This is a genomic window from Acinetobacter sp. 1124_18A (assembly GCF_052824995.1).
In genome coordinates, this window is record NZ_VTDF01000001.1 from 115344 (window position 1) to 230686 (window position 115343).

113 protein-coding genes, 1 tRNA gene and 5 pseudogenes (2 of these 119 cut by a window edge) are annotated in these 115343 nt (G+C 38.2%); 55 read left to right on the top strand and 64 right to left on the bottom strand.

What is annotated here, in order from left to right:
- Positions 1-721, bottom strand: partial view of a TolC family protein gene (locus FY048_RS00495; RefSeq protein ID WP_446089750.1) — the start only. 767 nt of this gene lie to the left of the window's left edge; only the first 721 of its 1488 coding nucleotides appear in the window; it begins with the start codon at positions 719-721; its stop codon lies off the left edge, out of view.
- A 385-nt stretch (positions 722-1106) separates the two neighbouring features.
- Between FY048_RS00495 and serC the strand changes: the two genes are divergently transcribed.
- A complete protein-coding gene (gene serC / locus FY048_RS00500; protein ID WP_446089751.1) occupies positions 1107-2186 on the top strand; it encodes a 3-phosphoserine/phosphohydroxythreonine transaminase in 1080 nt (359 codons plus the stop codon).
- A 59-nt stretch (positions 2187-2245) separates the two neighbouring features.
- Here the strand turns inward: serC and FY048_RS00505 are convergent, their stop codons facing one another.
- Positions 2246-2392 carry a hypothetical protein gene (locus FY048_RS00505; protein WP_004790612.1) on the bottom strand — a complete coding sequence of 49 codons (147 nt, stop codon included), beginning with the start codon at positions 2390-2392 and terminating at the stop codon, positions 2246-2248.
- A 33-nt stretch (positions 2393-2425) separates the two neighbouring features.
- A complete protein-coding gene (locus FY048_RS00510; RefSeq protein WP_446089752.1) occupies positions 2426-3367 on the bottom strand; it encodes a hypothetical protein in 942 nt (313 codons plus the stop codon).
- Between the two features lie 247 nt (positions 3368-3614).
- Here FY048_RS00510 and FY048_RS00515 point away from each other — a divergent pair, with 247 nt between their 5' ends.
- A complete protein-coding gene (locus tag FY048_RS00515) occupies positions 3615-4103 on the top strand; it encodes a YaiI/YqxD family protein (RefSeq protein ID WP_080645660.1) in 489 nt (162 codons plus the stop codon).
- 7 nt (positions 4104-4110) lie between these two features.
- Positions 4111-5019: a DMT family transporter gene (locus FY048_RS00520; RefSeq protein WP_446089753.1), complete on the top strand. Its 909-nt coding sequence runs from the start codon at positions 4111-4113 to the stop codon at positions 5017-5019.
- 29 nt (positions 5020-5048) lie between these two features.
- Here FY048_RS00520 and FY048_RS00525 read toward each other — a convergent pair.
- Positions 5049-5129: pseudogene (locus FY048_RS00525) on the bottom strand (PilZ domain-containing protein); the annotation flags it as partial.
- A gap of 150 nt (positions 5130-5279) precedes the next feature.
- Here FY048_RS00525 and FY048_RS00530 point away from each other — a divergent pair.
- The 3 genes from FY048_RS00530 to FY048_RS00540 all read left to right on the top strand — a co-directional run bounded on the left by FY048_RS00530 (position 5280) and on the right by FY048_RS00540 (position 9710).
- Positions 5280-6515 carry a lipoprotein-releasing ABC transporter permease subunit gene (locus FY048_RS00530; RefSeq protein WP_446089754.1) on the top strand — a complete coding sequence of 412 codons (1236 nt, stop codon included), beginning with the start codon at positions 5280-5282 and terminating at the stop codon, positions 6513-6515.
- Positions 6508-7194 carry an ABC transporter ATP-binding protein gene (locus FY048_RS00535; RefSeq protein ID WP_004643715.1) on the top strand — a complete coding sequence of 229 codons (687 nt, stop codon included), beginning with the start codon at positions 6508-6510 and terminating at the stop codon, positions 7192-7194. The genes FY048_RS00530 and FY048_RS00535 overlap by 8 nt, the downstream gene beginning before the upstream one ends.
- An 83-nt stretch (positions 7195-7277) precedes the next feature.
- Positions 7278-9710, top strand: coding sequence for a DNA internalization-related competence protein ComEC/Rec2 (locus FY048_RS00540; RefSeq protein WP_446089755.1), 2433 nt, complete (start codon positions 7278-7280; stop codon positions 9708-9710).
- Here FY048_RS00540 and FY048_RS00545 read toward each other — a convergent pair.
- Entirely contained in the window at positions 9663-10646 is a 984-nt protein-coding gene (locus tag FY048_RS00545; RefSeq protein ID WP_446090274.1) for a lysophospholipid acyltransferase family protein, read from the bottom strand. The genes FY048_RS00540 and FY048_RS00545 overlap by 48 nt on opposite strands.
- Positions 10647-10779: 133 nt before the next feature.
- On the opposite strand from FY048_RS00545, the gene sppA reads away from it, so the two are divergent.
- Entirely contained in the window at positions 10780-11796 is a 1017-nt protein-coding gene (gene sppA, locus FY048_RS00550; RefSeq protein WP_446089756.1) for a signal peptide peptidase SppA, read from the top strand.
- A gap of 21 nt (positions 11797-11817) precedes the next feature.
- Positions 11818-12627 carry an alpha/beta fold hydrolase gene (locus FY048_RS00555; RefSeq protein WP_446089757.1) on the top strand — a complete coding sequence of 270 codons (810 nt, stop codon included), beginning with the start codon at positions 11818-11820 and terminating at the stop codon, positions 12625-12627.
- Positions 12628-12696: 69 nt separating this feature from the next.
- Here the strand turns inward: FY048_RS00555 and purN are convergent, their stop codons facing one another.
- Together purN and purM are read right to left on the bottom strand one after the other, a co-directional pair.
- Complete coding sequence (gene purN / locus FY048_RS00560) at positions 12697-13326, bottom strand: phosphoribosylglycinamide formyltransferase (RefSeq protein WP_446089758.1); 630 nt, start codon at positions 13324-13326, stop codon at positions 12697-12699.
- Positions 13323-14393 carry a phosphoribosylformylglycinamidine cyclo-ligase gene (purM, locus tag FY048_RS00565; protein ID WP_049837263.1) on the bottom strand — a complete coding sequence of 357 codons (1071 nt, stop codon included), beginning with the start codon at positions 14391-14393 and terminating at the stop codon, positions 13323-13325. The genes purN and purM overlap by 4 nt, the downstream gene beginning before the upstream one ends.
- 135 nt (positions 14394-14528) lie before the next feature.
- Here purM and cxpE point away from each other — a divergent pair, with 135 nt between their 5' ends.
- The 4 genes from cxpE to FY048_RS00585 all read left to right on the top strand — a co-directional run bounded on the left by cxpE (position 14529) and on the right by FY048_RS00585 (position 21080).
- Positions 14529-15725, top strand: coding sequence for a chloramphenicol efflux transporter CxpE (gene cxpE, locus FY048_RS00570; protein WP_446089759.1), 1197 nt, complete (start codon positions 14529-14531; stop codon positions 15723-15725).
- A 20-nt stretch (positions 15726-15745) separates the two neighbouring features.
- On the top strand, positions 15746-16444 hold the full coding sequence (gene hda / locus FY048_RS00575) for a DnaA regulatory inactivator Hda (protein WP_003650214.1): 699 nt from the start codon (positions 15746-15748) through the stop codon (positions 16442-16444).
- 334 nt (positions 16445-16778) lie between these two features.
- Positions 16779-18629, top strand: a complete 1851-nt coding sequence (gene rbtA / locus FY048_RS00580; protein ID WP_446089760.1) for a rhombotarget A — start codon at positions 16779-16781, stop codon at positions 18627-18629.
- 15 nt (positions 18630-18644) lie between these two features.
- Positions 18645-21080, top strand: coding sequence for a CSLREA domain-containing protein (locus tag FY048_RS00585; RefSeq protein ID WP_446089761.1), 2436 nt, complete (start codon positions 18645-18647; stop codon positions 21078-21080).
- 101 nt (positions 21081-21181) lie between these two features.
- Here the strand turns inward: FY048_RS00585 and FY048_RS00590 are convergent, their stop codons facing one another.
- The 5 genes from FY048_RS00590 to FY048_RS00610 form a co-directional block, all read right to left on the bottom strand.
- Positions 21182-21571, bottom strand: a complete 390-nt coding sequence (locus FY048_RS00590; protein ID WP_004790640.1) for a DUF3106 domain-containing protein — start codon at positions 21569-21571, stop codon at positions 21182-21184.
- Positions 21561-21881 carry a hypothetical protein gene (locus tag FY048_RS00595; RefSeq protein ID WP_004643705.1) on the bottom strand — a complete coding sequence of 107 codons (321 nt, stop codon included), beginning with the start codon at positions 21879-21881 and terminating at the stop codon, positions 21561-21563. Before FY048_RS00595 ends, FY048_RS00590 begins: the two co-directional genes overlap by 11 nt.
- On the bottom strand, positions 21871-22485 hold the full coding sequence (locus FY048_RS00600; protein WP_016137337.1) for an RNA polymerase sigma factor: 615 nt from the start codon (positions 22483-22485) through the stop codon (positions 21871-21873). The genes FY048_RS00595 and FY048_RS00600 overlap by 11 nt, the downstream gene beginning before the upstream one ends.
- Positions 22486-22644: 159 nt before the next feature.
- Positions 22645-23421, bottom strand: coding sequence for a TrmH family RNA methyltransferase (locus tag FY048_RS00605; protein ID WP_446089762.1), 777 nt, complete (start codon positions 23419-23421; stop codon positions 22645-22647).
- Between the two features lie 59 nt (positions 23422-23480).
- Entirely contained in the window at positions 23481-24452 is a 972-nt protein-coding gene (locus FY048_RS00610; RefSeq protein ID WP_016137339.1) for a class 1 fructose-bisphosphatase, read from the bottom strand.
- Positions 24453-24637: 185 nt separating this feature from the next.
- Here FY048_RS00610 and FY048_RS00615 point away from each other — a divergent pair, with 185 nt between their 5' ends.
- The gene (locus tag FY048_RS00615; protein ID WP_004790651.1) at positions 24638-24823 is read left to right on the top strand and encodes an NF038105 family protein; all 186 of its coding nucleotides are present in this window, start codon (positions 24638-24640) and stop codon (positions 24821-24823) included.
- A 57-nt stretch (positions 24824-24880) separates the two neighbouring features.
- Here FY048_RS00615 and pal read toward each other — a convergent pair whose 3' ends face one another.
- The 10 genes from pal to FY048_RS00665 all read right to left on the bottom strand — a co-directional run bounded on the left by pal (position 24881) and on the right by FY048_RS00665 (position 34722).
- Positions 24881-25441, bottom strand: coding sequence for a peptidoglycan-associated lipoprotein Pal (gene pal, locus FY048_RS00620; RefSeq protein ID WP_004643699.1), 561 nt, complete (start codon positions 25439-25441; stop codon positions 24881-24883).
- A gap of 27 nt (positions 25442-25468) precedes the next feature.
- Positions 25469-26749: a Tol-Pal system beta propeller repeat protein TolB gene (gene tolB, locus FY048_RS00625; RefSeq protein WP_016137340.1), complete on the bottom strand. Its 1281-nt coding sequence runs from the start codon at positions 26747-26749 to the stop codon at positions 25469-25471.
- A gap of 94 nt (positions 26750-26843) precedes the next feature.
- The gene (gene tolA, locus FY048_RS00630; protein WP_446089763.1) at positions 26844-28343 is read right to left on the bottom strand and encodes a cell envelope integrity protein TolA; all 1500 of its coding nucleotides are present in this window, start codon (positions 28341-28343) and stop codon (positions 26844-26846) included.
- Between the two features lie 3 nt (positions 28344-28346).
- On the bottom strand, positions 28347-28799 hold the full coding sequence (tolR, locus tag FY048_RS00635) for a protein TolR (RefSeq protein WP_042898128.1): 453 nt from the start codon (positions 28797-28799) through the stop codon (positions 28347-28349).
- Positions 28799-29497, bottom strand: coding sequence for a protein TolQ (tolQ, locus tag FY048_RS00640; protein WP_446089764.1), 699 nt, complete (start codon positions 29495-29497; stop codon positions 28799-28801). The genes tolR and tolQ overlap by 1 nt, the downstream gene beginning before the upstream one ends.
- Positions 29498-29520: 23 nt before the next feature.
- Positions 29521-29928, bottom strand: coding sequence for a tol-pal system-associated acyl-CoA thioesterase (ybgC, locus tag FY048_RS00645; protein ID WP_004699892.1), 408 nt, complete (start codon positions 29926-29928; stop codon positions 29521-29523).
- A gap of 210 nt (positions 29929-30138) precedes the next feature.
- The gene (locus FY048_RS00650; protein WP_446089765.1) at positions 30139-31473 is read right to left on the bottom strand and encodes a M20 family metallopeptidase; all 1335 of its coding nucleotides are present in this window, start codon (positions 31471-31473) and stop codon (positions 30139-30141) included.
- A 203-nt stretch (positions 31474-31676) separates the two neighbouring features.
- Positions 31677-32681, bottom strand: coding sequence for a Holliday junction branch migration DNA helicase RuvB (gene ruvB / locus FY048_RS00655; protein ID WP_446089766.1), 1005 nt, complete (start codon positions 32679-32681; stop codon positions 31677-31679).
- Between the two features lie 7 nt (positions 32682-32688).
- Positions 32689-33288 (bottom strand): Holliday junction branch migration protein RuvA, encoded by a 600-nt coding sequence (ruvA, locus tag FY048_RS00660; RefSeq protein WP_446089767.1) that lies wholly within the window; start codon positions 33286-33288, stop codon positions 32689-32691.
- A gap of 93 nt (positions 33289-33381) precedes the next feature.
- Entirely contained in the window at positions 33382-34722 is a 1341-nt protein-coding gene (locus FY048_RS00665; RefSeq protein ID WP_016137346.1) for a deoxyguanosinetriphosphate triphosphohydrolase, read from the bottom strand.
- A gap of 309 nt (positions 34723-35031) precedes the next feature.
- Between FY048_RS00665 and purL the strand changes: the two genes are divergently transcribed.
- From purL to FY048_RS00685, 4 genes and pseudogenes are all read left to right on the top strand, one after another.
- On the top strand, positions 35032-38865 hold the full coding sequence (gene purL, locus FY048_RS00670; protein ID WP_446089768.1) for a phosphoribosylformylglycinamidine synthase: 3834 nt from the start codon (positions 35032-35034) through the stop codon (positions 38863-38865).
- Positions 38866-38941: 76 nt separating this feature from the next.
- A pseudogene (locus FY048_RS00675) lies at positions 38942-40146 on the top strand (multidrug effflux MFS transporter).
- A 200-nt stretch (positions 40147-40346) separates the two neighbouring features.
- Positions 40347-40472 carry a KGW motif small protein gene (locus tag FY048_RS00680; protein ID WP_005038867.1) on the top strand — a complete coding sequence of 42 codons (126 nt, stop codon included), beginning with the start codon at positions 40347-40349 and terminating at the stop codon, positions 40470-40472.
- Between the two features lie 69 nt (positions 40473-40541).
- Positions 40542-40862 carry an NGG1p interacting factor NIF3 gene (locus FY048_RS00685; RefSeq protein ID WP_446089769.1) on the top strand — a complete coding sequence of 107 codons (321 nt, stop codon included), beginning with the start codon at positions 40542-40544 and terminating at the stop codon, positions 40860-40862.
- Here the strand turns inward: FY048_RS00685 and FY048_RS00690 are convergent.
- Positions 40855-41655 carry an enoyl-CoA hydratase gene (locus tag FY048_RS00690; protein ID WP_446089770.1) on the bottom strand — a complete coding sequence of 267 codons (801 nt, stop codon included), beginning with the start codon at positions 41653-41655 and terminating at the stop codon, positions 40855-40857. The genes FY048_RS00685 and FY048_RS00690 overlap by 8 nt on opposite strands.
- A gap of 109 nt (positions 41656-41764) precedes the next feature.
- Here FY048_RS00690 and FY048_RS00695 point away from each other — a divergent pair, with 109 nt between their 5' ends.
- The 3 genes and pseudogenes from FY048_RS00695 (at position 41765) to FY048_RS00705 (ending at position 42849) form a co-directional block, all read left to right on the top strand.
- Complete coding sequence (locus FY048_RS00695) at positions 41765-42331, top strand: nicotinate-nicotinamide nucleotide adenylyltransferase (RefSeq protein WP_446089771.1); 567 nt, start codon at positions 41765-41767, stop codon at positions 42329-42331.
- Positions 42332-42336: 5 nt separating this feature from the next.
- Positions 42337-42468: pseudogene (locus tag FY048_RS00700) on the top strand (tautomerase family protein); the annotation flags it as partial.
- Positions 42469-42849, top strand: coding sequence for a nuclear transport factor 2 family protein (locus tag FY048_RS00705; RefSeq protein WP_446089772.1), 381 nt, complete (start codon positions 42469-42471; stop codon positions 42847-42849).
- Positions 42850-42853: 4 nt separating this feature from the next.
- Here the strand turns inward: FY048_RS00705 and FY048_RS00710 are convergent, their stop codons facing one another.
- From FY048_RS00710 to dapD, 8 genes are all read right to left on the bottom strand, one after another.
- The gene (locus tag FY048_RS00710; protein ID WP_174732154.1) at positions 42854-43216 is read right to left on the bottom strand and encodes a glyoxalase superfamily protein; all 363 of its coding nucleotides are present in this window, start codon (positions 43214-43216) and stop codon (positions 42854-42856) included.
- 11 nt (positions 43217-43227) lie between these two features.
- Complete coding sequence (locus tag FY048_RS00715; RefSeq protein WP_446089773.1) at positions 43228-43797, bottom strand: CAP domain-containing protein; 570 nt, start codon at positions 43795-43797, stop codon at positions 43228-43230.
- Positions 43798-43914: 117 nt separating this feature from the next.
- Positions 43915-44376 carry a peroxiredoxin gene (locus tag FY048_RS00720; RefSeq protein WP_336167474.1) on the bottom strand — a complete coding sequence of 154 codons (462 nt, stop codon included), beginning with the start codon at positions 44374-44376 and terminating at the stop codon, positions 43915-43917.
- Positions 44377-44394: 18 nt separating this feature from the next.
- Entirely contained in the window at positions 44395-45081 is a 687-nt protein-coding gene (locus FY048_RS00725; RefSeq protein ID WP_446089774.1) for a Dph6-related ATP pyrophosphatase, read from the bottom strand.
- Between the two features lie 99 nt (positions 45082-45180).
- A complete protein-coding gene (locus FY048_RS00730; protein ID WP_003650267.1) occupies positions 45181-45597 on the bottom strand; it encodes a hypothetical protein in 417 nt (138 codons plus the stop codon).
- Between the two features lie 16 nt (positions 45598-45613).
- Complete coding sequence (gene queC / locus FY048_RS00735; RefSeq protein WP_446089775.1) at positions 45614-46282, bottom strand: 7-cyano-7-deazaguanine synthase QueC; 669 nt, start codon at positions 46280-46282, stop codon at positions 45614-45616.
- 40 nt (positions 46283-46322) lie between these two features.
- Entirely contained in the window at positions 46323-47033 is a 711-nt protein-coding gene (gene queE / locus FY048_RS00740; RefSeq protein WP_446089776.1) for a 7-carboxy-7-deazaguanine synthase QueE, read from the bottom strand.
- 98 nt (positions 47034-47131) lie between these two features.
- On the bottom strand, positions 47132-47953 hold the full coding sequence (gene dapD, locus FY048_RS00745; protein WP_446089777.1) for a 2,3,4,5-tetrahydropyridine-2,6-dicarboxylate N-succinyltransferase: 822 nt from the start codon (positions 47951-47953) through the stop codon (positions 47132-47134).
- Between the two features lie 294 nt (positions 47954-48247).
- Between dapD and carO the strand changes: the two genes are divergently transcribed.
- A complete protein-coding gene (carO, locus tag FY048_RS00750) occupies positions 48248-48976 on the top strand; it encodes an ornithine uptake porin CarO type 4 (protein ID WP_016137361.1) in 729 nt (242 codons plus the stop codon).
- Positions 48977-49066: 90 nt separating this feature from the next.
- Here carO and FY048_RS00755 read toward each other — a convergent pair whose 3' ends face one another.
- From FY048_RS00755 to FY048_RS00780, 6 genes are all read right to left on the bottom strand, one after another.
- A complete protein-coding gene (locus FY048_RS00755; protein WP_016137362.1) occupies positions 49067-49990 on the bottom strand; it encodes a CysB family HTH-type transcriptional regulator in 924 nt (307 codons plus the stop codon).
- A gap of 28 nt (positions 49991-50018) precedes the next feature.
- On the bottom strand, positions 50019-51080 hold the full coding sequence (locus tag FY048_RS00760) for a sulfate/molybdate ABC transporter ATP-binding protein (protein ID WP_252612310.1): 1062 nt from the start codon (positions 51078-51080) through the stop codon (positions 50019-50021).
- Between the two features lie 11 nt (positions 51081-51091).
- A complete protein-coding gene (gene cysW / locus FY048_RS00765) occupies positions 51092-51976 on the bottom strand; it encodes a sulfate ABC transporter permease subunit CysW (RefSeq protein ID WP_446089778.1) in 885 nt (294 codons plus the stop codon).
- Positions 51973-52806, bottom strand: coding sequence for a sulfate ABC transporter permease subunit CysT (gene cysT, locus FY048_RS00770; RefSeq protein ID WP_446089779.1), 834 nt, complete (start codon positions 52804-52806; stop codon positions 51973-51975). Before cysT ends, cysW begins: the two co-directional genes overlap by 4 nt.
- An 80-nt stretch (positions 52807-52886) precedes the next feature.
- Positions 52887-53495 carry an alpha/beta hydrolase gene (locus tag FY048_RS00775; protein ID WP_446089780.1) on the bottom strand — a complete coding sequence of 203 codons (609 nt, stop codon included), beginning with the start codon at positions 53493-53495 and terminating at the stop codon, positions 52887-52889.
- A 30-nt stretch (positions 53496-53525) separates the two neighbouring features.
- Entirely contained in the window at positions 53526-54533 is a 1008-nt protein-coding gene (locus FY048_RS00780; protein ID WP_446089781.1) for a sulfate ABC transporter substrate-binding protein, read from the bottom strand.
- 263 nt (positions 54534-54796) lie between these two features.
- Between FY048_RS00780 and pabC the strand changes: the two genes are divergently transcribed.
- From pabC to FY048_RS00800, 4 genes are all read left to right on the top strand, one after another.
- Complete coding sequence (gene pabC, locus FY048_RS00785) at positions 54797-55609, top strand: aminodeoxychorismate lyase (protein ID WP_446089782.1); 813 nt, start codon at positions 54797-54799, stop codon at positions 55607-55609.
- A 1-nt stretch (position 55610) separates the two neighbouring features.
- Positions 55611-56681, top strand: a complete 1071-nt coding sequence (mltG, locus tag FY048_RS00790; protein ID WP_446089783.1) for an endolytic transglycosylase MltG — start codon at positions 55611-55613, stop codon at positions 56679-56681.
- A 9-nt stretch (positions 56682-56690) separates the two neighbouring features.
- On the top strand, positions 56691-57290 hold the full coding sequence (gene tmk, locus FY048_RS00795; RefSeq protein WP_057106502.1) for a dTMP kinase: 600 nt from the start codon (positions 56691-56693) through the stop codon (positions 57288-57290).
- 137 nt (positions 57291-57427) lie between these two features.
- Entirely contained in the window at positions 57428-57844 is a 417-nt protein-coding gene (locus tag FY048_RS00800) for a PaaI family thioesterase (RefSeq protein WP_446089784.1), read from the top strand.
- Between the two features lie 57 nt (positions 57845-57901).
- On the opposite strand, the gene nadB is transcribed toward FY048_RS00800, so the two are convergent.
- Positions 57902-59545, bottom strand: coding sequence for an L-aspartate oxidase (nadB, locus tag FY048_RS00805; RefSeq protein ID WP_446089785.1), 1644 nt, complete (start codon positions 59543-59545; stop codon positions 57902-57904).
- A 229-nt stretch (positions 59546-59774) separates the two neighbouring features.
- On the opposite strand from nadB, the gene FY048_RS00810 reads away from it, so the two are divergent.
- The 12 genes from FY048_RS00810 (at position 59775) to FY048_RS00865 (ending at position 70106) form a co-directional block, all read left to right on the top strand.
- Positions 59775-61151 (top strand): Do family serine endopeptidase, encoded by a 1377-nt coding sequence (locus FY048_RS00810; protein ID WP_446089786.1) that lies wholly within the window; start codon positions 59775-59777, stop codon positions 61149-61151.
- Between the two features lie 124 nt (positions 61152-61275).
- On the top strand, positions 61276-61728 hold the full coding sequence (locus FY048_RS00815; RefSeq protein WP_446089787.1) for an acyl-CoA thioesterase: 453 nt from the start codon (positions 61276-61278) through the stop codon (positions 61726-61728).
- A 174-nt stretch (positions 61729-61902) separates the two neighbouring features.
- Complete coding sequence (gene lepA, locus FY048_RS00820) at positions 61903-63720, top strand: translation elongation factor 4 (protein WP_016137375.1); 1818 nt, start codon at positions 61903-61905, stop codon at positions 63718-63720.
- Positions 63721-63796: 76 nt separating this feature from the next.
- Positions 63797-64624 carry a signal peptidase I gene (gene lepB / locus FY048_RS00825; RefSeq protein ID WP_446089788.1) on the top strand — a complete coding sequence of 276 codons (828 nt, stop codon included), beginning with the start codon at positions 63797-63799 and terminating at the stop codon, positions 64622-64624.
- Between the two features lie 24 nt (positions 64625-64648).
- Positions 64649-65023, top strand: a complete 375-nt coding sequence (locus FY048_RS00830) for a DUF4845 domain-containing protein (protein WP_446089789.1) — start codon at positions 64649-64651, stop codon at positions 65021-65023.
- A complete protein-coding gene (gene rnc / locus FY048_RS00835) occupies positions 64995-65687 on the top strand; it encodes a ribonuclease III (protein ID WP_016137378.1) in 693 nt (230 codons plus the stop codon). The genes FY048_RS00830 and rnc overlap by 29 nt, the downstream gene beginning before the upstream one ends.
- Before the next feature lie 11 nt (positions 65688-65698).
- Positions 65699-66721 carry a GTPase Era gene (gene era, locus FY048_RS00840; RefSeq protein WP_080645664.1) on the top strand — a complete coding sequence of 341 codons (1023 nt, stop codon included), beginning with the start codon at positions 65699-65701 and terminating at the stop codon, positions 66719-66721.
- Positions 66722-66738: 17 nt separating this feature from the next.
- On the top strand, positions 66739-66942 hold the full coding sequence (locus tag FY048_RS00845; protein WP_042898103.1) for an NF038104 family lipoprotein: 204 nt from the start codon (positions 66739-66741) through the stop codon (positions 66940-66942).
- A 9-nt stretch (positions 66943-66951) separates the two neighbouring features.
- Positions 66952-67665, top strand: coding sequence for a DNA repair protein RecO (recO, locus tag FY048_RS00850; RefSeq protein ID WP_144732074.1), 714 nt, complete (start codon positions 66952-66954; stop codon positions 67663-67665).
- A gap of 13 nt (positions 67666-67678) precedes the next feature.
- Positions 67679-68404 (top strand): pyridoxine 5'-phosphate synthase, encoded by a 726-nt coding sequence (gene pdxJ, locus FY048_RS00855; RefSeq protein ID WP_016137382.1) that lies wholly within the window; start codon positions 67679-67681, stop codon positions 68402-68404.
- A 6-nt stretch (positions 68405-68410) separates the two neighbouring features.
- Positions 68411-69055 carry a tRNA-(ms[2]io[6]A)-hydroxylase gene (miaE, locus tag FY048_RS00860; protein ID WP_013197099.1) on the top strand — a complete coding sequence of 215 codons (645 nt, stop codon included), beginning with the start codon at positions 68411-68413 and terminating at the stop codon, positions 69053-69055.
- 292 nt (positions 69056-69347) lie between these two features.
- Complete coding sequence (locus FY048_RS00865) at positions 69348-70106, top strand: SDR family oxidoreductase (protein ID WP_446089790.1); 759 nt, start codon at positions 69348-69350, stop codon at positions 70104-70106.
- Positions 70107-70276: 170 nt separating this feature from the next.
- On the opposite strand, the gene FY048_RS00870 is transcribed toward FY048_RS00865, so the two are convergent.
- A tRNA-Asn gene (locus tag FY048_RS00870) sits at positions 70277-70352 on the bottom strand.
- Between the two features lie 58 nt (positions 70353-70410).
- Between FY048_RS00870 and FY048_RS00875 the strand changes: the two are divergent.
- Both FY048_RS00875 and FY048_RS00880 read left to right on the top strand, forming a co-directional pair.
- A pseudogene (locus tag FY048_RS00875) lies at positions 70411-70545 on the top strand (hypothetical protein); the annotation flags it as partial.
- Between the two features lie 41 nt (positions 70546-70586).
- Positions 70587-71018 (top strand): hypothetical protein, encoded by a 432-nt coding sequence (locus FY048_RS00880; RefSeq protein ID WP_446089791.1) that lies wholly within the window; start codon positions 70587-70589, stop codon positions 71016-71018.
- Between the two features lie 15 nt (positions 71019-71033).
- Here the strand turns inward: FY048_RS00880 and FY048_RS00885 are convergent, their stop codons facing one another.
- Positions 71034-71471 carry a PaaI family thioesterase gene (locus FY048_RS00885; RefSeq protein WP_446089792.1) on the bottom strand — a complete coding sequence of 146 codons (438 nt, stop codon included), beginning with the start codon at positions 71469-71471 and terminating at the stop codon, positions 71034-71036.
- A gap of 239 nt (positions 71472-71710) precedes the next feature.
- On the opposite strand from FY048_RS00885, the gene FY048_RS00890 reads away from it, so the two are divergent.
- Positions 71711-72550 carry a DMT family transporter gene (locus tag FY048_RS00890; RefSeq protein WP_446089793.1) on the top strand — a complete coding sequence of 280 codons (840 nt, stop codon included), beginning with the start codon at positions 71711-71713 and terminating at the stop codon, positions 72548-72550.
- 52 nt (positions 72551-72602) lie between these two features.
- Here FY048_RS00890 and FY048_RS00895 read toward each other — a convergent pair whose 3' ends face one another.
- Positions 72603-73838 (bottom strand): pyridoxal phosphate-dependent aminotransferase, encoded by a 1236-nt coding sequence (locus FY048_RS00895; RefSeq protein WP_004790755.1) that lies wholly within the window; start codon positions 73836-73838, stop codon positions 72603-72605.
- A gap of 208 nt (positions 73839-74046) precedes the next feature.
- Between FY048_RS00895 and FY048_RS00900 the strand changes: the two genes are divergently transcribed.
- Entirely contained in the window at positions 74047-74226 is a 180-nt protein-coding gene (locus tag FY048_RS00900; RefSeq protein WP_252612335.1) for a hypothetical protein, read from the top strand.
- 32 nt (positions 74227-74258) lie between these two features.
- Here the strand turns inward: FY048_RS00900 and FY048_RS00905 are convergent.
- Both FY048_RS00905 and FY048_RS00910 read right to left on the bottom strand, forming a co-directional pair.
- A pseudogene (locus FY048_RS00905) lies at positions 74259-75695 on the bottom strand (diguanylate cyclase domain-containing protein); the annotation flags it as partial.
- A gap of 175 nt (positions 75696-75870) precedes the next feature.
- Positions 75871-76662: an A1S_2505 family phage non-structural protein gene (locus FY048_RS00910; RefSeq protein ID WP_005038915.1), complete on the bottom strand. Its 792-nt coding sequence runs from the start codon at positions 76660-76662 to the stop codon at positions 75871-75873.
- 180 nt (positions 76663-76842) lie between these two features.
- On the opposite strand from FY048_RS00910, the gene uvrB reads away from it, so the two are divergent.
- The 8 genes from uvrB (at position 76843) to proB (ending at position 86390) form a co-directional block, all read left to right on the top strand.
- The gene (gene uvrB, locus FY048_RS00915; protein WP_446089794.1) at positions 76843-78864 is read left to right on the top strand and encodes an excinuclease ABC subunit UvrB; all 2022 of its coding nucleotides are present in this window, start codon (positions 76843-76845) and stop codon (positions 78862-78864) included.
- A gap of 93 nt (positions 78865-78957) precedes the next feature.
- On the top strand, positions 78958-79545 hold the full coding sequence (locus FY048_RS00920; protein WP_031949042.1) for a lipocalin family protein: 588 nt from the start codon (positions 78958-78960) through the stop codon (positions 79543-79545).
- Between the two features lie 110 nt (positions 79546-79655).
- On the top strand, positions 79656-80603 hold the full coding sequence (rarD, locus tag FY048_RS00925) for an EamA family transporter RarD (protein ID WP_080645510.1): 948 nt from the start codon (positions 79656-79658) through the stop codon (positions 80601-80603).
- 216 nt (positions 80604-80819) lie between these two features.
- Complete coding sequence (locus FY048_RS00930) at positions 80820-82277, top strand: glyceraldehyde-3-phosphate dehydrogenase (RefSeq protein ID WP_446089795.1); 1458 nt, start codon at positions 80820-80822, stop codon at positions 82275-82277.
- A 149-nt stretch (positions 82278-82426) separates the two neighbouring features.
- Positions 82427-83152 (top strand): MFS transporter, encoded by a 726-nt coding sequence (locus tag FY048_RS00935; protein ID WP_446089796.1) that lies wholly within the window; start codon positions 82427-82429, stop codon positions 83150-83152.
- 11 nt (positions 83153-83163) lie between these two features.
- Positions 83164-83838, top strand: a complete 675-nt coding sequence (locus tag FY048_RS00940; RefSeq protein WP_336167402.1) for a hypothetical protein — start codon at positions 83164-83166, stop codon at positions 83836-83838.
- Between the two features lie 182 nt (positions 83839-84020).
- A complete protein-coding gene (gene cgtA, locus FY048_RS00945) occupies positions 84021-85241 on the top strand; it encodes an Obg family GTPase CgtA (RefSeq protein WP_016137395.1) in 1221 nt (406 codons plus the stop codon).
- Between the two features lie 15 nt (positions 85242-85256).
- Positions 85257-86390, top strand: coding sequence for a glutamate 5-kinase (gene proB / locus FY048_RS00950; protein ID WP_016137396.1), 1134 nt, complete (start codon positions 85257-85259; stop codon positions 86388-86390).
- A gap of 27 nt (positions 86391-86417) precedes the next feature.
- Here the strand turns inward: proB and FY048_RS00955 are convergent, their stop codons facing one another.
- Both FY048_RS00955 and FY048_RS00960 read right to left on the bottom strand, forming a co-directional pair.
- Positions 86418-87074, bottom strand: a complete 657-nt coding sequence (locus tag FY048_RS00955; RefSeq protein WP_446089797.1) for an HAD-IB family hydrolase — start codon at positions 87072-87074, stop codon at positions 86418-86420.
- Positions 87041-88249: a DUF1615 domain-containing protein gene (locus FY048_RS00960; RefSeq protein ID WP_035366435.1), complete on the bottom strand. Its 1209-nt coding sequence runs from the start codon at positions 88247-88249 to the stop codon at positions 87041-87043. The genes FY048_RS00955 and FY048_RS00960 overlap by 34 nt, the downstream gene beginning before the upstream one ends.
- 83 nt (positions 88250-88332) lie before the next feature.
- Between FY048_RS00960 and dusB the strand changes: the two genes are divergently transcribed.
- Complete coding sequence (gene dusB / locus FY048_RS00965) at positions 88333-89358, top strand: tRNA dihydrouridine synthase DusB (RefSeq protein WP_016137399.1); 1026 nt, start codon at positions 88333-88335, stop codon at positions 89356-89358.
- A 39-nt stretch (positions 89359-89397) separates the two neighbouring features.
- On the opposite strand, the gene FY048_RS00970 is transcribed toward dusB, so the two are convergent.
- Both FY048_RS00970 and FY048_RS00975 read right to left on the bottom strand, forming a co-directional pair.
- A complete protein-coding gene (locus FY048_RS00970; protein WP_446089798.1) occupies positions 89398-90444 on the bottom strand; it encodes an NAD(P)H-dependent flavin oxidoreductase in 1047 nt (348 codons plus the stop codon).
- Positions 90445-90561: 117 nt separating this feature from the next.
- Positions 90562-91263 (bottom strand): VIT1/CCC1 transporter family protein, encoded by a 702-nt coding sequence (locus FY048_RS00975; RefSeq protein WP_446089799.1) that lies wholly within the window; start codon positions 91261-91263, stop codon positions 90562-90564.
- A 266-nt stretch (positions 91264-91529) separates the two neighbouring features.
- Between FY048_RS00975 and FY048_RS00980 the strand changes: the two genes are divergently transcribed.
- Together FY048_RS00980 and wecB are read left to right on the top strand one after the other, a co-directional pair.
- Positions 91530-92747 carry a tetratricopeptide repeat protein gene (locus tag FY048_RS00980; protein WP_446089800.1) on the top strand — a complete coding sequence of 406 codons (1218 nt, stop codon included), beginning with the start codon at positions 91530-91532 and terminating at the stop codon, positions 92745-92747.
- Between the two features lies 1 nt (position 92748).
- Positions 92749-93894 (top strand): non-hydrolyzing UDP-N-acetylglucosamine 2-epimerase, encoded by a 1146-nt coding sequence (gene wecB, locus FY048_RS00985; protein WP_446089801.1) that lies wholly within the window; start codon positions 92749-92751, stop codon positions 93892-93894.
- Here the strand turns inward: wecB and FY048_RS00990 are convergent.
- The 9 genes from FY048_RS00990 to FY048_RS01030 form a co-directional block, all read right to left on the bottom strand.
- Positions 93876-94796: a hypothetical protein gene (locus FY048_RS00990; RefSeq protein WP_446089802.1), complete on the bottom strand. Its 921-nt coding sequence runs from the start codon at positions 94794-94796 to the stop codon at positions 93876-93878. The two genes, wecB and FY048_RS00990, sit on opposite strands and share 19 nt — an antisense overlap.
- Positions 94774-96618 carry a hypothetical protein gene (locus FY048_RS00995; protein WP_446089803.1) on the bottom strand — a complete coding sequence of 615 codons (1845 nt, stop codon included), beginning with the start codon at positions 96616-96618 and terminating at the stop codon, positions 94774-94776. Before FY048_RS00995 ends, FY048_RS00990 begins: the two co-directional genes overlap by 23 nt.
- On the bottom strand, positions 96619-97869 hold the full coding sequence (locus FY048_RS01000; protein ID WP_446089804.1) for a glycosyltransferase family 2 protein: 1251 nt from the start codon (positions 97867-97869) through the stop codon (positions 96619-96621).
- On the bottom strand, positions 97856-98752 hold the full coding sequence (locus FY048_RS01005; RefSeq protein WP_446089805.1) for a hypothetical protein: 897 nt from the start codon (positions 98750-98752) through the stop codon (positions 97856-97858). Before FY048_RS01005 ends, FY048_RS01000 begins: the two co-directional genes overlap by 14 nt.
- Entirely contained in the window at positions 98752-99495 is a 744-nt protein-coding gene (locus FY048_RS01010) for a hypothetical protein (protein ID WP_446089806.1), read from the bottom strand. The genes FY048_RS01005 and FY048_RS01010 overlap by 1 nt, the downstream gene beginning before the upstream one ends.
- A 191-nt stretch (positions 99496-99686) precedes the next feature.
- Positions 99687-101129: a deoxyribodipyrimidine photo-lyase gene (phrB, locus tag FY048_RS01015; protein ID WP_446089807.1), complete on the bottom strand. Its 1443-nt coding sequence runs from the start codon at positions 101127-101129 to the stop codon at positions 99687-99689.
- 118 nt (positions 101130-101247) lie between these two features.
- Positions 101248-101730 (bottom strand): FKBP-type peptidyl-prolyl cis-trans isomerase, encoded by a 483-nt coding sequence (locus tag FY048_RS01020; protein WP_016137410.1) that lies wholly within the window; start codon positions 101728-101730, stop codon positions 101248-101250.
- A gap of 135 nt (positions 101731-101865) precedes the next feature.
- Positions 101866-103152, bottom strand: a complete 1287-nt coding sequence (locus tag FY048_RS01025; RefSeq protein ID WP_446089808.1) for an NAD(P)/FAD-dependent oxidoreductase — start codon at positions 103150-103152, stop codon at positions 101866-101868.
- A 98-nt stretch (positions 103153-103250) separates the two neighbouring features.
- Complete coding sequence (locus FY048_RS01030) at positions 103251-104570, bottom strand: D-alanyl-D-alanine carboxypeptidase PBP6B (RefSeq protein WP_446089809.1); 1320 nt, start codon at positions 104568-104570, stop codon at positions 103251-103253.
- Positions 104571-104740: 170 nt separating this feature from the next.
- Here FY048_RS01030 and FY048_RS01035 point away from each other — a divergent pair, with 170 nt between their 5' ends.
- Complete coding sequence (locus tag FY048_RS01035; protein ID WP_446089810.1) at positions 104741-106444, top strand: M61 family metallopeptidase; 1704 nt, start codon at positions 104741-104743, stop codon at positions 106442-106444.
- 398 nt (positions 106445-106842) lie between these two features.
- Entirely contained in the window at positions 106843-109080 is a 2238-nt protein-coding gene (locus FY048_RS01040; protein WP_446089811.1) for an NADP-dependent isocitrate dehydrogenase, read from the top strand.
- Between the two features lie 118 nt (positions 109081-109198).
- On the opposite strand, the gene FY048_RS01045 is transcribed toward FY048_RS01040, so the two are convergent.
- Positions 109199-109987 carry an rRNA large subunit pseudouridine synthase E gene (locus FY048_RS01045; protein ID WP_016137415.1) on the bottom strand — a complete coding sequence of 263 codons (789 nt, stop codon included), beginning with the start codon at positions 109985-109987 and terminating at the stop codon, positions 109199-109201.
- Between the two features lie 196 nt (positions 109988-110183).
- On the opposite strand from FY048_RS01045, the gene icd reads away from it, so the two are divergent.
- Positions 110184-111440, top strand: coding sequence for an NADP-dependent isocitrate dehydrogenase (icd, locus tag FY048_RS01050; RefSeq protein WP_446089812.1), 1257 nt, complete (start codon positions 110184-110186; stop codon positions 111438-111440).
- Positions 111441-111487: 47 nt separating this feature from the next.
- Here icd and FY048_RS01055 read toward each other — a convergent pair whose 3' ends face one another.
- The 7 genes from FY048_RS01055 to FY048_RS01085 form a co-directional block, all read right to left on the bottom strand.
- Entirely contained in the window at positions 111488-112180 is a 693-nt protein-coding gene (locus tag FY048_RS01055; RefSeq protein WP_446089813.1) for a hypothetical protein, read from the bottom strand.
- A gap of 140 nt (positions 112181-112320) precedes the next feature.
- A complete protein-coding gene (locus tag FY048_RS01060) occupies positions 112321-113007 on the bottom strand; it encodes a hypothetical protein (RefSeq protein ID WP_446089814.1) in 687 nt (228 codons plus the stop codon).
- Between the two features lie 135 nt (positions 113008-113142).
- Positions 113143-113832, bottom strand: coding sequence for a hypothetical protein (locus FY048_RS01065; protein ID WP_446089815.1), 690 nt, complete (start codon positions 113830-113832; stop codon positions 113143-113145).
- A 14-nt stretch (positions 113833-113846) separates the two neighbouring features.
- Positions 113847-114485, bottom strand: a complete 639-nt coding sequence (locus FY048_RS01070) for a Tox-REase-5 domain-containing protein (RefSeq protein ID WP_446089816.1) — start codon at positions 114483-114485, stop codon at positions 113847-113849.
- Between the two features lie 2 nt (positions 114486-114487).
- Positions 114488-114832, bottom strand: coding sequence for a hypothetical protein (locus tag FY048_RS01075; RefSeq protein ID WP_446089817.1), 345 nt, complete (start codon positions 114830-114832; stop codon positions 114488-114490).
- Complete coding sequence (locus FY048_RS01080) at positions 114825-115322, bottom strand: DUF4123 domain-containing protein (protein ID WP_446089818.1); 498 nt, start codon at positions 115320-115322, stop codon at positions 114825-114827. Before FY048_RS01080 ends, FY048_RS01075 begins: the two co-directional genes overlap by 8 nt.
- Positions 115319-115343, bottom strand: partial view of a hypothetical protein gene (locus tag FY048_RS01085; RefSeq protein WP_446090289.1) — the end only. Its footprint extends 176 nt past the window's final position; the window shows 25 of its 201 coding nt (coding positions 177-201); its start codon lies beyond the right edge, outside the window; the stop codon is at positions 115319-115321. Before FY048_RS01085 ends, FY048_RS01080 begins: the two co-directional genes overlap by 4 nt.

Sequence of the window (115343 nt, forward strand, 5' to 3'; positions counted from 1 at the left end):
ATCCTTGTTGTTCGAGCTTTAGGGCATTGCTGTAATGTTTTTGCATCGCATTAAAGTTAAATAAACTACTTGCGACCAGTTGCTGCTGTAATTGGACATTAAAATAACTTTGTACCACTTCAAACCGCTGTATATCTTGTTGTTGCTGGCTTGAAAGCTCTGAACGCTGTGCTTGAATATTTGCTATTTTTTTTGCACTTGTGGTTAATCCACCTGTATAGAGTGGCATAACGACTGAAATAGAAGGGCGTATAACCTGATCTTCAATAGTCAGATTCGCATAATCTGGAAATCGATTTATACCATCATGGATAGTTTGATTTGCGCCTTCTTGAACTTGTCCCAGCACATCTGATGGAATGACATTGTTCCACTGTGAAAGTTTATCGTTGAATCCTTGACTTAAATCATTCTCAAGCTTTTGTTTAAAAGAGGCGAGGGGTACGTCTGTTTCGCTATGAAAGGCATATGCTCTAACATTTAAATCAACTCGAGGTAATCCGAGTCCTTTCACTGCTTCAGCTTCTAGTTGAGACGCTTGCTGCAAAGCTTGATTAGCTTGAGTGCTATAAGAACTTTTCAAAGCTTGTTGTTCTGCTTCAGCATAGCTTAAGCTTTGAGCATATAAATGATTTGTGAAAAAAAGTCCTAAGGCCAAAGCAAGATGCTTGGGTTTAAAGAAAAAGGGGCAAATAGACTGTCTATATCGATGTACTGGCATTTTAAATAACAATTTCTGGCATCCCTTATAGTTTAAATTTCTTGTTATTAAATTCAATTATCATCTTGTTTCTTATACATTTGTATAGAAACAAGATAGTTTAAGCTCCCTTTAATTCTTAAATATTATAAAGCCCATATTTTGTACTAAATATCAAAGTATGTGAAATCATAATCACAAGTCAAGTTGATCTTTACTCAATGAAAATGTTTTAAACTGATAAAATCACAAATGAAAGCAAAGAAATAAATACAACAATAATTGAAAAAATGATCCTAAATACAGTCCAGCATTGAAATATTTACTTGAGAAGCTGCTGCAAGCTTAAGCAATCTGTGGTTAAATGCCATTTTTATTGTGTTTGACTTTATACAAGGGAAAAATCATGCGCGCGTACAATTTCTGTGCTGGTCCTGCTGCATTACCTACTGCCGTTTTAGAAAAAGCTCAACAAGAAATGTTGGATTGGCATGGTAAAGGTCTATCCATCATGGAAATGAGTCATCGTAGTGCTGACTATGTTGCTATGGCTGAAAAAGCTGAGGCAGATTTACGCAAGTTAATGAATATTCCAGAAAACTATAAAGTACTGTTTTTACAAGGCGGTGCGTCATTACAATTTTCTGCGATTCCTTTAAACCTTTTGGGTAAGAACAATAAAGCTGATTATATTGATACTGGCATCTGGTCTGAAAAAGCGTTAAAAGAAGCAAAACGTTATGGCGACATTAATGTTGTAGACGCTGGTATTAAAGTAGATGGTAAGTTCGCAATTTCTGAACAAAGCGAATGGAATTTATCTGACAACGCAGCCTATGTACATTATGCAGATAATGAAACGATTGGTGGCTTACAGTTTGCAGGAATTCCTGATGTAAAAGCGCCACTCGTTTGTGACTATTCATCAAGTATTTTATCTGCTCCATTAGATGTGACCAAGTTTGGTTTGATCTATGCTGGCGCACAAAAAAATATTGGTCCTGCTGGTTTAACAATTGTCATTATTCGTGATGACTTACTTGATCAAGCTAAACCAGAAATTCCAAGCATCTTGAAATATGGTGACCAAGCGAAAAATGGTTCTATGGTTAATACACCATCAACTTACGCTTGGTACTTGTCTGGTTTGGTATTTGAGTGGTTGTTAGAGCAGGGTGGGGTAGATGCTATCCATAAGATTAACCTTGAAAAAGCTCAATCATTATATGGTTATATCGATTCAAGCGATTTCTACAATAACCCGATTGCAATTCCGAACCGTTCAATTATGAATGTACCGTTTACCTTGGCAGATGAAGCTTTAGACAAGCAATTCTTAAAAGAAGCGGAAGCAAACCATTTGTTGAATTTAGCTGGACACCGTTCTGTAGGTGGTATGCGTGCAAGTATTTATAATGCTGTGCCATTAGAAGGCGTACAGGCTTTAATTAGCTTTATGGATGATTTTGCAAAACGTAATGGTTAAGCAAATCAAATAAATAAAGCCCTCAAATGAGGGCTTTATTTTTGAATAAATTTTATAAACTAAAAAGGCACTAAACCAAGTTGGTGCATGAATATGGCAGCTAAAAACATACCCAATACAAAAAAGCAAAACGCACCAGTATCGACCTTTACGCGCAGGCTACTAGATTGAATGAGGCTGGTGGTTTGTTCGGGTATAATCTTCATTCAATAACCTAATTATTAAAATATTAGTGAAATTCAATTAGTTTCACCCTTTTTAGCACAAATAGTCGCCTGAATCCAGATATTACCGCGAATATATTCGCCAATATTAAAGTTTTTATACAAATCGTTTTTGGTCGCAATGCGCACTAATATGGCAGGAAGATCATCTTCTAAAACCAAAGTAACATCATAAAGGGTATATTCTGCCCCCATAAATGTCATAGAAGTTTTGCCAACGATATTACCTTGGAACCATGCTTCATCTTCTTGACCAAGATTTTCGCCATATAAATAAGCAACCATTTTAGAAAAATCAACAGTTACAGGTTCTTGATCTTCTGGGGTTTTTGGCTGCCATTCATTAATGAGTTCCTGTAAGTTTTCAGGAGCAATACCATTATGTTCAGTCAAAATCGCATTTAATGCACGGTGATGTTTAATTGAGGCTGGGTCATCAACAACGATTTTTTCGCCTGCTGGTACAGGTTCTAATTCATAAGCCCATGCATTAAATTGAACTTGATAGTCTTTAGTTTTGTCATATTGACAAGCGTTAACGCTAAATAAATTATCAAATGCATAAACCGTTGTATCTTTATTTAGTTTTAAACTTAAAACAGCTTGTGTCGCAGAGTCACAAGTAATGATACGTTCAATTTTCGCATTATATTGATATGGACTTTCAAAACTTGGAAAGGCTGTTTTGAGTGCGCGAGGTTTCTGATTTTCAACCGCAATAATCTGGTTGATTGTAACTTTTTGGTTTTGTGGGCCTTGAATCAACCAAAAAGATTGATCCATATCTTCTTCATGTTCGCATAAGCCCATTGGCATTATGGGTGCATCAAGTGCTAGTCCTAACCATTTTGGTACATCTGTTTCAGGATGGGACGTCAATAGATTCCAATGTTCGCCATGACTACCAAAATTTTGGTCATTTACTTTAATTACTTCTGGACTGTTTTGATTTTTCATAAGCACGATGCTGTTGGGTTCACATTACTTGTTATATTAAATCGAGGGTGTTTACTGTTTTTCAAGTCACCATATGTAAATTCTCTTGTAAAAGCACATATTTAGTCATTTAAACATAGATATTGCTTCTATTTACAAAAGAAAAGGTAGATCTGACTCTTAAGAAAACTTAAATACCAAATTAAAAATAAGTTTAATGTTTATTACTATTCACCTTAGAAAAGCATCTGTTAGACTTATATTTTTAGTGGAAATAGAGAATAACGTGCTGCCATTTAAACTATGGGTAGACGCAGACGCCTTACCAAGAATATTACGTGAAGTGATTTTGCGCGCATCAGATCGTTATCAGTTAGAAGTTATTTTTGTTGCTAATCAAAATGTTGGTATTACGCCTTCTGTTCGCATCAAGTCAATACAGGTTTTAAGTGGTGCCGATCAGGCCGATAAAGAAATAGTTGATCGCATGATTGAAAATGACATTGTCATTACGCAAGATATTCCACTAGCCGCTCAAGTGATTGAGAAAGGCGGAGTTGCTATTCATCCGCGTGGTGAAGTCTATACAACTGCGAATGTTAAAGCTCGTTTACATCTGCGTGATTTCATGGATACGCTTCGTGGCGCTGGCGTACAAACGGGTGGCCCACCGCCTATTTCTGAGCGAGATAAGCGTGAATTTTCGAGTGCATTAGATCAAACAATTTTAAAGCAAAAACGTAAAGCAGCTAAGTGAGCATCGCATGCCATCGCAAACCAATTTGGCTTTAACCTATGCCTTGTTAGTGTTCATTTGGGCAACCACTCCATTGGCTATTGTTTGGAGTGTGTCTGATTTACATCTTATGTGGGCATTGTTGTTACGCTTTTTTATTGCATTGCCTTTGGCCGTGACCATATTACTGATTTTAAGAACACCTTTTCCGACTCATCGACAAGCAATTCATAGCTATGTTGCCGGATCTTTTAGTTTAATCGGCTCTCAAATTTTTACCTATGCGGCTACTCAATATTTAAGTTCAGGCATGATTGCGCTTATGTTTGGTTTAGCGCCTATTATGGCCGGACTCATTGGTCGGTTTGCATTTGGTCAGCAACTCTATAAGTTGCAATGGTTAGGTATGGCGATTGCAGTTAGCGGTTTAGCCATCATTTGTTTTAATGGCGCAAATCAGCATGTGCATCCGTTTGGTATCGTCCTTATGCTGATGAGTGTGTTTGTCTATTCTTTTTCAATTTTTTGGGTTAAGAAAGTTAATGCTCAGATCCAGCCTATGGCTCAGGCAACAGGCTCTATTTTAGTTTCTTCAATTTTGGCAAGTTGTCTTATTCCATTTATTTGGCAATATGCACCGACACATTTTCCAGAAGCTAAGTCTTTATTTGCTTTAATTTATACGGTACTGATGGCTTCATTAGTCGCCATGTTCTGTTATTTCAAGCTTATACAAAATATTCAGGCAACGACTTTATCTTTAACAACTGTAATTACGCCAATGTTAGCCATGATGATTGGAGCTGCTTTAAACCACGAACAATTGTCGATTATGGTTTTTGTGGGGGCTTTAATTATCCTGTTTGGACTATTTTTATATTTCTATAAAGACATTCAAGCAAATCGAAATTTTGTCCGACATATTAAGTCTAAATAGGAGAAGATTTGGGTAATTTGTTGAGCTTATTCATTAAATTGTTCTAATTCGTAGCGAAATGCATGATCAAATTGATCTCCCCACTTAAGTAGTAGAAAATAGCGCAGCAATATAATATTAGGATTGTTAAGGAAAGGTCAGAACTTACTGATTTTTTAAACCTTAATACAGCATCTAACGATATGGCCAAATAGTAGATGTCGACGTAATTTGACTTTAGCATCTGCTATTTCCCATCAATCACCTTGGATTTAGAAGGTATGTTTAAACCAATCTCACTGTATATAGGGTTGAGATATACTCGCGCAAGACGCAGTAATCATTTTATTTCTTTTATTGCATTGGTTTCGATGATCGGTTTGACACTAGGTGTCGCTGTACTGATTACGGTACTTTCTGTGATGAACGGTTTCGATCGCGAATTGAAAAACCGTGTTTTGGGAATGGTGCCGCAAGCGACAGTTTCATCTACACAAATCCTCACGGATTGGCCTGAACTGGTAAAACGAGTTGAACATCATCCACATGTAACTGGGGTTGCACCTTTTACCCAATTGCAAGGTATGTTAACCGCGCAAGGGCAAGTCGCTGGTATTATGGTGACGGGTATTGACCCAAAATATGAAAAAAATGTGTCTATTATTCAAAATCATATTGTTGCTGGTAGCTTAGACTCACTTAAAAAGGGTGAGTTTGGTATTGTCCTTGGTAAAGATATGGCTGATTCATTAGGCTTGCGTCTAAATGACAGTGTGACATTGGTTTTACCTGAAGCAACGCCATCTCCAGCGGGTGTAGTACCTCGTTTCAAGCGTTTTAAAGTAGTGGGGATTTTTAGTGTAGGTGCCGAAGTTGACTCTATGGTGGGCTATATCGCTCTCTATGATGCGTCAACCTTATTACGCTTACCAGATGGTGCCCAAGGTGTTCGTTTAAAACTAGATGATATTTTTGCCGCGCCACAAGTTGCCGACGACTTGGTAAAAAGTTTACCAAGCAATTTCTACGCAACGAACTGGACCTATACGCATGGCAATCTGTTTAATGCCATTCAAATGGAAAAAACACTCGTTGGTTTGTTACTTGTACTTATCATTGTTGTTGCAGCATTTAATATCGTTTCGTCATTAGTTATGGTTGTAACTGATAAAAAATCAGATATTGCCATTTTGCGTACATTAGGCGCTTCGCCATCAATGATTACTAAAATATTTATGGTGCAAGGTACTGTCATTGGTGTGATTGGTACAGTTGCTGGTACAGTTTTAGGTGTAATTTTGGCTTTAACCATTAGTAATATCATTTCATGGTTTAACAATGTGTTAGGTTTAAATCTATTTGATGCTTACTTTGTGCATTACCTACCTTCTTATTTAAGATGGCAAGATGTGACGATTATTGTGACTGTGTCTTTACTTCTCAGCTTCTTGGCAACGATTTATCCGGCACTTCGTGCGGCCAAAGTTCAACCTGCCGAGGCACTGCGTTATGAGTAAAATTGTTTTAGAAGCAAAAGATATCTACAAACATTTTGATGATGGTAAATCTAAGGTTGAAGTCATTAAAGGTCTTTCTTTACAAGTTGAAGCTGGGCAGTTTGTTTCGATTGTTGGTGCGAGTGGTTCAGGTAAAAGTACTTTACTTCATGCGCTAGGTGGTCTAGAGCAACCTACACAAGGACAAGTATTTTTAAATGGTCAGCGTTTTGATAATTTAGGTGAAGCCGAGCGTGGTTTTCAACGTAACAAATACCTTGGTTTTGTTTATCAATTTCACCATTTGTTACCTGAGTTTACTGCGCTTGAAAATGTGGCAATGCCGCTTATGCTTCGACCAGATAGCCAATACAAATCGGTAAAGGCACAAGCTGAATACTTACTAGACCGAGTGGGATTATCTCATCGTATGGATCACCAGCCAGGTGAGCTTTCGGGCGGTGAGCGCCAACGTGTTGCTTTGGCTCGTGCTTTGGTCACTCAACCTGCGGTTGTTTTGGCCGATGAACCTACAGGAAACCTTGATCGTAAAACAGCTCTAGGTATTTTTGAATTACTGACTGATCTTAAGAAAGAACTCAACATGGCTATGCTGATTGTGACTCATGATGAACAGTTGGCTCAGGCAGCAGATTCAATCTTGCATATGGAAGATGGTCTTTGGGTGAGCGGTTCTTAAAAAATTGTCATTAAATCACATTGTTAAAGCCCACTTAGTTGGGCTTTAATTTTGCCCCTAAAAAGATAATGATATGACTTTAAATGTTAAAACTTATTTTAGTGGGGTGGGTTCTAGGTATTGCATTCATGGGAATAGAGCTTCCTTTAATAATGCAATATGGTTGGATTGGTAAAGTTCTACTTTTTATCAGCTTTATTTTTTATATTTTTAAGCGGCATATTTTTGTAAATCGTCCCATATTAAAAGCAGTTTATTGTTTAATCTGTGGCCTAAGCCTTTTTGTTATAGGCCATCAATATGCTCAGCACGCCTTAAATGAAAGATTACAACTACGGGAGATGCAACCTCAGTCTCTAGACATTGTTGTTTATATAGATCGACTAAGTGAAGAAAAAGATAATAAGACACAGCAAGTCGGTCAGGTTCTAGGGCGGTCATCCCATGCGGTGAATTGGTTGTTATATTTAAAAAATGAAAATGAGAACGCTTTGATAGAGGGACCAAAATTACAATTAGGCCACTACTATCGAATATCGGGTAAAACCAGACCCGCTCATAGTTATGCAGTATCAGGTGCTTTTGATCAAGAACAATGGTTCATTCAACGAAATATAATGTCAGGTTTCAGTGTTCAGCATCTTGAGCCTTTAAGCTTTGATGAAATTTATCGATTGGGTTATCAAAATCACTTAAAACAGCAACAAAACTTTTTTACTAGACAGCAATTAAATATAGAAAAACTCCGTCTAAAGTTTAGATTAATGCTAAAAAAATCTCCCTTTCAGAATAAAGGATTGTTATTAGCACTTCTGACAGGGGACGAAAGTCTTTTAAATGAAGACACTAAAAATCAATTTAAACAATTAGGTATTTCTCATTTGTTGGCTATTTCGGGGCCTCATGTCCTCATTTTTGCCATCATGTTGTCTTGGGGTTTACATCAATTAGTACGACGTTATTATCCGCAGATTTATTTGTGGCAACCCAAGCAAATATTGGCAATGATTCCTTTATGTCTTGGGGTTTTGATTTATACAGCTTTTGTCGGTTTTGAAATTCCAGCTTTAAGAACTTTACTTTCAGTATTCTTATTTGCCTTTTTATTGTTAGTCAAACTGCCTGTTAAGCCATTTTCACTCTTGGTTTACAGCGCAAGTCTACTTTTACTTTTCGACCCATTTAGTGTTTTATCGGCAGGTTTTTGGCTCTCTTATGGTTCTTGCTTTATTTTATTACGCATTTATCAAACCATAGTACAGACTCCAAATCTTGTTTCAGTGAGTCTGCTATCTAAAATAATTCTTTTAAGTAAAACCTTAATTGAATCTCAGGGCAAAATATTTATTGCCCTATGTCCTTTAATGTTGATTTTCTTTCAACAGATTTCATGGGTTGCACCTCTCACAAATATTATCGCTGTTCCTCTGTTAGGAGGAGTTATTATTCCTTTGAATATTTTTGCTGCTTGTGTGTGGCTTATTTTTAATTCACTTGGAAATGTACTCTTTCAGATTAATGATATTTTGCTCAGTATAGTGCTGACATGTTTTAGTCTTTTAGAGAAATTATCTCTACCGTTGCAAGGTTTTAGTCTGACACCACTGGCTTTGTTAGGCTTAAGCTGTGCCATTGTTATCTTATTTTTACCACGTGGTGTTTTACCGAAATCTTGGAGTCTTATATGTTGTTTACCCTTAGTCATTCCGAATAAAACCTCTCAGCAAATTCAATTAAATATTATAGACGTAGGCCAAGGACAAGCGATTTTTCTACAACACCCAGAGCAGACGTGGTTAATTGATACTGGTGGTTCTTATGAAGAGAAAGCCTTTAGTATTGGGCAAAATGTAGTAATTCCATATTTACGTCAGAAAGGTATTAAACAACTAGATCATGTGGTGTTATCTCATCTTGACCAAGATCATAGTGGGGCATTTCCTTTTATTGCTCAGGCTTTTCCTATTAAACAAGTCATATCAAATGAGCTATGGGCACAGCAAGTGAAAGAACCATTTACCTATTGTCATCAAGGGCAAAAATGGCAATATCCACAGTTAGATATTGAGATACTTTGGCCGAAAGAAAATGATTTAAATTTAGTTTCTTCTAACCAAAATGAATATTCTTGTGTCGTTTATATTCATTTAAAACAGGTAAAGGGTTATCAAAATTATTTAATTATGGGGGATGCTGGATGGGAAGCAGAATATCAACTAATAAAAGAATATCCTGATTTAAAAGTAGATGTTTTGGTATTAGGCCATCATGGCAGTAAACATAGTTCAGCCTATGACTTTTTAGCGACTTTAAATCCCAAGCTGGTTGTTGCCTCTGCCGGGTTTAATAACCGATATGGTCATCCAAGCAAAGAAGTCTTAGCGAGAATACAAGAACTTAATATTCCGTTTAAAAGCACCGTTGAGCAAGGAACATTAAGTTTTGTATCTCAGCCTCATCAAATGGTTTTATACACTCGACGTTTCGAGCGTACTTGGCTTCACAGAGCTTTGTGAAGCTTCTGCTTTCAGCTTAGCCACAATTTGAAGAGCTTCAACTGGATCAATATTATAAATGTTATCTAAAGCAGGGTTGGCTTTAAAACGCTTATAACTCCAGTGGTAATGCTCTGGATAGCGCTGGATGAGTTGTTCAATAGCTTGGTGAATGACAAATGTTCCGTTATCTGCACTGCCTTCATAAATTTTCTCATCCATAGGTTCAATATGCAGCGTAAAACCGTCATTTTCGTTACGAATTGCATACATGAATAAAGCTTTTGCTTTAGTTTTCTGGATGAGCTTGGCACTTAAATTACTTGAAGCAAGTGGAACACCAAAATAATTGATCATACTACCGCCGACGTTGGGCGTATGGTCAGGTAAAATTGCGGTAGTTTGACCTTGTTTTAAAGCTTTAAAAATTTGTCTTACACCACTTTCATCAGTAGGAACCAAATTGGCTTGTTCACGACTACGTGCATCTCGAACAAAACGGTTCGCATCTTCATTTTTTACAGGCTTGTATAAAATTGTCATTGAAGTGAATTGTGAACACCATGCATTGATAATTTCCCACGTACCAAAATGGGGGATAATCATGACAAGCCCTTTTTTTTCTGCAAGCGCTTCGTGATAGTAATGTTCACCTTCAATATGGTGAATTCTTTCGATATTCTTACTATTTGATGATCCCCAAATACTTAAAAATTCAAAGTATGAGGTGATTTCATTACGAATAGCTTGTTCTGTAATCTCTATTCGCTGCTGTGGCGTTAAATGTGGAAGGGCGATTTGTAGGTTTAGTTCTATACTTTTTGATGTTTTAGTAATTTTTAAAGTATTGATTAACCCTGCCAACATACGAGCAAGAAAACGTCCAAATTTAATTGGCTGGCGGCTAAAAGTTTTGAGTAGGTAATAGTTCATGCTTTTTGTATCTAATTTGGTTATCTATCGCGGGAAAAAGGAAGCAATAATTAAAAAAAGATATAATTATTATAAATGAAATCATATTATTTAGACAGTTTTTATCAAATCAACGTATATAATGACATCATTTTAGATTAATTTGGATTGGAATTTTATGTCCGATTGGCCACCAAAACCACAAAATGAACCTATAACCCCTAAACAAAATGGACCAGAATGGCAAATTCTCGAGAAGGCTGTACTTGCTTCAGTCGAGGAACAGCGTCGTAGTCGCCGTTGGGGTATCTTCTTTAAAACATTAACTTTTATTTATTTATTATTCATTGTTGTACTCATGGGTAAAGGTTGTTCAACCAGCAAAGAAGGCTCTACTGTAAGTAGCAGTAGTGCTCATTTGGCAGTGGTGAATATTATTGGAACTATTGATGCTTCGAGTAATCAATCGGTCAATAGTGAAGATACGAATAAAGCGCTTAAACGTGCTTTTGAAGCCTCAAATAGTAAAGCTGTTGCACTTAATATTAACTCGCCTGGTGGTTCTCCAGTTCAGTCTGATGAAATCTGGCAGGAAATTCGTTATTTGAAAAAACAGCATCCAGATAAAAAGGTTTACGCTGTGATTGGTGATATGGGTGCCTCGGGTGCGTACTATATCGCTTCTGCTGCTGATGAGATTATTGTCAATCCATCAAGTCTGGTCGGCTCAATTGGTGTGATCATGCCGAACTATGGAATTACTGGTTTAGCCCAGAAACTTGGTATTGAAGATCGCACGTTAACCGCAGGAACGAATAAAGACATTTTAAGTATGACAAAACCGATTGATCCTGTTCAAAAGCAACATATTCAATCTGTTCTTGATAATGTTCATACTCACTTTATCACTGCTGTTAAAGAAGGGCGTGGAAAGCGTTTAAAATCAAATGATCCAGCTATTTTTTCTGGTTTATTCTGGACTGGTGAACAAGCCATTCAGTTAGGCGTTGCTGACCGTTCAGGTAACATTACGAGCTTGATGCGTGAACTAAACCTTGATAATAAAGTTGACTACACAATTGAGCGCAACCCATTACAATCCATTTTAGGTCGTATGGGGGCACAAATCGGGCAAGGGGTAAGTGAATCTATTGCTCAAGAAGTGCAGACTCGTCAAAGCGCAAAATTACAATAAAATCTGTTTTAGGATAGCGGTATGTCAATGAAACCAGTTATACACTTTGCTCATGCGAATGGCGTGCCATCAAAAGTGTATCAAAAACTGTTTGACCAGTTGAAAGGGGAATATGACATTATTTATGTTCCCTTGATTGGTCCTGATAAACGTTATCCTGTAACGAATCATTGGCCTGCTTTGGTTGATCAGGTGATTGACAGTATTGTGCGGCAGGCGAAAGGACGTAAAGTTATTGGACTTGGGCATTCGCTTGGTTCAGTTTTAACGTTGATGGCATCTTTTCAGCGTCCTGAACTTTTTTCTCAAGTGATTATGTTAGACCCACCTCTTATTTTAGGACGATATTCATTTGCTTTTCATATGGCAAAACTATTTCGTCCTAAATTGGTTGATGCGATGACACCAGCGGGTTTATCAGCTCGTCGTCGTGAACATTGGGAATCGAGAGAGCAGGCTGCCGAATTACTGCGTCCCAAAGGTTTCTATAAAGATTTTGATGAAGATTGTTTTCAAGCTTACATCGACTATGCTTTAAAAGAGGACTCGGTCCGTGGTGGTGTCACTTTAACGATTTCTCGTGAAGATGAAGTTGCAATTTTCCGGAAAAATCCTTCTTGGTGGTGGCTGCCTATGCCAAAACCTAAGATGCCTGTGCATTTGGTTGTGGGGAAAGAAAGTGCTTTCTTAAAAAGAGGCTTTCCTCAAATGGCAAAGCGAAAAATGGGAATTCCGTTTACTGTGGTTGAAGGAGGACACATGTTTCCTCTAGAACATCCTATTGAAACAGTGAATTCTATAAAGAAATTGATTCATCATCAGCCAAACTAATTTTTAGACTTATAAAAAAAGGACATGCTGGCATGTCCTTTTTTTATTTTTATTTTTAAGAAAAAAGTTTTACCAATTTGCAAAACGAATAGGGTGTTCAAGAACTTGATCACGGAAATAAGCTTGACCATTTTTCCATGTAAGTTGACCGTTACATAACCACTCTGCTACTTGTGGGTAGATAAAGTGTTCAAGTGTATGCACTCGATTTGCTAATGAAGCGGCAGTATCATGTTCTTTAACTAAAATAGCGGATTGGGCAATCGATTGACCAGAATCCAGTTCAGCAGTTACAAAGTGTACGGTACAACCATGTAAACGATCACCTGTGTTTAAAACACGTTGATGAGTATTCACACCTTTGTAAGCTGGAAGAAGTGAGGGATGTATGTTCAGCATTTTCCCTTGCCATTTGTTGACAAAGGTGGGAGTTAAAATGCGCATGAAACCGGCTAAAATAATCACATCCACTTGCCAAGCCAAGAGCTGTTGATGCATTGCTTCATCAAACACTTCACGAGTTGGAAAGTCTTTATGAGAAATAACTGCCGTAGCAATATTGGCTTTTTGAGCACGCTCTAGGGCATAAGCATCTGCTTTATTAGACAGTACACCTACAATTTGCCCTGATAGATTTGCATCTATCAAGGCTTGTAAATTACTGCCGTTCCCAGAGACTAGAACAGCAATTTTTATCATGCAAAGATCACACGAATTTTTTCGTCTGCACCTTCAACTGATTCAGCATTTTCTTGGATGTGTCCAATTTTCCAAGCTTTTTCACCTTGAGCATTAAGCACTTCAATTGCTTTTTCTGCATCATTTGCATCAACAGCAATGACCATACCTACGCCACAGTTAAACGTACGGTACATTTCAAAGCGTTCTACATTGCCTTCGCGTTGTAGAAGTTGGAATAATTCAGACCATTCCCACGAAGCTTCATCAATGACTGCTTGAGCACCATTTGGTAATACACGTGGTAAGTTACCCGGTAAACCGCCACCAGTGATGTGTGCCATAGCGTGTACATCAACTTGTTTGCAAAGCTCAAGAACTGGTTTTACATAAATACGTGTTGGTTCCATTGCAACGTCTGCAAGAGGACGACCATCAATCATTTGAGTTAAATCAACGTTTTTAACGTCTAAAATTTTACGTAGTAATGAGTAACCATTCGAGTGAGCACCACTTGATGCAACACCGATAAGTACGTCACCAGACTTTACTTTAGTACCATCAATAATTTTGCTTTGCTCAACAACACCAACCGCAAAACCAGCAAGATCGTAATCTTCGCCTTCATACATGCCTGGCATTTCTGCGGTTTCACCACCTACAAGTGCGCAACCTGCAAGCTCACAACCTTTACCAATACCAGTAACAACATTTGCAGCAACGTCAACATTTAAGTGACCAGTCGCGTAATAATCAAGGAAGAATAATGGTTCTGCACCACAAACTAAAAGGTCATTTACACACATAGCCACAAGATCTTGGCCGATTGTGTCATGACGATTAAGATTAAGTGCCAAACGTAATTTAGTTCCTACACCATCGGTTCCAGAAACTAAAACAGGCTCTTCATAACCTTTAGGAATTTTGCATAGTGCACCAAAGCCACCAAGACCGCCCATTACTTCAGGACGACTTGTACGTTTAGCGACTGACTTGATACGATCGACCAGTGCGTCGCCCGCTTCAATGTCGACACCCGCATCTTTATAGCTTAAACCGGTATTTGGGGTAGAAGTTGAGTTGCTCATAAATGAAGTCTCCGCATTGGCGGCAGATTATAACCTGAATATACGAAACTCTTATGTTATTTATGCTCGAAAATGCTATCTTTAATAAAAATATTTTTTCATTTATAACGATTAAATCAAAAAAGGCTAGATTTTATGCAAGATCGTATACTGCGCCGTATTCTTTTACTCGCAGGTATTGTATTGCTGGTATGGGTATTGTACTTACTCAAGCCTGTAGTCATTCCTTTTATCGGTGCTTTTTTCCTGGCTTATTTATTCAGTCCACTTGTTGATGTTCTGGTAAAAATCAAATTACCTCGCTGGTTAGCAATTAGCGTGGTGTTTATAGGAATCGGTGTAACCTTAACTATTGCACTCTGGTATTTGGTTCCTCTGATCTGGAAACAATTGGTTTACGCCCGAGATAGCATTCCAGCAGGTATTCACTGGATTAATGCAGAACTATTACCATGGGTTTCTTCGACATTTAATGTTCAGCAAATGGAAATTGATACCGATCAAATGTCCAAAGCTGTCATGGATTATGTTCAGACAAATTACAGTGCCGATAGTATTCAAGCTGTCCTATTAAAGCTTGCACAATCAGGTCTTAATTTTATTCAGATCGGTGGAACAGTTGTTTTAATTCCAATTATTGCTTTTTATTTTTTACTAGACTGGGACCGTATGCTACAAAACTTACGTCGTCTCATTCCACGTCAATATGAAGCATCTACCTTACAGATCGTTAGTGAATGCCATAGCGTTTTAGGAGCGTTTGTTAAAGGTCAGTTTCTCGTCATGCTATTGCTCGGCGTAGTATACGCAGTTGGTTTGCAGCTCATTGGTTTGGAAGTTGGTCTTATTATTGGTATGGTGGCTGGTCTTGCCAGTATTATTCCTTATTTAGGATTTGCAGTAGGTATTATTGCAGCAGTTATTGCGAGTTTATTCCAGTTTGGGTTGGACTGGACGCACTTGCTACTGGTTGGTGTAGTTTTTATGATTGGCCAAGCGGTAGAAGGTTATATTCTACAGCCATTCCTACTGGGCGATAAAATTGGTTTATCTCCTGTAGCAGTTGTTTTTGCCGTATTAGCGGGTGCACAGCTTGCTGGTTTCTTGGGAATGTTGATTGCATTGCCTGTTGCTGCTGTTATTGTGGTGTTGTTGAAGCATTTAAGAGAGAATTATGAAAGAAGCTCACTTTATGCTCCACCTTCTACTTTATTGATACAAGAAGGCGGCAATATTGAGCAAATTCATGTAGAAACTGAAAGCACTAAGCTTGATCTTGAGGTTAAAACACAGCAAGATACAGATAGACTGAAACCATCTGACCAGAAATAATTTCAAGGTTAATTCAATATATGCGTCAACTCCAACTGGATATAGAACCTCAACTTGATGCCCGAATTAGTGATTTTTCGGGACCGAGTTGGGGGAATGTAGTCGATGCTGTGCGTCAACTACATGCTGGTCTGGTAAGTAGGTTTTACATCTACGGTGGAGCAGGGACAGGTAAGAGTCATTTACTTTCTGCAATTTGTGATTCTTATTTAGAAATAGGCAAATCTGCAATTAAGGTTTCTTTGCTTGAACTCCTTGATGCTCCTATCGAAGCAATTACTTCTTTAGAGCATTATGACCTTGTTGCTTTGGATGATATTGAATCGATTAGTGGTGTGCCTCATTGGCAAAAAGCTGTCTTTCATTTAATGAATAATCACGAAGGACAGTTAGTATTTTCTTCGCGTGTAGCGCCTATCGAATTAAAGTTGGAATTACCAGACTTGCAGTCACGACTTACACAAGCTGTCAGTGTTAAAGTGCCGAGTGGAAGTTTATATGCGGATCGCTATGCCTTGGTTACATCTGTAATGTCTAGACGTGGTATTCATTTTGATCAGCAAATTGTTGACTATTTATTGTTACATGGCCCTCATCAGGCTTCACTTTTGCTGCAGACAGTTGCCCAATTAGAAAAACTACTCAAAGGCGAAAAAACAAAACTTTCGAATGCAACTTTAAGACAAATTTATGCTTTGATTGATGAATATCAACAATAGATATCTTTTAATCTTGTCTTATTGCCTCACCTGCGCACATAAAAAACTATTAAAAATAGAGTGTATGGCACAAAATTTCTAATTTCAGAGCACTTGCCTTTATATCTTTTTAAATTTCCTTCTAATTAGTAAATATTCACATTTTTGTATTTAAAAAAGTTTTTTAAATGTATGAAGCTTTTTGTAATCTGGTTCAAAAATGACTCTATAGACCGACCAAAATGTCTTGAGAAATTCTACTTGCTGTGACAAAGTACGCACAAAGGATGCGATTGCAAAAGCGGAAATTTTGCAATATTGACAAAAAAAATGAAAAAGATGTAAGGAGATGGGTATGCTCAAACGGAGCATTGCTTTTGCTTTATTGGCTGCTGCTGGACACGCTTATTCTGCCGATATTCAAGTCACAAGCTTAATTGATGAAGATAAAGACGATACGCTATGTACGTTGCGTGAGGCTGTACAATTTCTTAATTATCGAGCATCTTCCAATGCTGCTGATGTCGAAAAATATGCAACTGGTTATCACGGATGCGGAGGTAAAGACGCCTCTTCAAACATTATTTTAAAGCGTGATAAAGAATATGCATTGAATGAAAGTATAACAATTACAGGCGCTCTAAATATTCTTACAGAGAGTGACTCAAGTTTTATTGATAATGATGCTCCGGGGACTCATAACGCTAGCATTAAAATGGCGGGTACAGACCGCCTGTTTAAAATTGATGATAATAATGTTGAAAAAGTCTCGTTCTCTGTCTCTTTGAGTGATCTAAATTTACAAGGTGCAGGCCCTAACACTTCGGCATTAGATGGAGGATTAATTTATAACCATGAACAATTAATTATTAAAAATTCACGTTTGCTTAATGGTTATGCTACTCGTGGTGGTGCAATTTATAATGCTGGTAATTTATCTAATACGACAAGAACAGCTGGTACAGTTACCCTTACCAATAATTTAATACAGAATAATAAAGCGAGTCAGGGAGCAGTTTTATATAGTGAAATGCCTCTTTATTATATTACTCAATCTGTTTTACGTGATAATGAAGTTACATCCGCAGATAATGCCTTATTGTATGTTCAAACTAAGTTTGCAGATGAAAGTACTGGAGGTTATTTAACTTCACGTGCTATTGGATTAAGTAATAGTACAATTTTTCATAATAAAGGTGGTTTTATTGCAAATATCCGAGATGGGATGTTTGTTAACAACATTACGATGATTAAAAATGACAAAGGACTATTTCTTGATGCTCCTCTAGGAAAAGCCTCTGTTTCAAACAGTATATTAGTAGGGAATACGCTAAATTGTCAGGTAGGTACAACCGATAAAGCAGTTATACAAAGTAATTTGGTTACCGCAGAATGTAACCGAAATGCGACCTCAAAGCTTCCTAATATTCTTTATCCCGCTAATGAAAAATTAATTGCGGGAGATACAGATGAAGGGGTATGTGATGTAACTGCTCAAAATGGATTGTTATGCCCTTATAACACGCCAAAAAATAGCTTTCTGGGTTTCTTTAGACCGCGATTACTTGAGAGTTATAAAACTTTAGCTGAATCATTAATTATTAATAAAGGACGTCTTTATAGTGATGGCTCTTCAATTGGGTTGGTGCGTTGTGAAAGCTACGATCAACGTGGTAAGAGTCGGAGTGGATATGATGAACTCTGTGATTTGGGTGCAATCGAATATATTGTAGATAGTGAAGTCTCTTCGGTTGGTCAAGATATTAAATATGGCCAAGTTGCAAAAATCGGTATTTTAGGTTCTTTAAGTGAAGCTGATTTAGTTACGCCTGCTACGTGTAAGCGATTGTTTGGTGAGCGTGCTGATGGTAAAGACTGGCAACCAGGATGTCTTAAAGTTAGACAAAGTACAGATACACCAGTTTCAAAAGGCACTATAACCTTAGATCAAAATGGTAATATAATTTATACGCCAAACGGAAATTGGCATGGTGCAGATATTTTTAGTATTCAAGTAGTTACTAGTGTATCTCGTTTTAATGAGGGTGAAGATTTTCAATATATTACTATCCCAACAAGAATTGTTCAGGAACCTTTATCTGGAATTGAAGATAAATCGGTGAGTACTGGCGGTGGGGGAAGTGTAGGCGGTGGTTTAATTTTAGGGTTATTGGGATTAATTGCATTACGCCGTTTCAAGTCATAAACAGGGATGTGGGCTATGAAAAATTATCAAAAAGCACTGGGTGTAATTACTGTTATCGCAGCAATGCCTTTAATGGCGCAAACAACAATAAAAGTTACAACATTTGCTGATGAGGATAATGAGAACATGAATGCATGTTCTCTACGTGAAGCTATTACAGCAGCAGAAATGCGTAAATCTTATGGGGGATGTGAGGTTTCTGCAATTGATGCAAACTACACAATTCAACTCGAAGGTGGTACTTACACCTTAAATAAAGAATTAACCCCTAAAATCGGTCTGAATATTATTGGGAAAGAAGCGACGGATTGGGAGCGAAAAGGAGTTCTAACTAATGACTATCCAGCCCAAAAAGCGCTTGAAACTCGTATAAATGCTGGGGGAAAATCACGTATCTTTAATACGGCTGTTTACCAGCAACCTTTAACATTAACTAATATTATTTTAGAAAATGGTAAAAGTACTGAGTTTGGTGGTGCAATTTATGCTGGCGCCGATGTAACTTTAAAAAATAGTCAGATATTAAACTCACAAGCATCTAAAGGTGGAGCAATTTACCTTGGAGGTAATACTGCCAGTTTAACGATGAGTCATTCTTTAATTCAAAACAATGGCCTGACTTCAACTGAAGGTAGTATTCTCGCAATGAGTTGTATGTTTAATACTTCATATAGCGCACGTACTATATCATTGGATTCAAATAGTTTTGTTAATAATGGATCGACTAGTTCAATAAGTGCTTTTAATTTTTGTGGTAGCCCTACAGCCTCCTTTACAAATAATACAATCGCACAAAATATTGCGAGTCCGACTAACGGTAGTATTCTTAAATTTACAGGAGATGCTGATCCAGCAAAAAATCAAACCAGTAATTTAAGTTCGGATAGTAGTTTAATACTGCAAAATAATACGATTGTTGAGAACTCTGCAAACACAACTTTTTTATATGATAAATTAGGTGATAAAAACTTAAATTTTAATGTATTAGCTTTTAATAATGGGTCTTATGCTTGCCGATATTTACTTGGGGCTGCAGCTGAGGAAAAAGATACTGGACTAGATTTGAGGTTTAATGCTTTAAATTTAACAGGCAATGCACCAAAATGTGATGTACCCAAAGAAGTAGTTCCTACAGGTAATACTAATATTGATGTAAAAAATAATACTTTAAATACTTTATTAGAGCCTTTAAAAGGACCTAATGAAAATAATGGTTTTTTACCAATTTACTATCCTAAAAATAATTTTTCAGAGCCAGATTTAATTGATGTAGATTCAGAAAATAAAGTTACTTGCCAGACTCAAGATCAGCGTGGGTTAGCTAGGTTGGTAAGTAATACATACTATTATCAAACTTTAAATAAAAATAGTTGTGATATTGGTTCGGTTGAGTTGATGAAACTTACTGCAGGTGATCTAGAAGGTTTAGGTAATATTTCATTTACGACTTTAATAGAGACATATCAAAAAAGCTATGATTTATATGATAGCCTGCTTAAAGATCCTACTACGCCATCAAACTTTATCGTTTACTATAAAGTTCGTTTAGCTGAATTTAAGGATTTACTGGATAAGTTTAAAAATGATACGGCTCATGTGAATACAAAATATCGAGCAATTTATATAGATTTAAAAAATTATGGTTTCCCTCTACCAAGTGAAGACATTAATCATGTATTAAAGTTTTTTAATACGGCTGATTATAATGTTAAAGCAGAACCTTTGGGGGTGGCACAAAAAGTAGAAGATTTAACTCCTGATACTAAAACTAAGGAAAACCAGAGATGTGTCTGGAATCCAGCAGTACAGCAAATTCTTTTTTATCGTGTTGATGATGATCCTACTTCAAGTACAACTAATGAATTTTGTAAATATACAATTACAACTAAAGCTGGTGTGGAACTTAGTAGTGGATTAATTAAAGCAAAATTTGCAAATATTGCTCCTGTTTCTGAAGATGGCACAATAACTTTTAAGTATTTAGCAAATGAAATGATTCCTTTGAATTTACTCAAATATGCGAATGATGATGGTGATGGGCCACTTAGTACACTTATTACAAAGCCTGATAAGCCTCAATTTTGGGTAAATGAAAAAGGTGTAGAGTTACCTATCTATTTACCAAGCAAAACTTCGAAAGATGGAATTTTTACGGTCGTTAAGGCAGATCGGGAAGGGCCTTGTCCTGATAAAGACAGTAAAAATACATGTTACGGTGGTAATATTTATATTCAAGCAAAAAATGTCTTTAACACTTTTAACGATACACTATCTTATAATGTCTATGATGCTAATGGATTAATTTCAGCGAAACCTGGGACAATTAATCTAATAAGTACCGCAACTACTACAGATGATTCTCGAAGTGGTGGCGGTGGTGGGGGAAGTTTAGGAATTTTTTCTATTGCATCCTTACTTGGTTTAGCGATCTATAGACGCTACCGTAAATAAACGATATAAAATAAAAAAGCCTCCAGTTGGAGGCTTTTTTATAGAAACTAGAATCTATATAAGTTATGAAACTTGCGGTGTGTGAGCTTCACATACTTAGATTAATGTTCTAAATACTTGTTCATATACTCTTCACGAATAGCTGTTCTTTCTTCGCCATTCGCTTTAAGCATGCGCTGGCGTAAATCATTACGCTCTTGCGTACTCATTTTTTGCCATGCTTCACGCATTTTTTCTTTTTCAGCATCGGGGAGCTGAGTAAACCAGTCCATACGTTGCTGTAGGTTCGTACTTTGATTTGCTGGTAACTCTTTTAAGCTCTGGTAGCGTTTAATAACTGCACGTTGTTCTTCTTCAGAAAGAGCATTCCATGTGTCATCAACTTGTGTATTGGCATCCTTAGAAAAAATCCAAAATCGTTCAAAACCTGCAAAACTCGTTTGCAAGAAACTTAATGAACAAAGGATAAGTGCTAATTTTTTAGCTGCCATGTTGTACTTTATCCTCACCCAAGACCATTAGCATTTCTAAATCTTCCACCATTTGTGGGGATAATTTAGGATTTACAATTACTTGATTTTGTGGCTTATCAACAATATCTGCTGAATTAGGTAAAATTACAAAACCTGTGATCGCAGCTGCAAGTGCAAAACCAGACATTTTCCAGACACTATAAAAAGAGGCTGGTTTTTGTTGAATATGGTCAAGCACATGATTCATGACCACTGTTTTATTTTTATGGTGATGTGCCAAACTATCAAGTTTAGACGTCACCTTTTTAGTGAAATCATCATGATTCATCAGAACCTCCCAAGGGATTTAAGTGGGCTAAGTACTCTCTAAGTCCCTGAATTGCTCGGTGATAATGGGTTTTTACACTACCTTCGGTACAGTTCATGATCTGAGCTGTTGTGTGTGTGTCAAAACCTTCCCACGCACGTAACATAAATGCCTGTTGTTGACGAACAGGTAGCTTTGAAATTGCTTCTCGAATTTCTTCGATAGTCACTGCTTGATCGAGGAAATCCGCAGGATTGATGGCTTTTTCATCAACTACATCAATAACTTCATCGTCGTCACTGTCCAGACTAACTTTTTTGAAGAATGAAAATGGGTTTGCTCTACGAGATTCTTTGCGGCGCCAATCCTGAAGTTTGTTGTTTAAAATTGTATAAAACAGGGGATACCATTCTTCAGTATTTTTATCGGCATAAGATTTGTGCAAAGCAATAAATGCTTCTTGAACCAAATCCATTGCAATACCTTGTTGACCTTGGGTAGCACTCTCCATCATCACCAAAGCACGACCAGTTACATCTTGCATGAAAACTTTCAGGCGTTGCTCAGCCGTGCTTGCATGAGCACTAGATGTTTCCGATCGAGACTTTTTCGGTGCTAAATCCATGGAGATGGAAAATCCTGTCATTGGACATACCCACCTTATTTTCAATATATCTCTTATATAACGTTGAAAAGAGGTGGGAGGTTGACAACAATCGGCTATTTTTTACTAGTGTAATTGATTTTTTTCACAAATATGTGAGATGTAAAATAAATTAACGTTTTATTGGCGTTGACGAACCATCTCAAAGAAACAAATAGATCCTGCAATTGCTACGTTTAATGACTCTTGTCCACCTGGTTGTGGAATAGTCACTGATTGTGCATGCTCTAAGGCGTAATCACTTGCACCTTGGCCTTCATTTCCTAAAATCCAGACACAGGGTTGAGAAAGATCTTGTGAATAGAGGCTTGTCGAGTGATGAGAGCTTGTAACAAAAACTGGGATTCTAAATTTCGGAAGAATATCTGTGAGCTGGAAGTTTTCAAAACAATGTAAGCTAAAATGAGCACCCATACCTGCTCTTAAAACTCGTGGAGACCAAAGTGATGCAGAACCTTGTGTGCAAATGATTTGCTTAATATTTGCTGCTGCTGCTGAACGTAGCAATGTGCCTACGTTACCTGGATCTTGTATATTCTCCAGAATTAAAGTATCTACTTTATAGTCAATTGTTGATGCAGTTTTAGGCAAATCAATAATAGCTAAACAAGGTAAGCTCGTGCCTAATGTGCTCAAATCTCTATATAAGACTTCACTAATAACAAAGATATGGCCTTGATGCAGTTCTATTATTTTTTTAAAATCAGCGTGTTCTAATGCTTGTTCTGTAGTAAATAAAGAAAAAATCTTCTTTTGCTGTTGTAACCACGTTAAACAGAGATGGGTTCCTTCAAGGACTGTTTGTTGGTGCTTTTTTCGAGCGCTATTAAGTTCAATTAATCCACGCAAATGTTTAATTTTTGCATTGTCTTTTGATTCTAAAAAAATAACCGCCATGAGAAAATATCCAACAAAAGGGCACCATCATACTATGATGCCCTAAATAATTAAAATTATTAATGATAGCTTGTTACACGTTCAACTTCATTTTTAGAACCAATAATTACAGGAACACGTTGGTGAAGCTCTGTTGGTTCAATATCTAAAATGCGAACACGGCCAGTAGTTGATGTACCACCTGCTTGTTCAATGAGCATACTCATTGGGTTTGCTTCATACATTAAACGTAAGCGACCCGCTTTTTTTGGATCTTTTAAGTCGTATGGATAAAGGAAAATACCGCCGCGGCATAAAATACGGTGAATATCACCCACCATACATGCTACCCAGCGCATGTTGAAATCTTTTTCACGAACAGATGTTTTACCAGCAAGTAATTCATCAATATATTGTTTTACAGGTTCTTCCCAATGACGCTGGTTAGACGCGTTAATTGCAAACTCTTGAGTATCTGCTGAAACTTGAACATTGTCAGTAGTAAGTAAGAATGTTTGAGTTTCTGGGTCTAGAGTAAAGAATACTACGCCATTTCCTACAGTTAAGGCCATCATGGTTGATGGGCCATAAAGTACGTAACCAGCAGCAACTTGCTGTGTACCTGCTTGCATGAAATCGTCTGCTTGGGTTACCGCATTTTTTGCAGGCAGGATAGAGAAAATTGTGCCTACACACATATTGATATCGATGTTGCTTGAGCCGTCTAATGGATCAAATAAAACGAGATATTTACCATTTTCTTGTGCAGGTGTGAATTCATCAAGCTCTTCTGAAGCGAGGCCACCCACTTGTGGGTGAACTTTTAAAGCATCAATTAAATAGTCATTAGAAATCACATCAAGTTTTTTCTGTGTTTCACCTTGAACATTTTCATTACCAGCACTACCCAAAATACCAGCGAGTGCACCTTTTTGTAAGGCTTGGTCGATAGTTTTACAAGTGGTCGCAATAGTGTCGATGACTTGAGCCAACTCAGGTGTCAGATTCCCTTTTTGTTGTTGTAAAAATTGGGACAATGTGAGGTTGGACATATAAAATAGCTCCTGTGCTTCAAGCATCAAAATGAGTCAGATAAATACGAGGCATATTCTAGATGAGAATGTCACAAAATAAAAATTATCTTACTTTATTTGTGTTGGATTTATGCTTACAACCCCCATTTTAAATGGTATGTTCATTATATAACAACGGACTGTATATTTTTAGGAGAATCGAAATGACTACAAAGAAGTTTGATGCGACCCCAACAGCAGGTGAACCAATCAATCTAGATGAAATTTCGAAAGAGAATGTTCAGGAAGCTTGGAAAGATTATGAGGCAAAACCTGAATATAAAGATTTTAATAAGCATGATTTGATTGAATCTATGCAACATTCTGAAGAAGAAAAGAAATCTTCTTAAGTTTTGTTGTTATAAAAAAACGCTCATATTTTATGAGCGTTTTTTTATGCATATGCCTTATTTTAATAAAGGAGGCACTGCTTCGTAATTAATTTCAACGCGGCGATTTTCTTTCCACGCAGATTCATCATGCCCTGCATTCACAGGCGCTTCTTTACCATAGCTTACAGCTTCAAGTTGCTGTGGGTTTACACCATTGGTAATTAAGTAGCTTTGTACAGCTTTAGCACGACGCTCGCCTAAAGCCATATTGTACTCACGTGTACCACGTTCATCTGTATGGCCAGTTAATGCAACTTTTGAATTTGCATTTGCCATAAGGAATTGAGCGTGAGCTTGAAGCGTTTGATAGTCTTCAGTAGATAAATCACTGCTGTCATAATCAAAATGAACAACGCGTTTTGCCAAAGCAGCTTTATTTGCTTCAGTCACACCTTTTGATGAAGCACCAGCCAAATTTTGGGCATTCAATGCCGCATCTTCACTTAAACCAGAAGTATTAACCGTACTTGGATTTGTGCCAGTCGCGGTAGTCGCTGCCGGTTTGCGGCTAGCACAACCTGTCATCACAAGTGCTACGCTAAGAAAGGGTAAAGCTAAATATTTGATTGATTTCATGATCATCTCCATCAATGGAATTAAAAGTTATTTTGGTGCCCAAGCTGGTTCACGTACTTCACCTTGTTCGCTTGGTAAATTCATACGGAAACGTCCATCAGTAGACATGATAGATAACAAGCCACGGTTGCCTTCACGAGTCGCGTAGACCACCATTTGCCCATTCGGTGAGAAACTTGGCGATTCATCTAAACTGGTTGGAGTAAGAATATTGGTGATACCAGTATTAATGTCCTGAATTGCAACTTTATAACTGCTGCCACTTGGGCGATGAACAAGAGCAATCTTTTTGCCATCTGCGCTCAAAGTTCCGCGTGCATTAAATGACCCTTTAAAGGTTAGACGTTTTACTGAGCCATCAGCAAAGGTATAACGATAGATTTGGGCAGAACCACCACGGTCAGAAGTGAAAATAAACGATTTTCCATCTGGTGTATAACGTGCTTCTGTATCAATTGCTGAGTCATTTGTCATACGTTTGACTTGGCGAGTTGATAAGTCCATTTGATAGATTTCTGGATTGCCATTCATAGATGCTGTAAATAGCATTGATTGGCCATCAGGTGAAAAACTCGGTGCGCCATTTAGGCCTTTAAAGCTAGTGAGTACTTCACGTGTTCCAGTAGATAAATCTTGTAGATAAATTGCTGGACGTTTGGTTTCAAAAGAAACATAAGCAATTTTCTTGGCATCTGGTGTCCATGCCGGAGATAGAATTGGGTCACGAGATGACAAAACAGTTTTTGGCTGTTCACCATCTGTATCTGCAATTTGTAAAGTATAACGCTCTGCGGGAGTTGCTGGATTTCTGAGTACATATGCAATACGGCCACTAAAATCACCTGGAATGCCAGTAAGTGCCTGATAAATAGCATCACTCACCATATGACCAGCTTGACGTATGCGTGAAGCGGGTACATTTAAAAGTTCATTTAAAATGTATTGCTGCTTTTGTACATCATAAAGTTGGTAATGGACTTCAAAACCTGTAGCTGTTTGTTTAATTTGTCCAGTAACTACATATGGAATTCCGGCAGCTTGCCAGTCAGACGCTTGAATCTGATTGATTGCAGCATTGGCAGGTAAATTTTTAGATGAGCTTGTAAAGCGTCCAGAACGGTTTAAGTCAGTTTCAACAATAGGAGAGAGCCCATTGTCATTGTTAAACGGGACAATAGCAATTTTTGGCGCCTGATCTGGTGCTTTAGCAATTTCCAGATATAACTGGGCAAAAGCAGTTGTAGAAGCAATAGGGCTTAAGGCGGTGATCAATGCTAAAGATAGCAGGTGTTTGCGGCTCGTATTCATAAGTGTAAAAGTCATAGCTGGTATTTTTGTGACTGTTGATTTTGTAGCATAGTTACATGCCTTAAACTATTTAAAGCATGTAACTCTTTCAAAATTATTGCGCTCTAAATGTAGAGTTAACACTTCTTGCTTCGCGCCTTGCATCGGGGTCTGATGGCATAGGATATGGCGCAGAGGCTTGAATTGCGGCCTTAATACTTGCATCTAAAGCATCATCGCCACTTGAACGCGTGATCACGATAGAATTAACGCTACCTGAGTCTGAAAGGGTAAAACGCACACCAACTGTTTTACCACTACTGCCAGTCGGGACATCCCAAGAGCGTCGAATTTTTTGTTCAAAATCGCGTCTAGCTGAGGAAGCAATTTTTTTAGCTTCGGCTTTCTTCTGAGCTGCTTCTTCTTGAGCTTTTTGAGCAGATGCAGCTTTTGCTTCGGCCTCAGCTTCAGCTTTTCGTTTAGCATCGTCCGCAGCTTTTTGCTGTTTAGCTTTAGCGTCAGCTTCAGCTTTTTGTTGCTTGGCTTTTGAGTCAGCTTCAGCTTTACGCTTAGCATCTTCATTGGCTTTTTGTTGTTTAGCTTTCGAGTCTGCTTCGGCTTTACGCTTAGCATCATCATTGGCTTTTTGTTGTTTAGCTTTCGAGTCAGCTTCGGCTTTACGCTTAGCATCTTCATTGGCTTTTTGTTGTTTAGCTTTCGAGTCTGCTTCGGCTTTACGCTTAGCATCTTCATTAGCTTTTTGCTGTTTAGCTTTAGCATCTGCTTCAGCTTTACGTTTAGCATCGTCATTAGTCTTTTGCTGTTTAGCTTTAGCATCGGCCTCAGCTTTGCGCTTAGCGTCTTCATTAGCTTTTTGCTGTTTAGCTTTAGCGTCTGCTTCAGCTTTACGTTTAGCATCTTCAGCAGCTTTGCGTTTAGCATTAGCATCTTGTTGTGCTTGAAGTTTAGCATTTTCGGCTTTTTGAGCCTCACGTTTCAGCTTTGCCTCTGTCTCTGCTTTTCGCTTAGCCTCTTCAGCGACTTTTTGTCTAGCCTTAGCCTCTTCAGCGACTTTTTGTCTAGCCTTAGCATCTGCTTCAGCTTTCGCACTTTGTTCGGCTTTGCGTTTTTGTTCAGCTTCCGCTCTTGCTTTAGCTTCAGTTTGACGTTTAGCTTCAGTTTGCTGCTTTTGTGCTTCCTCTATACGTTGCTGTTCAGCCGCTTGTTTAGCTTTTGCTGCTTCTTCAGCTTTACGTTTTTGTTCAGCCAATTTTGCTTGCTGTGCCTGTTCGGCCTTTTGCTTTTGAGCAGCAAGTTGTTGAGCTGTTGGAGGAGGGGGCATAGCCGGAAGATTTTCAGGAAGCGTTTCATCCACAATAGGGGTTAACACCTCTTTTGCTTCATTTGTAGCTGTAGTCTGTTGTTCAACTTCTTTGGCTAACGGAGGTGGTAAATCTTCTGGCTTAACTAAAATAGTTGTTAGCTTTTTTGGCTGTTCAGGTGGTTTACTCAAGCCTAAAAAAAGTAAGCCAACAATGGCAATTGCATGAACTCCTAGTGTAAAGCTCAATGCAATCGCATTTTGTTTAAAGTGTGGCTTTTGATTTTTATTCATAGCTTATTTTAAAGGCTCTGTCAGAAGGCCAACTTGAGTTAAACCTGCTTCTTGTAAACTTGCCATCAATGATACGACTTCTCCATAAGGACGAGACTTATCACCATTGACTAAAACTGTAAGTTGTTTATTTTCTTGTTCAGCTTGTTTTTGAGCATTGCTTAAAACTTCTTCAAGTTTTTCACGAGACAATGGTTCACTATCTTTGTAATCTTCATATTGAAGATAAATATTGCCATCTTTACCAATCGTTACCATGGCTGGCATATCTTTTGATTCGATTGGATGGTTATTTGCTTGAGGCAAATCGACTTTAATACCACTGGTAATCATGGGTGCAGTTACCATGAAAATAACCAAAAGTACAAGCATAACGTCAATATAAGGTACGACGTTCATATCACTTTTTAGTGGTTTTTTTATGCGCTCAAAGCGCCCTGAACGCTGAATTGCCATTATGCATCTTCCTGTGATGAACCCACAGACTGACGTTGCAATAAAGCAATCATCTCTTCAGCAAATAAAGCACGATCAGAGTAAACACTTTCGCTTTTAGAAGTGAAATGGTTAAAAGCCAATACAGCAGGAATTGCAGCAAATAAACCAATTGCGGTTGCAATAAGTGCTTCGGCGATACCTGGTGCAACAGTTGCTAGAGTAACTTGATCAACAGCAGCTAAACCGATAAAGGCATTCATAATCCCCCAAACGGTACCGAATAGACCGATGTAAGGAGCTACAGAGCCGATACTTGCTAAACTACCTAAGCCATATTCCAGATGGCTTTGATCACGGCTCAAACCTACACGTAAAATACGTTCAGTCCCTTCAATTGTCTGTGAAACAGGGGCTTGACGTTTTTTAAGTTTAAAAAATTCACTCAATCCTTGATAAAAAATATCTTCAAGACCTGAGCGTTTTGAGTTGAGCTGAGCATTGTTGTAAAGCGTATTGAGTTCAGCACCAGACCAAAACATTTTCTGGAAATGTTCATCTTCTTGATGTACTTTTTTATAACTCATATGTAACTTGGCAATCAGATACCAACTAAAGATTGATGCTAACAATAAAATTAGCATGACCAACTGAACGACTGGACTTGCCTGTAAAATAAGGTCAGAAATATGCAGGGTTGATTCAATGTTTGTTGCCATAGTTACATATGCCGGTTGTTTTTTTAGTCTTGTTCCAATTCTTTACGAATAAGATCACGTATTTCTTCTGGAAGACGACGAGCTACAAGTTCTTTACTTAAACATGCCAACTCAACCTCGCCAGAAGCAAGCAAGATTTCACCACGATAAATATTTTGTTGCAACACAAATGACGCAGCTTTACATGAAACTACACGTGCTGTAACAGTAATTAAATCATCCATTAAAATAGGACGCATGTATTTTACGTCAATTTTGTGTACGACAAAGTTGTAGTCTTTTTGATGCCAGTAATGATCAACGCCAGAAGCACGGAGCCATTCAGTACGGGTACGTTCCATATAGCGAATGTGGTTGGCATGGTAAACAATACCGCCTGCGTCCGTATCTTCAATATAAACACGAATGTTGAATTCAAAATGATTCGCCATGAGAGGATTCCGTTTTAGTTCACTATAGAGCTTTGTATCTAAAATATGACTGCTGAATAAAACATCAATTTTATTCGAAGCCACGTATATGCTTTAAATACGGGGCAGTTTAGCAGATTGCATACTAAGTCCTATGGCACAACGTTTCAATTGCGATTGCTGTATTTTTGGTCTAAAAACGCTACATCTCATGGCTAGCATGCTTTTAAATTATGACGGTTTCCATGTCGTTTGAACTTGTTTTGACATATTCGGATAATCTAATACGAATCTTACATGTAACTCAGTCCCTGTTTTTAAGGCCTTGTCATCTACAATAAAATAAGGATTATGATTTGGTGCAGCCTGACTTAGGTCTTGATTTTCTGGTGTTGCTCCTAAGAAGACAAAGAATGAAGGCATCAGTTTGCCATAATAGGCAAAATCCTCACTAGCGCTTGCATTGTGGTCAAGCACATGCAGTTTTGAAGCTCCTGCAACTTTGGCTAATGTTGGCTGAATAAATTGAGTAAGGGTTTTATCATTCATGGTTACTGGTGCATAAGGTGCAATTTCAACTTTAGCAGTTACATCATTGGCTTGAGCATTATGCTCTATCATGACTGGTAAACTTTTTAAGATATTATTTCTTATTTCTTCGTTATTAGAGCGAATGGTACCGATCATATTGACCTGTTCGGGAATCACATTTCCTGCTGTACCACCTTGAATATTGCCAATACTGACCACGCCCATACCTTGAGTTAGATCTGTTCTTCGGCTAATCAGGCTTTGCAGATTATTAATCATTTGTGCCGATGCATAAATTGGATCTCTGCCTAACCACGGCGTTGAACCATGAACCTGTTTACCATTGACCTGAATACGTAAGTGGTCTGCACTATTTAAAATGGCGCCATCTTTATAGTAAAGATGTCCACTTTTCATACCCGCAATAACATGTATTCCAAAAATAGCTTCTGGTTTATAGTCTTTAAAAGCACCATCTGCGATCATTTTTCGTGAACCGATTTGATCACCTTGAGTGAAGTTATCTATATCTGCTCCACCTTCTTCAGCAGGTTGGAAAACAAAAATAACTGTGCCCGAGATTTTATCTTTATTCGCAGCTAAAATTTTTGCTGCGCCTAATAACATTGCAGTGTGTGCATCATGTCCACAAGCATGCATCACATAAGTTTCCCTGCCTTGATAAATTGCTTTTTGTTTGCTGGCAAAGGGAACACCGCTCTTCTCTTCCATAGGTAAAGCATCCATATCCGCTCTAAGTGCAATAATAGGGCCGGGTTTATTACCTTTTAAGATGCCAATTACACCTGTTTTCGCATAGCCTGTTTTGACTTGAATGCCATAAGACTTTAATTCTTTTTGAACAAGGGCAGAGGTTTTAAATTCCATATTGCCAAGTTCAGGGTGTTGGTGAATGTTTTGTCTTAGCTGAATAATCTGATTTTCATTTTGTTGAGTAGCATCGTTAACCCAATCGGCTAGGCTCAGCTGACTCATTAAGGCGAGTGGCAAAAATAAAGCGGCTTTCTTATACATGTCCTTATCCTAAAAATATTATTGTTCATAAGATTTAATATCTAGGTTTCTTATAATTCAGTTTTTAAAAATATTAAAAAATCAATAAGGTATAAAGAAAGACTTAAAAGGTATCGAGTAACTAATCTATTGATAAGAAAATAATTATTTGAGTCGGAAGAATAGAAGAATTAAAAAAGGAAGAGAAAATTCTCTTCCTTTGGCTAGTTTTTAGGCTCAGGTGGTGTCAGGCCAAACTGTAAATAAGACTGATTAGTTGCAATACGACCTCGTGCAGTCCGCATGACATACCCTTGTTGAATTAAATACGGTTCAATCACATCTTCAAGTGTGCCGCTATCTTCAGCCATTGCTGCTGCAAGTGCTTCAACTCCAGCAGGGCCACCATCAAAACGCTCTAACAGCATGCTCAAATAACGTCGGTCTAGGGTGTCTAAACCTGCTTTATCAACTTTGAGCATATCAAGCGCACGCTGTGCCATTTCATGGGTCACTTCGCCTGTACCTTTCACTTGTGCATAGTCACGCACACGTCGTAATAAACGATTGGCAATACGAGGCGTTCCGCGTGCACGGCGTGCAACTTCTTCTGCGCCCTCAACTGTGATGGGCACATTCATCAAGTTTGCAGAGCGTGACACAATGTGAGTGAGGTCTTCTACAGAGTAAAACTCAAGACGTTGCACAATACCGAAACGGTCACGTAGAGGAGAGGTAAGCAAACCCGCACGTGTTGTAGCCGCGACAAGTGTAAACGGGGGTAAGTCAAGTTTAATTGAACGAGCAGCAGGGCCTTCACCAATCATGATATCTAATTGGTAGTCTTCCATCGCTGGATAAAGAATTTCTTCAATCACTGGAGAAAGACGGTGAATTTCATCAATGAACAAGACATCGCCTTCTTCAAGGTTGGTCAGCATTGCAGCTAAGTCGCCTGCACGCTCCAAAACTGGCCCCGAAGTAGATTTAAGATTACCGCCCATTTCACGCGCAATAATGTTGGCAAGTGTAGTTTTACCCAAGCCGGGTGGACCAAAAATCAGCGTGTGGTCAAGTGCTTCACCACGACCGCGAGCTGCGCCAATGAAAATTTCCATTTGCTCGCGTACTACAGGTTGTCCGATGTAGTCGGCAAGAGAAGTTGGTCGAATAGCCCGATCAAAATGATCTTCAGGTTTTTCTGCTCCACTGATTAGACGGTCTTGCATAAGTGTTTTACTTCATCATTGATTTAAGAGCAGCACGAATAATATCGGCTGATTCTGTGTAATCGGCTTTAACCGCAGCAACAGCTTTTTGTGCTTCAAGTGGCTTATAACCTAAAGATTGCAAAGCGGCTTCTGCTTCTGCTACAGGCGAGTTTGCAGCAAATTGAATTTGAGGCATGGTAGCTGAAGTAGAAGTGCTTTGGGCTAATGTTTTGAAGCGGTCACGAAGCTCAATCATTAAACGTTCAGCTGTTTTTTTGCCAACGCCTGGAACTTTTACTAAGGTATTGATGTCGTCATGCTCAATCGTATGCACGAGTAACTCAACGCTTAACGTTGATAAAATACCTAAAGCCATTTTCGGACCGACACCATTTACTTTTAATAAGGTGCGGAAAATTGTTTTCTCTTGGGCATCGCTAAAACCGTAGAGTTGTTGAGCATCTTCACGAACAACCAAATGCGTCCATAGCGTAACTTTCTGGCCTTTTTGTAATTGGCAAAATGTTGAAAGTGGCGTATCAATTTCATATCCCACACCATTTACATTCAGTAAGACAGTAGGGGCTTCTAGGGCAAACACTTCGCCAATTAAACATCCGATCATAGAGTAATTTCACTTATTCATAACTGTAAATCTGGTCGTTTTAACAAGAATTGAAAACGACACTGGTTTTATTTCTTTCTATATCAAGCCAGCTTAAAACAAACCTATTTTATTACCTTGCAACTCTTGCGCCAAGCTATAAGCCTGATGATCTGAGAACTTACTGATAATATCGAGTACTTGCATAATATTGCTGTAGTGATTATTGCTAAAGTTAGCACCATACTGATTAAGGATAGACATTAAACGCTGTTCTTTAAAGCTTAAAGATTTATGCGGTGTGGTCAGCGGTACAAATGCATCTAAAATCGTTTGCAAACTTTGATGTGCAATAATTTCTAAGCCAGACTTTTGTGGGTGCTCAAAAATTTTATCACGCGCCAGATTTTTGGCTGTTTCGATACCAATTGCAATATCAGGTGAGCAATATTGTAAAAGGTTACCTTTAAGCTGACCGGTAATGATTTCATAATGATGTTTAGCAAAGGCGGTAGTGACTTCATCCACAAGCCGTTTCATAACACGTCCACGTAATGCTGAAATCTTTTGTTGCCACGTGCTATTTGGGTGTGACAATTCTTCAGGCTGACCATAGTCAGCAATGAGGTTTAAGAAAATTGGCTCAACTTCTTGGTAACTCAGCATATTTAAGATAATGCCATCTTCTAAGTCAATTAAGGCATAGCAAATGTCATCCGCAGCTTCTAATAAATAGGTGAGCGGGTGACGGCAATAATGATATTCACCTAACTGAATAAGTCCAAGCTGTTCGGCAATCTGTTTTAAAATTTCTTTTTCAGATTGATAACAACCAAACTTTGCTCGTTGATGAGAAGGGCGATCACCTTGTGACGCAATGGTTTTTGAAAGCCAAGGATACTTTAAATAAGCTCCTAAGGTTGCATAGGTTAAGCGCATTCCTCCATCATTTGGATGATAATCAATGCGACTTAATAAACGTAATCCTTGAGCATTACCTTCAAACTGGCGAACATCGGCTTCTTCTTCGGGGCTTAATTTTTTTAAAAAGTCATTATGTGATGCATCATCAAACCATTCGCGAATCGCGTATTCACCCGCATGTCCGAAAGGTGGGTTGCCAATGTCGTGGGCCAGACAGGCTGCTTGAATAATTGCGCCAACATCAGCAGGAGAAATCCAAACGGGTAATTCATCTTTTATTTTTTCTGCGGCAAGCATCCCCATTGAGCGGCCAATACAGGAAACTTCAAGTGAGTGAGTTAAACGAGTATGAATGCCATCATGCTGTGCGAGTGGGTGAACTTGTGTCTTACGGTTTAGCTGACGAAAACTTTGAGAAAATATAATACGGTCATAATCTTTATGGAATGGGCTGCGAGCCAGTTCTGTACTGCTTTTTTTACTACCTAAACGAACTGCAGAAAGCAGCTCTAACCAACGCATTTGTTCCATTTATCATTATTCAAAACTGTAAAACCTGATGATGCCAAAAAAAAGTTAAAAGCACTAGCTTGGTGCGACATAGTTTGTCTTAGTTCAGGTTTTATTATGTTATTGAACAAACATGAAACAATTTATTTTTAGCTAGAATGCCTAAAAAAATGATTTTGAACAAAAAACTACTCACTTCTTGCAGAATTAGGTTACAGAATACTGATTCTACATCTAGCTGATTTTAGCAAGAAGCAGTAGAATATGCGCTCTCTCTAAAGTCACATTGCGGTAAGGTTCACAAGACCTGCCCGTGGAGCCAAAATCAACATGTTTATCGTGGCCGGTGCAGCAGCACATTCTTCTTTTAAGAAAGCTCAACTATTAACACGTTTATCGTCAATTAGTTCTGTTCAATCTTTTGACAGCCAATGGGTCTATTTGTTTGATCAAGCGCTCAACGAGCAGCAACATCAATCTGCTTTGCAATTATTGAATGACGGTGAGTCTTTTGAACTTCGTCAATCTGCAAGTGATGAGATTCAGATTTTAGTGACACCACGTGTGGGTACTATTTCACCTTGGTCTTCTAAAGCAACTGATATTTTCAAAAACTGTAATACACCAGTACACCGTTTAGAACGTGGTCTTTTATTCACGTTAAAAGGTGTTACTGAAATTACGAATGAAGTTAAACAAGTACTTCATGACCGTATGACAGAAACAGTTTTTGCTCAAATTGATGATGCAAAAGCATTATTTTCAGAAACTGCTCCAAAACCACTAAATTCAATTGATATCTTGGGCCAAGGCAAAGAAGCTTTGGTTAAGGCGAATAATGAGTTTGGTTTTGCGTTATCTGAACAAGAAATTGATTACTTAACCGAAGCATTCGGTAAGCTTGGTCGTAATCCAAATGACATCGAGTTGATGATGTTTGCACAGGCAAACTCTGAGCACTGTCGTCATAAAATCTTTGGATCTGAATGGACAATTGATGGTGAAAAACAACCATTATCATTGTTCCAGATGATTAAAAATACTTATAAAGAATCTCCAACTGATGTGTTATCTGCTTATAAAGATAACGCTTCAGTGATTGTGGGTTATGACACGATGCGTTTTTATCCGAAAGCGGATGAAAATGGTCACTTTATTTATAAATATAAGAGCCAAGCTGCTCATATTTTAATGAAGGTTGAAACTCATAACCACCCAACAGCAATTTCTCCATTTGCTGGTGCTGCAACTGGTTCAGGCGGTGAAATCCGTGATGAAGGTGCTACAGGTCGTGGTGGTAAACCAAAAGCTGGTTTAACAGGTTTTACAGTTTCAAACTTAAACATTCCTGGTTTTGAACAACCTTGGGAAGAAAACTACGGTAAACCTTCACGTATGGCATCGCCATTACAAATCATGATTGAAGGTCCATTAGGTGGCGCGGCATTTAACAATGAATTCGGCCGTCCTGCATTAAATGGTTATTTCCGTACTTTTGAACAGAATGTAAATGGTGAAGTGAAAGGCTTCCATAAGCCAATCATGATCGCTGGTGGTTACGGTAATATCCGTCCAGACCATGTAGAAAAAGATGCGATTCAACCAGGTGATTTACTCATTGTCTTGGGTGGCCCTGCAATGTTGATCGGTCTTGGTGGTGGTGCTGCATCTTCTGTAGATAGCGGTACAATGGGTGAAAGCCTTGATTTCGCATCTGTACAACGTGAAAACCCAGAAATGGAACGTCGTTGTCAAGAAGTGATTGATACTTGCTGGCGTTTAGAAGACTTCAACCCAATCGTTTCTGTACACGACGTTGGTGCTGGTGGTCTATCAAATGCTATGCCTGAACTTGTGAATGATCATGAGTTAGGTGCTGTACTTAATCTTCGTAAGATTCCTTCATTAGAGCCGGGCATGAGCCCAATGGAAATCTGGTCAAATGAAGCACAAGAACGTTATGTTCTCGCAATTCGTCCAGAATCTTTGGATCAGTTCGAAGCAATCTGTGCGCGTGAACGTTGCCCATTTGCTGTGTTAGGTGAAGCAACTGAAGCACGTCACTTAACAGTTGAAGATCCATTGTTCCAAAACGATGCAGTTGATATCCCAATGCAAGTAATGCTTGGTGGTACACCACGTATGCAACGTTCTTATGAAACTATTGAACGTAGTGGCGATGAGTTCGATGCTTCAAAAGTTGATTTGAAAGATGCGATTTTCCGCGTATTGAAAAACCCTACAGTTGCGTCTAAATCATTCTTGATTACCATTGGTGACCGTTCAATTACAGGTATGGTTGCACGTGACCAAATGGTTGGTCGTTGGCAGGTTCCTGTTGCAGATGCAGCAGTAACAACAACAAGTTTGCAAGGTTTCACTGGTGAAGCAATGGCAATGGGTGAACGTCCACCAGTTGCATTGTTAAATCCTGCGGCATCTGCTCGTTTAGCAGTTGCTGAAGCAATTACCAATATTGCATGTGCGAACATTGAACAAATTAGCGATATCAAACTTTCTGCAAACTGGATGGCTGCTGCTGGTCAAAAAGGCGAAGACCAAGCATTGTTTGAAGGCGTGAAAGCAATTGGTATGGAAATGTGTCCTGCTTTGGGAATTGCGATTCCAGTAGGTAAAGACTCACTTTCAATGCGCACAACTTGGAATGACGATGGTGAAGATAAAGCTGTAACTTCTCCAATGACCGGTGTAATCACTGCATTTGCTCCAGTGACTGATGTTCGTAAGACCTTAACACCTGAACTTAAAAATCTAGAAGATTCCGTACTTGTACGTATTGATTTATCTAAAGGTCAGTTCCGTTTAGGTGGTTCGATTCTTGCGCAAGTATATAAAGCAATTGGTTCAATCACTCCTGACGTTGATAGTTTTGATGATTTCAAAGCGTTCTTTGCTTTAATCCAAGACTGGAACAACCGTGGCTTGATTCAGGCTTACCATGACATCGGTGATGGTGGTTTATTAGCCTCTGTAGCTGAAATGATGTTTGCTGCGCGTTTAGGTGTTGCATTAGAAGACCAAACTCAAGCAAGTTTGTTTGCAGAAGAAATTGGTGCAGTACTTCAAATCAAAGCAACTGATTGGGAAGCTTTACAAGCAGAAATCGCAGCTTCTAGCTTAAAAGATGCAATTGCTGTAGTTGGTCGTGTAAATAACTCAGATCAATTATCTGTAAATGGTTTAACTTTAGATCGTGCTGAATTACAACAAGCTTGGTCTGAGGTATCTCATCAGATCCAACGTCTACGTGATAACGTAGAAACTGCTGATCAGGAATTTTCATTAATTACTGACAATGCGCACCAAGGTTTGATTGCTAAACCAACATTCGACTTGAATGAACCTGTTGAAGCGCCGTTTATCAACACACGTCGCCCAAATATGGCAATCTTGCGTGAGCAAGGTGTAAACGGTCATATTGAAATGGCGGCAGCCTTTGATAAGGTTGGTTTCAATACTGTTGATGTGCACATGAGTGATTTACTTGCTGGTCGTGTGAGCCTAAGTGATTTTGAAGGTTTAGTGACTTGTGGTGGTTTCTCTTACGGCGACGTAATGGGTGCTGGTGGTGGTTGGGCAAAATCAGTATTGTTCAACGCTAAATTACGTGATCAGTTTGAACAATTCTTCCATCGTGATGAAACGTTCAGCTTAGGTATCTGTAATGGTTGCCAAATGTTGTCACAATTAGCGCCACTTATTCCAGGTGCTGAACACTGGCCACGTTTCCACCGCAATATGTCAGAAGTTTTTGAAGCTCGTAGCGTAAACGTTCGTGTTGAAAAATCTGTTTCTGTATTGCTTGATGGTATGGAAGGTTCGATTTTACCGATTGCCGTAGCACATGGTGAAGGTCGTGCTGTTGCAAGTGAAAGTGCTCTTGCTGGTTTAAATGCTGGTAACCAAGTGGCATTACGCTATGTTGACAGCCTTGGTAACCCAACTCAGCACTATCCATTGAACCCGAATGGTTCACCTGAAGCGATTACTGGTGTGACTTCTAAAGACGGTCGTGCAACCATTATGATGCCACACCCTGAGCGTACTTTCCGTGCGCTTCAGCATTCTTGGAAACCAGAAGAGTGGACTGAAGACGGTGCATGGTTGCGTATGTTCCGAAATGCACGTAAGTTTATTGGTTAATGTAAAGATTGAAATAAGCCACCGTAAGGTGGCTTATTTATGTGTACTAGAATATTAAAAATAGTGGAGAAGAAAAATGAAATCAAAAATCCATTTTCGTGAGTTTGCGTTGCTCATGGCATTACTTATGTCGATTGTTTCTTTTTCTATTGATGCAGTTTTACCAGCTTTAGGTGAGATTGGACGTATTTTTGAATTAAAAAATAATAACCAGTCACAATGGGTCATCATTGGTATTTTTTCTGGAATGACAATCGGACAGCTTATTGCGGGACCGTTATCCGATGCGATCGGGCGTAAACGGATTTTATTCACAGGAATTATTATTTATTTTCTGGGAAGTTTGTTGTGCTTTTCCACACAAAGTTTTGAATGGTTCTTAGTCGGGCGCTTTATTCAAGGTATCGGTGTTTCAGGGCCTTACGTTGCTTCTATTTCAATCGTTAGAGATAAATACAGCGGAGCTCAAATGGCTCGCATCATGTCTTTAATTATGATGGTATTTATGGTTGCTCCAGCAATTGCACCGAGTTTAGGGCAACTCATTATTCATTTCTTTGGTTGCGTGAAATCTTTGTTTTATATATGGTCTATGCCACAGTTGTGGGAGCATGGGTCGCTTTACGACTAGAAGAGACTTTACTTCCCGAAAATCGTTTACCTATGCGTATAAAAGCATTTAAGGAAGGCTTTAAAGAAGTTGTGAGTAATAAAACTACCATGAGCTATTTACTATGCGCAGGCTTTTGCTTTGGTGGATTTATTGGTTATTTAGGTACGTCACAGCAAATATTTATGCAGCAATTTGGTAAAACAGGGCAAGAGTTTAGTGCTTACTTTGCTGTGCTTGCGGGTGTGATGGGAATCGCATCATTTACAAACTCTAAAATTGTCATGAAGTTTGGCATGCGTCCAATCTGTATTTATGGCTTTCTTGGACTGTGCTTAATTTCTTTGATTTTCTTGTTGATTCAACTTGCAGGTGTAACGGTATCATTCTGGATGTTTATGCTTTATGCCTGTATTTTGTTTTTATTGTTTGGAACCCTATTTGGTAATTTAAATGCGATTGCCATGGAGCCGATGGGGCATGTTGCTGGAATGGCGTCGGCTATTATTGGTGCAGCTTCCTCTGTATTGTCACTTATTCTTGCTTCTATCATTGGGCAGTTATATAACGGTACATTAATTCCAATGACCTGTGGTTTTGTGATTTTGTGTGGTTTAGCTTTTGCTATGACAATATATGAGAATAGATATTTAAAGAAATCGGATGCTTAAAATTATAAAGATGAAGATAGATTACTGAATTTTAAAATTTTCTTCAGACTAAGATTTGCATATGGATGAGTGCTGTTCTTTTAAGCGTTCTAGACAACTTACGAGACTATAGACATAGAGCTATTTATCCCCGTATGCTTGGTTCGAGGTTGGTTCAATTTTTGCTTTCTCTGTAACAACGATAAAAATCGGAGATCAAAATGATGAAAAATGAAAATCATATAAAAACGTTTTATAAAAAAGATAAGGGCTGGCACTGGTTCGGTTTAGCGCTTGCCATTCAAATATTATTTATTGGAGTAAATTATTTAGTAATGATGAACTGATTTTGCTTGTTGGACTTTTAAAAGGGTATGATTTCAGCCCAACTCATAAAATCTTGAGTCATTTTTGTTATGTTAAAGCTGATTTATTACGTGCCTGAGTCACATCTTGAGTCGACTAAACAAGCCATTTTCTCTGCTGGTGCAGGTGGTATCGGTAATTATGAACACTGTGCATGGCAAGTGAAAGGAATAGGTCAGTTTAAGCCAGTCAAAGGCGCAGATCCTTATATCGGAGAGCTGGATGAACTCGAACAAGTCGAAGAATGGCGTGTGGAAACTATTGTGATTGAAGAAAGCGCAAGGGCTGTAGCGAAAGCATTAAAGGCAAGCCATCCTTATGAAGAGCCTGCCTTTGAGTTTATTCAAATCATAGAAATTGATTTTAGTTAAACTGAGAGAAATCTGGTTTACGCTTTTGCATAAATGCTTGTACTGCTTCTAGCATTTCAGGTGAGTGAACGCGCTGCATAAAGATTTCAGCTTCATGATCAATACATTCAATAATCTGTTCTAAATTATGCTTCATAAGCGCTTTTGTCTGCTTTAATGATGCAAGTGGTAAGGCTGCTAAATGCTGAGCTGTTGCTTGAGCAGATGCGTAAGAATCTTCAACCACTTCATTAACTAAGCCTGCTTGCACTGCGGTTTCAGCATTGAACTTTTTCGCAGTAAGCAGAAGTTCGGCTGCTTTGTGATAACCCGCTTGTTGAATGAGTAATTGACTTGCACCGCCTTCAGGAGAAAGACCAAGACTTACAAATGGAATTTGGAATAGGGCAGTATTGTCAGCAAAAACTAAATCTGCGTGTAATAAAATCGTAACACCAATTCCAATTGCCACACCTTTTACTGCAGTAATAAGTGGTTTTGAGAATTTCGCAGCCGCTTTAAGTAGAACGAATGGTGGAACTTCTCCGGCTGGACCCATGTTAGGATTTTGTACAAAACCCATAAAATCTTTCATGTCATTGCCAGCGGTAAAATCTTGCTCTACACCACGTAGAATGACTACTCGAACATCTTTATTAAGGTCGGCTTCATTCAGTGCTTTGGCAATCCATAAATAAAGTTCGCCATAGAGTGCATTTTTTGCATCTGGGCGATTTATGGCTAAGGTGAGTACGCCACCTTCTAAATTTGCATTTAAATGTTGATGAGGTTGTTGAATACAGCTAAGTGTCATCGTACTATCCTTGCTTTAAACCACGTTGTTAATTTTTAGGTTCTCATTATGGCGCATATTTTTTGTAATGAGCGTTACTGATGAGTTCATAAAAAGTGAAAATCTAATTATGTATAAATTTGACTATCTCGTTTTCATAGGGCGTTTTCAACCATTTCATTTGGCTCATATGCAGACCATTGAAATTGCCTTACAACAAAGCCACTATGTGGTTTTGGCGCTAGGCTCTGCTCAAATGGAACGTAATATTAAAAATCCGTTCTTAGCAGTAGAGCGTGAGCAAATGATCTTGTCAAATTTTTCTCTAGAAGAACAAAAACGCATTCTTTTTGTACATGTAGTAGATGTTTACAATGACGAAAAGTGGGTAAAACAAGTCAAAACTTTAGTGAATGGTGTGATTGAACCGAATTCAATCGTTGGCTTGATTGGACATTTTAAAGATGAATCTTCCTATTATTTGAGACTGTTTCCTGAATGGATTATGGTTGAGCTTGATAGTTTAAAAGATTCAATTTCGGCAACGCCAATGCGTGAAGCTTATTATCGTGGTGAAATCCAAACGGAATTTTTCCCTGTAGGAACCATTCGATTTTTAGATGAATTTAAAAATACTGAAATTTATGCTGAACTCCAGCGCAAATATCTTATAGATGATAAAACCAATTTAAATTAACTTAGCTTGTGGTTCGTGTGCTTGATAAAGATCTTGCCACTACATTTGTAGTCATTGATGAAGTTGAAACTGATAACTGGGGTGTTGCAGGGGAAACTGTTTCTGCGATACGAAAAAGACAAATTTTGAGTACTTAAATGCAAAATAATCCTATTACTGAGATTCAGAAACAACTAGATCAATATTTTGATGGTTTGTATTTTTGTGATGTGCGACTTCTAAATAATGTTTTTCATCCTGATGCTATATATATCAATGTAACCGAGCAACCCGTATTAAGACTTAGTATGGCTGAATATTTCCCGATTGTTGCGAGTCGGATTTCTCCAGCTTCAAAGCAACAATCGCGACAGGATAAAATCAGTTCAATCAATTTGATTAATGAACGGTTGGCGCTAGTACATGTTGAATGCGTTATCCACCCTAAATATTTTTATGATGCACTTACATTTGTGTTTGAAGATGATAAATGGAGGATTATATCGAAAGTATTCCATTATCAAATTTTAGCGGACTGAATGATTAAGCATCTGCCCAAAAGATAATTCGGTTGGAAAAAGGATCAGTGATACTGAGTTCTAGAGTTTCCCAATCTGTTTTTTCAACCTGAGGTTTAGAAAATTTATAATCTTTTTGGCTTAGTTCACTGTGTAGTTCATAAATATGTTCCCAATAAATACGAATTGCACTATGTGGGCTTGCATCACCAAAATGCTCAGATAAATGAATAACACAATCATCTTTAGAAATTTGTAAATATAACGGGAAGTTATCTTCAAATTGATGTTGCCAATCAAGCTGAAAACCTAAGAAATCAAGATAAAATGATTGAGCTAAATCAACATCAAAAATTCTTAAAATTGGGGTGATTGAACCTGATTGCATCATTTTTCCTTTTAACGTGTACCAAATTGTTGAGTCCAATAACTCTTTTGTTTTACAGACTGATCAGAAGCACACGCGATTGCGTAAGTTGTGAATTTTGGATTCATTAGATTACTACAATGTAGGGGGCTTGTTAGCCATTTAGACATAACTTGCCCTAAAGTTTTTTGGCCACTAGCGACATTTTCACCATTGGCTTTACCAAGTGTATTGTAAATTTTTAAACGTGATTTTAAGTCCAGACCCGTTGAGCCAACATGCCCGAGAAAGTTGTGTGCAGCCATATCTTCACTATGAGAAAGTGCGCCTTTATATAAATTATTACTCCAGCTCAACGGTTTAGTTGCGGGGAAATACTGTTGACCACATTGGCGTGATTGCTGCCGGATATGATTAATTGTGTTCAGTACAGCTTGTTGATAGGCTGGGTTTTGTAAATCTTGGCAGCTTATTTCATTGGGATTTTTTTGAATTTGAGCAATGGATGGGGTGGTGTCAGTGGGGATTGCTAATGTATTTGCACTACATGCACCGATCAAAAGAGTCGCAGGCAGCAAAGAGCAAGTTTTGAGTAGACTCATATCCATTGCCTTAAAATAATTATTCTAATATTTTTATGATACGCCAAAGTCAAATTGTTGGGTAATGCTTTGCAATAAAAAAGCGAGTGTGAAACTCGCTTTTTTATTGCAAAATTATTAAGCTGTTTGAAGGGCTTTTAAGTCTTCGAGAACTTGTTCCGCATGACCAGCAGCTTTAACTTTACGGTAGCTTTTAACTAAAGTTTTGTTATGGAAAATGAAAGTAGAGCGTTCAATACCCATTACTTTTTTACCGTACATATTTTTTTCTTTAATCACATCGAAGTGCTTACATAATACTTCTTCTTTATCACTAATCAGATCAATAGTTAGTGCCTGCTTTTCAGTAAAGTTTTGATGTGCTTTTACAGAGTCGCGTGAAACACCGTAAATACGAGCACCTAAAGCATCAAACTGATCTTTTAAACAAGAAAAACCAACAGCTTGTGTTGTACATCCTGGAGTTGAATCTTTAGGGTAGAAGTAAATGATTAACCATTCATTTTCAACCTCATTCAAGTTCACTTCACCTTGCGTTGTTGGGAACACCTGATTTGGTAATTGGATATTGTCAGTCATTTCTCATCCTTCAAAAAGCTAAATTTGATCTAATTCAAGTGGTAAAAAAGCATATTCCTCATGATAAACAATATCGAGCTTTCTTACAGGAATTGGTTTGTTAAAAATTGGTCCGTCAATCACAGTCGTATGAAATTCACCGCCTTCACCACATGGATCAATACCACGGTTTTCAAGTTCTTTTATATATTCTAAGGTTAAAGTTTTTCCTAAATCTTCAATTGTCATTCCTAATTTTAAGTTCACTGTCACAAGCACACTACGGAAACCAAGATTAATAAACTCTTCAACAACTTCACGATGTGGACGAAGCCACAAAGGCATTCCTAATTTGAGTCCTACCTGTTGAGTTATTCGATCATGCCAACACCCATGTTCCGGCATATCTAGATCACCTGTAACAAGGACCTCAGCACCTTGGTGTTTTGCCTGAATGAGTAATTCAATAAATTTAGCTTCATAGTCATTCCAGCTTGAAGAAGCCATGAATACTGGTAGGCCAATTGCTTCTGCTTGAGCTTGAATAATATCAAGTGGCATAGCATGTGAACGAGAGCGCTGGCCTTGTTCTTCTAGCATGACAATGAGTCCACTCACCGTACCAGTTTTCATTGCATGGTAGAGTGCAAGGGAGCTGTCTTTGCCACCACTGAATGAGACAATAGAGGTCTTATTTATTGCGTTGGTTTTCCATTGTTCTTGCATGGTTTATTTCAGGTGAATTTTTCAAGTTCGATAAGATCATTTTAACAGAGCTACAAAAAAGCCTGCATAAATGCAGGCTTTTTTGGAAAAAATAAAATCTTATTTTTTAGGAGCTTGTTGTTGAGCAGCTTTCATTGCATCTTCAGTTAACTTTTCAAGTTTAGTTGTTAACTGAGGGCCGAAACATGCTTTAAGATCACGGTTTTGTTGTTGTACAAATCCTAGAGAGCTTGGGCTTTTCTTCGCATTGATTGCACTTTGGATTTCCCATTTTTGTGCTTCAGTCACTTTGCCTTGTGCTTCAACTTGGCAGCTACAGAATTTGCTAACTTCAGATGAACTTAGTTTGCCGCCTTTAGCTGTTTGATCTTTACAAACGTTAACTAATGCACCTTTAACGTTAGTACTTTTATATGCTGCTTGAACTGGGTTTTCGGCAGCATGTGCTGCACCAGCCATAAGAGCAACTGTTGAAAACAAAGATGAAAGAATAAGATTTGATTTTAACAACTTCATAAATTTTACCTACTTATTACGGTATATAGCGTGTTGGGTCGGCAACACCGGCCTCGATAAAGCCTTCTTTACGCAAACGGCAACTGTCACATTTGCCACACGCACGTCCTTGAGCATCTGCTTGGTAGCAAGATACCGTTTGACTATAGTCTACGCCATGTTCAATCCCTAAACGTATAATATTCGCTTTGGATAAATGTAACAGTGGTGTTTCAAACTTAAGTGGTTTTCCTTCTACGCCAGCTTTAGTTGCTAAGCGTGCCATATTGGCAAAAGCCTCAATAAATTCAGGACGACAATCAGGATATCCTGAATAATCAACAGCATTGATGCCAATAACAATCGCTTCAGCATTAAATACTTCGGCTGCAGCTAGAGCATAAGAGAGGAAAATAGTGTTACGCGCTGGTACATAAGTTACAGGAATACCTTCTTGTAACTGTTCTGGTACGGCAATGTTGTGGTCTGTTAATGCAGAGCCACCTAAATTAGCCAAATCAATATTAATTACACGATGTTCAACAGCTGCACGTTGAGCTAATGCTTTTGCTGCATCGAGTTCAGTGGTTGAGCGTTGACCATACATAAAACTAATAGCAATACATTCATAGCGTGCTTGTGCCCAAGCTAGGCAAGTGGTTGAGTCTAAGCCGCCTGAAAGTAAAACAATGGCACGAGGGCGCATATTTTTCTCCATATTCGGAATGATTTATTTTATTGAGTGATTAACGACCTGATTCATCATTCCAGAGCAGTTTATGTAACTGAAATTGGAACCGAACAAGGAGTTTATCATCAAGTATCCACTGTGCCAGATCACGTGCTAGACGTGGCAGGCCAACAGCACCTTTTTCAACTGCAAAGGCAGGGGAGAACCAAACGGTACTGACTTTTTTATGCAGTTGATATTTTTCAACTTGCTGCTTTGACCATTCATAATCTTCGCGGTTACAAATGACGAATTTAATTTGGTCATGTGCAGTCAAATGGTCAAGATTGCTGATGAGGTTACGATGTTCCTCACCAGAAGTTGGAGTTTTTAAGTCGAGGACTTTAGAAACACGCGAATCTACTTTTGAGACATCGAGCGCGCCACTAGTTTCTAAAGAAACATCAAAGCCAGCTTCACATAGACGTTGTAATAAAATCAAACAGTTTGGCTGTGCAAGTGGTTCACCACCAGTTACACAAATATAAGGTGTTTGAAATTGGGTAGCTGTTTCAATGATATGTTCAAGTGAAAAACGTTCACCACCTTCAAAAGAATAAGTGGTATCACAATAGCTACAACGTAATGGACAGCCCGTTAGACGGATAAATACAGTCGGTAGGCCAGAGGCGTTTGCTTCACCCTGCAACGAGTAAAAAATCTCGGTAATGCGTAAACCGGACGCAGGGTCTGAGACAGGAATTGCAGAGGAACGTAAGGAAGCCATTCTAGAAATACCACACTATATAAAAAATAAAATCTCTACGATCAGTTTGATCGTAGAGATGAGGAGCGATTAAAGCTCCGCAAGAGAGTTATAACAAATTAGTCAGCGCGTAACAAATCGTTCAAACTTGTTTTTGCACGTGTTTGCGCATCAACTTTTTTCACAATAATTGCAGCATATAAGCTGTATTTACCATCAGCAGACGGCAGGCTACCTGCTACAACAACTGAACCTGCTGGAACGCGACCATAATGGATTTCGCCAGTTGCGCGGTCATAAATTTTAGTTGATTGACCAATGAAAACGCCCATTGAAATGACTGAGCCTTCTTCAACAATAACGCCTTCAACGATTTCTGAACGCGCACCGATAAAGCAGTTGTCTTCAATAATGGTTGGGTTAGCTTGTAATGGTTCTAAAACACCACCGATACCTACACCACCAGACAAGTGAACATTTTTACCGATTTGAGCACATGAACCTACAGTCGCCCATGTATCAACCATTGTGCCTTCATCTACATAAGCACCAATGTTTACATAAGAAGGCATTAACACGACGTTTTTAGCTTGGAAGCTACCACGACGTGCTACAGCAGGAGGAACAACACGAACGCCTGCTGCTTTAAATTGCTCTTCAGTCCAACCAGAGAATTTAGTTTCAACTTTGTCGTAGAAACGAAGATCACATGACTCGATTGGTTTATTGTCATTAATTTTAAATGATAATAAAACAGCTTTTTTTAACCATTGGTGAACAACCCATTCACCATTGATCTTTTCAGCAACTCGAAGTGTACCGTTATCTAAACCAGCAATTGCTTCTTCAACAGCTTGGCGGATTTCGCTTGAGCAATCTGCTGCAGTAAAATTTGCGCGGTCTTCAAATGCTTGCTCAATGATCGTAGAAAGCTGAGACATGATCTTCCTTCCTTAAAAAATTTTAAAGATTTTACACTAATTTGTGACAAGAATCTTTGAAAAAACGTGTTACGTTTAATCAAGGACATAAATGAGGTAAATGAAATTAAGCTTATTAGATAATCAAGTGTTTTTTACACAAAAATGATTTGAAAATAAAAATTTAACTCAATTTGTATCAAAAAATAACAGAAATCTAGCATTTTTTGTATAAAAAAGATTCTATTCTCTCTTTATTATGATTTCAGTCACAAGATGAATAAATTAAAAACAGAGCCTTTTGAGGAGAAAACTATGAAAGCATTACGTGTTTTAGTAACAACAACAGCTTTATTCGCTGCTGGTGCTGCAATGGCAGATGAAGCCGTTGTTCATGACAGCTACGCATTTGACAAAAACCAATTAATTCCTGTGGGAGTGCGTGCTGAAGTAGGTACTACTGGTTACGGCGGTGCTTTATTGTGGCAAGCAAACCCATATGTAGGTTTGGCACTTGGTTACAATGGTGGTGATATCTCTTGGCGTGATGACGTATCTGTAAATGGTACGAAATATGACGTTGATATGGATAATAACAACGTTTATTTAAACGCTGAAATTCGTCCTTGGGGTGCAAGTACTAACCGTTGGGCTCAAGGCTTATATGTAGCAGCTGGTGCAGCATACCTTGATAATGATTATGATTTAAGCAAACGTTCACAAGACGGTACTATTAAAGTAAATGGTAATAATTATAACTTTAATGGTTCAGTTGACGGTAAATTAAGTTATAAAAATGATATTGCCCCTTATGTAGGTTTGGGTTTTGCACCTAAGATCAATAAGAACTGGGGTGTATTTGGTGAGGTTGGTGCATATTACACAGGTAACCCAAGTGTAAATCTTAAATCAAATGGTACATTTGTTAATGTTAACGGCGCTGACTTTGATAAAGACTTACGTGCAGAAGAAAATAAAATCGCGAATGACGATAAATACCAATGGTTACCAGTTGGTAAAGTTGGTGTGAACTTCTTCTGGTAATAAATACAAAAAAAACGAGCTTCGGCTCGTTTTTTTTGCTTCTAATAAAATAAAAGAGCTAAAAAGCTCTTTTATTTTATTTTTGAATCTTTATTCATCTGGGTAAGCAATTTTCTTAAGTGCTTTGATATCTGCATCTGGTGAGCATAAAGAAATAAACTCGTAACCATAACCGCGTAGTAGATGGCCTTTACGAACTGCAATCCATGTCGTATTGACACCAAAAATATCAGTTTTAGTTTGTTTTAAGCGATGATCACGTTCTGTGTCATAGGCCACAGCATTGACAATCCCGACTCCCATGCCCAATTCGACATAAGTCTTGATAACGTCAGCATCGAGAGCTGACATTACGATATCTGCATCGAGGTGAGCTTCTTCGAAAGCTTTGTCAATTTTAGATCGACCTGTGAAACCACCATGATAAGTAATGAGTGGATAGTCTGCTAAAAGTTCAAGCGTGATCTTGTCTGCCTTTACTAAAGGATGATTCTGCGGTGTGATAATGCTGTGTTGCCATTGGTAGTAAGGAATACTCGCTAGATTATCTTCAGTCGTTAAAGACTCTGTGGCAATTCCAATGTCAGCTTCACCTTGTAAGAGCATTTCTGAAATTTCAACAGGGCTAGCTTGTTGTAAAATCAAATGAACTTTAGGAAATAACTTCTTAAATTGATTAACGATCGGAGGTAGCACATAACGTGCCTGAGTATGGGTCGTTGCGATCGTTAATGTGCCTTCATCAACTTTATTAAAGTCGTCTGCAAGGCGTTTAATATTTTCAGCATCAACTAGCATGCGTTCAACGATGCCAAGAAGAGATTGTCCTGGTTCTGTTAAACCTAAAAGACGTTTACCTTTACGTATAAAAAGCTGTACACCTAGCTCATCTTCTAAATCTTTAATATGTTTACTTACACCCGATTGAGACGTGTAGAGTGCAGCCGATGCTTCGGTTAAGTTAAAGTTTTGGCGTACTGTTTCTCGGATAATTCTTAATTGTTGAAAGTTCATTCACACTTTTCCTTACCAAATATATTTCTTAAGCAACTTGATCTGCAAATAAGTGCAGTTGAGAGGCACTTACCCAAACGGTTTGATTTGGTTTAAACGCATGTAATTTTGCAGCTTCATTGCTCAGAGCAATCTCAATTAAACGTCCATTACGGTCTTGTAATTCCGCCACAACTTTTCCAGCAATCCAGATTTCACGTACAAAAGTGGCTTCAATGCTATTCGCTTGAGGTTGCGAGTGAATATGTAACTCATCTGGACGGGCAAAAGCAATCACTTTTCCTTGGGGTGCTTCAACTAACGTTGGTAATTGAATACGGTCATTGCCAATACGGATAATACCGCCTGTGTTTTCACCTTCAAAGCGATTTGCCTGACCCAAGAAATCAAATACAAATGGCGTTGATGGTTTTTCATAAACTTCACGAGGCGAACCGATCTGCTCAACATTACCCTTATTCATTACAATAATCTGATCTGCAACTTCAAGTGCTTCTTCCTGATCGTGGGTCACGAAAATTGAAGTAATATGCAGTTCATCATGTAAATTGCGTAACCAGCGGCGTAACTCCTTACGGACTTTAGCATCTAGCGCACCAAATGGTTCATCAAGTAATAATACGCGTGGCTCTACGGCTAAGGCACGGGCCAAAGCAATACGCTGACGTTGTCCGCCCGAAAGCTGAGCAGGGTAGCGGTCTGCTAAAAATCCAAGTTGAACTAGATCGAGTAAACGAGTAACACGTTTTTTAATTTCAGCTTCTGATGGACGGGTTGCACGAGGGCGAACACGTAAACCAAAGGCAATATTGTCAAATACAGTCATGTGACGAAATAAAGCATAGTGCTGAAATACAAAGCCGACCTGACGCTCACGCACGTGTACATTTGTTGCATCTTCACCTTCAAGTAGCACTTGACCACCATCAGCTGATTCTAGACCTGCAATAATTCGAAGTAGAGTTGTTTTACCGCAACCAGATGGGCCGAGTAGTGCAACCAGTTCACCTTCTGGAAAATCTAGCGAAATATTTTTAAGCGCATGGAATGCACCAAAGTGTTTTTCAATATTTTTAACTTGAATACTCATGATTTCATTCCTTACGAATCAGTTGAATGTGGTTCTGGTTTGTCTTGATGTAGTTCTAACCACGTTTTCAATACCAGCGTTAATAGGGCTAAAAAAGCAAGTAATGAGGACACTGCAAACGCTGCGCTAAAGGTGTACTCGTTATATAAAATTTCGACATGAAGTGGCAGGGTATTGGTTTCACCACGGATGTGACCAGAAACCACCGATACTGCACCAAACTCACCCATTGCGCGGGCATTACACAGAATCACACCGTAAATCAAACCCCATTTAATGTTAGGCAGTGTCACTTTCCAAAAGGTCTGCCAGCCTGAAGCACCCAATACAATCGCTGCTTCTTCTTCCTCTGTTCCTTGAGCTTCCATCAGTGGAATTAACTCACGTGCTACAAAAGGGACCGTAATAAAGATGGTTGCTAAAACAATTCCAGGTACTGCATACAAGATCTTAATGTCATGATCCATTAACCAGCCACCAAACCAACCTTGAGCACCAAAAATCAATACGATCATTAAACCTGCAATAACAGGTGAAACCGAAAAAGGCATATCAATGATGGTGGTTAAAATTGCCTTACCTCTAAACTGAAACTTAGAAACAGCCCATGCTGCGGCAACACCAAATATCACGTTAATTGGAACTGCAATTGCTGCGGTTAATAAAGTTAATTTCACTGCTGATAACGTATCTGGATCAATCAAAGCCTGAACGTAGACTTCAAGTCCTTGTTTAAATGCTTCTACAAACACCAGAATAAGTGGCAACATTAGGCAGCTTAAGAAGAAAATCAAAGCCACGGTAATGAGCGTGTAGCGGACCCAGACTGGTTCACGGGTGGCATCACGTGATTGCAATTTAAACGCGAGTGCATTGCTGTCGCTGTGTAGATTCATGTGATATTTCTCCCTGTACGACGGTTTGCCCAGACTTGAAGTAAATTAATGGCAAATAAAATGATAAAAGAGAGAATCAACATGACCGCAGCAATCGTTGTTGCGCCCGCGTAATCATATTCTTCAAGACGTGAAATGATCATGAGTGGAGCAATTTCAGTTTTAAAAGGTTGGTTACCTGCAATAAAAATAACCGAACCATATTCACCAACGCCACGGGCGAATGCTAAAGCAAAGCCTGTAAATAGGGCTGGTAATAAAATAGGTAAAATGATTTTTGTGATGGTTTGCCAGCGATTTGCCCCAAGTGCTGATGCCGCTTCTTCTAACTCGGTTTCAATATCACTCAAAACAGGTTGAACTGTTCTTACAATGAATGGAATACCAATAAATACTAAAGCTAGAGTAATCCCGATAGGCGTGTACGCAACCTGAATGCCTAGAGGTTCGAGATATTGACCAATCCAGCCAGTAGGTGCATAGAGTGAGGTAAGTGCAATACCTGCAACTGCAGTTGGAAGAGCAAAAGGTAGATCGACTAATGCATCAACCAGACGTTTTCCGGGAAAGTTATAACGTACAAGGCACCAAGCCAGAAGCAAGCCAAATACAACATTAATAAAGGCTGCTATTAAAGCTGAACTGAAACTGAGTTGAAGTGATTTTAAAATACGTTCAGAGGTTAAAATTTCCCATAATCCGTCCCATCCAATTCCAAATGATTTGATAAAGACTGCGGCTAATGGAATAAGCACAATAAAAGACACATAGGCGAGGGTGAAGCCCAAAGATAGACCAAACCCAGGCAGCACTCGGGATCGCTGCGACATGATATTTCCTCAAAGAGAAAAGCCTGCTGAAACCAGTAAGCGAATAAATAAAGATAAACGGTGCGATATAAAGCTGGGTATTAAGCAAATTTCAAAGAGAAATGAGTTTTTACCGGGTCGATAGATGAGTGACTACACATCGAATCTTCTGGAATTAAGTAATTCAGCAAATCTGGAAATGGGCCAAACCCTGAGGCAACATTAATATGACCAACTTCACCAAGGTTAACCGGATTTAACTTCCATGATTTCGCAAGTTGCAAAGCATCAAAAAAGCCGAGCCACGGATCATTTTCACTAATGAGAAGAGATGTTGGCACATCAATTTTTAATTGATGAAAATACGCTTTGAAGTCGGTCAAGCTATGACGAGCAAACCCTGCTTCCCCAAAGCGTGCTGGATTTGCTGGAGCGACCAAAATAAGTTTCTTAACTCGGTTTTTTAACTCTGGATGCTCAGCTAAAGCGGCAACACTTGTTAAGCAACCAAAGCTATGCGCAACAATTTGTACAGAAGCTGGTGCTGCTTGAACCGTTTTAACGAATTGCTCAACCCATTCGCTTAGTACAGGTCTATCCCATTTTTTTTGCTCAACACGAGAACTAGACACGAGTTTACGCTGCAACCAAGATTGCCAATGCTGATGTTCACTTCCACCTACACCAGGAACAATTACAGTATGAATCATGTCTGTTCTCCTTATCTTTAGTACAAAGAATTACTTCTCTGTACTATTGATTTTCACGATTTGATCGAAAACACCACCATTATCGAAGTGTTTCTTTTGTACTTTCGTCCAACCACCAAACTCTTTATCAATAGTCACGAGTTTCAACGGCTTAAATACATTGCTGTATTTCTTAAGAACGGCTGCATTGCGTGGACGGTAGAAGTTGCGTGCTGCAATTTCTTGGCCAGCTGGCGAATACAAGTAGTTGAGATAACCTTTAGCAATCGTTAAGTTTCCTTTTTTGCTTGCATTCTTCTCTACAACTGCAACTGGAGGTTCAGCTAAAATTGAAAGAGACGGGGTAATAATTTCAAATTTACCCGGTTGTTCGCGAACAGCTAAATGTGCTTCATTTTCCCAAGCCAGTAACACATCACCAATGCCACGTTCAGCAAAAGTCGTGGTTGCACCGCGTGCACCCGAATCTAGAACTTTAGTGTGTTTATAAATTTGGCGAACGTACTCTTGTGCTTTAGCATCGTTACCACCTGGTTGATGTTTTGCCCAAGCCCAAGCTGCAAGATAATTCCAACGAGCGCCACCTGAAGTTTTCGGGTTTGGCGTAATAATTTCTACACCTGGTTTGATTAAATCACCCCAGTCTTTAATTTGTTTTGGATTACCTTTACGCACTAAAAACACAATTGTTGAAGTGTATGGGGTAGAGTTTTGCGGTAACTTTTTCTGCCAGTCAGCTGGAAGTAATTTTGCTTTTTCAGCAATTTCATCAATATCTGCCGCAAGTGCTAATGTCACTACATCTGCATTTAAGCCATCAATTACCGCACGCGCCTGTTTGCCAGAGCCACCGTGTGATTGTTTGAACTCAATATCTTGACCAGTACGTTGTTTCCAGTAAGTACCGAACTGTTTATTGAAATCTGTATATAACTCACGAGTAGGATCGTAAGAGACGTTTAAAAATTCTTGCGCTGCAAATGATGAAACAGACAGAAGTGCAGCGATAACCCCGACCTTTAATTGTGAAAAACGCATGAGATAAGTCCTCAAAAAATATGAAATGTTCAAAACATGAACGAAGAATAGCGCTAGTCTTTATTCTAAAAAAATAATAAAAAACGAATTTAATATGAAAAAAATAGAAATAGTAAAATGAGATAAACTAATCTTAAAACTTGATATAGAACAAGTTTCAAAAGTAGATACGAAATCGGTATAATTTTTTAAAATCAGTCATTTATTATTTAAATGAAAGGTGTTGTATTGTTGGGTCGTTTTAAGCAGAGGGTGGATTAAACATGTGGTGTTTTAAAAATGGGCAACCTGTTGAAACCATTCCTTTACTGGATCGAGCATTTCATTATGGAGATGGGTGCTTTAGCACAATTCGTGTTTTTCAAAACAAAATTGAGCTTAAAGAAAGACATTGGGAACGCCTAAAGCTTGCATGTCAAAAACTGTCTTTAACTGCAGATTTTGAACTCATAGAACAGAGCTTACAGCAATTACAAAAGCAGAATCTTGTGCTCAATGGCACTTTAAAAATTGTGATTAGTCGTGGGATAGGCGACCGTGGTTATAGCTTGCCAAAGCATGACGCCGATATTTATATCTGGTTTTATCCGAAAGCTTTAGAGCCATTTTTACCTGACTCTATTCAATGTGGTGTTTTAAATCAGGCCTTGGGTTTAACCATGCCGAGTTTAGTTGGGCTTAAATCTTTAAACCGTCTTGAACAAGTATTGCTAAAAAAAGAAGCAGATCAACTAGGGTGGGCTGAAGCATTAGTTACTGATGTACAAGGTTATATTGTTGAAGGGGTCAGCAGTAATTGTTTTATTCGTTTAAATGATAGATGGATTACTCCTGAACTTCGCTATAATGGCGTCCACGGTGTAATGCGGGCAGAAATTCTGGCGCGTATGCAGCACCATGGTATTGCCTGTGAAGTGCGTGTAATTGAGCTAGATGAAGTATCTGAAATACAAAGTCTATTCTTTTGTAATGCTTTAAACCCTATGCGAGTAGTTACTCATTTAGGGGAGAAAACGCTAGAAACACAGGCATGCATAGATTTATTTCATATCCTTAACTTGAATCAGATTCATTAATATGCCGAAGCCACCTGTGAATGCGAAAGCAAAAAACGCCAAGAAAAATAACAAGAAACAAGCTCCAAAATTTTCTAAGCGACTGGTTTTAATTGGCCTGTTTATTGTCTTAATTTCTGCTTTTGCCATTTTATGGTCGAGTCTATTTAAAGCTTATCCTATTGAAGGCAAAAAACAGATGTTATCCATTACATCTGGTGAAACCTATTCTGGTTTTATTGATCGTTTGGCGAAAGAAGGCAAAGTTAGCTTTCCAGTGGTATTGAAGCTTTATCAGAAATTTATGATTCATGACAGCATGAAAGCTGGTGTATATGAAATTGAACAGGGAATGAGTGTAAGAGAAGTATTAGAAATGCTATCTGATGCAGATAATGCTCAGATGAACCGTGTTTTGGTCATTGAAGGTACAACTTTTAAACAGCTTATCACTGCACTTAAAAATGATAAAAATGTAAAAAATACAATATTAGATTTACCAGATGATCAGCTGATGAAAGCGCTTGGGATTCCTTATGGGCATCCTGAAGGTTTGTTTGCACCTAATACATATTTCTTTGCTAAAGGTGAGACAGATAAGAAAATTCTGACTGATTTATATCATCGCCAAAGGAAAGCTTTAGACGCAGCTTGGGCAAATCGTGCGCCGAATTTACCTTATAAAGATAAATATGAAGCATTAATTATGGCTTCTATTGTTGAGAAAGAAACAAGTTTAGACAGTGAGCTTACACAAGTTTCAGGCGTTTTTGTTCGCCGTTTAAAAATTGGTATGCGTTTACAAACGGATCCAACTGTTATTTACGGTATGGGTAATAACTATAAAGGCAATATTACCCGAGAAGACCTGCGTACCCCAACAGCATATAATACCTATACCATTAATGGTTTACCGCCAACACCAATTGCTTTACCAAGCCAAAAAGCAATTGAAGCTGCATTGCATCCAGATGATTCAAATAACATCTATTTTGTAGCGACTGGTAATGGTGGGCACAAATTTACGGCAAGCTTGCAAGCGCATAATCAAGCGGTGCAAGACTATTTATCCGTGTTGAGATCGAAGAAATAAGGAAAAGAGATGTTTATTAGCTTTGAAGGCACGGAAGGGGTAGGTAAAACTACACTTATTCGAAAAATTCATCAGCATTTTGAAGAGCAAGGTAAACAAGTTGTTTTAACCCGAGAGCCGGGTGGTACGCCGCTAGCTGAACAAATACGTTCTATGCTTTTGGCGGTGAATCATGATGAAAATATGAGTCATGATACTGAGCTGCTCTTAATTTATGCAGCACGTGCTCAACACTTACAACAAGTCATTTTGCCGGCTCTAGAGTCTAATAAAATTGTTTTAAGTGATCGTTTTACCGATGCAAGCTTTGCTTATCAATGTTCTGGTCGTGGTTTAAGCCAAGATAAATTACAGCTTTTAAATCAGAACTTTGTTTCGCGCATGCCTGAGGTGACTTTCTGGTTAGATGCACCGATTGAATTGGGCATGAACCGTGCACGCGAACGCGGAGCTTTAGACCGTTTTGAACAAGAAAAATTAAGTTTTTTCACTAAGGTTCGTGAAGGCTATGAAACCTTATGGAAAGCTGAACCAGAACGTATTAAGCGAATAGATGCAACCCAAAGTCCTGATCAGGTGTTTGAGCAAGCTTTGCAATATTTAGGATAAGCAATTGGATGAGCCACTCTTATAAAATATATGAGTGGTTAAAAATGACGTTAATTCTGATTTAAAACGTCATAGAAAATATCTGCTATTTTCTTATGCTATCTTACATATGATTTATAGATTGAAGAATAACAAGGATGAAAAGCTCAAAAGAAGAAATCGTGGCATTTCTTGAAAAGGAATTTCCACCAAGTCTTGAACATTGCACGATTGAATCAGTCACGCCTAAAGCAGCGGTTGTTTATTATCATGTCGATCAAAGACATCAGCGCCCCGGTGGAACCATATCTGGCCCAACCATGATGACTTTGGCTGATTTTGCTTTGTATATTGCAATATTAGGTGAAATCGGAATTATTTGTTTAGCTGTGACGACCAATTTTAATATTAATTTTCTAAGAAAACCCGCAGGGGATCAAGACTTGCGCAGTGAGTGTAAGCTCATGAAAGTCGGAAAGAGTCTTGTTGTGGGTGAGGTCTGGATTTATTCGGTTGGGCTAGAAGAACCCGTTGCCCATGTGACTGCGACTTATTCAATTCCACCTAAATCATAAATAGTAAACCAAATAAAAAAGCACAGTCTGAACTGTGCTTTTTTTTAGAAGAACAGCTTAAATATCAGTATTGACCAATGGCTGTTCTACTGCAAAATTTGGAGGAGTTAAAACCGTTTTGCGAATTTCACTCGAAGTTTCTGGATAATCAAGCGTGTAATGTAAACCACGTGATTCTTTGCGTTGCATAGCACAGCGCACAATCATCTCAGATACTAAAACAAGGTTACGCAGCTCAATTAGGTTTTTGCTAACACGATAGTCTTGATAATATTCAGTGATTTCACGCTTTAACATTTCAATACGGTGTAAAGCACGTTCTAGACGTTTTGTGGTTCTGACAATACCAACGTAGTTCCACATGGTCGAACGTAACTCATCCCAGTTTTGTAAAATCACCACATCTTCATCAGGATTGGTAACTTGAGAGTCATCCCAAGACGGTACTTCTGGAAGTTTGAAGCTTTCATCAAATTTATTTTCGATGTCTTTTGCTGCACTCATTCCGTAAACGAAGCATTCAAGTAATGAGTTGCTTGCCATACGGTTTGCACCATGTAAGCCCGTATAAGATGTTTCACCAATCGCATATAGACCTTCAATATCCGTCTGGCTATTTGAGTCAACCACAACACCACCACATGTATAGTGCGCTGCTGGCACCACTGGAATCATGTCTTTGGTAATGTCGATGCCTAACTCAAGCAATCGTGCATAAAGTGTAGGGAAGTGCTCTTTGATAAACTCTGGTGATTTATGTGTAATGTCCAACCACACATGACGAATACCGAGGCGTTTAATTTCGTGGTCGATGGTACGTGCCACAATATCGCGAGGAGCCAGTTCTGCACGATCGTCAAAACGTAACATAAAACGTTCGCCATCAGGCAAGCGCAAATAAGCACCTTCACCACGCATGGCTTCGGTAATTAAAAAAGAGCGTGCTTGAGGATGATACAGACAAGTTGGATGGAACTGATTAAATTCCATATTGGCAACACGGCAACCCGCTCGGTAAGCCATGGCAATGCCGTCACCTGTAGCAATATCTGGATTAGATGTGTAGAGGTAAGCTTTCATTGCACCGCCGCAAGCCAGTGCGGTAAATGGCGCAAGGAATGTATGAACTTTTTCCGTATTTTCATCTAAGGCATACAAACCAATAGCGCGATTCGCTTGATCGGTATGACCTAATTTATGTGATGTAATTAAATCAATCGCAATGTAGTTTTCAAAAATAGTAATATTTTTACGTTCTTGGGCACGTTCAACCAAGGTGGTTGAAATCGCTTTACCAGTTGCATCAGCTGAATGGATAATACGGCGTTGTGAATGACCGCCTTCGCGTGTTAAATGAAGTTGTTCATCTTCATCTAAAGTAAATTGCACGCCTTGCTTTAAAAGAAAATCAACAGAAGGACGACCGCCTTCTACGGTATGTTGTACCGCATCCATTTCACATAAATGAGCACCTGCAATCATAGTGTCATTAATGTGCTGTTGAATCGAGTCGGTCTCATCAAGAACAGCAGCAACACCACCTTGAGCATAGAAGGTACTTGCTTCAGTTAAAGCAGCTTTGGCTAAAACTGCAATATTAAAATGATTTGGTAACGATAAAGCCAGACTTAAACCAGCACCGCCGCTGCCCACAATAATCACGTCAAAGTGGTGAATTGTCTGTAAATTAGGCATGTCCATTCGCAACAATCTAAAACGTCCGCTAATGACACCCCTTTTTATATAAAAAGGCAAGAGCTTAAGCGCTATAACTCAGAGAAAAATTGCAATTGGCTTAAAAAGTTGCAATGCGTAAAATAATGATTGTAAGGATGTCTTACAAATAAACATATTGTTACGCACAACCCCAAAGCGTTGTGATACAACAGTTTTATTCTTATTCTCGTAGACCATTGTGGGTGAGCACCGAATGAAATCTCGCTATTTACAACAAGGAATGTATGCAGCGGTATTTACAGTTGCTGCTGTTCAGGCAAATGCTGCTGTTGATTTTTCAAACCTCGTTGAACAAGTTAGTCCAGCAGTGGTGAGTGTAAACGTCGTAAAAAAAATGACTCAGGATGAACTATTGCAGCAGCAAGTCCCTGAAATTTTGAAACGTTTCTTTGGAAATCAGGTCATCATTCCACAGCAACAGGGTCCACAAGAAAAAACCGCATACGGTAGTGCATTCTTTATTAGTAAAGATGGTTACCTACTTACCAACCACCATGTGATTGAAAATGCCTCACGCATTAGTATTACTTTAAATGACCGCCGTGAAATTGATGCAACTGTAGTCGGTAGTGATGAGCGTACAGACGTTGCATTGTTAAAGGTGACTGGAAATAGCTATCCAGCTTTACGAGTAGGGAACGTTGACCGCTTACGAGTGGGTGAGCCAGTTTTAGCAATTGGTTCGCCATTTGGTTTTGACTACTCAGCTTCGGCAGGTATTGTCAGTGCTAAATCACGAAATATGAGTGGTGAAACTTCGGTACCATTTATTCAAACTGACGTTGCGCTAAATCCAGGTAACTCTGGTGGTCCATTGTTTAACCAAAATGGTGAAGTAGTCGGGGTAAACTCTCGAATATTTAGTGGTACTGGCGGTTACATGGGCTTGTCTTTTTCTATCCCGATTGATGTAGCGATGGATGTAGCCGAACAGCTTAAAACTAAAGGTAAGGTCACACGCTCTTATCTTGGTGTAATGATGCAAGACATTGACCGAAACCTTGCCGATGCTTACAAGTTACCAAAACCTGAAGGTGCTTTAATTACTCAAATTTCTCCGAACTCACCTGCACAAAAAGCAGGGCTCAGAGCCGGTGATGTGATTTTGAAATATAACGGTAATCCAGTACCGCGTACTAGTGAATTGCTCTATGCATTAAACAAAGTACAGCCAAATCAAACTGTTCAGTTTGAAGTATTGCGTGATGATAAAATTCGTAATATTTCAGCGACTTTAACGACTGCCCCAGATGAAACACCTGCTACAGGTGCACAAGGTGCTGTAACTAAAGGCCCAGTTTTAGGCATAAGCATTCGTGATTTGGCTGAACCAGAAAAAAGTGCTTTAAGTGTGAAAGGTGGTATCTATGTACAAGATGTTCGCCGCGGCGGCTTAGCATCATTGTCAAATATCATTCCGGGTGATGTGATTATTCAAGTCAACAATAACCAGATTTTGAATAGTCAGGATTTTTCAAAAGTTATTTCTAACTTGCAAAAAAATACGGTAGCACGTGTTGCAATTATCCGTCAGGGACAACGCGCTATGCTTGGCTTACGTATCCAGTAAACTTAAAAGAGAAACAATGAGCCACCCTAAATATGGGTGGTTTTTTGTTATTTATCTTGAGCGTATAGTGATATCTACCTACACTTATTTCAGTTTAAAAGTTAATAAATAAGAGTGAATCTTTGTGAGTAGTATTTTTGATTTACATATTCAGGTGCAACCACATCATATTGATGCTTTAGGGCATGTGAACAATGTGATGTATGTTCAGTGGATGCAAGATGTCGCCGCTGCTCATGTTGAAACCTTAGGAGTCGGGGTAACTAAATATCTTGAGCTAAAACATGCAATGGTCGCGGTTGAGCATCATGTGCAATATCGTAAAGCTGCATTTGAAGGCGAACAAATTGTATTACGCACATGGTTAGATGATATTAACGCTCTTTATTCTTTCCGCCAGTACGTATTTTTCCGCCCATCAGATCAGGCCGTATTATTTGTTGGAAATACTAAATGGGCATGTATTGAAATTGCTACAGGGCGTCCAAAACGAATGTCGCCAACTTTTACTCATGCATACAAGCCGCTTGATTCAAGCATAAACCCTTATGATTTTACTGTTTTATATGCTCGATAGTCCGAAGCAATAGGCTCACTTCGATTGTCCCTTTTTAAACATAAGTACAAAGCTCATGATTATTTTGGATACTTTAAAATATCCATCTGTTATAATCGCACGCAATTAATTTAACTGCTTTGGCTGTGTATTAAAACAAGCTACATAGCACTCTATATTTTCTCAAGGTAACCCATGGCGCAAGCTAAAAAATCCGTCGATATCAAAAATATACGAAATTTCTCGATTATTGCTCACATTGACCATGGTAAGTCTACATTGGCTGACCGTTTTATTCAGATGTGTGGTGGTCTACAAGATCGTGAAATGCAAGCTCAAGTCTTAGACTCAATGGAGCTTGAGCGCGAACGTGGGATTACCATTAAAGCCGCTTCTGTAACGCTATATTATACTCATCCTAATGGTCAGGAATATCAACTTAACTTTATTGATACTCCCGGACACGTAGACTTCTCGTATGAAGTTTCTCGTTCATTAGCTGCATGTGAAGGTGCGCTATTGGTTGTAGATGCTGCACAAGGTGTAGAAGCACAATCAGTTGCAAACTGTTATACCGCGATTGAACAAGGTCTCGAAGTTCTTCCTATTTTAAATAAAATTGATTTACCGCAGGCTGAACCTGAACGTGTAATTCATGAAATTGAAGAAATTATCGGGATTGAAGCAACTGATGCACCAACCTGTTCAGCAAAAACTGGTTTGGGTGTTGAGGGTGTTTTAGAACGTTTAGTTGATGTTATTCCATCACCTGAAGGCGATCGTGATGCTCCATTGCAAGCATTAATTATCGACTCATGGTTTGATAACTACTTAGGCGTAGTTTCTCTTGTACGTATTAAACAAGGTCGTATCCGTAAGGGCGACAAAATGTTGGTTAAATCGACAGGACAAACTCATCCGGTAACTTCAGTAGGTGTATTTAATCCTAAGCATACTGAAACAGATATTCTTGAAGCTGGTGAAGTAGGTTTTGTAATTGCGGGTATCAAAGATATTTTTGGTGCGCCAGTAGGTGACACTATTACTCTTGCTGCTACGCCTGATGTTTCAATTTTACCTGGTTTCAAAAAGGTTAAACCACAGGTTTATGCTGGTCTTTTCCCGATTGATGCGAGCGATTTTGAACCATTCCGTGAAGCGCTACAAAAATTGCAGATCAACGACTCGGCTTTATTCTTTGAACCAGAAAGCTCAGATGCATTAGGTTTTGGTTTCCGTTGTGGCTTCTTAGGGATGCTACACATGGAGATTGTACAAGAGCGTTTAGAGCGTGAGTATGATCTGGATCTCATCAGTTCTGCACCTACCGTAATTTATGAAGCATTAACCAAAAAAGGCGAAACGATTTATATCGATAGTCCATCAAAAATGCCAGATGGATCTACTGTTGAAGATTTGCGTGAGCCGATTGCAGAATGTCATATCCTTGTTCCGCAAGAGTATTTAGGGAATGTAATGACCCTTTGTATTGAACGCCGTGGTGTTCAAAAAGATATGAAATTCTTGGGTAATCAAGTTTCTATTACCTTTGAAATCCCGATGGCTGAAGTCGTTATGGATTTCTTTGATAAATTAAAATCATGTTCTCGTGGTTTTGCATCGCTTGACTATAACTTTGTGCGTTTTGAAAGTTCAGCTTTAGTTAAGGTTGATGTATTAATTAATAGTGACAAGGTTGATGCCTTGGCTATGATTTGTCACCGTAATGACGCGCGTCATCGTGGTATTGCATTGGTTGAGAAAATGAAAGATTTGATTCCTCGCCAAATGTACGACGTTGCTATTCAAGCGGCTATCGGTGCACAAATTATTGCTCGTTCTACTGTAAAAGCGATGCGTAAAAACGTATTAGCAAAATGTTATGGTGGTGACGTTTCACGTAAGAAAAAACTACTTTCTAAGCAAAAAGAAGGTAAGAAACGTATGAAACAAGTGGGAAGTGTTGAAATTCCACAAGAAGCGTTCTTGGCTGTATTGAAAGTAGAAAGATAAGAAATGAAGGTAGGGGGAAGTAAGATATTGCTTTTCCCTACCTTAAGAAAAGCAGCTAGGCTGCGAGTGAGGTCGTGTGGATTTTGATTTTAATTTAATTCTTGTTCCAGTTACGCTGATTCTATTTGCAGTGTGGTTGTTAGATAAACTTGTATTCAAACAGCGTGCAAATAAAGGGCGCGGGAACGAAAATTTTGTTATTACATGGGCCTATGACTTTTGGCCAGTTTTAGCTGTAGTACTTGTACTTCGTTCATTCCTTTACGAACCATTTAATATTCCATCAGACTCTATGGTACCCACTTTAGAAACTGGTGATTTTATTTTGGTTAATAAATTTGATTATGGTGTGCGTTTACCTATCGTCAGTAAGAAAATTATTGATGTTGGAGAACCAAAGCGTGGTGATGTGATTGTATTCCGTTATCCACCTCAACCTACCATCAGTTATATTAAACGTGTAATTGGTTTGCCAGGCGATCATCTTGTTTATGATCATGGACAATTGATTATTAACGGACAAAAAGTACCAAAAGTATTAACACAGTTTAGTCGTGAAAAAGACGTGTTAGATACTCCAACGTCTATTTATCATAAAGAGACGATTGGTGAGCATACCTTTACAATGCGTGAACTCGAAGGCGTAAATGTGGCGCGTCAAGCACCATTTATCAACTATGTTGAAAATGGTAAATATGCAAACCAGGACGGTTTATATTGGGAAGTGACTGTTCCAAAAGGACATTACTTTGCAATGGGGGATAACCGTGATCAAAGTGCAGACAGTCGTTTCTGGGGCTTCGTTCCTGAAGAAAATTTAACAGGGCGAGCATTCTACGTATGGATGCATAAAGAACCGGGCTTACATCTTCCTAACTTTGGCCGAAATGGAAAAATAGATTAAAAACAACCATTAGGAAAAAAAGAAATGCGTAAGGCACAACAAGGTACTTCGTATTTAGCAATTTTATTTGGGGTGGTTATATTTGCAATTGCAGTAAAAGCTGTACTTGCAGTTTGGCCAGCATATTGGGATGATCGATTGATTAACAATCAAATAGAAGAGCTTTTACAAGAAAGCTCTTCTGACATCACCCCGCAGAAGTTTATGACGCAAATGGATCAGCGACTGGAAATGAACAATATTCGTGATCTTCATTTTAAAGAGATTGCGCAAGTGTTTAATGAGTCTGGTCTAAAAATCCAGAAGAAATATGAGGTAAGAAAACCTTTCTTATCAAATATTGATTTAGTTTTAACATTTGAGAAGAGTTTTGATAAAACATCAGTTCAAACTAAGTGATCCTCGCTTATTGAGTCGAATCGGATATCAATTCAAGCAGCTTGAATTGTTACAGTTAGCTTTGACTCATCGTTCGGTGAGTCATAAATACAATTACGAGCGCTTGGAATTTTTAGGTGATTCATTATTAGGCATGATTGTTGCCAATTATCTATATCATGCCTATCCAAATGAAAATGAAGGTCGCTTAACGCGTATGCGAGCGACTTTAGTTCGTCAGGAAGCTTTAGGTAAGATTGCAACCGATTTGCAACTTAGTCGGTGTTTAATATTAAGTACGGGTGAATTGAAATCTGGTGGTCATCATCGTGAGTCAATATTGGCTGATACGGTAGAAGCGATTATTGGTGCAATTTATATTGATAGTGGTGATCTCAACTTACTTACCGATATTGTGCTAAAATGGTATGTACCCTATTTAGACCATATAGAACCTACAGATCAACTTAAAGACCCGAAATCACGTTTACAAGAGTATCTACAAGCACGTAAAAAACCTCTCCCTGTTTACGAGGTTGTAGATATTCAGGGTGATGCACCTCACCAGCACTTTAAAGTTGAATGTTTGATAGATGGTTTATCAAGGATTTATGGTGAGGGTTCAAGTCGTCGTTTTGCCGAGCAGGCAGCAGCGGCGGAAATTTTAAAGTTATTGGAGCAATAACCTGCATGTCGATGCATTCTGATCAAATCAATCCAGATTCAAATGATAACCAAGATCCTAATAATCTGATTGATCAATTTTTTAGTTCCAAAGGCGTAACAATTCCTTCGGATTTTAAGAGCGGATTTGTGGCGATTGTAGGACGTCCAAATGTGGGTAAATCTACCCTCATGAACCATTTGCTAGGTCAAAAGCTCTCTATTACTTCGCGTAAACCTCAAACAACACGTCATAAAATTATTGGTATTGATTCACGTGAAAAAATGCAGGCGGTATATGTAGATACCCCAGGTATGCATAAAAAAGAAGTGCGTGCTATTAATAAAATGATGAACCGTGCAGCTCATTCTGCATTACGCGACGTTAATTTGGTCTTATTTGTTATTGATGCTTATAAGTGGACACCAAATGACGACTTAGTGCTTGAAAAGCTCAAGAATGCTGAAATGCCAGTTATTTTGGTGATTAACAAGGTTGATACTTTTGAAGAGAAAAGAGATATTCTTCCTTTAATTCAAGAGCGTGCCAAGCTTATGAATTTTGCCGAGATCGTTCCTGTATCTGCATTACGCGGAGCAAATTTGGAACACTTGAGCGAAACGATTGAGAAGTATCTTCCTTATCAAGCGCCTTTGTATTCATTTGATCAGATTACGGACCGTTCTGAACGCTTTTTAGCTAGCGAAATTATTCGTGAAAAAATTATGCGTCAGTTAGGTGAAGAATTACCTTATGATTTAACAGTACAAATTGAATCTTTCAAAACGGAAGAAGAAGCTGTTAATGAAAAAACGGGTCGTTTAAAACCAGCTTGTACTTATATTGATGCAACGATTTTTGTAGATCGTGCAGGCCAAAAAGCGATTGTGATTGGTGAAAAAGGTGCCAAGCTTAAAACAATCGGTATGGATGCCCGAAAAGATATGGAAAGGATGTTTGAGCAAAAAATTATGCTCACACTTTGGGTAAAAGTGAAGGGTGGCTGGTCTGATGATGAGCGTGCATTAAAAAGCTTAGGATATAGTGATATCTAAAGGATAAGGATACTGGTATGAAAACAATTACATCATTGGTCGCTATAATTGGATGTACATTGATGTTACAAGGTTGTATATATAAGCTTGTAACCGTACCAGTAGGTATCGCCTACAAAACTACAAAAGGTGTTGTTAAAGGTACAGCAGCTGTTGTAGGGGCGGTAATTCCTGACGGTGATGATGAGGATGATAAAAAAGAAAAAGAATCTGAGGAATAGTTTCTTTTTATGATGCGCAATGAAGTCCTCCACGGATATATGATTCATCACCGTAAGTATCGTGAAAAAAGTCATATTGTGCATCTTTTTACTCAGGAGTATGGGCGAGTCGATGGTATTTTAAGACAGACTCCACCTCCTCAGTATCAACCTATCCGCTTGCAAGCCACGGGTAAAAGTGAACTGAAAAACTTTACGAAGCTTGAAATTTTAAATCAGCCTGTTTTCTTTTTTGGTGATGCTTTTTTTGCTGGATTTTATTTAAATGAAGTTGTTCTTAGACTTTGTCCGTTAGAAGAGACAATGCCGCAAACGTTTGAGCAATATCAGTTAACGTTACTTCAATTACAACAATTATCTTCCCACGAAAATCCTGACCTTTTTCTTAGGCAGATTTTGCGTCAGTTCGAGCATATTTTACTTCCTGAACTTGGATACGCGATTGATTTCTCTGTCGATACTCAGCAACAACCGATACAGGCTCATCAGTTTTATCAATTTCAAGTGACAGAAGGTTTCGCTCCTGTTGTACAGGCGAGTCGTTCTTCTTTGTCAGGGAAAGCGATTTTGTCTATGTTGGATTATGAGCAAGGGCAGGATTTTTCTCTCGAACAGTTGCAATTATTAGGTAAACTATACCGTCAAATGATTACATCGCTTTTAGGTGATCGTCCCCTAAAAAGTCGACAATTGTGGATTCAAAACACTCAAACTCAATCGTAATTAGGATTTATTTATGGCTGCATTGCTTGGTGTAAACATAGACCATGTTGCTACTTTAAGACAGGCGCGCGGTACTACTTATCCCGACCCTGTAGAAGCTGCTCTCATTTGTGAACAAGCTGGTGCAGAAGGGATTACCTTGCATTTGCGTGAAGACCGCAGACATATTCAAGATGATGATGTGCGCCGCATGCGTCCATTACTAAAAACACGCATGAATCTTGAGTTGGCTGTTACTGATGAAATGGTTGAGTTTGCAAAAGAAATTCAGCCACAGCATGTATGCTTTGTTCCTGAAAGACGCCAAGAAGTAACAACTGAAGGTGGTTTAGATGTAGTAGGTAACTTTGAAAAAGTTAAAGCTGCAACTCAGACTTTAGCTGCTATTGGTTGCGACGTATCATTATTTATTGATGCCGATTTAGCTCAAATTGATGCAGCAGTTGCATGTGGCGCACCTACGATTGAGTTGCACACAGGTGCATATGCAGATGCTGCAACAGAGCAAGATCAACAGGCTGAGTTGGCACGTATTATCAAAGGTGTTGAATACGCAGCTTCAAAAGGTTTGGTTGTAAATGCTGGTCATGGCCTTAACCTTAAAAATATTGCTCCAATTGCTGCTATCTCACAAATTCACGAGTTAAACATTGGGCACTCGATTATTGCTGATAGCATTTTTGTAGGTCTGGTCCAAGCTGTTAAAGATATGAAAGCAGCAATTCAGGTGGCAGGTTAATCGGTTATGTCGAGTATCAATTACGATGAATTAATGCAACCTGTCTTGGCTTTTTTAGGCTGTCAAACGCCAAAAGCATGGTTAGATGAGGCAATCAATAATCTAGATATTTTGATGCAAGATCATGCTAATTGTGAAAAAAAAGCAGCCAGTACAGCAATGAACTTAATGTTTCGTTATAGCTTTTTCCCTGATTTGCAAGTAAAGCTTGCACAACTGGTACGGGAAGAAATGCTCCATTATGAACAAGTGCTTGAGCTTATGGCCAAGCGTGGTCAGAAATGGGATGGATTAAGTGCTGGGCGCTATGCTGGTGGGTTGCGTAAAGAAATTCGTACTTATGAACCTGAAGCTTTAATTGATGTACTTGTGGTAGGTGCTTTTGTTGAAGCTCGCTCATGCGAACGTTTTCACGCACTTGCACCACGTGTAGATGATGAGTTAGGACGCTATTATCGCTATTTGCTTAAGTCGGAGTCTCGTCATTTTGAAGACTACTTGGCACTTGCACTTGATGTTGCAAAAACTGCAAAAATGAAAAATCCTAAAGAGGATATTCAGCAACGCATTGAGCATATTCGTGAGGTTGAAAAGAATCTGATTTTAACGCCTGATGATACCTTCCGTTTTCACAGCGGCGTGCCTGCATAATATTAGAAGTTTTAAATAAAAGTTTATCTTTCGAGATAAACTTTTTTATTTTAACTCTATAATTTTAAATTAATTTTTATAAGCAGTTAGCATGAAATTGCAGTTTTTATTACTGCATAATCTTGATAAAATCACATTTATATATTTTTAGTTTCATAAACTCTATTATCTCTAATTAATTTTAAAAAATTCTTTTATTTTTTAAAGTAATACCGAATATTATATAAATATACAGATAAGTTTGTTCATAATCGGTTCAACTAAATTAGTCGAATATTTCAAGGATATAAGAATGTTAGCATTAGTTACAGGCGCCTCTGCGGGCTTTGGTTATAGTATTTCAAAAAAACTGATTGAGTTAGGTTACAAAGTTATTGGCTGTGGAAGACGGGCAGAAAAGCTAAAAGAATTACAACAAGAACTTGGTGAAAAATTCTATCCCTTAGTATTTGATATGACAGATAGCGTAGAAAATATAAATAAAGCCTTGGTTGAGTTACCGGCCGAATTTCAAATTAGTCAAATTGATTTATTGGTGAATAATGCTGGTCTAGCATTAGGCCTAGAGTCAGCAGATAAATCAGATTTAGATGATTGGTACACCATGGTTGATACCAATATTAAAGGCTTAATTACCGTTACGCGGTTAATTTTACCGAATATGGTAAAGAAAAAATCTGGTTTAATTATCAATATGGGATCAATTGCAGGTACATACCCATATCCGGGTGGTAACGTTTATGGTGCAACTAAAGCATTCGTGGAGCAATTTAGTTTAAATCTGCGAGCTGATTTGTCTGGTACAGGCATTCGAGTAACTAATATTGAGCCGGGGCTTTGCGGCGGTACAGAATTTTCTTTAGTGCGTTTTAAAGGTGACCAAGAGAAAGTGAACAATCTGTATGATAAAAAGAACCCAATTTTGCCTGAAGATATTGCAAATACGGTAGCGTGGGTTGCTTCACAACCTTCACATATTAATATTAACCGTATTGAAATGATGCCAACCACCCAATCTTTTAATCCTTTAAAAGTAGTTGAAATGGAATAATGATTTAAGAAAGCAATATATTTTTTAAACTTAGATTAGATCATTAAATCAAGTAAGTCGTTTAAGCATGAAAATTAAATCCTCTATGTGTTGATAGGGGATTTTTTATAGATATTGATAAATTTAAAGCAAAAAAAAGCCCGCTTTAATGCTGCGGGCTTTTTAGTATTTGGCTCTCCCACCTGGGCTCGAACCAGGGACCTGCGGATTAACAGTCCGTCGCTCTACCGACTGAGCTATGGGAGAATCTGCATGCGATTATAAGGAGATTTTGAGAAGGGTCAAGTGTAAATTGTCATGTTGACTACATTTTTGTGCTGTATGGCTTTTATTTAACCAGTTAGGCAGTGAGTTAAAAAATTACTTGCGCTTTAAAAGTTCAATTGCTAGATTCAAAACAGAACAAGCGTTTGAAGAAATTCAAACAGTGTGGATTTAAACCAACTTGCCAGCACTAAAATGGCTAAATCGGAGATAAGTATGAAAACACTTACTGTTGCCTCTATTTTTTCTAATTTTGATTTTTATCAACAAAATTATCTTAATATTTTGACTCAATCAGAATCTTATTACACACTTGTAGAAAGTGCTTGGACTAATGCTTACCCTTTTAAAAAGCAGAATTTGTACTTAGGTGATTTATTACAGCTTTGGTTAAGTTCTAAATGGAATGTGCATGGTTCATTTAAAATTTTAAAAAGCTCGAAAGTATTAAACCCTTCTAAAGCTTTATATATTTTTCAGTTAGAAGGGGAGTTGTTGCTAGGCAAAAACAAAGTTTTAGCTTGGTCTACCGAGCATCAAGAAATTATAGAACTTCAACTCAAAAATATTTGGGCACCCTATGTGATTGCACAAACTTGTGAACGTCCAGATACTTCAGATTACCCAATAAAAAAGGCAGCGGTCTAAGGCTGCCTTTAATGATTATGGACGAATGATCATGCAGGTTGCTGTAGCATAGGCATACAGTTTACCTTCCTCATCAATAATCTTTCCTTCAGAAATACCTAAATTTTTACTTAAGTTAATGACTTTTCCTATCGCAATTAAAGGATGATTCTTTGGAATAGGGCGGCACATTTTCACGTTAAGATCGATTGTGCCATAGCCTACACCCGCAGGTAACATCGTATGTACTGCACAGCCAGTTACCGAATCTAGGACTGTGGCAGCAAAACCACCATGCACGCCACCGAGTGGATTGAGATGGTTATGATCCGCTTGTGCTTTAAAGGTCACAGATCCTTCTGAAATTTCACTAGGTTGCATAGGTATAGTTTTAGTAATACTTGCTGCTGGAATATGGCCTTCTATCATGGCTTGTAAAAATTCAAGGCCAGTCATTTCCATCGGATTTTTCATTTTTTAAGTCCTTTAATTCTTTCAGTTCTAAAATAGAACTTGATGTTAGCCTATTATTAAGTCATCGATATGTCAATTCTATAGTTAAAGATTGAACTGATAAGTTGAAACTTAGAAACTGGTTTATCGAGTATAAAATTTCTTTATTATAAAAATTGAATTAAATGAGTTGCATAATGAATTAGATAGATAAGAGGTTCTTCTTATACACTATAAAAAATAGCAGGAACATACGGATAATGCTTTTCAAAATTGCACTTGTGATGGTGGCTTTTGCAGCAAATTCTGTGTTGTGCCGTTTGGCTCTGGCAGGGCATCATATTGACCCAATGAGTTTTAGCCTACTAAGGGTAGTGAGTGGGGCAGTTGTTTTATTAGCGCTATTTTTTCATTCCAGATCGCCTCAAACTCATATTCATTGGAATTTTAAAAACGCATTTTTTCTAGCGATTTATATTTTGGCATTTTCCTGTGCCTATCTTCAAATAGATGCTGGTATTGGTGCCTTACTATTATTTGGTGTTGTACAGCTGACCATGGTCCTTTACGGTTATTTGCATGGGGAGCAGATTGGCATATACCGTGGTATCGGTTTATGTATAGCTTTAGCTGGAATCATTGTTTTGCTATTACCCGGTGCTCATGCACCTGATTGGAAGTATGCTTTGCTTATGATGCTGTCTGGTTTGGCTTGGGCTGGATATAGTATTGCTGGCCGTAATATGACGCAGCCTGTCGGTAGTACATTGGCAAATTTTATATTGGCTGTACCAATCGTTTTGTTGGCAAATATATTGCTTAACCAAGAGCGGTATATTGATTTGCAAGGTTGGGTATTAGCAATTTTGTCTGGTGGTGTGACTTCAAGCGGGGCTTATGTAGTTTGGTATGCAATTTTGAAGCATATTGATCGAGTGACGGCCAGTACCGTGCAGTTGAGTGTGCCATGTTTGGCAATTTTAGGTGGAAGTCTATTTGTGAATGAAGTTGTAACAGGGCGAGTGATTTTGTCTAGTTTTATGGTTTTGTTTGGAATTTTTCTGGTTATTTATATGATGCCGAAGAAAAATAAAGTATAGATCAATAAAAAAAGGGTTCTCTAAAGAGAACCCTTTTTACGCAAAATGCAGATTATTTCGCAGCTTTTTCAGCTTCAATTGAAGCGATAGCAGCATCTACACCTTCAATTGAGTCAGCAGCTTTTTTGATACGAGCTAACGCATCAACAAGTACTTCGTCAGCTGTTGCATATGAAATACGCATAAAACCGCCTAAACCAAATGCATCACCAGGTACTACTGCTACGCCAGTTTCTTCTAATAACCATTCAGAGAACTCTGTGCAAGATTTTAAGCCTTTTGCACGAATAAGAGGGCGAATGTTTGCATAAGCATAGAAAGCGCCATCAGCAGGTAAGCAAGAGATACCTTTGATGTCATTTAAGCCGTTTACAACTAAGTCATGACGGCGTTTGAACGCTTCAATCATTGGCTCTAAAACATCTTGTGGACCATTCAATGCAGCTTCAGCAGCAACTTGCGAAATAGAAGTTGGGTTAGAAGTTGATTGTGATTGGATCTTTTTCATTGCACCAATGATTTTTGCTGGACCGGCTGCATAGCCAATACGCCAACCAGTCATCGCATATGCTTTAGAAACACCATTTAAAACAATCGTACGATCATATAAATCTGGAGCAACAGTTGCGATGTTGTAGAACTCATCTTCCCAACGAATTGGTTCATACATATCGTCAGATGCAACAAATACTTGTGGGTGACGACGTAATACTTCAGCTAAAGCTTCTAATTCAGCTTTGCTATAAATCATACCTGTTGGGTTAGATGGGCTGTTTAATACAACTAAACGAGTGTTAGGTGTAATAGCCGCTTCTAATTGTTCAGGAGTGATTTTGAAACGTTGGTCTTCACCACATTTCACAATGACTGGAGTACCTTCAGCAATAATGACCATATCTGGATAGCTTACCCAGAAAGGTGCTGGAATGATAACTTCATCGCCTTTGTTTAATAGAGCAAGTGCCAAGTTAAAGAAGCTTTGCTTACCACCACATGAAACCAAAATCTGATTCGCTTGATAATCAAGATTATTATCGCGCTTAAATTTAGCAATAATTGCTTTTTTTAACCCAGGAGTACCATCTACAGCCGTATATTTGGTGAAACCATTATTAATCGCTTCAATTGCAGCATCTTTGATGTGTTGCGGGGTATCAAAGTCTGGTTCGCCAGCACCTAAACCAATCACATTCTTGCCAGCAGCTTTAAGTTCAGCAGCTTTGTTAGTTACAGCAAGTGTAGGGGACGGTTTGATGGCATTGACACGATCAGAAAGACGTACGTCCACGGCTATATTCCTCTTATGGGATTAAAAAATAAAAAGCATACTATCTTATCGCAAAAATTAAGCAATTTGCGGATGTGGGTATTTTTAGATGTAAAAAAGTTTGATTTAAGAAAGATGTTGTTGCTGTTTTATTCAATTGAAGCTTTTTTGGAAAGAAATGACAAAAATCATTTATAATAAGTCGCAATCGAAATTTCGAGAATGAATCATGACTGAGCAACAGCCAAAACAGAAAAAGGCTTTGGTGAAATTGCCATTCCCAATGCCGAATGAAAGCAATGAAGCCGACGACGCGGTACACAACCAAGTGCGTCCGAAACCAGAGCAATACGCAGATAGAACATGGATGCCTCCACGTGGTACTCGTCGTTCTATGGGAAAACGTTAAGCTCAAAAACAGGCAATATGCCTGTTTTTTTATTGATTAAATAAAATTTCCTGATAGTAGTTTTTTTTCTTTTGATACATGTGATGGTCAGCTCGCTTTAACATGTCCTCAATTTGTTCATTTGCTTGAGTTGTCGCATGTCCAATTGCGATGCTAATGGGGTGGCTTGAATAATATTGATTGTCGATATTAAAAAGCTCCTGAATGGTTTGAAGCATAATAAGAACATTCGCCTCATCTGCCCCCGGCATTAAAATCACGAATTCATCGCCACCTATTCTAGAAGCCGTATAGGGCGTATTTAAAATGGCCTGAGTTAAAATATTTCCAACGCGACGCAATAAACCATCCCCAATATCGTGACCAAACTGATCATTTGTTTCTTTTAATCCATTCATATCTAAGAAAATTGAAGAAACAGGTCGAATAATGCTTCGGTTTAAACGGTTAAGTTCTTCTGTAAAAAAAGCACGGTTATATAGTTTGGTCAGCACATCGTGTTGCCCCAAATATTCAAGATAGTTTTCCGCTTTTTTTCGCGCGGTAATATCTGTAAGTGCAACCTGTACCAGTCCCCACGTCTCTTCGTATCCGGGAAAAACGGTAAATTGAAGTAATACATTTCTCATTTGACCATCTAAAGCGTAATTAATGGCTTCACGTTTATGATGAATATTACCTTGCCATAATTCGATGAGTTGCTCGCGAAATGTTTCAATCATTTCTTCAGCAAAAATCTTATGTGTATTTCTGAGAAGGGTAGACTTATCAGGGGCCTTAAATAAATCAAGAGTTGCCTGATTAACATCTAAAATTAGAATATCTTCTACACACTGACGGACAAATTCAGGATGAACATCTAGAAAAGTTCTAAAATCTTCAATACCCAATAATCTGAGTTGATCAATTCTATTTTTAATACGGGTAAAATCTTCGACCCACAGAGACGTAGGTGAATAGATAAACATCGACTCAGCCAAGCGACGATTTTTTTCTTCTTCACGAAGCGCATTTTGATAAGGCGTAATGTCTTCAGTGGTAATTAATACACGCTCAAAGGTAGATTCAGAACCGGGTAAAATTGAGCCTCTTAACTGAACATCAATACGTTTACCTGATAAGGTGTAATTTACAGTCGTACTTGAAAAATGGGTTTTACCGTTCCATAGTTCTTCTAATTCATTAATATGTGATTCGAACATTTCTTTTTTAAAAATAAGATTTAAATTCGAATATAGCTCTTCTTGAGTTTTTGCTTCAAAAAGTTCTAATGTTTTTTGATTCACACGAACAATTTTAATTTTATGCGCGCATTCAATAATTAAATTTTTATTTTGGCTTAAAAATTCATGGAGGTTTTCAATACCTTGATTTCTCCATAAATCAAATTGTTGTTTAACTTCACTGAAATCCTCAATCCACATGGGAATTGGGCTAAGGTCAAAAATTGAAGAATCTAAAGTTTCCATATGTTTCTTTAAGTATTCAGTTTGCCTTAAAGTATAATGAGAAAAATTAAGATTTGGGAATATAAAGAACTTAAATTTATTAGAATAATTAAAAATAAGAAAATTAAATGTAAGTAAAAATAGAATAATGAGAAAGCAGATATTATCTGCTTAGCTCATAAATTTATAAGAAAACTTAACGATTAATAGGGTGATCAATATTCTTTTCACCACGCCATAGCTTGATAAAGTCTTGCTCGTCAAAATCGTAAAGTTCCATGAGTGCAACGACTGCGCTCACAAAAATCATGGCACCCTCGGAGTTTCCATGCAGATCAAAAATTTTACCGTTGAGCTTACCTAAAATATCACTAAGCTCATGATCACGGCCTCGGCCATAACGATCCCGAGGGTATAGCTCTTCATTTAAAACAATAAGAGCAATGGCTTTTTCGGCACTTGATAAATCTGTTTTATCTAAGGCTTCTTCAAAAGATTCACTTCCATGATTAAAGTAAAAAATAACATCATCATTAATGAAACTTTTCACCATCTTTTGGGTTAATGTCGGAAATTCAGAAACTGCATTATCTTCAACATAAGGTTTAAAAGATTCTGGAAAGATAACGTTGTGATGGATATCTTTAAACAGTGGTGCAATTTCAGAAACTTTATAACCTGCAATGCCACAACCTAAGGCAGTGACAAAATATTTCATTTTAGGATGATTTTTTGCATATATTTTAAAATCTTCAACATAGTGCTCAATTTGAGAAAGCGGCATTTGTTGGATATGTTCATTTAAAGTTGGAATTGCAAAGCTTTGACCAGCCCAGCCGCGACCTACACCTTCAACTGCTCCAAAGTGTTGACTGGCAACGCGTGCTGCACCGCTACCGTGCTGTCCAGCAAGGTTACTTCCAAATACAAAAACTGTATCTTCTGGAAGTTCGGTTACAATACTTTCATCATGATATTGATAGGTCATGGTTATGCTTTTTATTTAATGGATAGCTTCATGTTGCAACTGATTATGGTATTGGTCAAGTGTTAAGATGCTTAATCTTTTACATTGAATTTCCAACTCAATTTGCACTTTAAATTAAGATAAAAACCCCCATTAAAAGGGGAGACGTTAAATTCAATTTTTTCATAAAGAGAGATAACTTTGAACGAAAATCAACCTTTCGAATTGGTCACTCATTATCAGCCAGCAGGTGATCAGCCACAGGCAATTGAAAAGCTGGTCAATGGTATCGAGCATGGTTTTCGTAATCAGTTATTGCTAGGGGTAACGGGCTCAGGTAAGACCTATACCATGGCAAATGTGATCGCCCAAACACAGCGACCTACAATTGTGATGGCCCACAACAAAACTTTGGCTGCCCAGCTTTATGGTGAATTTAAATCTTTCTTCCCCAATAATGCGGTTGAATATTTTGTAAGTTATTACGATTACTACCAACCAGAAGCTTACGTTCCATCTTCGGATACGTTTATTGAAAAAGATTCAGCCATTAATGATCACATTGACCAGATGAGATTATCAGCAACACGAGCTTTATTAGAACGTCGTGATGCAATTATTGTGGCATCGGTTTCTGCAATTTATGGTTTGGGTGATCCTAATGCTTATATGCAAATGTTGCTGCATGTGGTTGAGGGCGACCGAGTAAGCCGTGATGAAATCATCCGCCGATTGGTTGAAATGCAATATACGCGCAATGAACTTGAATTTTTACGTGGTACTTATCGCATTCGCGGCGAAATTATTGATATTTTCCCAGCGGAATCTGATCAACATGCGATTCGTATTGAACTATTTGATGATGAGGTCGATTCAATCCGTTGGTTTGACCCGCTAACTGGGAAAATGGTTCGTAAAGTTTCTCGGATAACGATTTATCCGAAAAGCCACTATGTGACACCAAAAGATCATTTGACCCGTGCCATTGATACAATTAAAGATGAATTACAAGATCAGCTCAAATTCTTCCGTGAACATGACAAATTGCTTGAAGCACAACGTATTGAGCAACGGACACGTTACGATCTGGAAATGATGCAACAGTTGGGTTATACCAATGGTATCGAAAACTATTCGCGTCATTTGTCAGGACGTCCGTCTGGTGAAGCACCGCCGACTTTATTCGATTATATTCCAGAAGATGCTTTGCTCATTATTGATGAATCACACGTTACTGTTCCGCAAATTGGAGCGATGTATAAAGGTGACCGGTCACGTAAAGAAAACTTAGTGAATTATGGGTTCCGTTTACCAAGTGCGCTTGATAATCGCCCTATGAAATTTGAAGAGTGGGAGCGTATTGTACCGACCACTATTTTTGTAAGTGCAACACCTGCTAAATATGAATTAGAAAAGTCAGATCAAATCGTTGAACAGGTGGTACGTCCAACAGGTCTAATCGATCCTGAAATTGAGATTCGTCCTGTCTTAACCCAAGTAGATGATGTTCTTTCTGAAATTAATATTCGTAAGAACTTGAATGAACGGGTATTAATTACCACTTTAACAAAGCGTATGGCAGAAGACCTGACTTCTTATTTAAAAGAATATAGTGTTAAGGTCGCTTATCTCCACTCAGATATTGATACGGTTGAACGTGTCAAAATTATTCATGAACTACGTACAGGTGTATTTGATGTTTTAGTCGGCATTAACCTGCTACGTGAAGGTCTGGATATGCCTGAAGTTTCTTTGGTTGCTATTTTAGATGCAGATAAAGAGGGTTTCTTACGTTCGGAACGTTCACTTATTCAGACGATTGGTCGTGCTGCGCGTAATGTGAAAGGTAAAGCAATTTTATATGCTGACCGAATTACCGATTCTATGCAAAAAGCAATAGATGAGACTGATCGCCGTAGAGCCAAACAAATTGAATTTAATGAGCTGCATGGTATTACGCCACGTAGTGCTGTTCGTCAGGTTGTCAAAGAAATTGACTCGGGTGAGGTACTTTCAGACGACGAGATTGATGAAAAAGTACTTGAACAAGCACAAGCATTGAGTGCCGATGAAAGACATATTCTTTCAGATCCTAAACTGTTTAGTAAACATATTACTAAGCTTGAAAAAGATATGTTAAAGGCCTCGAAAGATTTGCAGTTCGAGCAAGCAGCGCGGATACGTGATGAAATCATTCGATTAAAAGCGCAGATGTTGCAATAAACGAATACATAACGCTACATAATGTGTTTAAAAAACAAGCTACTGTAGGTGTTTGAGTTCTTTTGTATTCACAACTAATCGTTGAGGGCAACAATGGCATTTCGAAATAATGTTCCGCAAGCCAGTTGGCGTTTGGCTAAAATTGCGTTGGGCGGTGTTGTTTTGGCTGGTTTAGCTGTTGGAACGTATGTCTATGCTCAGCCGAAACCTTTACAAACCGTTTATAAAGTTGAACTGGACCGATATTTAGGTGTCTGGTATGAAGTCGCCCGTAAGCCTGCTTTTTTTCAAAAAAAATGTGCTTATAACGTATCTGCAACTTACACCTTAAATGAAAATGGAAATGTGGTTGTAGATAATCGCTGTTATGACAATAGAAAACAATTACAGCAATCTATTGGTGAAGCCTTTGTCGTAAATCCGCCATATAACACGAAATTGAAGGTGAGTTTCTTACCGGAAGCTGTGAGATGGATTCCCGTTATTCGTGGGGATTACTGGATTTTAAAAATAGATGAAGACTATCAAACTGTTTTAGTGGGAGAGCCTTCTCGTAAATATCTCTGGGTATTGTCAAGAACACCTCATCCTGAACAAGAAGTGGTTGACGAATATCTAAATTATGCAAAAACATTAGGTTTTGATATTCGCGATGTTATCCGTACAGAACATAAAGAATAACAGTAAATATCTGATTAATAAAAAACCATGTTTTTACATGGTTTTTTCTTTTTTATAGTGGATAAATCAAGTATTGTGGTGAGCTGTTTTTACTAAAGTCTAAGAGGGTGATGATGTTTAAGGGCGTGAGCTTGTCTGTCATGGCATCTATCACTTTTGGCGTACTTTATTTTTATACTCAATTGTTAAGTCAGCTTGATAGCCAACAGACTTTCGGATGGCGGATTATTGCAACAATACCATTTCTCACATTATTTATGTGGTGGAGTGGTGATTTAGCTTATATCAAAAATATCTATCAGCGTATTTTGGCTAAACCATCTTTATTATTGTTGTTAATCACAACCTCCGTTTTGACTTCAGTCCAACTTTGGCTGTTTTTATGGGGGCCTATGCATGGGCGAGGTCTACAAGTATCTTTAGGATATTTTCTATTGCCTCTTGTTCTTGTCTTGGCTGGCAGTGTGCTTTATGGCGAGAAAATATCAAAATTTCAATGGGTCGCAATTATTCTTGCTGTCATTGGCGTGGGTCATGAAATCTGGCGTTTAGGAAGCATCGCGTGGGAAACTGCATTGGTTGCGGTTGGCTATTCTGCATACTTTTTATTACGTAAAATAATTAAAACAGACAATTTAGGTGGCTTTTGGTGGGATTTAGTCATTATTTTGCCAGTTGCGATTTATTTGACTCATACAGGTTTACTTCCGTATAGCAAATTTATAGACCAACCGAGTCTTTCTTTAATCATTGTTGGGCTTGGAATTTTAAGCGCTATTGGTTTAGGAAGTTATATTCTAGCAAGTCGCTTTTTACCCTTAGTGGTGTTTGGGCTTTTAGGATATTTGGAGCCTGTGTTGCTTGCTTTAGCCTCTTTGGTTTTAGGGGAGAGTATTGGCCAAGAAGAATGGTTCACCTATATTCCGATTTGGTGTGCAGTATTTGTGTTAGTTTTAGAGGGGGCAGTTCACCTTTATCAGCAACATCAAAAAGCCAAAAATTTGCAGCTCAACATCGCGAAATATCAAAAAAGATTAAAAAATGATGAGTTGGAATAGATGCTCAGAATCTAAAAAGTAAGAAAAAGCAAAAATTTAGCTGCTTTAAACAATAAGATAATAAAAAATAATTATAGGTATTTTATGAATTTATGATGAATTTTGGGAAAATCTAATCACTAACGTCAGCTTTTGATTCATTCTTGCCAATAATTCCATTACAATTACGGGGTTTAAAAAATCACGCCTAGATATAATTAATTAGAGGACGTATCTGTGAGCAAAGACACTATCATCGCCCTGCATGCTGAACACCAAGGCCGTTGGAAAAACCGTGAAGAAATCGCGGAACGTATGATTGCATTAATCGGACAATTATACCGTGAAAAAAATATTGTCGTATCTGTTTACGGTCGCTCTTTAATTAACCGTTCTGTTATCCAAATTTTGAAAACTCACCGCCGTACACGTGTTGTAGACGTTGAGCTTTCTGTTGTAAACACATTCCCAATTTTAGAAGCTTTAGCTCAGCTTGAGAATATTGGTTCTGCAGAAGTTGATATCGGTAAACTTGCTGTTGAATATAAAGAAAAAGGCGGTGATGTTAACGCTTTTGTTGCTCAAGCAGTTGAATCAATCAAAGGTAGCGCAACTTCTGAACAACCTAAAGATGTCGTTCTTTATGGTTTCGGTCGTATTGGTCGTATCTTGGCTCGTTTAATCATTAGCCAATCAGGTTTAGGTCGTGGTTTAAGCCTTAAAGCAATTGTTGTGCGTAAATCTTCTGATGGTGATTTAGCAAAACGTGCTTCTTTACTTCGTCGTGACTCTATTCACGGTACTTTCGCTGGTACAATCGCTGTTGATGAAGAAAACGAAGCAATCATTGCGAATGGTAACTTCATTAAAGTGATTTATGCATCTAGCCCAAGTGAAGTTGACTATACTGAATACGGTATTTCAAATGCACTTGTAATCGACAATACTGGTAAATGGCGTGATGCTGAAGGTCTAAGCCAACACTTGAAATGCCCAGGCGTTGCACGTGTTGTATTGACTGCACCAAGTAAAGGCGAAATGAAAAACGTTGTATTTGGCGTAAACAACACAGACATCTTAGATGAAGACAAAATCATCTCTGCTGCGAGTTGTACAACAAATGCAATTACTCCAATTCTTAAAGTATTGGATGACAAATATAAAGTTCTTAATGGTCATGTTGAAACTGTTCACTCATTTACAAATGACCAGAACTTAATCGACAACTACCATAAAGCAGATCGCCGTGGTCGTGCTGCTACTTTGAACATGGTAATTACAGAAACTGGTGCAGCTAAAGCAGTTGCTAAAGCATTACCTGCATTGAAAGGTAAGTTAACTGGTAACTCTGTACGTGTTCCTACACCAAACGTATCTCTTGCTATCTTGAACTTAACGCTTGATAAAGAAGTTGATCGTGAAGAAGTGAACGAATATATTCGTCAAATTTCGATTAACTCTAGCCTTCAAGGTCAAATTGGTTATACCAACTCGACTGAAGTTGTATCGAGTGACTTTATCGGTTCTCGTACTGCTGGTGTATATGACGCTCAAGCAACGATTACTTCTGGTAACCGTTTAACTGCTTATGTTTGGTACGATAACGAAGTTGGTTATAGCTGTCAGGTATTACGTATTGCTGAACAAATGTGTGGCGTAAGCTACAAAAAAATTCCAGCAGAATTGAATGCTTAAGATCATTTAACGATCTATAAAAGATTTTCACAAAAAGACCCAGTTTAGACTGGGTTTTTTTACAACCGTACAAAATATATGCTGACTATTTTTTGTAAATAAATGAGAATAAGAATTAAGGAAAAAAAGAAAATAGTAAGGGATAGGAATTGTCGCAGTTTAAACGTTTGTTGGTCGTTTTTATATTCATCATTATTGCCAATTTATGTGGTGTACTCATTGCAATATGGGTATTTAAGCATTTTAATATTTATATTCCATTGAAAAATCAGGCGGTTGCGATTGACTTGCAAGAACCTCTACAAGTTAAGGTTAAAGTACAAGATGCTTTAAACGTGGATGTGAAAGGGCGGGTAAATGCCAGTATTCCAATTGATGAGAAACTGAATATTCCACTAACGCAAACGCTAACGCCGCGCGTTTATTTCGATAATATGGTACCCATTAGCACAACAATTCCAGTAAAAGAAACATTAAAAGTTGAGCAAAATCTACCAATCGATACGAAGGTTCAAGTCAGAGTTTTGGGACGTGATATTACTTTGCCGTTAAAGGGATCAATTCCATTAAAACTTGATGTTCCGATTGATATTAATGTCCCGCTTGAGCAAAAGGTTCATTTGAAATTCGATGCGCCAGTGCGGACAGTATTAAAAGAAAATTTACATATTCCTCTAAAAGCAAGATTGGATACTAATATTCCAATTGAGGGTAATTTGAATGTTCCTGTTAAAACAGCGCTAAATGCTTCGGTCGATGTAAAAAACACATTGCCTGTGAAGATTGCAAATGGTGAGTTAAAAATTCCTCTGTCCAGTATGCGATTAAATCGGGTAGTCGGTTCAGAAACATCGCAGACGACAGCTAATCAATAGGGTGGATGCTAATGTTTCGTTCACTCAAAAGTATGCTTATCAGTTTCATTTTAATGACGATACTTGCTGCGGTTATGTTTTGGGTATACCTCAATATTCAAGCTAATTTAGTCGTTTCAGCTCATAATGCAGATATCACTTTACCTGATTCTTTGGAAACAAAGATTCAAGTTGGCAATACTTTGCAAGTTCAGTCTATTGGTAAGCTTGATACAACCTTAGATATAGATCGGCAACTGACTCTACCGCTAAAAGGGAAGTATCTGGCAGATTTAAATTTTGCTGTAGAGACACCAATTACAGTAAGTGTTGACTACTCAACAACACTAAAGATTGATCAGGTTATGCCGCTCGAAACAACGACAGATTTGATCTATCAAAATAAATTTTTGCCAAAATTCCCGCTTAAACTGGATATTCCCATCAAGTTGGATGTTCCTTTTAATTTAAAACGTAGTTATACCATTCCAGTTAAAATTGTTTTTGATGGTCCTGTTTATTTTGAATTTGATGAGCCAGTAAAATTATCGGTTAAACATCAGTTTAAACCAAGTCTGCAAGTGAATGACCCTATGGAAATGGGGAATGTCTCTTCATTTAACGCCATTATGTATAATTCAGTTCCAAAAACAAAAGCAAATCTTGATATGCAAATGACCTTGCCTTTACGTAATGTTCATCCTTAAAAATTAAATAGTCATCCTGCATTTTATTTTGATTAAAGCTCGTATTTGTGAATCTAAAATGCTTTTGATGACTTAAAGATGAAAACAGATCGTTATAAATAGGAATTGTCCCATTTTCTATTCGAGAATTTTATGAAAATATGGCAGAATAGGCGGTTTTAAAGTTTTTAGAGGATTGGCAGATGCGCTTTGTTGATGAAGCAGTCATTACCGTAGAGGCTGGCGACGGTGGCAATGGCGTAGCCAGTTTTCGCCGTGAAAAATTTGTACCATTTGGTGGCCCAGATGGTGGTGATGGCGGACGTGGTGGAAGTATCTACATTCAAGCTGATGATGATACAAGTACGCTAGTCGATTACCGTTACACACGTAAGTTCCGTGCTGAGCGCGGGAAGAATGGTGCAGGCGCTAACTGTACCGGACGTGGTGGTGAAGATGTGGTTTTAAAAGTACCCGTTGGTACAACAATTGTTGATACAGATTCAGGCGATATTATTGGCGATTTGGTTGAAGACGGCCAAAGAATTCTGGTTGCAGGTGGTGGTGATGGTGGTTTGGGGAATACCCACTTTAAATCATCAACTAACCGTGCTCCGCGTAAATGTACGACAGGCATCAAAGGTGAATTCCGTGAAATTCGCCTTGAATTAAAAGTGTTGGCAGATGTTGGTCTACTGGGCATGCCAAATGCTGGTAAATCAACCTTTATTCGTGCTGTAAGTGCTGCAAAACCAAAAGTAGCAGACTATCCATTTACAACCATGGTTCCAAACCTTGGTGTTGTAGATGCTGACCGTCATCGTTCATTTGTAATGGCCGATATTCCAGGGTTGATTGAAGGTGCGGCAGAAGGCGCTGGTTTAGGAATTCGTTTCCTTAAACATTTGGCACGTTCGCGTATCCTTTTACACATTATTGATGTGCAACCAATTGATGGTTCAGATCCGGCGCATAATGCAAAAGCAATTATGAACGAGTTAGCTAAGTTTTCTCCTACTTTAGCTAAACTACCGATTGTTTTAGTACTGAACAAACTTGATCAGATTGCTGAAGAAAGTCGTGAAGAGTGGTGTCAGCATATTCTAGGTGAACTAGAGTGGACTGGACCTGTCTTTAAGACCTCAGGCTTATTAAGCGAAGGAACGAAAGAAGTTGTTTATTACTTAATGGATCAGCTTGAACAACAACGTGAACGCGAAGTTGAAGATCCTGAATTTGCAGCAGAAGTAAGAGCCTTCCGTGAACAACTAGAAATTGAAACACGTGAACAAACCATTGCGGCAAAAGAAGCATATCGCGCTATGCGTCGAGCACAACGTCTTGAAGGCATGTTGGGCGATGATGATGATTTTGACGATGATGAAGACGACACTGATGTAGAAAGCATCTACGTTCGTGACTAGAAAACCGAGGAAAACATGATAGAAGTGGTCGATGGGCAACGTCAGCTCAGTGAGTGTAAACGAATCGTTGTTAAAATCGGATCATCTTTACTCACAGCCAATGGGCAAGGTTTAGATTTGAATGCTATTTCGCATTGGGCGAAACAGATTGCAGATCTACACAATGCCGGACACGAAATTATTTTAGTGTCGTCTGGAGCTGTGGCTGAAGGTATGGTTCGTATGAAGCTTGCGAGTCGACCCACCGATCTACCCAGTCTGCAAGCCTGTGCTGCGATTGGGCAGATGGGTTTAATTCATACTTGGTCTAGTGTGCTTGAAGAGCATGGCATTCGTACCGCTCAGGTTTTATTGACACATGATGATCTAGCAGACCGCCGTCGTTATTTAAACTCATGTGATGCTTTGCAAAACTTGATTGATTGGCGTGTGATTCCAGTTATTAATGAAAATGACACGGTATCTACCGACGAGATTCGCTTTGGTGATAACGATACTTTAGCTGCGATGGTTGCAGGTCAGGTGCATGCAGAATTGCTGATCATTTTAACTGATCAGCAGGGCATGTTTGACTCAGATCCACGTCACAACCCAGATGCTAAATTACTCTCTACTGTTCGTGCCATGGACGATGTTTTATTCGAAATGGCTGGCGGTGGCGGTGTACTCGGCAGAGGTGGTATGGTGACTAAGGTTCGTGCCGCACGTTTAGCTGCTAAGTCGGGTTGTCCAACGCTCATTGCGAGTGGCGAAAGTGATAATGTCTTGTCACGTGCTATGGCTGGTGAAATGCTAGGTACGCTGTTTACTACAGATAAAGACCGTATGACTGCTCATCAACAGTGGCTCGCTGCTCATTTACAGACAGCAGGTCGTCTTGTAATTGATGATGGCGCCATTGAGGCGATTAAATTGAAACATCGCAGTTTACTCCCAGTTGGGGTTAAAACTGTTGAAGGACATTTTGATCGTGGTGATGTAGTTGAATGTGTCGATAAACAAGGTAAACGTATTGCAGTGGGTCGAGTGAATTTTAGCTCACGATCTGCTGAAATTATTAAAGGCTTGGCTTCTGATAAGGTTTATCAAGTACTTGGTGAAGCCCGTTCACTTGAAATGATTCATCGTGATCATATGGCGATTTACTAGATTATTGTAAAATTAAAAAAGCTCGCTTTATGCGAGCTTTTTTTCTGGCGTTAAACGAGGTAGAACACGATCTTCACCCACCATATATGGATGTGTCGCGAGACTCAACATATCTAGGTCTTCTGAGCTATTACCATACGCATAAATTTGATGATAATGCTGTAGCGTATATTGCTGATGTATTCTTAATTTCTTTTGTTCACTACTACAATCTGGCGTGGAGTAGTAACCCGTCATTATGCCGTTTTTAATTTGAGTTTCGGTACAAATTAATTCGATATCTAGTAACTTGCAAAGTGGGGCAAGGTAGACATCAATTGAAGCCGAAACCAGTACCACCCGATCACCACGTAACTGGTGATGCTGTAACTGTGCGAAAATTTCAGGTGAGAGCGCAGAGACCAACTGTTGTGCGTATTCTTCACCTAATCTTTGCAGTTCAATTGAGGGAGTATCTTTGAACATGCTACGGAATAACTTGGCACGCATGGCATTAGCTGGATAAAAGTTAAGATAGTAAGCTTGAATCCATGGCAGGATTTTTAAGCTTTGTTTAACAATATGGCGCTTAGACAAAGCATAAAAGATAAACCCTGTAAAACTGTCTTTGCTACACAAGGTTCCATCAAAATCGAACAGGGCGAGACTTTTTATAGTCTTATTCGTTTCGCTCGTTGCATACATGATTCATATCGTCCGTTTACGCGGGTTGCATACCAGTTGGTATTATAGTCACGACTTAATTTTGGTCCAGAAATAACCACTTGTGGCATCATTGCATAGATAGGTTCTTTACCTGTCTTTGCTTTATAAAGTTTTGTTAGAGCAATATAGGTTTGAGTACTTTCAAACTTTTTCTCTTTTTCTAATTTAAGATCATCGCGAATTTGCCTTGGGGTAACCAATACATTATTCTTTGCAAATACCGTAATCAGTTCTTTTTCTGACTGGCTTTGAGTCGGGCGCGGATCACCATCTTTTGTGTAAAGAAGTAGATCACCATCTAAAGTAAGCTTAGCATCAGTAAGAGCATCCAACATATTTTGAAAAGCAGCATTACGGCTAGAATACATACCTGAGTTATAGTCTGCAAATCGATAAATGGCTTTATCATAGTCTGCTGGATAAACCATTAAACGATGAATACCATAATATAAACCGCCATATTCAGTATATAAATCATCACGAAGTGCAGCAGTATTCATGCTTGAACGTTTATTGGCTTTCGCATAGTTAATATGAACTTGCATAGAACCCAAGGTCGTAATAGGGTTCATTTTCTCGCCAATATCTTGTCCAACTAATTTGGCTGCACCTGTTAATGCACTCACATGATAATGCTTAGCCATAAAATCGAAAATTTCTCGATATAGTAAATCGAGGTCTTTTTCAGTTTTAACCTTACGCATTTGGCTCATATAGTTGTTATCAGGAGAAGGCTGAGTTTTTAGCACTTCTTCAAAATAACCAGCCATTGTTCCACCAATGGTTTTGCCAAGCTTATCTTCAAACTTTTCATTTAAACGTGTGCTAACTTCTTCAACTGCTTTTTGACCCAATCCAGGCACTTGAGGGTTGGCAACAAAGTTAGATTCTTGATCGACAATAGCGACAATACTACATACATTTTTTTTAGTTTTAGGAATTTTTAATTCCTGCATAATATCATCAATATCTTTTGCCCATGACTCACGATCATGCACACGTGATGGAATTAACTTTTTAATGTGCTGGCTTTCTAGTTCAGGCTCATCATTTTTTGACCACCAACCTTTATCACCACAAGCAGCTAAACTCATGCACACGGCGACCATACCGAATGATTTTAATAAAAAACGGGAAGATAACGGTTTGTTCATGGCGAGGAAAGCACCTGCATAAAAAGATGAGCCGATTAAGCGGATGAAGTATACTATGTTGATCATCAATTGTATGAATATATATGTATATTGGTCCCTATCAACTGTCAAATAATTTAATCGTTGCTCCTATGGCTGGGGTCACTGACCGTCCATTTAGAACGCTCTGTAAGTATTTTGGCGCAGGCCATGCAGTCAGTGAAATGATGACTGCCGATAAGACTTTGCAGATGAGCAAAAAAAGCCTCTACCGTGCAAATTTTGATGGCGAACTTGCCCCAATCTCTGCACAAATTGCTGGCTCTGATCCTGAGCAATTAGCTGAGGCTGCACGTCATCAAGTGGCAAATGGCGCACAAATTGTTGATATCAATATGGGATGTCCAGCGAAAAAAGTATGTAATAAACTCGCAGGTTCAGCATTATTACAAGATGAAGATTTAGTGGCACGAATTCTTGATACGGTCGTCGCTGCTGTTGATGTTCCTGTTACATTAAAAACCCGATTGGGATTTTTAAATGGTCAAGAAAATATTTTAAGAGTCGCAAAAAGGGCAGAAGAAGCGGGAATTGCTGCACTAGCTTTACATGGACGTACTCGTGAAGACATGTATTTAAATACAGCGCGCTATGACTTGATTAAACATGTTAAAGAATTAATCAATATTCCACTTATTGCAAACGGTGATATTGATAGTCCTGAAAAGGCAAAATATGTGCTCGACTATACAGGTGCTGATGCAATCATGATTGGTCGTGCTGCTCAAGGTCGACCATGGATTTTCCGTGAAATTGCTCATTATTTAAAGACTGGAGAGCACTTAGCCGCACCTAATATTGAGGAAGTGAAGCAGGTGCTATTAGGCCATTTGTCAGAACTTTATCAATTCTATGGTGAATATTCTGGATGTCGTATTGCCCGTAAACACATTGCTTGGTACACAAAAGGATTACGCTCAAGTAACGAATTCCGCCAAAATATGTATAAAGTTGAAAGTACAGCTGAGCAAGCATTAGTGGTCGAAAACTATTTTAATCAGCTATTGGCTGAAGGAAATTTGATGAGTGATGTACAAGTTGAGCAGATTAATTTATTGCAGACTCATTAAAGAAAAAGCCAGTAAATGTTTACTGGCTTTTTTTAAGATTTACTCATCTTCTAGCATTTCTACCACTAACTGATTAACTAAATCTGCAGCAGCTAATTCACGTATTTGTGAGACATTACTACCTGCCCAAAAAGCACCGAAGCCATAGTCTTTATTCTTGCTTGCAATCGCATTTAATTGCTTGGCCAAATCATAGGTGTATGGATATTCTGGTTGAGGCGGTCGATTCGGTAAATCAATTTGTGTGTGCCAATGGTTGAGCAGGCCACGGGCTGGACGTCCAGAAAGACTGGCACTAATTTGCGTCACAGGCTCATTAAATAAAGCTTTACGGTATTCGACAGATGCATTTGAAGATGGACATTGAACGAAAGCAGTTCCGAGTTGAACAGCCGTAGCTCCTAAGCTCAACATATATCGTGCTTGTGCGCCGTTCATAATGCCACCAGCAGCTACCACAGGTCGTTTGCAATGTTTGACAATAAGATGTACTAAATCACTCGTTTTAATTGCAGCATCAAAGGTTTTATTAAAGATTCCTCGATGTCCACCTGCTTCAATACCTTGAGCAATAATAATATCAATGCCAGTTGCCTCAATGGCTTGCGCTTCAACTAAATTGGTAGCAGAAACCATCGTTATAATTCCGGCATCTTTTAATGCCTGAATTTGATGCGGATGGGGAATGCCAAAATGAAAACTGACAGCTTTAGGTTTGGTTTCTAATACGATATTTAGAAAATCATCGTTATCAAGAAAACTTGGATAAATACAGTTTAAGTTTTGAGGAGGCTGTTCTCCGAACTTTTCAAACTGTGGCCGTAAATATTCAATCCATTGTGCTGAGGTTTGAGGATTAAGTTGTTCGGGCTGATGGCAGAAAAAATTAACCTGAAAAGATTTCTCTGTAAGTGTTTGGGTTTTTAAAATCTGTTCGCGCGCACTTTGTGCCGTATTTGCTCCTAGCCCTAATGACCCAAGACCACCCTGATTAGAAACTTCTGCGGCAAGTTCAGGTGTAGACACACCCGCCATAGGAGCAAGAAAAATTGGATGTTTAATTTCAAGTTGTTGTAACAGGGTCATTTTATTCACCTCATTTCTTTCTCTTCACCATAACGTGAAATTAGAACCAAGAGCAAATAATATTGGGCATTTAGTTTTTAAATATTTATTTCTTAAATAGTTAAAAGTTCTGGTTTTTTAAAGTGGAGTAACATGAAATAAAGATCCGATCCAGCTTGAAAAAGCCATCGCTAAAATTCCCCACAAGGTAATGCGTAAACTTCCTTTCAGCTTAGAAGTACCTGCGAAATGACTTGATAGTGCCCCTAAAAAAGCTAATGAAATAATGCCAAATATTAAAACTGTTTTTTCGATCCATATATCAGGACTGAGTAAAATAGCGAGCATAGGAAACAATGCCCCAAATGAAAATGAGCCAGCTGAAGCTAATGCCGCTTGAACAGGATTTGCAGCAGTATTTTCATGAATACCAATTTCATCACGAGCGTGAGCACCCAAGGCATCATGATTTGTAAGTTCAATCGCAACTTGTCGAGCTAAATCCGGTGCTAAACCTCTAGCTATATAAATTTGGGTGAGCTCATCCAATTCACGTTGCGGATGCTTTTTGAGTTCTTGTGCCTCAAATTTTAAGTCTGCTTTTTCAATATCTTCTTGTGATTTTACAGAAATATACTCTCCGGCAGCCATAGAAGTTGCACCAGAAATTAAACCAGCAATACAGGTAATAAGAAGCGTATGAGCAGTGGCTCCACTTGCAGCCATTCCCATGATTAGACTAGTAACAGAAATAATTCCGTCATTAGCACCTAAAACGGCTGCCCTTAACCAACCTGAGCGGTGAATAAAATGATGTTCTGGGTGTTGGGAAAAGGACATGACTTTACCTTTTTTAGTTATAAATTTTTATCTTATCCTATAAGATTATTTACAATAATACGATTAAAAAATGTGTCATTATAGGAAAAACAATCAGATAACTACTTTTCAAAACATAATATAAAAGGAGATAAAATGAACAACTTATGGAACCTAGCCTACTTACCCAAATAGTGTAATTATGAGTTTAATTATAATATTTATTGATTAAATTTTTAATCTTACTTCTGCGCAAACATTCTAACCACCTTACTCTAGAGGTCTCAATGAATAACAAAACAATAAAATCTCTAACCCGTTCCCTCATCGTTATTGGTTCGATCTGTCCAGCTTTAGGCCTCTTAAGCATGGAGACTACATTTGCCCAAGAGATTGTTAATCAAGAATATAAACCAGGTAATCCGATTTATGATAAATGGGACCAATTTTACAAAATTGAGAAGACTCAACCTGAAAATGCCGAGAAGTTATTATTAGAACTTAGCGAAATGACACCTCAAGATATTAAAGTATGGAAAAGTTTAACTTATTTGCAGATTAGAATAGGCAAGCAAGAAGCCGCTTTGCAAAGTTTAAGAAAAGCAGAGGCATTAGACCCCGCAGACGATAATTTAAAACTCCAAGAAGCCTATGTGCTTAACTCTCAAAAAAATAATAAAGAAGCTTTGGTAGTTTTTAAGGAGCTTACGCAATCTAAAGATGCTGATATTGCCAATAAGGCGACACAGGCCGTAAAGAATTTAAGTGGAGGGGAAGTCAAAACTTATTTCCGCGATGTGTATTTTGCGCCTTCATATGAGTCACGTTACGACGATGTAATTTTTCCACTCAAAGCCCGTTATGGTAAGAACCTTGATAATGGTCGAGCGCAGGTGTATGGCTTTTTAAATCTAAACCGCGATACTCAATCTCAGGGCGGGGTACGACCTGAGATTATTGACGAGAATGCAGTAACACTAGGTGTGGGCGCTAATTATCAACCTTGGACATCTATACCTGTGCGCATGTATTTAGAAGTGGGGGGAAGCTACGATCTGATTGATCGAAACAGAGATAAATTTCGTGAAAGTGTTGTCGGTGGGGTGACAGGGTATCAAGAGTGGTATTCGCAAAATAATTGTAATCATTCACTTTGCTTTAATGATTACTTCACTGATTTATATGGTAATGCAGCGACTTATTCTAGAGAAGATTATAACGTTATTGGTGATTTACGCTTACGTACGGGTTTGAATGTCTATAAAGGCGAGAATGGAACTGTACAGGCTTATGTGAAATTGCACGGTTTAGCTGACAGTAAAGAGGAATATTACAATAATTTATTTGAATATGGTCCTGGCATTTCATGGCAACCTTTTAATTATCAACCTATAAAACTACGTGTTGAACGACTATATGGCAATTACTTTAAAGATGTGCCAGTAAATACAAAAGATCATTACAACAATACCCGAGTGGAACTCGTCTTTTATAAGGATTTCTAAAATGAAGAAAATTTTTATATCTATTGTATTTGGAACTCGTCCTGAATTAATCAAACTTGCCCCTGTTATTTTATTGGCAAAGCAAGATCCTCGTTTTCAAGTTGAGGTAATTTTTACTGGACAACACGATGAATTGGTAAGAGATGCAATAGATTTCTTTGGGGTTGAAATTGACCACCGTCTTAAAATTATGAATGCTGGACAAAGTTTAAATCAGCTACTAATACACGGTTTGAGCCAAATCGAGAATGTATACACTGATGGGCAAAAAAGAGATGCAATTGTTATTCAGGGAGACACAACAACTGTTTTAGCAGCTGGCTTAGTCGCGTTCTCTATGAAAGTTCCTGTTGCACATGTCGAAGCGGGTTTACGTTCTTATGATTTAGATCATCCTTTTCCAGAAGAAGGGAATCGTCAGTTGGTTTCACGTATTACTAAATGGCATTTTGCTCCGACTGAACAATCAAAAAGAAATTTACTCAATGAACAAATTCAATCAGAACTCATTACTGTTACAGGTAACACCGTTGTTGATGCGGTGTATTTGGGACGTAAATTAATTTCTGAAAAATCAGGTTTGAAGAACCAGCTTGAACCTTATGGAATTCAATTAAAGCAAGATGACAAAGTTGTGCTTATTACGGCTCATCGCCGTGAAAACTTCGGTGATGGAATTCAAAATATTTGTAATGCAGTTGAGCATTTAGCGAAGGGACATCCTGACTTACATTTTATTTGGCCAGTCCATTTAAACCCAGCAGTATATGATGTGGTTCATGATAAGTTTAAAGACCATCTGCAAATTCATCTAGTTAAACCATTAGACTATCCTAGTTTATTGGCAGTTATAGACCGATCTACTTTTATTTTGACAGATTCGGGTGGTTTACAAGAAGAGAGTCCATCATTTAATAAGCCAGTTTTAATCTTACGTGACACTACAGAACGACCTGAAGTTGTTGAAGTAGGGGCCGGCGTTTTGGTAGGGACAAACCAACAAAAAATTATTGAAGAAGCTGAAAAGCTACTCACCGACCAACAGCATTATGAAAAAATGGCACATGTAGAAAATCCATTTGGTGACGGGCAAGCAGCTCAGCGTATTCTTGACCAAATTGCTAAATCTTATGAATTAGCATCGTGATGTGTTAAAGACTTATTCTTACTTATGGGGGTGTTATTACCACCATAAGTGAAGCGATACCACAAACTCACAATATTGACGCACCAGCGGCTCATGTAATGGGGACCATCAAAAATATAGACGGTTTTTCCTTCATATGCTTTTAGTTGAGAAATAATTTCCCAAGGATATGCAGCTCTAAATTGCCCATTCTTTTTAACTCTAAAGGCTTCTAGTACTATAATTACTTTATCTTTTCCAAGCTTTTGTTCAAGTTGATCTAAAATATGTTTAGCTTGCTGAGGAGACCGTACACCTACGCCAACTCCGTCTTGGAAGAAAACGCCGTTATGTTCTGGTAACCAGCTTTTAACCCATAAATCATAATGTTCGGGTTCGCGTTCACCACTATAAATACTCACCCAAACTGGTACTGGAAGTTTAGTTAAAACCTGACCTAAAGCACTTACTCTTAACCAAGTCGGATCTGCTTCCACTGGAAAATAATAACCTTTAGGTGCAGTTTTTTGCTCTTTTATAATTTCAGCAGATTTTTCCCCTAATTCAGTGACATTTGCCCGAGCTTTAGGTTCATTATATTCGCCAGCCAAGCCTAATATTAGATTTTTAGCCCAAGGCTCTTGTTTAATTTTTTCTAAATTAATTGCTTTTTCCCATTGAGGAAAATTTGATTCTTTCCACCATGATTTAGACTCGACAACAGACCATTGGGGAACAAATGTATCAACACCTAAATAGTGCCAGTTTCCCTCTGGGGGAGTAGTGTTATTGTCGGGCTGCCAGAAAATTCCTTCAATATGCGGGGCTTGTCTTTGATGTTTGAACAACCCCGCATAAGCTATAACACTACAAATAATTAAAATAATAAAAGCAGCTATTTTAATTGGTATCTGTTTTTTCATTATTTCGTCTTAACCAGTACCACAAGAAGATAATTATTATCATGATTGCAGAGATAATCACAACTAATAAGAAGAAAGAAGATTGTTGGACTAAAGGTGCTTTTTGATTTCCAACAATAAGTTTTTGTAAAACATAAATATTTCCATTTTCTGAAACCAACATTTTTGTCACATTGTTTGGAATTTTATGCTGTATCTTTTCCCAAAGGTGCATGAAAGCCTGTGCACCGCCTTGTGAGTCGGTAATCACGTCAAAGCGATTATTGTTATAACTCACAATAAAACCATTAACAGCAGCAGGCGCATAAATAATATCTTGATGCATTAATACCTGTTGTTGATAAATATCTTTATTCACACGAACATTTATTGCTTGTGGAGCACTTGGCGAATAACGGACTAGGTTAAGTGGCATTGGTCCTTGTGTTAAAAGCATTTTTTTCGCAGTTTGGCCTAATACAATCGCGATATTTAATGCACCAGATTGATCATCAATTGCAATAGTCGGAGTCGTTGCTAAAGTCATTGAAATTGCGGCTACACCATTTTTGAGTTTGTGGGGTAGCTTTAGGGTAGATTTGGCTGTATCAATCCAGAGCGAACCATGTGCAGTGGGTAAACACTGTGAATTAGCAATGACTGAGTTCTCTAGCTTCAAACTAAAATTGGTCGTATTAGAAATAGCTTTGGCAAAAATGTTGAATTGTCGATTAACGGGGTCAGAAGCAAGGTCGGCTGTTTTCATGCTCCCTGCAAGTCCGCCATCAAGCCAAGCCGTAATATTTGAACCTTGCAATAAACCACTTTGAATACGAAGTGCAATTTGTCCTTGCAAGATATCGGTTGGTTGCCATACTGCTGGGAAATCAAGGAATAAGTTCTTTTCAGCGTGATTTAATCTGAAGTCTTCAATGCCTAGGTCTGCAAGTGTATTAATTTTTTTAAATTGTGCCCAAGTAGGATTAGAGATCGTGGTGGGAAAAATTGCACTTGCTGTATCAAGTTGCTGTACATAAGAGGGGTTAATTAATCCATTTATGGCAGCAGTGAGTTCCTGTGGTGTGTGGTAAGTAATTGAAAGAGTAGCTACGCCATCTGCTGGTTTTGCAATTTGTACGAATGCTCCACCTTTGAGCGGCGTTGCTGAGCGAATCACTTCAATAATAAAATTTGTTTCATCATTTAAATTAGTTTGTCCTGAATCGACCCATTCAATTGGCGTGATTGAACTCCACGAGCTTGCCAACCTCGCGAGCATGGAAGCTTCTGTAATTTCTTTGCGATTATATTTTAAGATACCAACAAACGGTGTGGGTCGTCTCGCCTGTGGGTTAAATAAAGCATCAGGTAAGTATCTAAGTCGATAGTCATTTCTGATTGATGTAAAGTCGATTTGAGAATTACTTAAATAAGTTAAATGATCAATATCTTCTGTACAGAATGTTTCTTTGGTTTGATTCAAAGAGGTAGGTTTAGAATATTGCTGAATAATAAAATCTAAGCGATGGAAGCCACTTTGACTTGGTGGAATATCAAATTTGAATTGACCGTCCCCACTCAGTGTTGCGTTGTAGATGAGTTTATCATCATATTTTACGAGTAAAGTTGTATCACTTTCAGTGGAATAATCACTTGAAAATTGAATGTTTTGCCATTGAGCACCTTTCCCAATATAGAAAAAATGTGGCTCAACCGTATATTTGGTTGAGGTACTTATATCATCCAGCTGCCATGTATTTGCATAACTAGAAGCCATGAACATAAAACTGGTGCTGGCAAGGAGCACTTGAGCTATTTTGTAGAGATCAAAAGTCTTTTTCATTTATTTTTTCTCCTTGCTACGTTCCGTTTTGTACCATTGAAGGGAGTTGCCCTGTATTTTATTTTTAAGCATGTCATATGCGGCTTTAAAAACAATAAATAGAAATATTTGTGAGTAACTTACATAAGATAAAACAGAGTAAAAATAGAGTTCTGGTTTGACCTTTTCTAGTGAAAGGGTAAACCACATTTGTGCAACGTATAAGCAAAACGAGAGGCCCCACAGTAATGTGAATGGACCCGGAACTGAAATACCTGCGATACCCAGTAACCCGAGCGTCAGGGTAATATGACTCCAGATTAAAGCGGGTACGAAAAGTATGTAGCACATAATGTTATTTAGAATTTCAATTCCAATTGGAAAAGGTGTTCTTAACGCTACGGGTAAATATTTACGAGTCACATAAAAATTACCTTGAGTCCAACGTGAGCGCTGTTTAATAAATACACTCAAAGAGGGGGGGTCTTGTTGCCAACCAATTGCGTAGGGCACCCATTTTATTCGTTTTTGGCCAATAAAAATTCGGAAGCTCATTTCAGTGTCATCGACCAATGATTTCTCATCAAAACCACCCAAGGTTTCTAATGCATCACGCCAAATAACATAGTTAGTACCCATGAGTGTGGATAGTTGGAAACGTTGCCAACGACCGCCCTGAAAAATCCATTGGAAAAAGATGAATTCAATGGCAATAAAGCGAGTCAAAATACTATCTTGCCAATTACGGGTTCTTACTTTGCCATTTACAGCCACTAATTTTTTATCTGCAAGTAGCGTTTGAGCTAATAAACGTACGCAATCGGGTTCAGGTGTACTGTCTGCATCATAAACAACAATGAGCTCACCTTTGGCATGGGGTAGGCCATTATTCAGTGTTCTAGATTTACCTTTGCCTCCCATTCCTTTAGGAACGTTGACAATTTTTATGCAAGGATAAATCTGTGCTAGATTTTCGGCAATTTCTAGGGTGTTATCTTTTGAACCGTCATTAATGAGCAAAACTTCATATGCTTCGGCTGGATAATCCTGTTGCGCGATTGCATGTAAAGTATCTTCAATCACGACGCCTTCATTATAGGCAGGAATCAAAACACTCAAAACGGGCCATCTATCTGGCACAGGCAAATTCTGTAACTCTTTTTCTGCTGTTTTTGAGTATTTCCAAGCCTGATAACTTAACCATGCCCAAAATGCTTGAGGAATCCAGATTCCTAAAAATCCAAATAGGAAGAGAATATCAATGGGAGCCATTTGATTTAACCCTCCTAATAATAGATGAGATCAGCAATAACAATAAAATCACCCCGATGACCAAGGAGACCCATGAAACATAGCTGCCGAAAGTACCAAGAAGGTCAGGATAGGTACTGGTTAAAATAAGATCGAGTGGAACAACGACTGTGCTTAAACCAATAAAAATATAGCCAAGAAAACTAGTTTTTACATGCTCAGGGGTGCTTATGTAATTAATATTATTAAATTTCCATGAAATGCCGAGTTGAGGATATCGAATATTTGTGGTCGGTAGATCCGCAGGAGGGTTAATAATAATTTCATAACCCGAAACATGACCATTAAAACTTTTAGCTGAATAAAATAAGTGCTGCTTCTGTTTAATCTCTCTAGAGGGCAGAGGCAGTTCCAGTGGATTAAACTGAACAATATAGCTGCCAGCGGTTTGGGAAATTAAGTTTTCATCCCAACCTTTTGAAACAAAAGCAGCCATAGGCCGTAAACCAATTGCAGTCGAAAATGTAGCTTTGGCCGCAAAATATTGGGGTTGTTCTGATTTAAAAAGTGCAATGGGAATAGCACCTTGGCTGACTGCTTCTTTTAATAAGAAATAATGAGAAAAGCTAAAGACTTCATCTGGTAATATGATGCCGGGCTTTATCCCATTATGAATAAGCCTTTGAAAACTATCTGAACTGATTTGGTCAATTGTAAAAATAGGCCACCATGTATCCTGTGCTGGGAAAAACATGGAAAGGTCATTCATACTCTGAACTTCGGTTTTTGTTTGTTCAGATTTAATTTCACAGTGATAATATTGACGATAGAACTGCTGTAAAGTGCCATCCGGATATTGACTAGAGGCAATAATAATTCCACAAATATTAAGAAGATTAGACATTAAGTAATCTCCTCTTCAGGTGGAATCTGAATAATTTTATATTCTACCTCAAGCCGCAAGGTCATAATTTCTTTTAGCTTTTTAATAAAGTCAGGTTCTTCTTCCGCTTTTTGCTTACGAATAACAATGCTGTATATCGTTTCTAGATCATCATCGGCAAATTGGAAAATAATTTCTTGTGGGTGATGTTGGCTCAAAATTTTGATCATGTCATTTTGAGTAGTTTTCCATACATCATCGCCTAACATTTCTTTAATTAAGCTTCGGTTGAGAACCCTAATTTCAAAGACTTCATAGTCTTGTAAGTGGTGATGATCAAGAAGTTTAAAGAAACTACGTTGAAAATATTTGAGTGCGCTAAGCGGGAAAATATCACGGCGATAATTACGGTCGTAACTTTGAATATCACGATACTTTTGGACATTAATTTCAATATTGTGGCGTACAGCACTAAGAAAAAGAGGAATCAGGGGAATAATAAAAAGTAAAAGAAGCTGACGTTCAATATGTGTTTGTGACCCTAGATCGAGTAGAAAATATACTGCAACACCAACAAAAGCGATTAAACCAACAATTAAAGATGCACCAACTTCTAAAAAAGCACCAGAAATTAAAAGAATGAGGATAAAAATCCAGCTTCCTCTAAAACTCACAGGCAACCACTCATATGCCACCATCCCCATAAATAGATGAGCTGCGATAATCCATAAGACGAGTGTTCTTCCTGGGTTCTTTTGTTGCATGCGAGCTCTCGCTACCTTTTTGTAATATTAATTTTTATACTTTTATAATGAGCTGTGATGATTTTTGAATTTATTGTCGTGTTTGTCCTTTTATAAATCCCTTTAATATCATTTTTAGAGTAAAGTCACACTATAGTCAAATATTGTTATTATTTTTAATTAAAAAGAAACAGATAAGACGCAACTCTTATCTAAATACTCTTGAAAGTTTCAATTGCTTTAATACGAGTTTCCTTTAAGTCAACAATCGGTTTGGGGTAATTCAACTGAAGATTAGTTTTAGCTGAGTAGGGTTCATGAATCACTTTATTATCTAGATGAGCTAACTCATCCACCCATTGACGAATGTAGTCTCCGTTTGGATCAAATTTCTTAGATTGAGCAATAGGGTTAAAAATTCGAAAATAGGGTACAGCATCAGTTCCTGTCGAGGCACACCATTGCCAACCACCATTATTCGCTGCTAAATCACCATCGATTAAGTGCTCCATAAACCATTGTTCACCAACTCGCCAATCAATGAGTAAGTTTTTACACAAAAACATAGCGGTAATCATGCGGACACGATTATGCATCCATCCTGTTTTTTGTAGCTGACGCATGCCCGCATCAATAATCGGTATACCTGTTTGGCCATTTTGCCATGCGGTTAGGTGCTCTGGATTATGATTCCACTTAATTTTCAGAGTATCTTTTTTAAACGGAATATGTTTAGAAACATGGGGAAAATCAAATAAAATATGCTGATAAAACTCTCGCCAAATAAGCTCATCTAACCATGTTTGCTGGCCTTCGTTTGCCAGATGAAAGTTGCCATGTTGAGCTCGGAAAAGGGCTTGTAAACATTGACGGATAGACAAAATTCCAAGATTTAAATATGGGGAAAGTTGGCTGGTTCCTTTTACATTTGGAAAGTCACGTTCTAATTTATAATCAGATAAATGATCTTCAATAAATATATCGAGCTGATCGAGAGCAAAATCTTCTCCAGCTGGCCATAAATCTTGTTGCTCTTTAAAAATAGATGAGTCAAAAAAAGCTTCGATATTATCTAGACTTAAACTTTTTATATTTGAATCGGGCTCTGGTTTGGCTTTTTGCTTTTCAGGAATTGGATAGCACTGAGGCAAACCGCTGATATCTAGTTTCGAATAACATGCCTTTTTGAATGCCCCGAAAACCTGATAGGGCTGCTGTGACTGATTACGAATGGAACGTAAAGGGAAAATCGTACGGTCATGAAATAAAAAAAGTTCTTTACTCTGCTGATTTAAAGCCTGTTGTACGGTTTTATCTCTTTTCAACTCATTCACGCCTACTTCTATATTTGAGTAAACATTTTCGACATGAAGTTGATGTGTGAGTTCGCAAATATAATCTGCAATATCTTTCCAGTGGGGAATCACTTGAATAATAAGTGGAATATTCAGCTGTTCTAATTCTTTTTTAAGTTGTTGAAGCTGACGTAAATAGAAATTAATTTTTATAGGTGCATCGTGATGTATTTTCCATTGCTCAGGCGACAAAATAACTAACCCAATTGAAGGTCCTTGTTGGCAAGCATGCCATAAAGCAGCATGATCCCGAACTCTCAAATCCTGACGAAACCAAATCAGCTGATTTACGTTTGACATGAAAGATACCCTTATAAAGTTGAGTGAGTTAGAGGTTTATTATCAAGATATTATATAAAAATAAATACATAAAAAAAGCAAAGCCGAAGCTTTGCTCTTATCTTCATCTAAAGATGAATTAGTGGTGGTGACCACCTGCACCGTGTACATGACCGTGATCTAATTCTTCTTCAGAAGCTTCACGGATTTCTACGATTTCAACTTCAAAAGTTAAATCTTGACCAGCAAGTGGGAAGTTAGCATCAACAACAATGTTGTCGCCTTCAACAGCTTTAACAGTTACGATCTGAACGCCGTCATCTGTTTGAGCTTGGAATTGCATACCAGGTTGAATGTTCTCAACACCTTGGAACATTTGAGCTGGAACTTCTTGTACTAGGTCAGGGTTATATTCGCCATAACCTTCAGCTGCTGGTACATTAACAGTGAATTTTTCACCAACAGTTTTACCTGCTAATGCATTTTCTAGACCAGGAATGATATTGCCTGCACCGTGCAAATAGGCAAGTGGTTCACCTTGAGATTGATCAAGTGTTTCACCCTCAGCGTTTGTTAATTTGTAGTGGAATGAAACCACGTGGTTATTTGCAATAGCAGTCATGTTTTTGATCCATTCAATCAATTAAAGCGTACATCATAAAGTGAAAAATAAATTTTGTAGACTACAAAATCTTAATCTTTGTCACTTTTTCTGATGCGTTTTTATCTAAATAGGGGTGAACTTAAAAAATTCAACTTAATACAGCTTAATTTTTGGACGTACGCGTCTTGTAAGTAAATCTTTCATTGTGAGTAATCCAGCTTGAGTGTATCCATGAATCGTTGCTTGATGTAAACGATAGAGTGATACGTACATGGTTTTTGCAATATAGCCTTGTACACTCACATCACCAAGTAATTCTCCAACGGCTTTATTACGACTTAAAGACACGAGCGAACCTTTGTCGTTAAACGTGAACATTGGTTGTGAACGATTGTTTAATCGGGCAGCGATAGCATCGACTAAAAAGCTCGCTTGCTGGCTTGCAACTTGAGCACGCGGGCCAAGTGGCGGGTGTCTTGCATCCAGTTGGCAATGAGCACAGTCACCAAAGGCAAAAACATTTGGGTCAGAATAGGTTTGCAAAGTTGCATAGACCATTAAACGGTTAATGTTATCGCGTTTAAAATCTGTGAAATTTTCTAATACTTTAGGTGCTTTTACGCCCGCGGCCCATACCGTAATATCACTTTTTAATTGGTTGCCATTACTAAAATAGATGCAATGTTCATCAATTTTTTCAACGCGATGTTGAGTTAAAATTTCAACGCCCATTTTTCTGAGTTGCTCGGCACTGTGTTCGGCAGTTTTATCCGTCAGAGCAGGTAGAATACGCTCAGAGGCTTCAATGAGAGTAATTTTAACTTGGTTGGGGTGAATCTTTTTTAAGCCATATTTATAAAAGTTTTTGGTTGTTTCAATTAACTCTGCTGCAAGTTCTACACCTGTTGCTCCCGCACCAACGATTCCAATATTTAAAGTCCGCTGATTTGGCTGATTTTGAGCTTCAATATAAAGATGTAATAAATCTTGCTGGAAAACATCGGCTTGCTTTCTGCTATCGAGGAAATGACAGTTTTCGCGTACACCCGTGGTATTAAAGTCATTTGATACTGAACCAAGCGCTAAAATAAGCGTGTCATAACTTAGTTCTTGCGGATGAGTCTGTTGATCCTTAGACACTTGAGGAGGAATTAACTCAATTAACTTTTTATCTTTATTAACTCCAACTAATGTTCCGAGCACAAATTCATAATGATGTTTTTCTGCATGTGCAAAATAGTTAGTTTGTTCTTCATGTGGATTTAGAGATCCGGCAGCAATTTCATGAAGCAGTGGTTTCCAGATATGCGTTAGGTTTTGGTCAACTAAGGTAATCTTTGCTTTATGAGTTTTCCCAAAAGTTTCACCGAGTTGTGTTGCAAGCTCTAAGCCTCCAGCACCGCCACCAACAATTACAATATGATGTAAATTTTGGGCCATTTTTTTCACCTAATTATTTTTCTATAAAAAAAGATGGCTGAATTATGCCATCTTTTATTTATAAAATTTATTGTGCGTCTGTGCACAATTTTATGTTTTTAGTGCGAGTCTACAGGGTAGAGTTTTGCGGCACTATGTTCACTCGATGAAAAAATAGAGAAAAGGCCAGAAAACCACATCATGATTTTTTGGAAAATATTGGCTTCTTCAATATGCACGTTATCTTCAATTTGAAGACTACGGATCAGTTGATTATTTTGATAAATAGATACTGTTGCTAAGCTCATGACTTTCATTAACGGCGCAGTTAATTGTTTTTCATTGAGTTCAATATTGACGTGTGTTTGAGTTGTTTCGAGCGGAGCAATAACCTTTGGTTGTAGGTTGCTATCTAGTACTTGAACGCGCTGAGTTACATTATCAAAATTATTTAAGTCGATTGGTGTTGGGTCAGCATATAAAGAAGTCGTTACAATCGTGGGTTGCTTTGTTGCTACCTTAAACATCTTTAAAGTCGACTTTACAACAGGTAGTTCGGCAATTAATTTTTGCTCAGGAATAATCACTTCATCGCGTGTATATGCATAAGCAAGATTCATTAATTTATCTGCAATCTCAGCACGTTTTACTGCACTTGGTGTGCCTAAAACAATAACCAATAAACGTCTTTGAGCTAAGTCAGATGAAAATGAAGGACGCGAAGCTGTTAATGCCAAATTATAACCCGCTGCTTTAGTGTAACCCGTTTTTAGACCATCAACAGATGGGTCATATTTCAAAGCAAGGTTAGTCGCATGGTGAAAACGTTGGTTGTAGCTAAAGCTTGGCATTTTTGAATAATGCAAATATTCAGGCGTTTGTTTAACGACAGCCTGACCTAATAAGCTTAAATCATGAGCCGTAGTGTAATGATCAGGCATCGTAATTCCAGGAGCGTTACTAAAATGAGTATCTTTCATACCCAAAGCCTGAGCTTCCTGATTCATACGTTGTACAAAATGGGGAACATCACCAGAAATTTTTTCAGCTAAAGTCACGGCTGCATCATTTGCAGACATCACAATTAAACCTGCCAATAACTGATCAACAGAAATTTGTTCACCAGCTTTAAGATACATTTGTGATTCATCCCACTGCACTACACCTACCACTGGTGTTGCAGTAATGATTTCTTCTTTTTTTAGCTTTCCAGCTTTAATCTCTTTTAAAGCAATATAGGCAACCATCATTTTGGTTAAAGATGCTGGTGCACGTTGCACATGGCTATTATGCTCGGCAATAATTTGACCCGATTGAGTATCTACAATAGTCCATGCAGCGGCTTCAACACTTTCAGGTGCAATATTGAGTAACGCAGCATTGGTTAGGGTAGTGCAGAAAATACTGAAGAGGGTAAAAAGAGATAGAAAAAATTTCACGGATGACCTTAACTTTTACTGGCAAATACGGGACACAGATGCACAGCATGCTATGCCTTTTTTTAGTGGAAGGCTAGTAGGAATTGTTGCCAAAAAATACATCTACGCAAGTCGATACAAAAAAGTGATAATCTAATGTGAAACCGTTCTAATTTTAAATTGAAGAATTTATGTTGCATTATCAAATCGAATTCGATGATTACAAACAGCACCTTGTTCACGTAACAATTCGTTTTTTAGCCAATCCGAATCAGGAACTTTGGCTGCCAACGTGGATTCCGGGTAGTTATCTAATTCGAGAGTTCTCAAAACATATTGAATCCGTTAAAGCTTACGATGAAGCTGGACGTATGTTGGATATTAAAAAAACGAGCAAGAATCGTTGGCGTTTATTTAATACAGATCACGAATTAATGACGATTGAATATGATGTTTATGCATATGATTTGTCGGTACGTGGTGCATATGTCGATCAGACACGCCTATATATTAATCCAGCATGTGTATGTTTAGCATTAGATGGGCAGGAACAGTCTGCTTGTGAAGTCGAAGTTTTCTTGCCAGATGAATTAAAGCATTTTCAGTTAGCAACGGGCTTAGCTTCAAAAAGTCTAGTCAAAGGGCGCTTTACTTTAAAAGCCGATCATTATGATCAACTGATTGATAGTCCATTTGAACTGGCTGATCAAACGCGCTTTGGTTTTGAAACACATGGCATTGAACATGAGTTTGTAATTTCTGGCCCTCATAATGCCAATACCGATCGCTTAAAAGCCGATATCGAAAAGATTTGTGCAGCTGAAATAAATATGTTCGGTTCAGCGCCATTTAAAAACTATACCTTCATGACGATGGCAACAGGGAATAGTTATGGTGGGTTAGAGCATTGCAATAGCACAAGTTTGATTACACCGCGTGACGACTTGCCAAAATCAAATGAACCAACTGAACCTTCTAAAGACTATCAACGCTTTTTAGGCTTATGTAGTCATGAATATTTTCATTCATGGTTAGTAAAGTTTATCCGCCCAGAAAACTTTGCAAATTATAATTTGCATCAAGAAGGCTATACCTCTTTGCTTTGGATATTTGAAGGCTTTACTTCATATTATGACGACCTGATTTTATTGCGTAGTGGCGTAATTTCTCAGAAGTCTTATCTTGATTTACTCAAAGCACAAATTGATCGCTATTTACAAAACCCAGGCCGTTTTGTTCAAACAGTTGCTGAATCAAGTTTTGATGCTTGGATTAAATTTTATCGTCAAGATGAAAACTCGAATAACGCTGGCACCAGTTACTACAATAAGGGTGCTCTAGTTGCGTTGTGCCTAGATTTAGGTTTACGTCTACGTGGCTCTAGTCTTGATGCTTTAATGCGTCGATTATATGAAAATACTCAAAATGGTATGCAAGTAAACGAAAGAACCATTTTTGATTTATGTAAAGAACTGACGGGTGATAGTTGGATTGAACAAATTAATCATTTGATTAATACGACTGATGAATTACCGCTTGATCAATTGCTTCCTGAGTTTGGTTTAAGCTATCGAGTTAAAACCGATAAATCTTTGCCATTAGGCTTAAAACTTGCCGATAAGCCAGAAGGTGTGCTTGTGCAAAGTGCTCGACGTGAGAGCGCTGGAGCAAAAGCAGGTATTTCTGCCAATGATGTGATTATTGCAATTGATGGTTTAAAAGCATCCACTAAGCTTATCGAGAAGTATGCAAAACAGGGTGGCACTTATACTGTCTTTGCTTTCCGTCGTGATGAGTTAATATCTTTTGAAGTTGATTTCGCTACATCTGATTTAACTGAAGTTGAACTTATAGTTGAAGATCAAGCTAAAACTGAAAAGTGGTTAAAAGCTTAGATTAAAGCTAAATAGTTTATAAAAAACCGATGTTTTGCACATCGGTTTTTATTTTTAAGTACGTCCAAATGGTGAAATCCGTTTTACCTTTGAGTTTATTTTGAATGAAAAGTATAATAATTGTCAGAACACTGAAAGATATCTCATGTAATTTAATGATGTTTAATGCCTGAAAAGTGATCTGAATGTGCGTATTACAATGACTTAGATATCAGAAAATTATCTACATATTTGAATTATGTATTATTTCGCTACGAAATGTCGTTATCACTGGATATTTCGTTGACTGGAAGGCAATGAGAGCCGATACTCTCAGGGTTTTATTTAAGCATATCGGTTCGTAGGCACTGGGCCAAAAGCTCGGTCCTCAACACTCAATCAAACGGAAGGGGCTATATATGGCTGGTGAAAAGTCAACTATTATTTACACACTGACTGACGAGGCGCCACTATTGGCGACCTATTCGCTACTGCCGATCATTGAGACCTTTACTAAGCCAGCTGGCATCGAGATTATTAAAAGTGACATCTCTGTAGCTGCACGTGTGCTCGCAGAATTCGCTGAATACCTAAGTGAAGAGCAAAAGGTATCCGACAACCTTGCAGAGCTTGGTCGTCTTACACAAGATCCAGATACTAACATTATCAAACTCCCGAATATCAGTGCGTCTGTTGCGCAATTAACTGCATGTATCAAAGAGCTTCAATCAAAAGGTTATGCAATTCCTGATTATCCGGAAAATCCTGCAACTGAAGAAGAAAAATCAATCAAAGCTCGTTATGGTAAGTGCCTTGGTTCAGCAGTAAACCCTGTCCTTCGTGAAGGTAACTCTGACCGCCGCGCTCCAGCAGCAGTTAAAAATTACGCAAAAAAACACCCTCATTCAATGAGCGAGTGGAAACAGTGGTCACAAACTCATGTTTCACATATGGAAGAAGGTGACTTCTACCATGGTGAAAAATCAATGACTCTTGACCGTGCACGTAATGTGAAAATGGAACTTATCACGACCAGTGGTAAGAGCATTGTTCTTAAGCCAAAAGTTGCGCTTCAAGACGGCGAAATCATTGATTCAATGTTCATGAGCAAGAAAGCACTTTGTGATTTCTATGAAAAAGAACTTGATGATTGTAAAGAAGCGGGAATTTTATTCTCTCTACACGTAAAAGCGACAATGATGAAAGTTTCACATCCGATCGTTTTCGGTCACTGTGTGAAAATTTACTACAAAGAAGCTTTCGAAAAACACGGTAAGTTATTTGACGAATTAGGTATTAACGTCAATAACGGTATGGCTGGGTTATACGAGAAAATCGAAACTCTTCCAACGTCATTACGTGAAGAAATCATTGAAGACTTACATGCTTGTCAAGAACACCGTCCTGCGCTCGCAATGGTTGACTCAGCAAAAGGCATCACTAACTTCCATTCACCAAACGACATCATCGTTGACGCTTCTATGCCAGCTATGATCCGTGCTGGTGGTAAAATGTGGGGTGCTGATGGTAAGCAATATGATGCTAAAGCTGTTATGCCAGAATCAACATTTGCTCGTATTTACCAAGAAATGATCAACTTCTGTAAGTGGCATGGTAACTTCGATCCGAAGACTATGGGTACTGTACCGAACGTTGGTTTGATGGCTCAAAAAGCTGAAGAATACGGTTCTCACGACAAGACTTTTGAAATTTCAGAAGCTGGTATTGCAAACATTACCGATCTTGACACTGGTGAAGTGTTATTGACTCAAAATGTTGAAGAAGGCGATATCTGGCGTATGTGTCAGGTTAAAGACGCTCCGATTCGTGACTGGGTAAAACTTGCAGTAACTCGTGCACGTAACTCAGGCATGCCTGCGATCTTCTGGCTTGACCCGTACCGTCCACACGAAAATGAATTGATCAAGAAAGTACAAACGTATCTAAAAGATTATGATACGAATGGCCTTGATATTGAGATCATGTCTCAAGTTCGTGCAATGCGTTACACACTTGAGCGTGTAGTACGTGGTCTAGATACGATTTCTGTGACTGGTAACATTTTACGTGACTACTTAACAGACTTGTTCCCAATTATGGAACTTGGTACTTCTGCGAAAATGTTATCTATCGTTCCGCTTATGGCGGGCGGTGGTATGTACGAAACTGGTGCAGGTGGTTCAGCGCCAAAACACGTACAACAGCTTGTTGAAGAAAACCACTTGCGTTGGGATTCGCTAGGTGAGTTCCTTGCTCTAGCTGCTTCTTTGGAAGAGATGGGTATTAAAGAAAATAATGCTCGCGCTAAGTTACTTGCGAAGACTCTTGATGAAGCGACTGACAAGTTACTTGATAATGGTAAGTCTCCATCACGCCGTACAGGTGAGATTGATAACCGTGGTAGCCATTTCTACTTGTCACTTTACTGGGCTGAAGCACTTGCTGCACAGGACGAAGATGCTGAGTTAAAAGCTAAATTTGCTTCACTTGCAAAAACTTTAGCTCAAGAAGAACCGAAAATTGTTGCGGAACTTGCTCAAGTACAAGGTAAACCAGCTGACATCGGTGGTTACTATGCAATTGATAAAGCAAAAGTAGATGCTGTAATGCGTCCAAGCGCTACATTTAATTCAGTGCTTGCAACTGTTAATGCTTAATTACTAACTCGTTAGTAATTAGCTCAAAAGCCGGTGTTTATACACCGGCTTTTTTATATTTATAGAAATAAAAGTCGTAAAAAAAAGCCCACCTAGGTGAGCTTTGAAAATTTACATCTTATCGATCATTGCGACCACGACCACGTGGTGCTTTAGCACTTGGACGAGTTGTACCATTCGTTTTACGACGTGGTTTTTCACCTTCATCCATCTGCCAGATACGTTTTGTACCAGACTTCTTCGTAGAACCGTCTTTATTCTTACGAACCATTGGTTTACCGCCAGTACCACCTGGTTTTTTCACGTATGAACGTGAACGATAAGGTTCTTCAGCAGGCACATCTTTAAAGTCAGGGTAAAGCAAAGGCTCAATTTCTTTAACATCCCCAGGTTTTAAGCCGAGTTGAACTAAATCAATTGAACCAATTTTAGTACGAATTAAACGTAAAGTTGGAAAACCTACCGCAGAAGTCATACGACGAACTTGACGGTTACGGCCTTCGCAAATTGAAATTTCAATCCAAGATGTTGGAATATTTGCACGAAAACGTACAGGTGGGTTACGTTCCCATAACCATTCTGGTTCACTTACTTTAATGGCGGTTGCAGGAAGCGTCATACCATCATTTAGTTCTACACCTTTACGAAGCTGCTCGAGCGCTTCTTCAGTGACATCACCATCAACTTGAACTAAATACGTTTTGTATTTTTTATTCGCAGGGTTGGTAATGAACTGATTTAGACCACCATGATCGGTTAAAAAAACTAAACCCTCAGAGTCCATATCAAGACGGCCTGCCAAACGCAAAGTCGGGTCATCAACAAAGTCAGAGACGGTCATATGCGCTTCGTCTTTACGAAACTGGGAGAGAACGTCATAAGGCTTGTTGAGAATGACAATTTTCATAAAAAATGGCTTCTTCTTTCAAATAACTAGAGAAAACATTGAGGTTTATTTAAGTGAGAAATTTTATTATTTCTCATATAAATCCCAAAAATGATTAAATTCAATTAAGCTATTATGCGTTAAGAAGAGTTGAAAGTATTGTGTATCGATAATTATTTTTAGTTAATTAAGTATTATAAAAGGGAGAATTCACACAATGGGTTATCAGAAGATTGTGGTTCCTGCAGATGGCGACAAAATTAAAGTAAATGCAGACCTGTCACTGAACGTACCAAATCATCCAATTATTCCTTTTATTGAGGGTGATGGTATTGGTGTAGATATTACTCCAACCATGAAAGCAGTCGTAGATGCTGCAATTTTAAAAGCTTATGGTGGTAAGCGTTCGATCGAATGGATGGAAGTGTATTGCGGCGAAAAAGCCAATAAAATTTACGGCAGCTACATGCCAGAAGAAACTTTTGAAGTACTTCGCGAGTTCGTTGTATCCATTAAAGGTCCGTTAACCACACCAGTCGGTGGTGGTATTCGTTCACTCAACGTTGCCTTACGCCAAGAATTAGATTTATATGTTTGCGTACGTCCAGTACGTTGGTTTGAAGGCGTTCCTTCACCAGTTCAGCACCCAGAATTAACAGATATGGTGATTTTCCGTGAGAACTCGGAAGATATTTATGCAGGCATTGAATGGAAGGCCGATTCTGAAGAAGCTAAAAAAGTGATTAGGTTTCTTCAAGAAGAAATGGGTGTCACAAAAATCCGTTTCCCAGAAGGCTGTGGTATTGGAATTAAACCAGTTTCGAAAGAAGGTTCACAGCGTTTAGTCCGTAAAGCCATTCAATTTGCAATTGAAAATGACAAGCCTTCGGTAACCCTTGTTCACAAGGGCAATATCATGAAATACACCGAAGGGGCATTTAAAGAGTGGGGCTATGAATTGGCTCTAGATCGTTTTGGTGGGGAACTAATTGATGGTGGTCCGTGGGTTCAAATTAAAAATCCTAGAACTGGTAAAGACATCATTATTAAAGATGTGATTGCCGATGCGTTTTTACAGCAAATTTTAATGCGTCCAGCAGATTACTCCGTTATTGCTACTCTAAATTTAAATGGTGATTATATTTCTGATGCTTTGGCAGCAGAAGTAGGTGGCATTGGTATTGCACCTGGTGCAAATATTGGTGGTGCAATTGCAGTTTATGAAGCGACTCATGGCACTGCGCCTAAATATGCAGGTCAGGATAAAGTAAACCCGGGTTCTATTATTCTTTCTGCGGAAATGATGCTACGTGATATGGGCTGGATAGAAGCTGCTGACCTGATCATTAAAGGAATTGCTGGAGCGATTGCAGCTAAAACCGTAACTTACGATTTTGAACGCCTAATGCCGGGTGCAACCTTGTTACGTTGCTCTGAATTTGGTGAGGCGATTATTAAGCACATGGGAGAGTAATCTTCTATAAAAAAGCCCTCTTTAAGAGGGCTTAATGTTTTTATGAATTATTCATCAAAAAAGCCTTCTGGCAATTCTGCTTCAGGAATAACGCCTAACTCAACGAGTGCAATCGAATTCTCTTGAACTATTTTCTTCAATTCGTCTGTTTCATCCGCCCATTTTTCATCAAACACAAGAATGGTACCAGTGTTGTATTGGTTCTCTACTTCAACCTTTTTATAAAGATGCGGTAAGTAATCTTCTGCAATCTTAACAGGCACGTAGCAAACCGCAGTCGTCTCAAGCCTATGTGGAAATACGTTTATATCACCAGAGAAATAAGTATTTAGGTAAATATAATCATAATGAGCATATTTTAGTAAAACCTGAAATAATTGAATAACTTGATCAGTATTGAAAACCTTTTTAAATATCATCATCAAGCCAAACGAATCATATCTTAAGCTTACAAATTGACTGCTATCTTCTAACCCATTCCATAGTGAAAAACTTTCAAAATTATCTAGATTTCTAAGATTAAAAAGATACTTATGAGCTTTTTCTGAGGGAAAAGGATAGTCTAGGGGAGCCTCAGTAGTATCCTCATCAGCGTTGTTTACATACCAGTTAGCAAAAACTGGGTCAATTACCGAAATTTCTTTAATCATCAGCTTTAAAGTTTCTAATTGAGCCGTAATTTCATTTTCAGTTGATCCAAGTCTTTTTGAAATGTGAGTGCTAAGAAAAAAATCTCTCATTTTTAAATCCTATTTTTATAAAGGCATAAAATTGTTGTGGGGAGTGAAACTCGCTCATCTCATTTAGGTAATTCTTTATTATTATTTTTCTATAAAAACAGGGGTACGTTTTGTACCCCAGCTATCACTATATTTATAGATTACTCATTAAAAAAACCGTCTGGCAATCCAGCTTCAGGAATAACGCCCAGCTCAATAAGTGCAATCGAATTCTCTTGAACTACTTTCTTTAATTCCTCTGTTTCATCTGCCCAATTTTCATCAAATACCAATATAGTGCCTTGATTCAAATTATTCTCAACTTCAACTTTTTGATAAAGATGAGGTAGATAGTTATCTTCAATTTTTACAGGTACATAACAAATAGAAGTGATTTCACGTCGATGAGGGAATACGTTTATATCACTAAAGAAATCAGTATTGAGATATACATATTCAAACTTAAAACATTCAAGAAGAGCATTAAATAACTTAATTACTTGCTCGGTTTCAAAGACCTTTTTGAAGGTCATTAATATGCCAACTCTATCGAAACGAAAACTAGCAAATTGGCTACTTTCTACCTGTGCATTCCATAACAAGATACTGTCATTAATGTTCTTTTGCTTTTTTTGTAAAAGATAGTTTTTTGCACTGTCTGAAGGGAAAGGGTAGTCTAAAGGTGGTTTTGAACTGGTTGCATTATTAATGTACCAAGTCTTAAAAATAGGATCTATTTCTGAAATTTTGTTTATAAACTGCGCCGTACTTTCAATTTGTGCAGTAATTTCACTTTCGGATGAACCTAAAATTTTAGGAATGCGGGTACTTAAAAAAAACTCTGTCATGTTGAAGTCCAATTCTTATAAAGGCATAAAAATTGTTGTGATGAGGATATTGGTTCATCCAACTAGTATTTTTTGCTTTTATTTCTCTATAAAAACAGGGGTACGTTTTGTACCCCATATATTTATATCTATTGTTTATTCAAAAAAAGAATCAGGGATCATAGCTTCAGGAATTGCACCCAGCTCTATTAAAGCAATAGAATTTTCTTGCACTTTGTTCTTTAAGTCCTCAGTTTCAGATGCCCAGTTTTCATCAAAAACAAGAATAGTTCCCTTGTTGTATTCATTATCTATATCTACTTTTTTATAAAGGTGGGGGAGATAGTCAGCGGCAATATTTGAAGAAACATAGCAAATTGATGTCGTAGGTAAACGATGTTCAAACACATTAATATCTTTAAAAAATTTATAATTTACATATAAATAATCAATTTTTAGATACTTTAAAAGCACTTCAAAAATTTGAACAATTTGATCAGCAGATAGGACTTTTTGAAATTTCAGGAGTAGACCAAGGTTACTCAAATCTATACTGGCATAATCAATATTTTCTTCAGAGCCATTCCATAATGAGAAGCTTTCAAATTGGTCAGAACTTTTTTTATCAAAAAGATATTTAAACCCTTGGTCTGAAGGGAACGTATATTCTAAAGGCGCTTCAGGCGCCGTCTCATCATAGTTATTGACATACCAGTTAGCAAAAATAGGATCAATGACAGTTATTTCTCTAACAATTTTGTCTAGCATTTTTAATTGGGAATCAATTTCCGAAGATGAATTACCAAGCGCTTTGGGTATACGTGTACTAACGAAAAACTTTTTCATTTTAATTTCCTGTTTTACATAGGCATAAAAATTGTATGAACCGAATTAAAAAGGAGGTCATCTACATAATCTTTGGTTTCTTTTTCATAAAAATACCATTGTAACTTAGCCCCCTTGAGCGTCAAAACAACGGCCGTTTGGCTCTTAGCTTCTTTAACCATAAGCTTAAAAACATTATCTGTAATGAACTCTTTCATTTTAGGGTCCAAAAATTGGGTATATCTTCCTTTTGCTTCAACTAAGATACATTCCATAGGCCATAAACCATCAAATGAAACCCCTCCAACTACCCATTCTTGGACTTTTGTAGTTGGCTTTTTATTCCCAGGTTTTAAAAAAGGTTCGGACACTTTAAACGTTAAAGGATGGCTGGATAAGTTGGCAATTTTGAACTGATATTGTGTATTAATTTCATTACCCATTGAGCGTTCAATTTCATGTTTATTACCTCTCTGGTAAGGTTCGCATTTATTACAACGCTGTTGTTTTTTTATGTCTGTGCTTACTTCTTTAGCTAAAACAATCGTAGCCATACCTTTAGCGGCTTCTGTCGCTATTACTCTACCACCTTGAACCCCAATTACCTCACCCGCAGCAGGGGCAGCAGCACGACCACCCAGCGCGGCAGCACCTCTTAAAATCAATGGCCACATACTTAATTTCCCTTCAATTCATAAAATTCTAATGTCGATAAAAGGTCTTTACCACGGACGTTTGAGCCTTTAATAAAACTTTGAATACTGGGATCCTGAAGAACATCTTTTTTCATTATCGTATTCCATACGATTAACTGAGAAATGACTTCATTGTCAGTCAATAAAAGAGATACTAATAAATCAAAAGTTTTGTATATTTCGGGTTTTAACTGATCATAATTAACTTGATAGGCTTTAAAAGAAGCCTTTTTCTCAACTAGGTGTTGATAGATTTTTTCACAAAGTTCTTCTCTATCTTTTACTTTTTCCAAACTATCTATTTGATTTTTATTTAACTTAATCATTGTATTTCAACTCAAAACTTAATTCGTTGAGCATAAAAGATATGGACTCAAAACCTTCGAGTAATTGCTTTTTTTGGTCACTGGTGAAGATGAGAGAAAGCCGGTTTAAAACACGGGGATCATAATATCTAAGAATGCCAATACCGCCGTCATCGAGTTCAATATAGAGCTTTTCGAGAAGCTTATTTTTCAATTGCTTAATGTCTAGTTTGCTCTTAATCAAAATCATTGAATCCTTGGATTTCATGAGCTTAATTTGGCTTTCTACTTGTTTTAGGTTTAACTGACTTAAATCAAACAATATAGGCCCATATTGAAAGGCTTCTTCTTCATAAGTGCCTTTAAATAAGTAAAAGCAATCGCCGTACGTATCTTCTATATTTGATATATGGCCGTGGTCGATCTGTGCACCGTCCACCAGTAAAAATAATTGACCATCTTTATGATTATTCGCAATAAAACTTTCTAAATTTTGATTCTTAAAACTCATCTTCTTACAATCCCTGCACCT

What these genes read in the sequence shown, in the direction of transcription:
- FY048_RS00885 (WP_446089792.1), bottom strand. Translation starts at nt 71,471, where the DNA reads ATGAAAAATCCGATGGAAATGACTGGCCTTGAATTTTTACAAGCCATG.
- FY048_RS00690 (WP_446089770.1), bottom strand. Translation starts at nt 41,655, where the DNA reads ATGACACTTAGCTGTATTCAACAACCTCATCAACATTTAAATGCAAAT.
- FY048_RS00530 (WP_446089754.1), top strand. Translation starts at nt 5,280, where the DNA reads ATGTTTAAACCAATCTCACTGTATATAGGGTTGAGATATACTCGCGCA.
- FY048_RS00720 (WP_336167474.1), bottom strand. Translation starts at nt 44,376, where the DNA reads ATGACTGACAATATCCAATTACCAAATCAGGTGTTCCCAACAACGCAA.
- FY048_RS00590 (WP_004790640.1), bottom strand. Translation starts at nt 21,571, where the DNA reads ATGGCAGCTAAAAAATTAGCACTTATCCTTTGTTCATTAAGTTTCTTG.
- FY048_RS00810 (WP_446089786.1), top strand. Translation starts at nt 59,775, where the DNA reads ATGAAATCTCGCTATTTACAACAAGGAATGTATGCAGCGGTATTTACA.
- ybgC (WP_004699892.1), bottom strand. Translation starts at nt 29,928, where the DNA reads ATGGCGAATCATTTTGAATTCAACATTCGTGTTTATATTGAAGATACG.
- FY048_RS00685 (WP_446089769.1), top strand. Translation starts at nt 40,542, where the DNA reads ATGTTAAAGCTGATTTATTACGTGCCTGAGTCACATCTTGAGTCGACT.
- purM (WP_049837263.1), bottom strand. Translation starts at nt 14,393, where the DNA reads ATGAGCAACTCAACTTCTACCCCAAATACCGGTTTAAGCTATAAAGAT.
- lepA (WP_016137375.1), top strand. Translation starts at nt 61,903, where the DNA reads ATGGCGCAAGCTAAAAAATCCGTCGATATCAAAAATATACGAAATTTC.
- FY048_RS00695 (WP_446089771.1), top strand. Translation starts at nt 41,765, where the DNA reads ATGTATAAATTTGACTATCTCGTTTTCATAGGGCGTTTTCAACCATTT.
- FY048_RS00650 (WP_446089765.1), bottom strand. Translation starts at nt 31,473, where the DNA reads ATGTATAAGAAAGCCGCTTTATTTTTGCCACTCGCCTTAATGAGTCAG.
- FY048_RS00940 (WP_336167402.1), top strand. Translation starts at nt 83,164, where the DNA reads ATGTTTCGTTCACTCAAAAGTATGCTTATCAGTTTCATTTTAATGACG.
- pal (WP_004643699.1), bottom strand. Translation starts at nt 25,441, where the DNA reads ATGAAATCAATCAAATATTTAGCTTTACCCTTTCTTAGCGTAGCACTT.
- FY048_RS00555 (WP_446089757.1), top strand. Translation starts at nt 11,818, where the DNA reads ATGTCAATGAAACCAGTTATACACTTTGCTCATGCGAATGGCGTGCCA.
- sppA (WP_446089756.1), top strand. Translation starts at nt 10,780, where the DNA reads ATGTCCGATTGGCCACCAAAACCACAAAATGAACCTATAACCCCTAAA.
- miaE (WP_013197099.1), top strand. Translation starts at nt 68,411, where the DNA reads ATGTCGAGTATCAATTACGATGAATTAATGCAACCTGTCTTGGCTTTT.
- mltG (WP_446089783.1), top strand. Translation starts at nt 55,611, where the DNA reads ATGCCGAAGCCACCTGTGAATGCGAAAGCAAAAAACGCCAAGAAAAAT.
- tolQ (WP_446089764.1), bottom strand. Translation starts at nt 29,497, where the DNA reads ATGGCAACAAACATTGAATCAACCCTGCATATTTCTGACCTTATTTTA.
- FY048_RS00715 (WP_446089773.1), bottom strand. Translation starts at nt 43,797, where the DNA reads ATGAGTCTACTCAAAACTTGCTCTTTGCTGCCTGCGACTCTTTTGATC.
- FY048_RS00880 (WP_446089791.1), top strand. Translation starts at nt 70,587, where the DNA reads ATGAAAACACTTACTGTTGCCTCTATTTTTTCTAATTTTGATTTTTAT.
- era (WP_080645664.1), top strand. Translation starts at nt 65,699, where the DNA reads ATGCATTCTGATCAAATCAATCCAGATTCAAATGATAACCAAGATCCT.
- cysT (WP_446089779.1), bottom strand. Translation starts at nt 52,806, where the DNA reads ATGTCGCAGCGATCCCGAGTGCTGCCTGGGTTTGGTCTATCTTTGGGC.
- FY048_RS00970 (WP_446089798.1), bottom strand. Translation starts at nt 90,444, where the DNA reads ATGACCCTGTTACAACAACTTGAAATTAAACATCCAATTTTTCTTGCT.
- hda (WP_003650214.1), top strand. Translation starts at nt 15,746, where the DNA reads ATGCGTCAACTCCAACTGGATATAGAACCTCAACTTGATGCCCGAATT.
- FY048_RS00505 (WP_004790612.1), bottom strand. Translation starts at nt 2,392, where the DNA reads ATGAAGATTATACCCGAACAAACCACCAGCCTCATTCAATCTAGTAGC.
- FY048_RS00890 (WP_446089793.1), top strand. Translation starts at nt 71,711, where the DNA reads ATGCTTTTCAAAATTGCACTTGTGATGGTGGCTTTTGCAGCAAATTCT.
- tmk (WP_057106502.1), top strand. Translation starts at nt 56,691, where the DNA reads ATGTTTATTAGCTTTGAAGGCACGGAAGGGGTAGGTAAAACTACACTT.
- FY048_RS00755 (WP_016137362.1), bottom strand. Translation starts at nt 49,990, where the DNA reads ATGAACTTTCAACAATTAAGAATTATCCGAGAAACAGTACGCCAAAAC.
- FY048_RS01040 (WP_446089811.1), top strand. Translation starts at nt 106,843, where the DNA reads ATGGCTGGTGAAAAGTCAACTATTATTTACACACTGACTGACGAGGCG.
- FY048_RS01045 (WP_016137415.1), bottom strand. Translation starts at nt 109,987, where the DNA reads ATGAAAATTGTCATTCTCAACAAGCCTTATGACGTTCTCTCCCAGTTT.
- FY048_RS00680 (WP_005038867.1), top strand. Translation starts at nt 40,347, where the DNA reads ATGATGAAAAATGAAAATCATATAAAAACGTTTTATAAAAAAGATAAG.
- FY048_RS00780 (WP_446089781.1), bottom strand. Translation starts at nt 54,533, where the DNA reads ATGCGTTTTTCACAATTAAAGGTCGGGGTTATCGCTGCACTTCTGTCT.
- FY048_RS00705 (WP_446089772.1), top strand. Translation starts at nt 42,469, where the DNA reads ATGCAAAATAATCCTATTACTGAGATTCAGAAACAACTAGATCAATAT.
- carO (WP_016137361.1), top strand. Translation starts at nt 48,248, where the DNA reads ATGAAAGCATTACGTGTTTTAGTAACAACAACAGCTTTATTCGCTGCT.
- FY048_RS00665 (WP_016137346.1), bottom strand. Translation starts at nt 34,722, where the DNA reads ATGGAACAAATGCGTTGGTTAGAGCTGCTTTCTGCAGTTCGTTTAGGT.
- tolR (WP_042898128.1), bottom strand. Translation starts at nt 28,799, where the DNA reads ATGGCAATTCAGCGTTCAGGGCGCTTTGAGCGCATAAAAAAACCACTA.
- FY048_RS00510 (WP_446089752.1), bottom strand. Translation starts at nt 3,367, where the DNA reads ATGAAAAATCAAAACAGTCCAGAAGTAATTAAAGTAAATGACCAAAAT.
- dusB (WP_016137399.1), top strand. Translation starts at nt 88,333, where the DNA reads ATGTATATTGGTCCCTATCAACTGTCAAATAATTTAATCGTTGCTCCT.
- FY048_RS01035 (WP_446089810.1), top strand. Translation starts at nt 104,741, where the DNA reads ATGTTGCATTATCAAATCGAATTCGATGATTACAAACAGCACCTTGTT.
- pdxJ (WP_016137382.1), top strand. Translation starts at nt 67,679, where the DNA reads ATGGCTGCATTGCTTGGTGTAAACATAGACCATGTTGCTACTTTAAGA.
- queC (WP_446089775.1), bottom strand. Translation starts at nt 46,282, where the DNA reads ATGCGCCCTCGTGCCATTGTTTTACTTTCAGGCGGCTTAGACTCAACC.
- phrB (WP_446089807.1), bottom strand. Translation starts at nt 101,129, where the DNA reads ATGTCAAACGTAAATCAGCTGATTTGGTTTCGTCAGGATTTGAGAGTT.
- FY048_RS01055 (WP_446089813.1), bottom strand. Translation starts at nt 112,180, where the DNA reads ATGAGAGATTTTTTTCTTAGCACTCACATTTCAAAAAGACTTGGATCA.
- cgtA (WP_016137395.1), top strand. Translation starts at nt 84,021, where the DNA reads ATGCGCTTTGTTGATGAAGCAGTCATTACCGTAGAGGCTGGCGACGGT.
- rarD (WP_080645510.1), top strand. Translation starts at nt 79,656, where the DNA reads ATGATGTTTAAGGGCGTGAGCTTGTCTGTCATGGCATCTATCACTTTT.
- FY048_RS00540 (WP_446089755.1), top strand. Translation starts at nt 7,278, where the DNA reads ATGTTAAAACTTATTTTAGTGGGGTGGGTTCTAGGTATTGCATTCATG.
- FY048_RS01005 (WP_446089805.1), bottom strand. Translation starts at nt 98,752, where the DNA reads ATGTCTAATCTTCTTAATATTTGTGGAATTATTATTGCCTCTAGTCAA.
- purL (WP_446089768.1), top strand. Translation starts at nt 35,032, where the DNA reads ATGTTTATCGTGGCCGGTGCAGCAGCACATTCTTCTTTTAAGAAAGCT.
- FY048_RS00920 (WP_031949042.1), top strand. Translation starts at nt 78,958, where the DNA reads ATGGCATTTCGAAATAATGTTCCGCAAGCCAGTTGGCGTTTGGCTAAA.
- FY048_RS00775 (WP_446089780.1), bottom strand. Translation starts at nt 53,495, where the DNA reads ATGATTCATACTGTAATTGTTCCTGGTGTAGGTGGAAGTGAACATCAG.
- FY048_RS00845 (WP_042898103.1), top strand. Translation starts at nt 66,739, where the DNA reads ATGAAAACAATTACATCATTGGTCGCTATAATTGGATGTACATTGATG.
- nadB (WP_446089785.1), bottom strand. Translation starts at nt 59,545, where the DNA reads ATGGACATGCCTAATTTACAGACAATTCACCACTTTGACGTGATTATT.
- FY048_RS00725 (WP_446089774.1), bottom strand. Translation starts at nt 45,081, where the DNA reads ATGCAAGAACAATGGAAAACCAACGCAATAAATAAGACCTCTATTGTC.
- FY048_RS01075 (WP_446089817.1), bottom strand. Translation starts at nt 114,832, where the DNA reads ATGATTAAGTTAAATAAAAATCAAATAGATAGTTTGGAAAAAGTAAAA.
- FY048_RS01025 (WP_446089808.1), bottom strand. Translation starts at nt 103,152, where the DNA reads ATGGCCCAAAATTTACATCATATTGTAATTGTTGGTGGCGGTGCTGGA.
- FY048_RS01020 (WP_016137410.1), bottom strand. Translation starts at nt 101,730, where the DNA reads ATGACTGCTATTGCAAATAACCACGTGGTTTCATTCCACTACAAATTA.
- purN (WP_446089758.1), bottom strand. Translation starts at nt 13,326, where the DNA reads ATGATAAAAATTGCTGTTCTAGTCTCTGGGAACGGCAGTAATTTACAA.
- recO (WP_144732074.1), top strand. Translation starts at nt 66,952, where the DNA reads ATGATGCGCAATGAAGTCCTCCACGGATATATGATTCATCACCGTAAG.
- FY048_RS00995 (WP_446089803.1), bottom strand. Translation starts at nt 96,618, where the DNA reads ATGAAAAAGACTTTTGATCTCTACAAAATAGCTCAAGTGCTCCTTGCC.
- FY048_RS01070 (WP_446089816.1), bottom strand. Translation starts at nt 114,485, where the DNA reads ATGTGGCCATTGATTTTAAGAGGTGCTGCCGCGCTGGGTGGTCGTGCT.
- wecB (WP_446089801.1), top strand. Translation starts at nt 92,749, where the DNA reads ATGAAGAAAATTTTTATATCTATTGTATTTGGAACTCGTCCTGAATTA.
- ruvB (WP_446089766.1), bottom strand. Translation starts at nt 32,681, where the DNA reads ATGCAAGACCGTCTAATCAGTGGAGCAGAAAAACCTGAAGATCATTTT.
- FY048_RS00760 (WP_252612310.1), bottom strand. Translation starts at nt 51,080, where the DNA reads ATGAGTATTCAAGTTAAAAATATTGAAAAACACTTTGGTGCATTCCAT.
- FY048_RS00900 (WP_252612335.1), top strand. Translation starts at nt 74,047, where the DNA reads ATGACTGAGCAACAGCCAAAACAGAAAAAGGCTTTGGTGAAATTGCCA.
- FY048_RS01000 (WP_446089804.1), bottom strand. Translation starts at nt 97,869, where the DNA reads ATGGCTCCCATTGATATTCTCTTCCTATTTGGATTTTTAGGAATCTGG.
- proB (WP_016137396.1), top strand. Translation starts at nt 85,257, where the DNA reads ATGATAGAAGTGGTCGATGGGCAACGTCAGCTCAGTGAGTGTAAACGA.
- FY048_RS00605 (WP_446089762.1), bottom strand. Translation starts at nt 23,421, where the DNA reads ATGGCGGTTATTTTTTTAGAATCAAAAGACAATGCAAAAATTAAACAT.
- FY048_RS00975 (WP_446089799.1), bottom strand. Translation starts at nt 91,263, where the DNA reads ATGTCCTTTTCCCAACACCCAGAACATCATTTTATTCACCGCTCAGGT.
- FY048_RS01060 (WP_446089814.1), bottom strand. Translation starts at nt 113,007, where the DNA reads ATGACAGAGTTTTTTTTAAGTACCCGCATTCCTAAAATTTTAGGTTCA.
- serC (WP_446089751.1), top strand. Translation starts at nt 1,107, where the DNA reads ATGCGCGCGTACAATTTCTGTGCTGGTCCTGCTGCATTACCTACTGCC.
- pabC (WP_446089782.1), top strand. Translation starts at nt 54,797, where the DNA reads ATGTGGTGTTTTAAAAATGGGCAACCTGTTGAAACCATTCCTTTACTG.
- FY048_RS01010 (WP_446089806.1), bottom strand. Translation starts at nt 99,495, where the DNA reads ATGCAACAAAAGAACCCAGGAAGAACACTCGTCTTATGGATTATCGCA.
- FY048_RS00980 (WP_446089800.1), top strand. Translation starts at nt 91,530, where the DNA reads ATGAATAACAAAACAATAAAATCTCTAACCCGTTCCCTCATCGTTATT.
- cxpE (WP_446089759.1), top strand. Translation starts at nt 14,529, where the DNA reads ATGCAAGATCGTATACTGCGCCGTATTCTTTTACTCGCAGGTATTGTA.
- rbtA (WP_446089760.1), top strand. Translation starts at nt 16,779, where the DNA reads ATGCTCAAACGGAGCATTGCTTTTGCTTTATTGGCTGCTGCTGGACAC.
- FY048_RS00595 (WP_004643705.1), bottom strand. Translation starts at nt 21,881, where the DNA reads ATGAATCATGATGATTTCACTAAAAAGGTGACGTCTAAACTTGATAGT.
- FY048_RS00910 (WP_005038915.1), bottom strand. Translation starts at nt 76,662, where the DNA reads ATGACCTATCAATATCATGATGAAAGTATTGTAACCGAACTTCCAGAA.
- FY048_RS00800 (WP_446089784.1), top strand. Translation starts at nt 57,428, where the DNA reads ATGAAAAGCTCAAAAGAAGAAATCGTGGCATTTCTTGAAAAGGAATTT.
- FY048_RS01080 (WP_446089818.1), bottom strand. Translation starts at nt 115,322, where the DNA reads ATGAGTTTTAAGAATCAAAATTTAGAAAGTTTTATTGCGAATAATCAT.
- dapD (WP_446089777.1), bottom strand. Translation starts at nt 47,953, where the DNA reads ATGTCTCAGCTTTCTACGATCATTGAGCAAGCATTTGAAGACCGCGCA.
- FY048_RS00710 (WP_174732154.1), bottom strand. Translation starts at nt 43,216, where the DNA reads ATGCAATCAGGTTCAATCACCCCAATTTTAAGAATTTTTGATGTTGAT.
- ruvA (WP_446089767.1), bottom strand. Translation starts at nt 33,288, where the DNA reads ATGATCGGATGTTTAATTGGCGAAGTGTTTGCCCTAGAAGCCCCTACT.
- FY048_RS00990 (WP_446089802.1), bottom strand. Translation starts at nt 94,796, where the DNA reads ATGAAAAAACAGATACCAATTAAAATAGCTGCTTTTATTATTTTAATT.
- FY048_RS00585 (WP_446089761.1), top strand. Translation starts at nt 18,645, where the DNA reads ATGAAAAATTATCAAAAAGCACTGGGTGTAATTACTGTTATCGCAGCA.
- FY048_RS00615 (WP_004790651.1), top strand. Translation starts at nt 24,638, where the DNA reads ATGACTACAAAGAAGTTTGATGCGACCCCAACAGCAGGTGAACCAATC.
- FY048_RS00730 (WP_003650267.1), bottom strand. Translation starts at nt 45,597, where the DNA reads ATGAAGTTGTTAAAATCAAATCTTATTCTTTCATCTTTGTTTTCAACA.
- FY048_RS00960 (WP_035366435.1), bottom strand. Translation starts at nt 88,249, where the DNA reads ATGAACAAACCGTTATCTTCCCGTTTTTTATTAAAATCATTCGGTATG.
- FY048_RS00955 (WP_446089797.1), bottom strand. Translation starts at nt 87,074, where the DNA reads ATGTATGCAACGAGCGAAACGAATAAGACTATAAAAAGTCTCGCCCTG.
- FY048_RS00865 (WP_446089790.1), top strand. Translation starts at nt 69,348, where the DNA reads ATGTTAGCATTAGTTACAGGCGCCTCTGCGGGCTTTGGTTATAGTATT.
- queE (WP_446089776.1), bottom strand. Translation starts at nt 47,033, where the DNA reads ATGGCTTCCTTACGTTCCTCTGCAATTCCTGTCTCAGACCCTGCGTCC.
- tolB (WP_016137340.1), bottom strand. Translation starts at nt 26,749, where the DNA reads ATGAATACGAGCCGCAAACACCTGCTATCTTTAGCATTGATCACCGCC.
- FY048_RS00830 (WP_446089789.1), top strand. Translation starts at nt 64,649, where the DNA reads ATGCGTAAGGCACAACAAGGTACTTCGTATTTAGCAATTTTATTTGGG.
- tolA (WP_446089763.1), bottom strand. Translation starts at nt 28,343, where the DNA reads ATGAATAAAAATCAAAAGCCACACTTTAAACAAAATGCGATTGCATTG.
- FY048_RS00600 (WP_016137337.1), bottom strand. Translation starts at nt 22,485, where the DNA reads ATGGATTTAGCACCGAAAAAGTCTCGATCGGAAACATCTAGTGCTCAT.
- FY048_RS00610 (WP_016137339.1), bottom strand. Translation starts at nt 24,452, where the DNA reads ATGTCCAACCTCACATTGTCCCAATTTTTACAACAACAAAAAGGGAAT.
- cysW (WP_446089778.1), bottom strand. Translation starts at nt 51,976, where the DNA reads ATGAATCTACACAGCGACAGCAATGCACTCGCGTTTAAATTGCAATCA.
- FY048_RS00520 (WP_446089753.1), top strand. Translation starts at nt 4,111, where the DNA reads ATGCCATCGCAAACCAATTTGGCTTTAACCTATGCCTTGTTAGTGTTC.
- FY048_RS01065 (WP_446089815.1), bottom strand. Translation starts at nt 113,832, where the DNA reads ATGAAAAAGTTTTTCGTTAGTACACGTATACCCAAAGCGCTTGGTAAT.
- FY048_RS00535 (WP_004643715.1), top strand. Translation starts at nt 6,508, where the DNA reads ATGAGTAAAATTGTTTTAGAAGCAAAAGATATCTACAAACATTTTGAT.
- icd (WP_446089812.1), top strand. Translation starts at nt 110,184, where the DNA reads ATGGGTTATCAGAAGATTGTGGTTCCTGCAGATGGCGACAAAATTAAA.